We start from the raw sequence: 115,343 nt of genomic DNA on the forward strand, positions 1-115,343 counted from the left end.
CCGAGAGGGCGGGATGCCGTTCGAGATGAGGGTCAAGACGCCGGCGCCCGACGAGGAGACGGCGAGTTAGCCGGCAGGTCGGCATGTCAATCCTGGTCTAACAGAGCCTTATTTAATCCCCGTCCCCTTTTAAACATTGGGAAATCGAGCGTGGCAAGCGGAGGTCTTCGGGGTATAAGACGGCTAATTGTATGCCGCCTTACGAAAGGAACTCTCATGCCCAGCGTTGCCGTTCTCGCCGCCGATGGCTTTGAAACTATTGAATGCCTGACCATGGTCGACGTCATGCGTCGCGGCGGCGTGCGCGCCACGCTCGTCTCGATCATGCCCACACGCGAGGTCGTGAGCTCGCTGCAGATTCCCGTGACCTGCGATGCGCTCTTTGATGAGATCAACTTTGAGGAGTACGACTGCATCGTGCTGCCCGGCGGCCTGCCCGGAGCCACCAACTTGCGCGCCGACCAGCGTGTCTGCGATGTAGTCTGCGAGTTCGCCGCAACCAAGCACGTTGCCGCCATCTGCGCCGCCCCGTTTATCCTGGGCGAGCTTGGTCTGCTCGAGGAGCGCCGCGCCACGTGCTTCCCCGGCTTTGAGAAGAGCTTCCCCGAGGGTGCTTATACCGGCGAGAAGGTCACGCAAGACGGCAACATCATCACTGCCAGCGGCATGGCGCAGTCACTTCCCTTTGCCTTGGAGCTGCTGCGCACACTCGCCGGCGACAAGGCCGTCGAGAAGGTTGCCGAGGGCATCCAGCTATGATTTTGGCTTCGCAATCGCCGCGCCGCATAGAGCTGATGCGCGAGGCGGGCTATGACGTTCGCGTAATTCCCGCAGATATCGACGAAACACCTTTTGATGGCGAAGCTCCGCTTACGCTTGTCGAACGCTTGGCACGCGCCAAAGCCGCTGCCGTTGCCTCCGAGCATGCCGAACCCAACGAACTGACTGTCGCAGCCGATACCATTGTCACCTTTGACGGGCAAATTTTGGGCAAGCCGGCAGACGAAGACGAGGCACGCACCATGCTCCGCGAGCTTTCGGGCCGCACGCACCAGGTGGCAACCGGCGTCTGTATCGTTAAAGCCGGCGACGCTGCAGCTCCACATGCCGCCGAAAGTCTGTCGTTTGTCGATGTGACCGACGTGACGTTCTACGAGCTTACCGAGGAGCAGATCGGGCACTATGTTGCCTCCGGCGAACCCATGGACAAGGCCGGAGCCTACGGTATCCAGGGCACAGGCGGCCGCATGCTCGTGCATGACATTTCGGGCGACTTCTACAACGTGGTGGGCTTACCCATCGCTCGCGTCGCACGCGCGATTCAAAAACTCTCGTAATTGCATCTGGCGCTGGGTATCCCCCGGCGCCTACAATTTTGCCGTACCGTACGGATCCCGACCGAGCATAAGGCCCGGCGGAAAACCGATAGGAGAAAACATGGACACCCTGCTCCAAGCCATTGACGTTTGCGATGTCGATGGCTTTTGCTTTGGCAACTATACAGACGAGGAGGCCGGCACCGGCTGCACCGTAATCGTGGCGCCCGAGGGCGCCACCGGCGGCGTTGACGTGCGTGGTGGTGCTCCCGCTTCGCGCGAGACCGATCTGCTGCGTCCCGAGAACACCGTCGATAAGGTCCACGCCGTCTGCCTTTCGGGCGGTTCGGCCTTTGGTCTCGAAGCGGCAAGCGGCGTGGCCCGCGAACTCGAGAGCCGCGGCATCGGCCTGCCCGTCGGCCCCACGCAGGTGCCCATCGTGTGTTCCAGCTGCATCTTCGACCTCGCCTTTGGCGATCCCACCGTGCGTCCCGACATTGACGCCGGTATCGCCGCCGTGCGCGAGGCGCTCGACCATACCCCCACCACACTCGAGCAGGGCAATGTAGGTGCCGGCACCGGCGCCACCGTAGGCAAGCTCATGGGGCCCGCCACCTGCATGAAGGCTGGCCTTGGAGCTGCTGCCGTGACACTCGGCACCGTCAAGGTGGGCGCCGTGGTCTCGGTCAACGCCTGTGGCAACGTGGTCGACCCGACCACCGGCGAGTGGGTGGCCGGCATGCGCGCCGCAGCCGATAGCGACCAGATCGTCGACATGGAGCTCGCCGCCCTTGCCGCCGCCGGCTCTATGAAAATGCCACTCGACCGCACCAACACCACCATCAGCTGCATCGTCACCAACGTGGAGCTCACTAAGGCCCAGGCCACCAAGGTCTCCCAGATGGCCGCAGACGCCTATGCACACGCCATCCGCCCCACACACACCACCAACGACGGTGACACCATCTACACCCTTGCCAGCGGCAAGCTGGGCAGCCAGGCAAGCGCCGCCGTTCCCCTAGACCTGCTGGGCATGCTCGCCGTAAGGGCCCTGGAAACCGCCATCGTAAACGGAGCCAAAACCGCCAAAACATCCCACGGCATCCCCGGCGCCGCGAAGTAATCTCGCTCGACCGTCGGTCGGAGGCGGGCGGGCGTTACGTTTGCTGCTCTACAGTCCTATGCAAGACGAAGGCCACATTTAGTGGCCTTCTTTGCATGCGGAACTCGCGACAAACGTAACGCCCGCCCGTCTCCGACCGACTACCAACTAAAACTTTTCAGCCCAGGCCCCTGTGTACCGCGCGTCCAAGATCTTCAAATTCAGGCAGCCTGACAATCGATTCTTATAGCAAAGGCCCCTTGGCCTTTAGTTTGATACAAGTTCCGCACGAGCCGGAAAGCACTTAATGTGCTTTCCGTGCGAGCAGGACTGTTCGCAGTAGCAAACTAAAGGCCAAGGGGCCCAGTCAACCTATCAGCAGCGATTACTCAACAGCTAGTTGAATTTGAAGATCTTTGAGGCAAGACGGTATAGGCCGAGTGTGGTTTTGTCTCCAGCCCGCCCGTGCAGGTTGGTAAAGAAGCCGACCACACCGTAGCGTGCACGACGATACATACGCTCGTCGTAGGCCTTCAAATCACTCCACAATGTCGTCAGGCGCTCGTCGGCGCAATCCTCATCGGAAAGCTTGGTTAGCACCGAACAAATTGCCATCATCATGGTGAAATAGCCCATCATGTACGCGCGCAGACGTGACGACTCGACATCGCTGTACAGATGGAACGCCTCCATCATAATGCGCGTCACGCGAAACTGCTGGTCCAGACGTTTGACCATCGTGGCCTCGTTGACGCTCTGGCCCTCGCGACCGATAAAGTAACGATAGAGGTCGATGTCGGCGTAGTACATGGTCTTGCAGCGCGGCAGCGGCACATAGGCGTAGATATTGTCTACATAGAACGTGTGCGGCGGCATAGGCAGATTGGACGCGCGCAGCACATCCGTGCGATAACACAGGCTGTGCATGAGCAAATTCTGGTCCGGGCGGAAATGGCCAATCTGGTCCCAGGTAAAGATCTTTTTGCGCGGCAGGGCAAACTTGTAACCAATAGCGGTATGCGTACCCTCATAAACCTTCTCGTACACATAGTTCGAGATAAACAGATCGACGCGCTGGTCGCGCTCCTCAAAGCCACGCAGAATCGAAAGCATGGTCGAAAGCGCCGCACCGTCGAGCCAGTCGTCCGAGTCGACGACCTTGTAGTAGGTGCCCTGCGCCTCGCGCAGGCCCGAGAGGACGGCCATGCCGTGGCCGCCGTTCTCCTGATGCACCGCGCGGATGATACCGGGGTAACGCGCCTCCCACTCATCGGCCTTAGCTGCCGTCTCGTCCTTGGAACCGTCATCGACGATGATGATCTCGATATCGGTGGCGTAATTGCTCCCCTCCAGAATGGAGGTGATGCAATGGTCCATGTCCTTGGCGGCGTTATACGAGGGAATACCGAATGATATGACTTTATGCATGGCAGGCGATAATCTCATCCGAAAGATCGAGGGCAGAGTTGGTCACGGCATCCATATCGTAGTAACGATACTCGGCCAGGCGACCCACCGGGTGGAAGTTCGTCAGGTTCTGGACGCGCTCAAGATAGCGCTCATAGAGCTCGCGGTTCTCGGGCTCCAGAATGGCGTAATAGGGCGTCTCACCCGAGCCGGGCGTATAGGCCTTGGAATACTCCTTCATGATGGTGGTCTTGCCGGGCAGGACCTGACCAGTCATGTTCTTGAACTCGGTGATACGCGTGTAATCCTCGCTCGTGGTGTAATTGACGGTGCCCACGGGCTGGAACTGGTCCATATCGAGCGTCTCGAACTTCATGTCGAGCGTACGGTACGGCAGAGCGCCCAAGTCGAGGTTGAACAGCTCGTCGAGCGGACCGGTGTAGACGATCTCGCCGCCATAGACCTTGCCGTCGATCTTGACGGTGGTCTCGTCAATCTCAAAGAGGTCGCGGGCGTCCACGTCGCAGAACACATCAATCAGATCGTGGTCGAGCATATGCTCGAACAACGCGGTATAGCCGTCCTGCGGCATGCCCTGGAAGGGGGCCTGCGGGAAATAGCGGTCATCGTCGCCCACAAAGACGGGAACGCGGCCGGTGATCGAGGGATCGATCTGGTCGGGCGTCTGGCCCCACTGCTTCATGGTGTAATGCAAAAAGACGTTCTCGTAGACGTAATCGGCGACCTCGGCAAGATCCGGGTCGTTCTTCTTGCGCAGCTCCATGATGGGCACCTTGACGTCCTTGCCAAAGGTCTCCACGAGCTTCTGATACAGCTCCTCGCCGCGCTCATCGCCAAAGGCGAGCTTGAGGCTCGCGTGGTTAAAGGGCACGGGCATAAGGGTGCCGTTGATGTTGGCGAGCACCTTGTGCTGGTAGTCCGTCCACTTGGTAAAGCGCGACAGAAAATTGTGGACGCGCTCGTTAAAGGTATGGTAAATGTGCGGACCATACTCGTGGACCAGGATCCCGGCCTCATCAAAGCAGTCGTGAGCATTGCCCGCAATGTGGCCACGGCGCTCCAAAACGGCAACGCGATAGCCGATGGTCTCGGCAAGACGGCGGGCACAAACGGCACCGGCATACCCGGCACCGACGACAATCATGTCGTATGCGCCGGCGTTAAAGCCTTCAGGCAGGCCTGAGGTAATCTGCATCGATACTCCTTGTCAAAAGCCACGGGCTCGTTAGCTGGGCTTTTCTCGAACATTCTTCGAGACATATTTATCAGAGCGATTATAGCGCTAATGCGTCCTATAATGAGCTTGCCACACAAGGAAAGCTCAAGCACCACGGCGTACATATTTGAAAGGTAAACCCGCTAGCAGCGGGTTTATTCGTGGACAGCCGGGTGCCTGGAGCTTAGCGAAACGCTTGTAAGGAGTAACATGAGCGATTTCCTAAACCGTATGAAGTCTGCCGCCAAGGCCGACCTTAAGACGATCGTCCTGCCCGAGGGCGAAGATCCGCGCACCATCATCGCAGCTACCAAGATCATCGAGGAGGGCTTGGCAAAGATCGTCATCTTGGGCAACCCCGACGAGATCAACGTTCCCGGCGCTACCGTCATCGACCCGCGCAATGCCGAGAAGCACGAGGAGTACGCGCAGAAGTTTGCCGAGCTCCGCGCCAAGAAGGGCGTCACTATCGAGCAGGCTCGCGCCCAGGTGATGGACGCCACCTACTTTGGCACCATGATGGTCAAGATGGGCGATGCCGATGGCCTGGTCTCCGGCGCCTGCCACTCCACCGCCGACACTCTGCGCCCCGCGCTGCAGATCCTCAAGACCGCCCCGGGCACCAAACTGGTCTCGGCCTTCTTTGTGATGTGCACCGACACCCCGCAGTTCGGCACCGACGGCACGCTGATCTTCGCCGACTGCGGCCTCAACATCAACCCGTCCTCCGATGAGCTCTCCGAGATCGCCATCGCCTCCGCTCACTCCTGGTCCACCTTCATGGGCAACGTTGAACCGCACGTGGCTATGCTCTCCTACTCCACTATGGGTTCCGCCGGCGGCGAGGTCGCCAAGAAGGTCCAGGAGGCCGTGAAGTTCTGCAAGGAGAAGGCCCCCGAGCTCGCCATCGATGGCGACCTGCAGCTCGACGCCGCCATCGTCCCCAACGTCGCCCAGCTCAAGGCTCCCGGCTCCTCCGTTGCCGGCAAGGCCAACGTGCTCGTGTTTCCCGACCTCGAGGCCGGCAACATCGGCTACAAGCTGGTCCAGCGCTTCGCCGGCGCCGACGCCTACGGCCCCATCCTGCAGGGCATCGCCAAGCCGGTTAACGACCTTTCGCGCGGCTGCTCTGCCGACGACATCGTGGGTGTCGTGGCCATCACCGCCGTCCAGGCTCAGATGGCTGAGTAGCGCACGCACTCGCCCGAAGGCCGTACGGGCTAACCCCTGAAAACGTCCTCGACCAATGAAACGCCCCCGTTCTGCTCCTCCGGAGCTACGAACGGGGGCGTTTCTGGTCTGCGGATTGTTTTCAGGGGTTAGCCCGTACGGCCTTCTACCGCCACGTAGCATTCAGGGGATCTGGGGTGGACGGCGGCTTGGCTACGAGCTGGGGCTGAGAAACTGAATGGATGGGTGCCGTTGCTGGGGGGCAAACGATGCGGATATGGTCACTTTGGATTTGAAAGGCTGATAGGGCCTCGGCGGTTGTTGTGCCGGAAAGCGTGTCCCGGTTTGAAGGCGGATTGTGGGATGTAGCTTCCACTTGGGGGCTGTTTGGGAAACTGCGGGACGGAATTTTGCTTTGTTGTGGGTCGCATTTTCCGCAACGTGCCTCAACCGGAAAGTGTGTCCCAAAATCCGCGTTCAAAATGGAATGGGGTTTCCGCCGTCCACCTTCCAAAAAAAGCCTCCCGAACTGTTGCTCAGGAGGCCTTTCGTTTACTTGCAAATGAGCGCGTTAGTTGTTCTTGGTCAGACGCTCGACGTCGTGGGCAATCATGTATTCCTCGTCGGTGGGGATGACCATGACCGTGACGGCGGAACCGGCGGCGCTGATGACCTGCGGGCCGTTGCCCACGGCCTCGCGGTTCTTGTTGTTGTCGATGCGCACGCCCAGCCACTCAAAGCAGTCGCAGAAGGCCTTGCGGATCGACCAGTCGTTCTCGCCGATGCCGGCGGTAAAGGTGATGGTGTCCACGCCCGCCATGGATGCGATCATGGAACCGGCCTGCTGCATGGCCTTGTAGGCGAACATGTCGAAGGCGAGCAGGCAGCGCTCGTCGCCCTCGGAGGCGCGTGTACGGATGTCGCGGGCGTCGTTGGAGATACCCGAGATGGCAAGCAGACCAGACTGCTTGTTCATCATGTCATCGACTTCCTGATAGCTGTAGCCGCCCTCGCGTTGGAGGTAGCACACGGTGGCCGGGTCAATGGAACCACAACGGGTGCCCATCATCAGGCCATCGAGCGGCGTGAGGCCCATCGTGGTGTCGCGGCACACGCCGTCCTCGATGGCGGCGAGCGAAGCACCGTTGCCCAGATGGCACGAAAGCAGGCGGTGGCAGCGCGAACCCAGGATCTCCTTGGCCATCATCCACTCATAGCGGTGGCTTGTACCGTGGGCGCCGTACTTGCGCACGTGGTACTTGTCGCACACGTCCTTGGGCAGCGCGTAGGTGTAGGCGACCTCGGGCATGGTCATGTGGAACGAGGTGTCGAAGACGGCCACGTTGGGCAGCTCCGGATACTTCTCGCGGCAATACTCAATCGCCGCGGCCTCGCCGTAGTTGTGCAGCGGGGCGAGCGGTGCCACCTCAAGAATCTTGGCCATAACCTCGTCGTCAACGACTGCGGAATCATCGAAGTGCCAGCCGCCCTGAACGATACGATGCCCAATGCCATCAATCGTAAAGTCGGTCTTCTCAAGCTCCTCGAGCACACGAGCGATAGCAGAGCGATGATCGGGGAAAGGAACCTCCTCGGTCTGCTTGGCGCCACCGTTCTCGGAGTGGCCAAAGATGCCCATGTCCGATCCGATACGCTCGCAGTTGCCCTTGGCGAAAACCTTGCGGGTATCGGTATCCAAAAGCTGATATTTAAGGCTTGAGCTGCCGGCGTTGACAACAAGTACGTTCATGAGACTCCTTTGCAGTGCAATACGGTCGACGCAGACCCCTTAAGGCGGCCGCATGTTAATAAGAAGTTATCATATCTTGATAAATAGCTATCAGCATATCGCCCAACGGGCGCAAAAGAAGGGCCGAACGGCGCTCGGTCGTCCAGCCCTCCCCTCTTGCAATTACTTGCCGTTGACGATGCGCTCAACGTCGGAAGCGATCATGAACTCCTCGTCCGTGGGGATGACGAAGATCTTGACCTTGGAATCCTTGGCGGACAGGCACCAAGCGCCGTCGCCACGCAGGGCGTTGCGGGCATGGTCCATCTTGACGCCCATAAAGGCCAGACGATCGGCCACGCCGGCGCGGACAGCCGGAGCGTGCTCGCCGATGCCGGCGGTAAAGACCAGGGTGTCCATACCGCACATGGAAGTGGCCATCTCGGCAGCCTTGGCGGCAATCTTGTAGACGAACATATCGAAGGCGAGCTGAGCCTCGGGGTCACCAGCAGCGGCGAGCTCCTCGACGTTGCGGCAGTCGTTGGTCTTGCCGCCGGTCACAGCCAAAAGGCCGGACTTCTTGTTCATCATCTCATCGACCTCGTCGAAGGTGTAGCCGCCCTCGCGCTGCAGGTAGCACACGGTAGCAGGGTCGATGGAGCCGCAGCGGGTGCCCATCATGACACCGTCGAGCGGCGTCAAGCCCATGGTGGTGTCCATGCACTTACCGTCCTCGATGGCGCACAGGGAAGCGCCGGAACCGATGTGGCACACGACGACCTTGCGAGCCTCGCCGTTGGTCATCTCGGCAACCTTCTTGGAGATATAGCGGTAGCTGGTGCCGTGGGCGCCATACTTACGGATGTGCAGCTTGTCGCAGACGTCCTTGGGCAGGGCGTAGGTCTTGGCGACCTCGGGCATATTGAAGTGGAAAGCAGTGTCGTAGACCGTGACGTTGGGCAGGTCGGGATACTGCTCGAGGCAGTACTCGATAACGTTGGCCTCGGGGTTGTTGTGCAGCGGGGCGAGCGGAGCGACCTCGCGGATCTTGGCGAGGACGTCCTCGTCGACGAGGGAGGAATCGCCGAAGTACCAACCGCCCTGAACGATACGGTGGCCGATGCCCTCGATCTTGACGCCGTTGGCCTCGAGGTCCTTCAGGACGACCTCGATGGCGACCTTGTGGTCGGGGAACTCGATGTTCTCGGTCACCTTCTTGGAACCGTTGGCAGCGTGGGTGAAGGTACCGCCGGTAAAGCAGACGCGCTCGCAGGAGCCCTTCGCGGACACCTTATGGGACTTGGTATCGATGACCTGATACTTAAGGGTCGAAGATCCTGCGTTGACGACCAGAACGTTCATGTGTCTCCCTACTAACAGGCGGTGTGGTGCCGCCAGGTTACATACGCTTCAATAATAAACCCAAACGCCCTCGCGCTCGGGTTTATTGCGTTGATATATAAGTTATCGGTGCCTAAGCTTTCGCCTCATCCCACGGAAGAAGCGCCCTCAGATGAGGTTCTCGCCCAGGTTTTTGCCGCCGAGGACGTGCATGTGGAAGTGCATGACGGTCTGGCCGGCGTTGACGCCCTTGTTGGAGATGACGCGGAAACCGTCCTCCAGACCCTTGGCCTTGGCGACCTCCTGGATAGCGTGAGCCATGGCACCCATGGTCTCGGCCGGTACGTTGTCGGCGATGTCGCTGTAGTGCTTCTTGGGAATCACGAGGGTGTGGACCGGCGCCTGGGGATTGAGGTCGTCGAAGGCGATGACCTGATCGTCCTCGTAAACGACGGTCGAGGGGATCTCGTGGTTGGCAATTTTGCAGAAGATGCAATCACACATGGTTGTTCCTTTCTCACAGACCAAGGTAGTCTTTTTGGGACGGGGCTTTTTTGACTACTTTTTCGCAAGCGCAGGCACCTGGCGAGCCGTCGCGCAAGGGTAGTCAAAAAAGCCCCGTCCCAAAAAGACTACCCCAAAGTAGGCTGCGAGGTGGTTAGAACGAAAGGTTGTCGTCGGTGTTGGCGGCTTCGCCGTCGGCGAGCACGTCGTTGCCGTCGACGTCCTTCAGGAGCACCGAGACCTTCTGCTCGGCATCGGACAAGCGGGTACGCAGGCTCTTGAGGAGCTCGACGCCGCGGGTATAGCTCTCGAGCGACTCCTCGAGCTCCATGTCGCCCGACTCCAGGCTGCGGATGATGAGCTCCAGCTCCTGCGAGGCCTGCTTGTACGTAAGCTGCTCGACCGGGGTCTTCTCTGCCATATCTGTTTCCTTTCCTAAGGGTCTATCACTGTGAAACGCGGTCTACTCGACCGCGTTGACGGTTGCTGCCACGTTGCCGTCCGCCATGCGCACGCGAATAGCGTCGCCCGGCTTAAAGGTCTTGGCGCTCGTAGCCACACCGTCCTCGCTGTACGCGATGGAGTAACCGCGGGCAAGCACCTTGAGCGGCGACAAGGCATCGAGCGACGCAGCAGCTCGGCCCAGGTCGGACGCGGGCTTGCTGAGCATCGTGTGTCCCTGATGCTCCAGACGGGAGCTCGCAAGCGTGAGCGCATGGCGCTTGCCATCGAGCCCCGAGGTGCTTGCGATCAAGCGCTCGGGCAGACGCTCGAAGTCGGAGCGGAAGGCCCCAACCGAACGCGTTACAGCGCCGGACAGACGATCGGCCGTCAGGGCAAGCTCGGACTCGCGACGCTCGACCATAAACGTTGGATCGTTGAGGCACGGGCGGCACGCGGCCGCATCGAGCGCATCGCCCAGACGGGCCGTATAGGTATCCCAAGCGCGGCGACCACGCTGATCGAGCATTTCCAGATCGACCTGATTCGACCCGATCATCGAAGCCATCGCGGCGCCCAGACGCTGATGGCGCGTCTCGAGCACATCTGCCAGCTCCGTCATAGCCGGCGCCACCGATTCTGCCGCCGCCGTGGGCGTGGAGGCGCGACGGTCGCTCACCATGTCGCAGATCGAGGTATCGGGCTCATGCCCAATGCCCGTCACCACAGGCACGGGACAGGCTGCCACCGCACGGGCAAGCTCCTCGTCATTGAAGGTCATGAGGTCCTCGAAGGAACCGCCGCCACGCACCAGCAAAATGCAATCGGGCGCCGGCGTAATGGAAGCGGCGCGACGCAAACCCTCAATGAGCTCTGCCGGCGCACCCTCGCCTTGAACCTTGGCACCCACGCAAACGAGCTCGACGAGTGGGTTGCGACGACGCAATGTGCGCTTGACGTCATCGATTACGGCACCCGAAAGCGAGGTGACGACCGCCACACGCGAGCAGAACACCGGGATGCGGCGCTTGCGCGCTTCGTCCATCAGGCCCTCGCGGCTCAGCTTTTCGGCCAGTTGCGCCACTTGTTGACGCAGCAGACCCTCCCCCGCCAGCGAAAACGAGCGGGCGACAAAACTCATGCGGCCCGTGGGCTTATAGAGATTGAAGCTACCCTTAAAGCTCACCTGCATGCCGTCGCGCAGATCGAACGTGCGCTTGAGATAGGCACCCTTCCAAATGATGCAGTCAACGGCGGCCGAATCGTCCTTAATCTGGAAGTAGCAGTGGCCGCTTCGGGCATTGGGGCCACGGAAGCCCGTGACCTCGCCCAAGACACTCAGCTGCGGAATAGCATCGAGTGCACCGGCGGCGATCTCCACCGCCTGGCTCACGCTGAGTTCCTTGCGCTCCCGATCGCCCGAGCCGTCAAACTCGGCGGAAACAGCATTGCCGGTTAGATTCCAGCCTGCCACGCAGCCTCCTTTCGTTATCGTGCACAAAGGCTCCAGCCCTGCGCAAATTCAAGTCCAACACATAGTACAGCGCCGCGGGGACACAAATCCCCGCGGCGCCTGTCAAGCCAATTTGTTATCGGTTGGAGTTTCTGTTGTAGCGAGCCATCAGGTAGAGCAGCTGAATGATCGAGGTGAGCGCTGCGGCAACATAGGTAAGCGCGGCTGCCGTCAGGACCTTCTTGGCACCGTTGACCTGCTTGGAGCTCATCCCCGACTGCTCGATGTACGCCACGGCGCGGCGGCTGGCATCAATCTCGACCGGCAGCGTAACCAGCTGGAACAACACACTAAACGAGAAGAAGATCAGCGCGAGGGTCGTGAGTCCCGCGATGTTCATGAACAGGCCCATGAGTAGCACGATGGTCCAGGTGTTCTGGGTAAAGTTGACGACCGGGACCAGGGCAGTGCGCACCTTCATCATGGCATAGCCGCTTTGGCGCTGGGCGGCGTGGCCCGCCTCGTGGCAAGCGACGGCAACGCTTGCGACCGATCCGCCCGAACGGTTGGCATCCGAGAGATACAGGTTGTTATCCTGCGGGTTGTAATGGTCGGTGAGCTCACCGGCGACGCCTTTGATACCCACGGCATTGCAACCGCTGGCGTCGAGCATGCGGCGCGCGACCGCAGCGCCCGTGTCGCCGTCCGAGCGAACCTTGGACCAGGTTTTATACGTCGAGTTGATATAGCTCTGCGCGGCAAGACCGAGCACCGTACAAACAAGGACGACCAGCAGGTACAGCGGGTCGATGCCAAAGCCATAACCATAGTAATAGGGCATGCGAATTCCTCCGAATCGAGTTACACGTTGGAGGCATTCTACCCATTCGACTGACCAGCAAATCAACATCGATGTTTTGGCAATGTCAGCGAAAACGGCCGAGAGCGAGCAAGGTGACGTGAAAGAGAAGCGACGCGTACTTTGGTACGAGAGCGACGATTGAACGTCAGATTGCCGCTCTCGGCCGTTTGCAGCGTCGAGTTGTTACGCGGTTTGGTAAAACCGCGTAACCATATACCTACAGGAGCTCGATTTTGCCGTCCTTCACCGTCAACCCCATGTTGCCCGAGAGCAGATCGTCCAGGCGCGAGCCCACAAGCTCAAAGCGCCAACCTTCGCGCAAAGGGCTCTGCTCGGGATGCTCGATATAGTCGGCCAGGTCATCGCGCGAGGCAATGACCGAGGTCGCCACGCCCGAACGCTCGGCAACCAGGCGAATGAGCGCGTACATGAGATCCGTCACGCTCTCCAGCTCCGGAGAGATCTGGCGATGTCCGCGCACCATGAGCGGCAGGCGATCGTGCGGGCAGCTCGCGCCGCGCTTAATGGCCATGAGCGCGCCGTCCACATCGCGCTCCCCCAGTTGATCGGTGCCGCGGATGCTGCGGAACTCCTCAACGCGCACAGGATTGCGCTTGACGAGCGCCAGCAGCGTATCGTCGGACATGACCCACTTGCGCGGGATGTTGCGGCGCTCGGCGCGGTCCTCGCGCCAGGCGGCAAGCTCGCGCGCAATGCCCAGCTGATGGCGGCTACACGAGTTGATGCGCTTGACCTTGCGGAATGCCTCATGGCGGTCGGCGCGGTAGTGCGACTCGTCGGCCAGCGGGCGCAACTCGTCGAGCACCCAATCCACACGGCCCAGCTCACGCAGGCGGCTCATCATCTCGGTATAGGCGACGATCAGATACTTGACGTCATCGATCGCGTACTCAATCTGCTTATCGCTCAGCGGGCGGCGCGACCAATCGGTCAGCGACTCGGTCTTGGGCAGCGATACGCCGCAGAACGTCTGAACGAGCGCGCCGTAGGAAATCTGCTGGCGCTCACCCAAAAAGGCGGCGGCGACCTGCGTGTCAAAAATCGGACGCGGCAGCGCACCCACAGTATGGAGCATGACCTCCATATCCTGCGAGCAGGCGTGGAAGACCTTGACCACGCTCTCGTCGGCCATAAGCTCGGCCAGCGGCGATAAGTCGTCGATCACCAACGGATCGACCGCGACACTCTCGGCGGGGGTGGCAATCTGGACCAGGCACAGGCGCGGATGAAACGTGCGCTCGCGCAAAAACTCGGTATCGACGGCAATCGCGTCGAACTCACGAGCGCGCTGACAAAAGTCGAGTAGAGCCTGATGTGTGGAAATGTACATATCAACCCATCGAATAAGGTTAGGCCCGAAAAACACGGGTAGGATATCGGCATTGCCCTACAACTATACTCGGTTAGTCACAGAACGGGAACGTAAGTATGCGCTGCCTTATCATCCACAACCCGGCATCGGGTCCCAGCTCCGATGAAATCTACGCATTCGCGCACGCTCTTGCACAGGGCGGCGACGAGGTCGTAATGCGCTTTATCGGCGATGGCATGGAGCCCGAGGACGCGGTAGCGGACGTTCGTGAGTTCGACCGCGTAGTCGTTTCGGGCGGCGACGGCACCGTCTCCAACGTGCTCGACCAGATGCGCGGGTGCGGTGTCCCTACGCTCATCTTCCCCTCCGGCACAGCCTGCCTGTTCTTTAACAACATCGGTAATGCCCCCGAGGCGGCGGCGCTTGCCAAGGCTTGCCGCGCCGGCCGCACGGTCAAGGTGGACATGGGTGAGCTCTTTTGGATCGACGAGAACGGTAACGAGAAGCGCCACGGCTTTATCATCATCGCCGGCTCGGGCTTCGACGCCGAGATCATGATGAAGGCCGCTCCCACCAAAAACGACATTGGCGAGATCGCCTACTTCCTCTCCGCGCTCGCCACGCCCAACCCCACGGTGGCGCACTTTACCATTGAACACGACGGCATGGTCGAGGAGCTCGACGGCATCTGCTGCATGGCGGGCAATACCTCAGTCATCCAAAACGACATCAACCTGTTCCCCAGCTGCCGCATGAACGACGGCATGGTCGACATCGTCGTTATTGAACCCGTGCGCACGGTGCAGCTGCTCCCCACGGTAATCACCGCCGCGCTCGACCCCGCCGGCAAGGTGCTCGGCCGCCCGCAGTTTAAGATTATCCAGACCAAGGAAGCCAAGATTACCTGCACGCCGTCGCTGGGCATGCAGTTCGATGGCGAGATCATCTCCAGCAACTCCGGTGTCTTTGGCGCCCGCGCGCTTCCGCAATGCCTCGACCTCATCGTCGACGAATTCTCACCACTCGGAAAATAGGAGAACCCCGTGAACGACAACCCTATCCTTGGCTTTATCGTCATCGTTCTGGCCCTGCTCGTGGGCTACGCCATCAACCTGATTCACCGCCGAAAGAAGTAAATCCACATTGGTATGATATTCATCCAATCACCGAGGAGAAGTCCAAGGGCAACAACATGGCCGCCATGGGTGTTGGCGCCATCATCATCGGTGTCTGTGGCTTCGTGATCTATCGTCGCAAGAAGGCCTAAGAACCCCACACCTTAAGGCGCGGGCGGGATGGCCAAGGTCGCCCCCCGCTCAGCCCGCCCCTTCGACCGGCGGGAAACGTCGCTGAAATCTTTCAAAAAAGATTCCCCGCAAACACTTTGCTGTGCTATAGTGCAACGCAACAGAAACAAGGTGCGACTGCGCCATGGCATCACGAAAGGAGCCACCAAGATGAAGAACGCGATGAAGTCCCTCAACAACTGGTGGTGGCGTGATGCGAATACGATCGGTCGACAGTGAGTCCCTCACGCCTGTTTTGCGCTCTAGGTGATTGAAAGGCCTCCGGTTTCGACCGGGGGCCTTTTTCTATCTCGAGCCCGATCGCATTCACATCACGCGCCTCCGCTTTTCCCTTGCACTCCCCTTCCGAAAGGATTTTCAACATGTCTCAGAACACCACCGCCCAGCCCCGCACCGTCCAGACCACTGACCGCGGCAAACTCGACCTCAAGGCACTCACTCTCTATGCCATCCTCCTCGCCGCCGGTTTCGTCCTCAACATGACCGTCTCCAAGTTCTTTAGCGGCCTCACCGGAGGCTTCCTCTCGCCCGAGTTCATCATCGCGGCTTTCTGCCTCGAGATTCTCATCGTCAAGCCCAACATCGGCCAATCCGCGATTATCGGCCTCCTCGCCGGCGTGGTAATCCAAATCACCGCCTCCGTCAAGGGCCCCGACCTGATCGCCGAGCCCGTCGCCGCCATGGTCATGGCTCTGCTCGTCTCCGTGCTCGCCGACTCCAAGGTCAAGGGCCTGCTCCCGCTCGTCAGCACCTTTGTTGTCACCTTCATCTCCGGCATGATCTACGCGGCGATCTTCTCCTTTGGCGTCATGAACAACCCGGCTTTCATGGGCGTCATGGCTCCTGTCGTCGTCGCCACCGGTGTTGCCAACGCCATCATCGTGACCGCCCTCTACATCCCCATCAAGAAGGCCCTCAAGCTCAACGACTAAGTAGCCGACAAGCCACACGCAGGCACCTCCGTCTTCAACGCCATCCTGGTCCAGGCCCTCAGCATTCCGCTCAAGAAGGTCTTCTCCAAGTAGTAATACTTGCTACCATGTAGACCGCCGGTCGTTTTGCGGCCGGTGCTCTTTTACGATAGAAAGGCCCCCATGAGCTCCAGCAATACCATCATCAAGCTCGATGACGTCTCATTTTCCTATGGGCACGAGGCGCAGAATGCCCTCGATCACGTCTCACTCGCCATCGAAAAGGGTGAGTTTGTGGGCGTCATCGGCCCCTCAGGCGCCGGCAAATCGACGCTTGCCGCCGTTATGAGCGGAGCCATCCCCCACCATTACACCGGCCAGCTCTTTGGAGCCACGCTCGTCGATGACCGCGACACCTGCGAGATCACCCTCACGGATATCTCGCGCGTGGTGGGAAGCGTGCTGCAGGACATCGATGCCCAGATGGTTGCGCCCATCGTTGAAGACGAGATGCTCTTTGGCCTCGAGAACTTTGGCATACCGCACGATCAAATCGAGGAGCGCATCAGCCAGACGCTGACGACCGTCGGCATTAGCGACCTGCGCCACCGCGAGATTGCCACGCTTTCGGGCGGGCAGAAGCAGAAAGTCGCAATCGCCGCGATCATCGCCATGGCGCCCAACGTGCTCGTGCTCGACGAGCCCACGGCAGCGCTCGACCCGGCAAGCTCCACGCTCGTTTTTGACACGCTGCGCCAGATCAACCGCGAACACGGCATCACCGTGGTTGTTATCGAGCAGAAGGTCGCGCTGTTGTCGAAATACTGCAGCCGCGTCCTCGTCATGGCAGACGGCAAGCTCGCGTTTGACGGCGAACCCCACCAGGTCTTTGCCCACGCAAGCGAGCTGCGCCAGATGGGCGTCGACAGTCCCCGCGTCGCGCGCATCGCGAACAGCCTGGCAGAAGTGGGTCTGTTGCCGAGCGATCAGGCGCCCTGCCTCAATGTTTCCGAAGCGCACCAGCTTATCTCGTCCTTACTTGCGGATGCAACGAGCAAGGACGCGCCCGCCGATGTGCCCGAGACCTCTCCCCATATCCCGGCGGTTCCCCGCGGCGTCAATCAGGAGCCAGTAGTCGAACTCACCGATGTGACCTTTGCCTACCCCCATGGCGGTGCCTCGGTCAGCAACCTCAACATGTGCGTCTATCCCGGCGAGCTCGTAGGCATCATCGGCCAGAACGGTGCTGGCAAGACCACGCTCACCAAGCTGTTGAACGGCCTTCTGCATCCAGCGTCGGGAACCGTGCGTATGGCGGGGATGAACACCGCCGACGTCCCCACCAGCGCGATCGCTGCAAAATGCGCGACGCTGTTCCAGAACCCCGACCGCCAGCTCTGCCGCGACACCGTACTCGACGAGGTTGCCTTTGGTCTTGAACTGCACGGTGTCGGCACCGACGAGGCCCGCCAGCGTGCGCGGGTGGCGGCGGAGCGCTTTGGGCTCCCCTTGGACGAATCGCCGTTCTCGCTTTCGCGCGGACAGCGACAGATGGTCGCCCTAGCGTCCGTGGTTGTGCTCGACCCACAGGTGGTTCTGCTCGATGAGCCCACGAGCGGCCTCGATTACCGCGAGTGCATGACCGTGATGGAGACGGTGAGCGAGATGGCCGAGCGCGGCTGCGCCGTGATCATGGTGTGCCACGACATGGAGGTCGTCTCGGACTTTGCCCAGCGCCTGGTAGTCATGGCAGACGGACGCATCCTCGAGCGCGGCGACGCGAACCGGATCTTCGCCGACGATGCCCTCATGCGCGCCGCCTACGTGGAGCCACCGCAGGTTGTGGCCCTGTCCAAAGAACTCGCGCGCGACGTTTCGCCCCGATTCGCCGGAATCAGTCAGGTCTCCGATCTGGTCGACCTGGTAAAGGAGATGCTCAAGCATGACTAACGTGATCGACTACGTGCCCGGAGACTCACTGCTGCACCGGCTGAACCCCGTGACCAAGCTAGCCCTGGCCGCGGCTATTATCTTGGCGACCTTCCTCGGCGACACTTATGTGCTCCTGATCGCCCTGCTTGTGCTGACTTTTATCTTGGGCATCTACGCCAAATCGACCGCAGGCCTAGTCTCGCTCGTCAAGCTCATGGTGCCGCTCTCACTAATCATGCTGGTCCTGCAGACCGCCTTTATCCGCACCGGAGCCCCCATCTTTGCCTGGATTACCACAGATGGTCTTATCACCGGCACCAAGGCGGCGCTTCGCCTGCTCGGCGTGGCGCTGCCGCTCATCCTCATGCTCACCATCACGCAGCTCGGCGATCTCGCTAACGCTTGCGTGGAGGTGCTGCACGTGCCGTACCGCTATGCGTTCACGTTTACCACGGCACTGCGCTTTGTACCGGTCTTTAGCCAGGAGATGAACGCCATCATGGAGGCGCAGACCGCGCGCGGCGTTGAATACGACACCAAGAACCCCCTCAAGAAGATCCAGCTCATGCTACCGCTCTGCGTGCCGCTGCTGGTGAGCTCCGTGGGCAAGACCGATGCCACTGCCCTGGCGGCCGAGCAACGTGGCTTTTATCTGCGTACGCGCGCGAGCTCGTACAAGCGCTATCCCATTAAGGGCATGGACATTGCCATACTTATTGCCAGCATTGCCCTCATCGTCCTCGGATTCTTGTTCTAACCTGCCAAAAAGGGACAGGTTTATTTTGGTCGGTTTTATATGGGCAAATGTCAGTCTCGTCCTTTAAGCTCCAGCACCAAGCAGCAACCGACAAATGCAAAAGGCCTCGGCTCGCACAAACGAGCCGAGGCCTTTACTGTTTTCCCAGATAAAACCTACCAAAATAAACCTGTCCCTTTTTGGCAGGTCGAGGGCTACAGGCGGTAGGGGGCGCCGCTGCGGATGATGGACTCGCGTACCAAAACGTCCATGGCGTCGAGGGTGATCTCGGGCATCTCGCGATACTTTTGCAGCACCGAAAGCTCCGTGCAGGCCAGAATGACGCGGTCGCAGCCGCTGCGGGCAAACTCCCACATCACTCGGTCAAACTTATCCATATCGGGCTCGCGTCCTGCCTTCACATCGTCGTAAATAAGCGACATCACATCGGCCTGGCGCTTCTCGCTGGGATAGACGACTTCGACGCCCGCCGCCTCGCACTCGCGACCGTAGACGCCGGCACCCACGGTGCCATCGGTGCCCATGATGCCGATCTTGCGCACCGGCTCGGCCGGCATGCTCAGGTTGGGGTCGAACTCACACTCCCCCATCACCACGCCGGCAAGCGCATAGCGCACCGACTCGCGCGGCATGTGAATAATCGGCACCTTGGTAAACGACTGAATCTGATCGTAGAAGTAGTGCGACGTGTTGCAGGGAATGGCAATGTGCGTGCAGCCCAGCGTCTCGAGCGCCTGCGCACATTCCTTCATGGTCGCCAGCAGCTCGGTATGGTCGCCGGTCTTAATGGCCAGCGTACGGTCGGGCATGGTCGACTTAGAGAGCACCACCATGTCGATATGTTCCTGATCGCGGGCGGCCGCCGTGTGACGCACCACCTGGTCGTAGTAATACGACGTGGCCTCGGCGCCCATACCGCCGATAACTCCCAGCTTTTCCATCGCCGCCTCCTTGGTGACGCTCGCAGCATTGCGCGTATCATACCCGCGCCCGTCCGATACAAACCGGGCGGGCGCGACGTTCATCCTATTTGTAATACGTCTTAAACAGCTTAAAGTGACGCAGCTTGGTGTGCCACATGCGCAGCCAGCGGTTAAAGACAAAATCACCCTTCATAAACGAGGGGTCGGCGGCCTTACCCTCCTTGGCCAGACGATGCGCCTTAGCGCGCAGCTCGGGATCCTTGACGTATTTATCGACCACGCCCATGGGGACAACCATCCACAGCGCCTCGTTCTGCGCCGTCACAAACTCGGGCTCAAACGGGCGGTTGTACACATACTCGTCCACTACGTACTTGGCAACGTTAAAGCCACTGTTGGTGACATAGTAGTTACTGCGGCCCTGGCGAGTGTTGAAGTCGAAGAACTTAAACGAACCGTCGCGCTCGTCGTATTTGACGTCAAAGTTGGAGAAGCCCGTAAACTTGAGGTCCTCGAGCAACTTGCGCACGCCGCCCATGAGCTCGTCATTGGGCTCGGTGATGATGCAGGCGTGGTTGCCAACGCCGTGAGGCTGGTGCTCCTCGAGCAGCACGTGGCCCAGGCACATCATGCGCACCTTGCCGTTGCGGTCGGAATAGCTGGTAAGCACGCGCATGTACTCGTCGTTGCCGGGCACGCGATCCTGCAGGATCAGATCATCGGTGTAGCCACTCGCATATACGTCGCGAATGACCTGCTCCAGCTCGGCGCGATCGGCGATCTCGTAGGCCTTTTTCTGGCCCTCGAACTCGTGCTCCCACCACATGATGCCGTCGGAAGGCTTCAGGATCATCGGGAAGGGAAAATCGATCTGGTCGAGCACCTCGGCAGGAGCCTCGCCCTGGGCGTTGAGCATGGCCATGGTAAAGGTAAACGTATGCGGATAGGGAACACCGTGCTTCTCGCACAGCTCGTAGAAGATTTCCTTCTTCTGGCACTGTTCGAGCATGCTGTAGGGCGCATAGGGCGCGATGACGTTTGAGGCAAGCTCGCCGGCATCCTGAGCCTGTGCGGCAAGCGCGACATAGTTGTCGCCGCAGCCCATGAGAATAATCTTCTTATCGGGATTGGCCTGCGCGACACCGTTAATGGTCTCGATCATGACTGGCATGGTGTCGATATCAACATTGGGCGTGTAGTCGATAATCTGGCTGCGGTACGCAGGACCGGTCTGGTACTTGCCAAAGACCAAGCTCTTGACCTGATACTCCTCGTAAAAGGCGCGCGCCACCGAATAGGCGTTGATGTCGCCACCGAGCAGCACGGGGATAAACTCGCGCTCTGTAAACTGCAATGCCATGGAAACTTCCTATCTAGAACTGCCCACGACGGGCGGTCTTTATGCAACCCGTTTATTTTAGCGTGCCGGACCGTTTCCTCCTAAAGCTCCACTGTATCTATGACAATCAACGCAATTATCCAGCATGAAGGCCGCGCTCACCGCCGTATGACAAACGGTAATGAACCCACCGTTGTTGTAGGGTTCAGCATATTGATACCCCCGAGTGAAAGGCGCACGCGTGATCCAGGAACTTCCAACCGATAACCCCATCCTCGATGCCGCAAAACGCGAGTTGGCGCAGCGCGTGCAAGCGACTGCTCCTCTGCGCACCGCAAACGACGCTTACGACGGTGCCGCCTACATCGCCTCCATCAATACATCGGCGCACAAAGGCACGCGCAAGACGCCCGTCGCCGGCGGACACGATACCGCCATCGAGCAGTTTGGCCTCGTCTCCGATGCCCACGCCGGGGACAACATCAGGGTAATCATACTCGGCGACGGCACCTGTTCGTTCACCCCCGCCCAGGCGCTCAACGAAGTAGGGCAAGCTCGCCGCAATGGGACCTTATAGCCACAAACCCCAACGTTGAGATAGCTTTCACAGTCCAAAGCCCGTCCCAAACAGGCCCCCGTAACGTTAAAGTTGAACTCTATGGTTTCTCAACAATTCGATATAACTGCAGGTCAAAGCCAAAGTCTCAAGTTCAACTTGACCCTTTAAAACCTTTAAGGTTCAAGTTGAGGTCGAAAGCAGTAGTAGAATACCTGAGGAACAATAACCTACGATTGATTGCAGAGGGACTGGATGCAGCATTCGAATCATCGCACCGCAGCGCTCATCGCGTCGAAGCCGGCTCGTATCATCACGAGCGCCGCGCTCGCCGTTGCGTTGACGGCCACGCCGATGCTCTCCCCCGTCGCGGCGTATGCCGCCTCGCAGGCAACGCAGGATCAGCTTGCCGCCGCCCAGCAGAAGATCGAAGCCGCCACGAGCGCCTACAACGATGCCCGCACCAAGCTCGGCGATCTGCAGAAGCAGATTGACGCCAACGAGGCAAGTATCGAAAAGATCGAGGCGAAGCTTCCCGATCAGCAGGAAAAGGCATGCACCGCCATGCGCGATCTGTACAAGTACCAGAAGGGCACCAACCCCATCGTGAGCTTCCTGGTCAACGCACAGAGCCTGGGTGAGTTCATCACGACCTGCAAATACACCAACCAGATCACAAGCTCGAGCGTCGACGAGATCGAAGAGCTCAATAACATGCAAACCGAACTCGAGCAGAACAAGGCCGAGCTCCAGCAGGCCAAGTCTCAGCTTGAGGCAGAGCAGAAAAACGCCGAGGACGCGCTGGCGCAGGCCCAGCAGCTCCGCAGCGAGGCACAGGCAAAAGCCGAGCAGGAAAATGCCGCCGAGCTTGCCAAGCTTGAGGCCGATAAGGCCGCTGCCGCCGAGAAGCTCTCGGGCGAGGGCGTGAGCGGCAGCAATTCCAGCAGCCAGGCCACCAACGCCAACACCACCATCGACACCACGGTGAACAACGCCAACACCGGTAGTTCCGATTACGATTCGTTCATTAATGAGTGGACGAGCCGCATCGACAATTACCTCGCTGGCTCCCCTATGGCAGGCCAGGGCTATAACTTTGCCGTCGCCGCTTGGAATACCGGCGTCGACCCCCGTTGGTCCCCCGCCATCGCCTGCATCGAGAGCACCAAGGGTGCTTATTGCGCCAATTCTTACAACGCCTGGGGCTGGAGTGCACGTGGCGGCGGTTGGCGCAGCTTTGGCAGCTGGAGCGAGGGCATCTTCGCTCACGTTGCCTATCTGGGCGCCAACTACGGCTCCACCCTTACCCCGGCTGCGGCCAAAAAGTACTGCCCACCCACGTGGCAGGACTGGTACAACAAAGTCGCCGCTCAGATGAACCGCATCTAAGTGCAACTGCAAAGGGCCCCAATGGGGCCCTTTTCTTTTAGGTAGCGGAGGTATCGACGACGCCGGTCGCATTGGCAACCGCGACTATGACGATCATGCATAGGAGCAGCACACCCAATGCCTTGAGCCAGAGTTTCGCGAGCTTCTTGCCGCGATAGCTGTCGAGCAGTGCGAATCGCCGACGTAGACGGCGCTTATCGAGCACCGCAAAATGCATAAGCGCCATAAGGCCATCGACAAAGAAAAAATACTCGATTATGAGAAGCCACGTCGGGTAGCTTTGGTTTGCTCCCGTGGGTTGAAAGACGGCAAAGTGACTTCCGGCAAAGAACACAAGCAGCGAGAAGCAGACGAGCGTATTCCAAATGCGCCCCAGGGACTCCGGAACGCGAGAGAGCAGACCGCATGCAGCGGAGGTGGCAGGCCTAGGAAGCCTTGCGGGGTTCTGGAGCCCTTGGGGCGTCAACAACGTCTCCGAGGCCGGAGTACGGACAGGCGCAGGCGCAGGAGGCCGCACGGGGCGACTCAGATCGTATGCCGCGCGCGTCGCCCGTCCCAACGCTTCCGCACTTGCAAAGCGCTTGGCCGGATCGAGCGCCATCGCCATGCAAACGACATCGGCAAGTGGAGTGGGAATGCCGCGCACCTCGCATTGCTCGCGCATGTCGAGCCCTGGTTTAGGGTCGACTCCCGTCAAACAAAAGAACAGCAGGGCACCGAGCGCGTAGACGTCGCTTCGCACGCTCGTCTGTCCAAACCCATACTGCTCGGGAGGCGCATAGGGCCGTGTCCCAAACTTGACAGTATCGGCATCGGCGCCATCGCGCCACACGCGCGCGATCCCCAAGTCGATAATCACCAGCGATGAAAACGTCAGGCCGTCATCAGGCGTATAGTTGGCACCTGTCACGATGATATTCGACGGCTTGAGGTCGCGATGGATCACCGGCGCCGAAGCCTCCCCCGCCATTGCAAAACCGGCATGGAGCTCGCCCACGGCGTCGCAAAGGACAGGATACAATTCACGCGCATAATCGGGAGCGGATCCCAGACGGTCCACCAGTGCCCCGAGTGTCTCCCCTTCTATGTATTCCATAACCACGTTGAGCTCGTCGCCCGCACGACGACAATCGACGATTCTGGGCAGGTGCTCAAAACGCCTGCCTGCCCGCTGAGCGGCAAACAGACGCTCGTATGTCCCGCCGATTTGAGCCGAAGCATCGATGCGTTTACGGACAAAGGGACCGAGCGAACCACCGCCGGTTCCTTCAAAGTACACGAGCTCGGTTGTTTCAACGGACGAGCGCTTAAGTACACGCTCCACGCGATAGCTGTCGTCGCGATCGAGCGACGCCAGGTGCTCGGCAAGCGCTGCGGTCAGCTCGTCATTGGAATATGTTGGGGTCTGAGTATCCATAGCCTCCATCATAGCGCAGGGCGCAGACACCCCATGGCATCCGCGCCCCGTTCGTTTGCATCGTTGTTCGACAGCTCCGCCGGCTCAGATATCAGCGGCTAATTCACCGTCTCCTCGCCAAAGCGATACAGCTCCTCGTTGACCTTTTGGAGGCTGCACCCGCGATCGATGCAAAAGATGATAATCGCATCGCGGCGGTCCTTGCAGTTAAGGACGCTTACCCCGGCAGCCGTCAGCGCACGGTTGGTCTCTTTGAGCGTCAGCGCCATCGCAAAGGCAATCTGCAGTACCTTATTGCGACTCGGATGACGCGCACCGGTAAAGATCTGATAGCCAAAGGTCTCATTGAGATCGGCCATACGAACCACGCGCGAGCGCTCCAAGCCCTTTTCCTGCAGTAGCTGCTTCAGGTAATCCGAAAGCGACGGGGCGGCAAAGTCGTGCTCCCTGATATAGCCATCGATGTTCGGCGCATCGAGAAGCTCATTGAGCAACTCCTCGGTCAGCTTTTTATCGGGCATACGACTTCACCTCCCATCCGGCGCAACGGTAGCGACATACTAGGCCAGCACCCAGCTTGCAGTGGCAGACTTATCAAACATATTGGCAAAATACAGTGCCTTCTTGATATCGCCATCAAAGTAGATATTGCCCGCCACGGAGCCACCGGCGGAAAGGGTACCAGACTGCAGCTCATCGGAGCCCTCGCTGTAGTAACCCTGATTCTGTTGGGCGCCGTTGGCGTCCTCGCCCTTCCAGTCGTAGATATTGTAATCTGCGCCCTCATCGCCATTGTTGACGTACGTGACGTGAATGCCCGTCATGGTCGAACCGTCATAATTTGTAAGGCCGGGCTGGACGGAATCGACAACGACGGAAAGACCGGCAGCTGTGGTCACCGTCGTGCCAACCGCCAGGTCAGTCGTAGGCTGCTCTTCCTTCTTCGCCTCTTCCTTCTTGTCGCCATCGCCAGCGTCCTCGGTGACGGTCGCCTTATCGCTACCACAACCGGCAAGAAGACCGGCAGTCCCCAAGGCGACGGTGGCGAATGCGCCAAGTGCAGCGCGACGGCTCAGCAGCACTTCGTTTTCGAGCTTTTTCATTATGCATCCTTCCTACGATCCGGCTACCGCGCCGGCACACAGCACATCGTAGGAAGGATTAAACTTGAATTCATTAGCTGAGAGCTAAGGCCGCGGTAAACGGCCAATGCTCACAGCAATAACCGGGAGCAGCAGCAAGCCGCACCCGCACCCACCAGGACTATATATGGCAGACTGTCGGCGTCGTTCCATCGTCACTCCAAGCCAAGCAATCGTTTGTAGACATCGAGGCCCTTGAGCAAAATTTCCTCGTCAAAGAGCATGGTATCGGTGTGAAGGGCGCTCGTGGCATAGGCGGGACAGCCATCCGAATCGCTCGGGTTTTCTTGACCCTCCGGCACACCCGTGCCCAGCAAGAAGAACACGCCCGGCAGATGGCGCTGATAGAACGCAAAGTCCTCGGCAATTAACAGCGGCTCCTCCACAAGCTGCAGGCCGGGCAAGGCAGGCGCGACGCTGGCAAACAACTCGGGGTCGTTGTCGACCGGCGGATAGCCCTCGGCAAATTCGAGATCGTACGTGCAGCCCGTTGCGGCACAGGCATCGTCCAGCACGCGGCGCACGCCTTCGCGCGCCCGGTCGAACATGTCGTCCGTAAACACACGCAGGCTTCCGGCCACATGGGCCTCCCCCGCCACCGCGTTGCAAACCGTACCGGCCTGCAGCAGACCAAACTTGCCGATACAGGGCTCGTCGCCGCCCAGCTCGTCCATCAGCTCGCGCTCGGCAACCAAAAACTTCGCTGCCGCCAACGCGGCATCGTGCGACTCCTCGACCGGCACGCCATAGGTCTTAGCAATATGGATGCTCGTACCGTGAATATAGATATGCGTCTCGCTCGAACGCGCCAACAGCGGACCGGAACAGCTCGCCAACGTGCCGGCAGGCAGATCGGGCCACACATGGAAGCCAAAAATGCGGTCGACCCCATAGCGCTCGAACACGCCGCTCTCGCATACCGTCTTGGCACCACCGGTCGTTTCCTCGGCCGGCTGGAACACAAAGAGCACGTTGCGCCTCATGGCGCCCGGCTGCTCGCGAATCGTACGGTCGACATGCGTCGCGGCGGCAAGTGCCATGGCCATGTGACCGTCATGTCCGCAAGCGTGCATCTTGCCGGGATGGGTCGAGGCAAAGGCCGCCCCTGTCGCCTCCTCAATGGGCAGCGCATCCATATCGGCGCGAATCGCCGTGGCATGCGCGGCATCAACGCCGGCGTCGAAGAAAGCGCAGACGCAGCTGGGGCACGGATGGGTCACTTCGCAGGTGAGCGGTGCCAGCACGCCCTCGATATAGGCAATGGTTTGCGGAAGATCGAAATCGAGCTCCGGAATGCGATGGAGATCGCGCCGATAGCGACGGAGTTCTTGGAGCTCGGTCATAGAGGATCCCTTCGTGAGGCACATCTGTTGCAACTTATTGTGATACAGGATTGTGGCGCACATGTTTCCAGCATATCCCTGCATTTTTTAAACGTTATATACGAATACTCTTGTTTGGTAAAGTGCAACGTGATAGGGTCTTTACCACTTGATAGAGGCGCGGGCACGAAGAGCCGCGGGCGAGCCGGCAGGCTTTGACCCCGCGGGGAGGCGAAACCCGCCGAACTGGGTTTTTCGGGCACGAACAACCTGGTGGGCCTGTGGGAAACACCCACAGGACTGTCTGCAGCAATGCGGGAGCGCTATCCGGACATTGGGTCCACGCTATGCGGATTCGATGCGCAGATGGCGCCGTCTGGATAGCGAGGTTTACGGGACATGGCATTGACCCCCAACGAGGCATATGCGGCCAAGCAGCCGTTTGTGGACAAGGAGACGCTCGAGCATATCGTCGAGCAGTTCCCCACGCCATTTCATCTATACGACGAGGCGGGCATCCGCCGCAACATGCAAGAGGTGCGCGACGCCTTTGCGTGGAACCCGGGCTTTAAGGAATACTTTGCCGTCAAGGCCAACCCCAACCCGGCACTCATCTCCATTCTCAACGAATACGGCTGCGGCTGCGATTGCTCGAGCTATACCGAGCTCATGATCGCCCGCTCGCTGGGTATCACGGGACACGACATCATGTTCTCGTCCAACGACACGCCGGCTGCGGACTTTGAGCTCGCCGACAAGCTGGGTGCCATCGTCAACTTTGACGACATCAGCCACATCGAGTTCTTTGAGCGCGTTGCGGGGCCCATCCCCAAGACGGTCAGCTGCCGCTTTAATCCGGGCGGCCTGTTCCAGCTCTCCAACGGCATCATGGACAACCCTGGCGACTCCAAATACGGCATGACCACCGAGCAACTCTTCGAGGCCTTCCGTATGCTCAAGACCAAGGGTGCCGAGGACTTTGGCATCCACGCCTTCCTTGCCAGCAACACCGTCACCAACGACTACTACCCCAAGCTCGCGCGCATCCTCTTTGAGCTTGCCGTGCGCCTGGAGCGCGAGACCGGCGCACACGTCGCCTTCATCAATCTATCCGGCGGCGTCGGCATCCCCTACCTGCCCGAGCAGCAGGCCAACGACATTCACGCCATCGGCGAGGGAGTGCACGCGGCATACGACGAGATCCTGGTCCCCGCAGGCATGGGCGATGTGGCAATCTACACCGAGATGGGCCGCTTTATGATGGGCCCCTACGGCTGCCTGGTCACCAAGGCTATCCACGAGAAGCAGATCTACAAGGACTATATCGGTGTCGATGCAAGCGCCGTCGATTTGATCCGCCCCGCCATGTATGGTGCCTACCACCACATTACGGTGATGGGTCAGCCGGGCGGCGCCGACAAGGGCACAGCGCCCGTCACGAACACCTATGACATCACGGGCAATCTGTGCGAGAACAACGACAAGTTCGCCATCGATCGCGAGCTACCGCATATCGACATGGGCGACCTGCTTGTAATCCACGATACCGGTGCGCATGGCTACTCCATGGGCTACAACTACAACGGACGGCTGCGCTCCGCCGAGGTCCTGCTGCGCCCCGATGGCGCGGCCGACCTCATCCGCCGCGCCGAACGCCCGGGCGATTACTTTGCCACGCTCGACGTGCTGCCGTGCGGCCGAGAACTGTTGGCCAAGTCGCGCGCCGAAAGTGCCCGCCACCGCGCCCAAGACGAGCGCCTGGCAGTCGCCGCCCAATGGAACAAGCGCATCCAGATCGCCGAAGCGAAGGAGAAGAACATGGACATCCGCAATCTCGAGGGCTCAATCGTCGCCCTGGTTACGCCGTTTAAAAAGGACGGCAGTGTCGACTTTGATGCGCTCGAGCGCCTTATCGATTTCCACCTGCAAAATGGCACCGACGCCATCCTCGCCCTGGGCACCACCGGCGAGAGCGCCACGATGACCGACGACGAGGACAACTCCGTTGTCGCCGCGGTGGTCAAGCAAGTTGCAGGACGCGTTCCCGTCATCGCCGGCTCGGGCTCCAACTCCACGCAGACCATGCTCACCAAGTCGCTCACTTACCAGGGCTTGGGAGCCGACGGCCTGCTGCTCATTACCCCCTACTACAACAAATCCAACGAAGAGGGTATCTACCAGCACTTTAAGACCGTCGCCGATGCCGTAGACATCCCCTGCATCCTGTACAACATCCCCGGCCGCTGTGGCTGCGGCATCAGCGAGCGCAACGTGGAGCGCTTGGCCGCGCACCCCAACATCATGGGTATTAAGGAAGCCTCGGGCAACGTCGCCTACGCTGCCAAGATCGCCCACCTGCTGTCCGACGACTTCCGCATGTACTCGGGCGAGGACGCGCTCACCGTGCCGCTCATGAGCCTGGGTGCTTCGGGCACCATTAGCGTGTGGGCCGACGTGCAGCCGCAGCTCGTACATGACATGTGCCGCGCCTATCTGGACGGTGACGTGGCACGTGCCCGCGATATCCAGATTGCCGGCCAGCCGCTCATCAATGCCCTCTTTAGCGAGGTCAACCCCATCCCCGTCAAGGAAGCGCTCGCCCAGATGGGTATGATCGAGGCAAACTACCGCATGCCGCTGTGCCCCATGGCAGACGACACGCGCTCCGCACTTACCGATGCTCTGAAGGGAGCTGGTCTGCTTGATTAAGACCGTCATTATGGGAACGGGCCGCATGGGCTCGCTCATCCGCACTACCGCCGAGGGTATTGCCGACGCCGCCGGAGAGCCCGTTTTTGACATCGTCGCCCAGATCGGCTTCGACTTGTCAGAGCTCGAGAGCGCCCCGGCAGCCGACGTCATCATCGACTTCTCGAACGTTGCGACCTTCGACACCGTCGTCGCCTATGTCGAGCGCACGGGCGCGGCGTTGGTCTCGGGCACCACAGGCTATACGCCCGAGCAGATGGATCGCCTGCGCGAGCTGGGTCAGTGCACCCGCGTCATGCACTCCGGCAATTACTCCATCGGTATCGCAGCCCTGCGTCATCTGGTGGCACAGGCCACGCGAGAGCTGCCCGGCTTTGACTGCGAAATCGTCGAGACGCACCACAACCAAAAGGTCGACGCCCCCAGCGGCACTGCCAAGTTGCTGCTCGACGCCGTCGTCGAAGCCGAGCCCGAGGCAGGCTACCACGCCGTCTATGGCCGCGAGGGCATGTGCGGAGCGCGCGACCCTAAGGAGATCGGCATGCACTCGCTGCGCGGCGGCACCGTCGCCGGCGTGCACAAGGTAAGTTTCTTTGGCCAGGACGAGGAGGTCACGCTCACGCATCGCGCCACGAGTCGTCAGATCTTTGTCAACGGCGCCTTGGCAGCCGCGCAGAAGCTCGTCACCCGCGAGCACGGCTTCTATACCTTCGACCAGGTCATGTTTGCCTAACCAGGTATCAACCGGATCCACCCAAAGGAGAGACCGCAAATGAGCAACGCAGCCGAAATGGATGCACAGGAGATTATCAACTATATCGCCACCGCGCCCAAGAAGACGCCCGTCAAGCTGTACGTGCGCGAAAAGCCGGGCATGAAGGTCCAGTGGGGCAATGCGCATGTCTATGGCGGCCGCCGTGGCAAGACCGTCTTTGGCGACTGGGATGAGCTCAAGGCAATCCTCGACGCCAACGCCGATTCCATCGACTACTACGATGTGGAGAACGACTGCCGCAACTCCGCCGTGCCCATGCTCGACCTCAAGGGCATCAACGCCCGCATCGAGCCGGGCGCAATCATCCGCGACCGCGTCGAGATCGGCGACCGTGCCGTCATCATGATGGGCGCCATCATCAACATCGGCGCCGTCATTGGCGAAGGCTCCATGATCGATATGGGCGCCGTGCTGGGCGGTCGCGCCACCGTGGGCAAGAACTGCCACATCGGCGCCGGCACCGTGCTGGCAGGCGTCGTGGAGCCCGCCAGCGCCACGCCTGTCATCATCGAGGACGACGTTATGATCGGTGCCAATGCTGTGGTCCTGGAAGGCGTGCGCGTGGGCAAGGGTGCTGTCGTTGCCGCCGGCGCCGTGTGCGTCGAGGACGTCCCCGCCGGCGCCGTCGTGGCCGGTGTCCCTGCCCGCGTCATCAAGATGCGCGACGAGAAGACTGACAGCAAGACCGGTCTCGAGGAAGGCCTGCGCCAGCTCTAATAGTTACGCGGTTTTACCAAACCGCGTAACTTGTCGACGCTCCAAACGACCCAGAGCGGCAATCTGACGTTCAATCGTCGGGCATGACCAGAAGGTCAATGCCCTCCTCTTTCACGTCACCTTGCTCGCTCTGGGTCGTTTTCGCTGACTTATGCTCAACCTGCAACGTGATTAAGCCCCAAGTAAAAAGGCCGAAGCCCTCGTCCGAGGCTTCGGCCTTCATCATCTCAGGGTTCCGTCGTATTCAACCATGGCGGGTTGCTTTGACAGGCGCCCTACGGCCGTCTTATAGACCTCGGAACGATCGCGCCGTCCTATTGCTACAATCTCGGCAATCTCAACCATTCCGTCCTCTCGGATTCGGAAAACCATTTTGAGTCCCGCATTCCGCCATTTAATCTTTTTGCAGCCGGCGAGCTCGCCGTGAAGCGGCGTTCCGATTTCATCAGCGCGCGTCTTTAATTTTATTCAAAAGTTAAAAGCCTTATCGATTCTCGATGCTACCGATGTTTTTGAGCTCGATGGAGATGAGGCCGTTAGGCTCATTGACAAACTCGATGTACTCGGAGTTCGAACCCATCTCGGCCGGGAAGCTGATCTCGATACCCGTGTCGGTACGAATCTTATGATTGCGTACGGCCGCGCGCTCGACTTGCTTGCGCTCCACGGGCACGCGCTCGGGAACCTTCTCCTCGGTCAGCGCCGCACGCACGCTCTCCTTGATGACCGGCTCGTCCTCAAAGACCTCATCGACGATATCCCAAGGCGGCAGCTCCTCGTCGTCTTCAACCTTCTCGGCAACGGCGGCTTTGACCTTGGCGAGCGCTACGGCCGTGTTGGCGCCGTGCTCTTCGGCGACCTCCTCGACCACGCGCGTCACCGTGTCGATGACCTCCTTACCCGAAACCCCCGTGTCGCACTGCAGCAGACCGTCGGGAATGAGCATGCGATCCTCGCCGGCAATCTTGCGCTTCTTATCCACGTAGCCGATCTCCATGGTGCTCGCGCGCACGATGGCATAGCTCGGCACCTTTTGCGAGGGGTTTGGCAAAATGGCGTAGTGGCGCGCGATGTCGTTACGAACCTCGCCCTCTTCGCGACCCACCTCGTGCATGAATGCCTGCTTGGAGCCCAGCAGCATCACAGCAAACCAGCGGGCATCTTCATCATCGTCAAAGTCCGCCACAAGCACGTCAGTGGACTCGGCTTTCTCGGCCTTGGTGAGTTCGGAAGAGATGAACTCCGCAATCTGCTGAGACAAGTCCACGAACTCACGCTCGCCAAAGAAATAGCCCTTGAGCTCGCCGCCAAACGCAGAGTTCTCCGCAAACGTGGCGCGCTTATTGTCGGCCGAGGTACGTGCGCGGCGCAGATGCGTGGTCACAAAGCTGCGCACGGTACGGCTTTCGATATCCAGCTCGCGCTGGCTCATGACGTTGACGGCAGAGTCAAAGTCCAGGATATGCAGAATCGCGTGATTGATTTTCATATACGGCATTCCGTTCTAGATCGCTTTTGGCACGAACCAGTATAGCGGTCGAGTCCGCCCCAGGCGCATCGAAGATTGGTGCAAACAAGCCTGTCCCCTTTGCATAAAAAAGCGCCCGGGTCACATGGGCCCGGACGCCTTCATTGTAGCTTTTCGCTCTAGCGAGCTTGATTTAGCAGGAAAAGTCGACGCTGTCGATAATGTCCTTGAGGGCCTTTGCGGAGGCGGTGAGCTCATGCTGCTCGTCATCGTTCAGCGGCACGGGGACGCGGCAGACAACGCCGTCGCGGCCAACGACGGTCGGCATGGAGATGGCAAGATCGGACAGACCATACTCGCCCACCATGAGCGAGGAGACGGGCAGAACGGTCTGCTCGTCACGCATGACGGCAGTGCAGATGCGCTTTACCGCCATAGCGACACCGTAGTAGGTGGCGTGCTTCTTCTCGATGATGGTGTAGGCGGAGTTCTTGACGTCCTCGGCAATGCGCTTCTCGGCAGCCTCATGCTCCAGGTGGCCGTGAAGCTCGCAGAAGGTGTTCAGCGGCACGCCGGCAACCTGAGCGCTGGACCAGGCGACAAACTCGGAGTCACCATGCTCGCCCATGACGTAGGCCTGGACATCGCGCGGGTCAACCTCGACGTGGGCGCCGAGCATTTGCTGTAGACGGCCGGTGTCGAGCACGGTGCCGGAGCCGATGACATGGCCCTCGGGCAGACCGGACATCTTGATGGCGGCGTAGGTCAGAACGTCGACCGGGTTGGAGACGATGAGCAGAATGCCGTCGAAGCCAGACTTCTTAATCTCGGGAATAATGGACTTAAAGATGCTGACGTTCTTGTTGACCAGGTCCAGGCGGGTCTCACCGGGCTTCTGAGCAGCGCCAGCGGTGACGACGATCATGGCGGCGTCGGCGACATCAGAATAATCGCCGGCGTAGATCTTCATCGGCTCGGCAAACGTCATGCCGTGCGCAATATCCAGGGCCTCGCCCTCGGCGCGGTTCTTGTCCACGTCGATGAGAACCATCTCGGAGAACAGACCACTCTGCATCAGCGCGAACGCCGAAGACGAACCAACGAAACCGCAGCCGACAATAGCGACCTTCTTCTCGTTAACCATTAGAAACTCCCATCTCTCTCCACAAACAAGCCGCCCGGGAACGACCCGAGCGGCTTGCCGTAATCCCAATACATCCAATCGGGACTTTGATTATGCTCCTATACGCAGCCAAAAATCGACCGTTTACCGAAATTGTTTGCAGGATTCGTAAAATAACTGCACGAAATCGGTTTCGAGCTATTGACGAGCCCAAATAGTCTTCTAATACAGGCCCGCCTCGCGGATGGCCTCGACAGCCAAAGCGATCTGATCGGGCGGCAGGACCAGCGCCATGCGCACGTGCCCCTCGCCCGAAGGGCCAAAGCTCGCGCCCGGCGTCACCACAACGCCGGCCTTCTCCATAAGCTCCTCGCAAAACGCCATGGAATCGGTGCGACCACCGGGAAGCTTGGCCCACACAAACATAGAGCCATGCGCGTTGGGACGCTCCCAGCCCAGGCCCTCAAGACCGTCGCACAGGGCATCGCGGCGCTCCTGGTACTTCAGACGTTGCGCCTCGACCTCATCGCGCGGACCATTGAGGCAGGCGATGGCGGCCTTCTGAATCGGGAAGAACATGCCAAAGTCAATCTGGCTGCGCAGCTTGGCAAAGGCAGAGACCACATCCTCACGGCCGACCAAAAAGCCGATGCGCGCACCGGTGACGTTAAACGACTTGGAAAGCGAGAAGAATTCCACGCCCACCTCGAGCGCGCCGGGATACTGCAAGAAACTGCCGCCGGGCTCGCCGTCAAACACGATGTCGGAGTACGCGTTGTCATGGACGATCAGCAAGTCGTGCTCGCGGGCGAAGGCGATAATCTCCTCGTAGACCTCGGGCGTGCCCACCGAGCCCACCGGGTTGGCGGGCAACGACACGATCATGTACTTGGCACGATCGGCCACCTCGGGATCGATGCCCGCCACATAGGGCAGGTAATTGTGCTCCGCCACCAGCGGATAGTACTCGAGCTTGGCATCGGCGATCTTGGCGCCCGCCTCAAAGACCGGATAGCACGGATCGGGAACCAGAATGGTGTCACCCGGATCGAGCAGGGCCAGGCCCAAATGACCCACGCCCTCCTGCGTGCCATTGCACGACTGCACCATGGACGGCGTAATGCCCGAAACGCCAAAGCGACGCTCATAGTAATCGCACACGGCCTGCTTAAGCTCGGGCAGGTCGCGCAGGGAATACTTCCACATCTCGGGATTTTGGGCAGCCTGCGTGAGCGCCTCGACCACGTGGTCGTACGGCTTAAAGTCGGGCGTGCCCACGCTCATGTTGTAAATGGTCTTGCCCTGAGCCTTCAGCGCAAGAAGTTTGTTGTTGAGCGAGGCGAAGACCTCCGCGCCAAAGCGGTCGAGACGCTGCGATGCCTGCATGGTGCCACCTTTCGATATAAAAAATGCGGCGCTCCGACAAGAGCGCCGCGCGATACGGGCCATCAGATTGCAAAAGTGTAACGCTTGCAACCCCCGTATTGGTTCAATTTAGCCAACCTTAGTCAATTGGATTGAGCGCGTCGATCCGCGCAAGCCACAGACGCGAGCTGGCGTCACTCGGCATACGCCAATCGCCGCGCGGGCTGAGCGTCACCGAGCCCACCTTGGGACCATCGGGCAGACAGCTGCGCTTAAACTGCTGGGCAAAGAAGCGACGATAGAACGTACGCAACCACGTGTGGACGGTCTTGGCGTCATAGACACCCTCAAAGCTCTTGAGCGCCATACGGTAGATCTTGCCCGGCTCAAAGCCAAAACGCAGCAGGTAATAGAGGAAGTAATCGTGCAGCTCGTACGGGCCCACCAAATCCTCGGTCTTCTGCGCAATCTCACCGTCGCCCGTGGGCGGCAGAAGCTCGGGGGACACCGGCGTATCGAGGATATCGAGCAAGACCTCGGCAATACGCCCACCAAAGACATCAGCGGCATAACGTACCAGATGGCGCACAAGCGTCTTGGGCACGCTCGCGTTGACGGCGTACATGCTCATGTGGTCGCCGTTATAGGTAGCCCAGCCAAGCGCCAGCTCCGACAGGTCGCCCGTGCCGATAACAAAACCGCCAGCCTGGTTGGCCAGATCCATCAGAATCTGCGTACGCTCGCGGGCCTGGCTGTTCTCGTAGGTCACGTCTTGGACGGCCGGATCGTGCTCAATGTCCTTGAAGTGCTGCTCCACGGCCGTGTGGATCGAAACCTCGCGGAAGCTCACGCCCAGGTCGCGAGCGAGCGACTCGGCATTGGACTTGGTGCGACGCGTCGTGCCAAAGCCGGGCATGGACACGGCTGTGATACCCGTGCGCGGCAGTCCCAGTGCATCGAAGGCACGCACGGTCACAAGCAGTGCCAGCGTGGAATCCAGGCCGCCCGAAAGACCGATGACTGCAGCCTTGGTACCCGTATGGGCAAGGCGAGTCTTGAGGCCGGCAGTCTGCAGATTGAGGATCGTCTCGCAGCGCCCGGCCAGGTCACCATGGTCGGCCGGCACAAAGGGCGCGCGGGGGAAGACACGGTCAATGTCGAGCGCATCGCGCAGGACAGGTTCTTCGGCCAGCACGCCCTCAAACGAAAACTCAACGGTCGTGGCCTCCGGCGCATCGTCTGCGCGCGTCCACGTGGTCGAACGACGACGCTCGGCAACCAGACGGTCGAGGTCAACGTCGGCCACCGCCATATCGCAGGTGAGGAGCTTCGTGGCGGCGAGCTTCGAACCGTTTTCGTAGACGAGGTTCTCGCCTGCAAAGACCATGTCGGTCGTGGACTCGCCCTCGCTCGCGTCCGCGTAGGCATAGGCGCAGTACAGGCGCGCGCTTTGGTTAGAGATAAGGCTGCGGCGGTAATCTGCCTTACCGATAATCTCGTCCGAGGCCGACGGATTGAGGATCACCGTCGCACCGGCAAGCGCCATCTCGGTCGAAGGGGGCGCCGGCACCCACAGGTCCTCGCAGACCTCAATACCGAGTACCAAATCCTCGGCGCCCTCATCACAGCAGCGGTAGACAAGCCCCGAACCCAGCGGAACCGGACCCTGACCGGCAAACTCAACCCACACGGGATCGGCGGGCGCCGGAGCAAACCAACGGCGCTCATAGAACTCGCCATAGTTGGGCAGATACTTCTTGGCCGTGAGGCCCAAAAGCTCGCCCGCGCAGCACACGGCGGCACAGTTGTAGATATTCTCGGCCACCGCAACGGGAAGACCGATGGTAAAGACAATCGGCAGCTCGCGGGTTTCATCGAGAATATGTGCCAGTGCGGTCTCGCAGGTATGCAGTAATGTGCGGTTATGGAACAGATCAGCCGCGGTATAGCCAGTCAGATTAAGCTCGGGCAGCACCAGAGCACGGACACCGCGCTCGACCGCCTCGCGAACAGCCGCCAGCGCAACCTCGGCATTGCCCTCGACATCGGCCACGCGAATCCGCGGCGAGGCCGCCGCCACACGCAAAAAGCCATCAGACTGAGAAAGGTGAAGATTCATAAGAATGCTCCCGTGCGTAGACGCCATTCACAACAATTAGCAAGCCCTATTGTAGTTCAACCGCCGGGTGTAACCGCATCCCACCAATTTGGTGAGCTATTGATGAGTTGATGGTATCTGTTAAATGTCACGTACGATTCACATCTGGTGGGTACCCTGATGGCTACACGAAACGAAGCAGATTTACACCGGGAGGGCCCCGTATGACAACCAAGTACACCGACGCGCCGCGCACGCGCGTCATGACACCGGCCGCACTCAACAACGGCGTTCACGAAAACCATTCCATCGGACAGACCATGGCCATCGCGCCCAAAAAGGGCCTGTTCGACGACATTTCCATTCCCCAAATCATCGCCGGCGCCGCAGCTGCCGCCACGAGCGTCGCACTTGCTTCCAAGATCGGCATCGCCGGATCGGTGATCGGTGCCGCCGTGAGCTCGGTCATCACCGTTGTGTCCTCGCAGGTCTACCGCCACTTTATCTCTGCCAGCGCCAACGCCCTCAAAGGTACGCACGCCGCCGTCGACTACCCTGCCGGCGCCTATGAGCCCGTTGAGTTTAATGCCGAGGAGCACCTGGGGGGCGCCGCGACTACGCAGGAGATGTGCCAGGTTGCGGGGCGCGCGACCACGGCGCGCGTCGCCCCCAACAGTCTGCGTGCCAAGGCGGCGGCAGAGCGCAGCCAGACGCAAAAGAAGGTCATCGTCTTCTCGATCGCCATCGCCATCGTCGCGGTCATCGCCTGCGCTGGCGCCATCCTTATCACCACCGCCGGTGAAGGTCTGGGCGAGCGTCCCGAGTCAATCCTTTCGTCGCGCACAACCGAGCACGATGCGGATGGCTCAGATCAATCGCAAAGCCAGCAGGACGACTCGCAGGACGCCTCCGCATCCACCGATTCGTCCTCGAACACCCTCGATCAGTCGCAGGGCGCCGATTCCTCTGTGAACAACAGCGGTACGCAATCCGGCACGACTGACTCAAGCCAAACGACCGACGGCTCTCAACCGAGCACGAGCGACCAGGCAAACGGCAATACATCGGGCACAAGCTCCACCGACAACAGCAACACCAACAGCTCGAACAGTTCGAACAGTTCGAGCGGATCCGCGTCCGGCACGCCATCTGACAGCTCGAGCCAAGGCACGGCATCGGGCAACTAAGCACGTTTGCCTCTCACAGATAACCGACCTGCATAACGGGCGCGAACCGGCAACGGTCGCGCCCGTTTGCCTTGGGCGCCGAGGTAGCAAGCCCCATGCGATGGTAAGATGCTTTGGTGTGTATAGAGGAGATTTGCCATGAGCAAGACAATAGTTAAGCCCGCACTATCGCTGGGCAACCACATCTATCTGTATCGCCTGCTGCGCGATGCGATTGGGTGCGGCAAGCAAACGTTTATGACGCAGGTCGAAGAGGCGCTCGCCGCTGGTGACATGGCCGCTTATGACCTGGGCTTCGAGTCCACGCGAGAGCTGCTCGAGGAGCTCGACGACTGCATTAAGCTGACCGTCTTTAAGGGCGGCCGTCTGTATGCCACCGTCATCGCCAACGAGGCATGGGATGCCGCCCTTGCCAAAGGCGAGGACAAGCCCAAGGCTGCCAAGGGCGCCAAGCAGTCCTACAAAAAGAAAAAGCGCGGCGAGAAGGACCTCAAGGCCGTGCGTCCCAAGCACGTTAAGCATCCCGAGCCAGAAGCCATGGTTGAAGCCGCGCCGGAACCCGAGCCCGAGACAGAGATCGAAGTCGCTATTGAGGTAACAGCAGGAGCCGAAACCGAAATCGCCGCCACGACCGATCCCGAGGTCATATCAGAGCAGGAAGCCACTGCGGAGCTCGACGAGGCTCCCAAGTCGACAACCGAAGAAGCCGCCAACCAACCCGAGGCGTCTGCGTTCCAAAACAGCGATGTTTTTGGCGACGAGGCCGAGGACGATCAGTCCGACGAGCCCGACGATCAAGACGCTACCGAGTCGACGCCAGAGCCCGAGACGCCGCAGCCCGCCATCTCGCTCACGGTCGTCTATGACCCCGAGAACGCAAACGCCGGCATCACCACCATGGCCTCCACGCCAGCCGAGGCAAAGCCGAGCGTCGAGAATGAGAGCGCGGTGCAGGTTGAGGTTGAAACCGCAACTGCAGACGCGCCAGTCACCGTAAAGCCCGCAGATTCCACGATCAAGCCGGGAGCGACGCCGGAGTCCGCACCCGTCATCGAGTCCGTACCCACCTCTGCTTGCGACCAAATTCCCGCACCGGCACCGGCTTCGGTACCCGCAGCGGCCCCAACCCCCACGCCCGCAGCACCGACCATCCCCGAGGACTTCCCCGTCGATTTCACAACCGAGGTCTTCTGCCCCGGCCCATTGCTACACCAGCTGTCGACCTATCTCCCCTACGGCGCCGACACCCTCGGCATCGTCGGCGAGTACTACTGGATCGCCCGCGAGCGCGGTACCATCGAGGCCGCGCGAAACCGCGCAAGCTTCCCCTTGCGCTACACGCAGGCCGACGAGCGCCACGAAGTCACCGTGCGCATCCGCCGCAACACCACCGGCGGCCTCGGCGCCACCTGGGCTATCGATAAGGTCGAGCCTTCTACCAAGTAAAAAAGGGACGATAACCCTCAAGGTTATCGTCCCTTTCTCGTTAGGTTACCTGAGCTCGACTAATCACGCGTCAGCTTGCGGTGAATACGATGCGGCTGGGCTGCGTCCTCGCCCAGGCGCTCGATACGGTTGGCCTGATAGGCCTCGAAGTTGCCCTCGAACCAATACCAGTTGCCCGGATTCTCGTCGGTGCCCTCCCACGCCAGAATGTGCGTGGCGACGCGGTCCAGGAACATACGGTCGTGGCTAATGACCACCGAGCAGCCCGGGAACTCGAGCAGCGCCGCTTCGAGCGAGGACAGCGTCTCGACGTCGAGGTCGTTCGTGGGCTCGTCGAGGAGCAGCAGGTTGCCGCCCTGCTTGAGCGTGAGCGCCAGGTTCAGACGGTTGCGCTCGCCACCGGAAAGTACGCCAGCGCGCTTCTGTTGGTCCTGGCCCTTAAAGCCAAAGCTCGCCACGTATGCGCGGCTGGGGACCTCGGTCTCGCCGACCATCATGTGGTCCAGGCCGTCCGAGACGACCTCCCACAGGTTCTTATCGGGGTCGATGCCGGAGCGGTTCTGATCGACATAGGAGATCTTGACGGTCTCGCCCACCTCGAGCTCGCCCGAAGTCAGCGGCTCCAGGCCCACGATGGTCTTGAACAGCGTGGTCTTGCCCACACCGTTGGGGCCGATGACGCCCACGATGCCGTTGCGCGGCAGGGTGAACGATAGGTCGTCGATGAGCACGCGACCGTCGAACTCCTTGTGCAGGTGATGGGCCTCGAGCACCTTGTTGCCCAAACGCGGGCCCACAGGGATGCGGATGTCGGTCCAGTCGAGCTTCTGGCTTGCGCGGGCCTCGGCCTCCATCTCCTCATAGCGGGCCAGACGGGCCTTGTTCTTGGCCTGGCGGGCCTTGGGCGAGCTGCGCACCCACTCGAGCTCGGCCTCCATGCGCTTGGCGAGCTTGGCGTCGCGGTTGCCCTGAGCCTCGATACGCGCGGCCTTGGTCTCCAGATACGTGGAGTAGTTGCCCTTGTAGGGATAGAGGTGACCACGGTCGACCTCGCAGATCCACTCGGCAACGTTGTCCAGGAAGTAGCGATCGTGTGTGACGGCAAGCACCGCGCCCTGGTAGTTGTGCAGGAAGTGCTCGAGCCACAGGATCGACTCGGCGTCCAGGTGGTTGGTGGGCTCATCGAGCAGCAGCAGGTCGGGAGCCTCGAGCAGCAGCTTGCACAGGGCCACGCGACGGCGCTCGCCGCCGGAAAGCACATTGACCGGCATGTCGGAATCGGGCAGCTGCAGGGCATCCATAGCCTGGCCGAGCTTGGAATCGATATCCCAGCCGTCGGCGGCGTCGATCTCGTCCTGGAGCTTTCCCATCTCGGCCATGAGGGCATCCATGTCGCAGTCCGGGTCGCACATCTCCTCGCCGATCTTATTGAAGCGATCGACCTTGGCAATCATGTCGCCAAATGCCATGCGCACGTTCTCGATGACGGTCTTGTCGTCGTCGAGCGGCGGCTCCTGCTGCAGGATACCCACGGTGTAGCCGGGGGTAAGTCTGGCATCGCCGTTGGAGACTTCCTCGATGCCGGCCATGATCTTGAGCAGGGTCGACTTGCCCATACCGTTAGGGCCCACGACGCCGATCTTGGCACCGGGATAGAAGCTCAGGGTCACGTCGTCAAGGATCACCTTGTCGCCATGAGCCTTGCGAGCCTGATACATCTGGTAGATAAACTCTGCCATTTGCCTGTTTTATCCTTTCTACCTGCTATTTCCCTATTCTTGTTTCGCTTTAGTGGAAACGAGATGAGAAAACCAGCTCTAAAACGTAACGAAAAAGGGGCACGGTTACCCATACCCCCTAATACTACCTGGGAAAAGTCCCCCGGAACATACTATGAACTGCGTACGCTAGTTTTCCGCAACCTTAACGAGCGGCTCGCTGCGATTTGCGCCACAGCAGATACGAGTAGACGTAGACGACTCCGACCGAACCAAACGCCAGAACCGCAATCACCGCGGCGACAACTTCACTCGAAAGCACGCTACCCGCAACGCCCATCACAATCAGACCAACACCCAGCACCATAAAGCAGGCACCGCCAAAACGCTGCGTACGGCGCCAGTTCTCGGGATCGGCAAGCGCCCAGGGCGTCTTGATACCGAGCGTATAGTTCTGCTTCACACGCGGCAAGTAGTTGCCTACGCCAATGAACAGCAAACCGACAGCACCGGAAATCAGCACGTTGACCGAACCGACCGCCGGCACCACGCCCCAGACCGTAAGCTCTCCCAGCCAGCTTATACCACAAATGAACAGGGTGAAGGCGATTACGAAGCCCTGATAGAACTTGCCCGAGGTTCGATATGCCTCACCTTTGGGATCGATGCGCGGCACCACGTAGAACATTGCGAGAAGCACCAGGGGCAGCACGCCGTGCGCGGAGGCCATCCAGCTGGGACCCCAACCGTCAACGCCGTTCGCGCCCCAGTGCGTGGGAATCTGCGCAGGCAAGCTCGGCATCACCATAAGGTGCGCTACGATATTGGCGACGCACAGAGCGACCAGCGCGATCCACACGCGTGGCGATACCCCCGTGGCGTGAATGCCCTTGTTTTCGTTATTCATCCTTATCACCTTCAGTGTTTGTAAAGCCCATAAACCAACCGATCAAGTCCTGCATGACGGTGGTGTTTAAGCTGTAAACGATGTTTTGGCCATGACGTTCATCGGTCACCAACCCGGCGTTTTTGAGCGTCGCCAAATGATGGCTCAACGACGGCTTGCTGATGTCAAAATGCTCGGCAAGCTCCCCAGCCGTGCGGTCGCCCTCGCGTAGTAGTTCCAAAATGCGCCGCCGCGTAGGATCGGCCAGCGCTTTAAAACCCTCTCCCGGCATAGGACCTCCTCTCATCATTTCGTTCGACGCGCACACTATACTCGATATTTAGATATTTGTCTAACTATCTAATCTTGTACTCAAAATAGCCGCCCCGCGTAATGCGAAGACGGCCACTTCTCACGCCATAAACGTGTTTCGGAGTTGGCTAACCCGCGGCAACGGGCGCCATCTGCTTCAATCTTATGCGAATCCCGATCCCATTTCAACAAACCCCAAGGGTTCAAATGGAATCGTGATAATACCTATAATGGCGATAGCTAAAACACGATTCGCTTCCCCATCGGAGGATATTTATGACCGAAACCGTTGCCGCAGCCGCCATCGAGACACGCGACACCAAGCTCGAGATCATCATGGGCCGCGAGGCACTCGATAAGCTCGCCGATGCTACGGTGCTGGTGCTCGGCTGCGGAGGTGTGGGCTCCAATTGCTGCGAGGCACTCGCCCGCGGCGGCATCGGTCATTTCGTCATTCTGGACAAGGACATCATCGCACCCAGCAATATCAATCGTCAGGCCATCGCCTTCCAAAGCACCGTCGGCAAGCGCAAGGTAGACGTGATGGAAGCCATGATTCGCGATATTAATCCCGCCGCCACCGTTATCAAGCGCACCGAATACCTGTTGAGCGACAACATCGACGAGTTCTTTGCGAGCGTTTTTGAGCAGACGGACGGCAAGCTCGACTACGTCGTCGACGCCATCGACACCATCTCGGCCAAGCTCACCATTGCCAAATATGCTCAGGACCACGACATTCGTTTGGTTAGCTCCATGGGCGGGGCCAACAAGCTCCATCCCGAGTGCCTCCACTTTGCCGACATCTTCGATACGGTACGTGACCCCATGAGCCGCATTATGCGCAAAGAATGTAAGAAGCGCGGAATCAAGAGCCTACATGTATTGTTTAGCTGCGAGGAATCGGTTAAGACACAGCCCCGCGACCCTTCCAACATCCACGAGCGTACCGAGCTCGGAACCGCCAGCTTTATGCCGCCCATCATGGGTCAGATGATTGCCGGCGAGGTTATCCGCCAGATCAGTGGGCGCGGCACCGAGCGCGTGCGCGCCGATGGCCAGCGCCTGAACTAGCGGAGTGCGCCGAGATGGAGCCCCGGTTATTTGATGCACACTGCCATCTTGATTTGATGGCTTACCCGAATGCTGTTGCCGACGAAACTGCGGCTATAGGACTGGGGGTCTTTGATTGCGGGGTCGACCCGCGCGACTTCGCGGCAGCAAAAAAGCGGGCCAGCCGTTACCCAAACATTATCGCGGGCGTTGGCCTCCATCCCTGGTGGCTCGCCGACGGCCGCTGCGGTCCTGCCGAAATCAATCTGCTTTGCAAAGTTGCTGCCCAAGAGCGCTATATCGGCGAAGTCGGACTCGACTTTTCCGCGCGCTTTGCCGGAAGCGAACCGCTTCAAATGCAGGCACTTGACCGGCTCTGCGATGCGCTCGTGCAGTGTCCTCTTGCCGGGCGCGTAATATCGATTCACGCCGTTCGTTCGGCAGGAACCGTACTGGACGTACTCGAATCGCATGGTCTACTCATCCCAAACCCCGACTCCCCCGCTATCATCTTCCACTGGTTTAGCGGTACTTCGGACGAACTCACCCGCGCGCGTAATGTGGGCTGCTATTTTTCTGTCAACGAACGCATGCTCGCGTCTAAACGAGGACGCGAATACGCACGACAGATTCCACTCGATCGTTTACTACTCGAGACCGATGCACCAGCGGAGGCAAACACAGAAACAAGCGCGCAGTCGCTCATCAAATCGCTCACAAGGACCTCGATGCGCATCGCCTCGCTCAAAAATTGTGACGCAAAGCGTATCGAATCGGCAGTTTTAACAAATGCACACTCTATTTTTGGCCTTCGCTAACCCCTCTGGGCAAAAAGACGACAACGATACCATTATGACGGTAGACGTGCCGTCCAAGTCCTACGCAAGCTCCAGCAGCTCCGGCAGCTGGTCGATAATCTTGTCCGCGGCATCTTGGCTAAAGCCGAAGCGTTCCTCGCGCTTGGCAATGACCGTCAGGCCGGCTCGCTTGCCGGCAGTGATACCAGGCACCGAATCCTCAACGCAGCAGCAGCGATTCGCGGGAAGTCCCAGCAGGTCCAGCGCATGCAGGTAGATGTCGGGCTCGGGCTTGCTCTCCTTAAACTGCTCGCCGCTCACCACATACTCAAAGGCATCCGACAGCCCGCACGCATTGAGCACTTCCTCGATGCTATCCATGGGAGACGAGCTGGCAAGCGCCACGCGAACGCCGCGGCGCGGCAGCTCTCGAATCGTATCCACGGCGCCTGGGTTAATCAAAGCCTGATAGTCGCGCGGACGCTTATGCGCCCACTCGTCCCAACGGGCCAACGCTTCCTCGCCAGTGAAATGCCCCTTACCGGCGCGCTCAAACCAATCGACCAGCATATGCAGGAAGAACTGATGTGAGGTACCGATCTGCCCGTTCAACTCCTCTTGAGTCAGGTTAAGCCCAAGCTCCTTGGCAAACGCGGCAGTCTCGCTCAGGTAGTAATACTCGGTATCGACAATGACGCCGTCCATGTCAAAGATAACGGCGTCGAACGGAAATGCGGACACGGCACCCTCCCTAACAAAAGGGCGCCTGTAAGCAGGCGCCCGAACCATGCATTAATCGGCGATTCTAACCCAGCAGCTTATCCAGCGCCACCGCAATGCCGTCTTCGTTGTTATTGGCAGTCACCATCTGGGCCACGGCCTTAACCTCGTCAACCGCGTTGCCCATGGCAACACCGGTGCCGGCCCACTCAATCATGGACTTGTCGTTCTGGCCGTCGCCAAACGAGACGACCTCGCTGGCATCGATGCCGAGCTTGGGCAGGGCACCCTCGAGCGCGCGGGCCTTGTCGATACCGGGAGCCGTAAACTCAAAGTACCAGTCGGCCGTAAACATACCCGAAAGCTTCTGAGTAAAGGGCGCATACATCTCCTCGTGATGCGCTTGCAGATAGGCCGGGTCGCCCGCAGTGAGCAGCTTGTCCACGGGATAAGTGTCCACGACCTCATGCAGGCTCTCCACCTCGCGAATCTTAAGATCGCACGCGTCGCGCTCATACTTGACGATATTCTTCTGCGAGCCATCCGGCAGCGTAATCATGCAGCGGTACGAGTCCTCGACGTGCAGATCGCGACCAAGCGAAATCATAGGGATCACGTCAAAATTACGCAGATGATCAATCAGACGGTGCAGTTCGTCAGCCGGCATGGCCTGGTCAAAAAGGACCTCATCGGTCTGAGCGTCGACCACATGCGCGCCATTAAAGGCCACCAGCAGACCGTCATGGTTATGAAGGTCGAGCTCCTGCGCCAAGGCGTGCAGCCCCCATGCGGGACGGCCCGAAGCCAAAATGAGCTTAATGCCCGACTCCTGCGCCGCGAGCAGCTTCTCGCGCGTACGCGGGCTGATGACCTTTTGGTCGTTGGTGAGCGTACCGTCGATATCCATTGCGATGGCTTTGATTGCCATATAAGCCTCCCTGTCATTGAACAACCTTGCCTGAGTCATCATACAGAACACCTACTGCGGCTCTGTCTGCGACGGGTAAAAAGTCATATTGTCCCGAACATGAACGGCGTGTGGTCGTGAAGCTTTATCGCTCAGGTCAAATACGTCTGCTAGCGACGCTCATCCGTCGGTGCGCCCTCGACGATCGCGATGCCCGCCGATGCACCCAACGCGCTGGCGCCGGCCTCGATGAATGCGCAAGCCTCTTCGTAATTATGGATACCGCCCGCCGCCTTGATTGCCACGGCATCGCCGAGCACCTCGTGCATCAGCCGCACGTCCTCGAGCTTAGCACCGCCAAAGCTTCTGCCGGTCGATGTCTTAAGGAATCCCGGCTTGGCCTCCAGCGCGATCTCGCATACACGGCGCTTGGCGGCGTCGTCGCCGTCCAGCTTGCACATCTCAACGATTACCTTGTCAGTGATGCCATGCGCGCGACAAAAATCAGCAACGGCAGTCATCTCGCGCTCGATGGCATCAAAATCGCGGTTCTCGATCGACCCCTGATTCAAAACGTAGTCAATCTCGGTAAAGCCACACGCAGCGTATTCCTCAAACCTCGCAAGCTTCTCCTCAAGCGTCATAGTGCCCTGGGGAAAGTCGATAGCGCCGGCAAGGATGATGTCAGAGCCCTCGAGCATGGCGCGGCCCGTCTCGTACTCCTGCAGGTTCGCAAATACGCAGCGAAAGTTGTACTTTAGCGCCTTCTCGACATACTGCTCAAACGTGTCCTCGGGGGCATCGATATAGTCGATGTATTTATTGATGGGTTTGGCAAGCGTCATGCTGGGCCTCCTTGTTCAGGGCTGACAACCGATTCGTGGTTTCACGCGAAAAACCACGTTCAATCTACACCCGACATGCAAGGGCAGCGCCCTCATTCCGGCAAGTGGTATGAAATTAGCTGTAGACGTATATTTACGGACAGCGAATGGCACCGCACGCGGATGCCGACTGCAAGACATCCCCCCCCTCAATACGCCCTCATGCCCACTCAAATAGCAAAGGGGCCCGCATCCCAACGGATACGGGCCCCTTTCATTCATAAGCCAACTCGGCCGTAAAGACTACTTACGGTGAGCGCGGTAGAACTCGATGAGCGCCTGGGTCGAAGCGTCCTGCTCGGCCTTGGCGGCGTCGTCGTGGAAGGCCGGGGTAATCTGCTTGGCAAGCTGCTTGCCCAGCTCGACGCCCCACTGGTCGTAGGAGTCGATGCCCCAGACCGTGCCCTCGACAAACGTGATGTGCTCGTACAGGGCGATGAGCTCGCCGAGTGCGAACGGGGTCAACGTATCGCCGAAGATCGAGGTCGTCGGACGGTTGCCCTCAAAGCAGCGGGCCGGGACGATCTGCTCGGGCGTGCCTTCGGCGCGCACCTCATCGGCCGTCTTACCAAAAGCGAGCGCCTTGGTCTGGGCCAGGAAGTTGCCCAGGAACAGCTCGTGAACATCCTGGCCGCTGTCGGTTGCGGGGTTGGCGGTATTGGCAAAGGCGATGAAATCGGCCGGGACCACCACGGTGCCCTGGTGCAGCAGCTGGTAGAAGGCGTGCTGACCGTTGGTGCCGGGCTCGCCCCAGAAAATCTCACCGGTGTCGGAGGTCACGGCGCTGCCGTCCCAGCGGACATGCTTACCGTTGGACTCCATGGTGAGCTGCTGCAGATAGGCCGGGAAGCGGTGCAGGTACTGGCAGTACGGCAGCACGGCGTGGCTCTTAGAGCCGAAGAAGTTGACGTACCAGACGTTGAGCAGGCCCATTAGCGCGACAGCGTTGTTCTCGAGCGGGGTATTGCAGAAGTACTCGTCGATGGCGTGGAAACCCTCGAGGAACTGCTGGAAGCGCTCGGGACCGAGCACGACGATCAGCGACAGGCCCACGGCGGAGTCGACGGAGTAGCGGCCGCCGACCCAGTTCCAGAAGCCGAAGGCGTTGGCGGGGTCGATACCGAAGGCCTCAACCTTGTCGAGTGCGGTGGAAACGGCAACGAAGTGCTTGGCCACGGCCTCGGCGTTCTGCTCATCGGAGCCGTCGATGGCACCCTGAGCCTTGAGCTGCTCGAGCATCCAGGTCTTGACCTCGCGAGCGTTGGTGAGGGTCTCGAGCGTGGTGAAGGTCTTGGAGACGATAATCACGAGCGTGGTCTCGGGATCCAGGCCCTTGAGCTTCTCGGCCTGGTCGTTGGGGTCGATGTTGGAGATATAGCGGCAGTCGATACCGGCGTCGGCGTAGGGACGCAGGGCCTCGTAAGCCATGACCGGGCCCAGATCGGAGCCACCGATGCCGATGGACACCAGATGCTCGATCTTCTTGCCGGTAACGCCCTTCCACTCACCGGAGCGCACGCGCTCGGCAAAGGCGTACATGCGGTCGAGGACCTCGTGCACGTCGGCGACGACGTCCTGGCCGTCGACGATGAGCTGGCCCTTCTCGCTTGCCGGACGGCGAAGCGCGGTGTGCAGGACGGCGCGGTCCTCGGTGGTGTTGATGTGCTCGCCGGAGAACATGGCGTCGCGGCGCTCCTCGAGCTTCACCTCGCGGGCAAGATCGCACAGCAGCTTGACGGTCTCATCGGTCACCAGGTTCTTGGACAGGTCGAAGTGCAGGTCACCGGCGTCAAAGCTCAGCTTGTTCACGCGCTCTGCATCGGCAGCGAACCAGGCCTTGAGGTCGATACCTTCGGCCTCGAGCTTCTCCTGATGAGCCTCGAGCGCCTTCCAAGCGGCGGTCGACGTAGCGTCGATAGGTGCGGCAACAGTTGCCATAAAGTCCTCCTCAACATACGGGCGCAAACCTCCATGCGCCCGGATAATCAGATGCCCCTATTCTAGCGCAGGTCAAGACCGTAATCAGCCAGCGTTGCCAATCCGCCCCCAAACGGCGACCGACCAAAAAGGGACAGGTTTATTTTGGCAGGTCAAACGCTTTACCTACCAAAAATAGCCCATCTCTTTATGGCAGACATTAGGCCGCGGCGCACACGCTGCCGAGCAACTCACGCAGAGGAGACCCAATGCCCTCAAGCAGTTCGGGAGCGATGATGGCAAAAACGGGAACCTCACCGGCCCCCACGACGGCAGGCACTTTGCCCTCCGAGACAATACATCCATAAGGGACAAAACCGTCTTCGCCGGCATCGAGCGCCGCCATGCGACGCGCGAGTTCGCGCGCAAAGCCAGCAGTATCGGCATCGCCGATCGCCAGGACAAAGTCCACGCCTTCGTCGGTCGCCAGGGCCCCAGCTTCGTCGATCAGCTCGTCTCCCCCGTCGCCCTCAACCGAGCCGCAACGAAAAAGCACGCGCTCGAGCAGAGCTCGGTCAAGCGAGCCGAGCGCCGCCGAGACAAGCTCATCGCGCGTATGTTTGTCGCCACCCAGCACCACCAGCGCCTTGGTGCCGCCGTAGTGAGCGACCAATCGTCCACACCAGCGAGCCACGTCTCCATCCGCAACAAGGCGCGTCGGCATACCAAACCCATAGTTGACCATTATCCCCACAACCCTTCCGTGCTTTATGGTGGTATCGATCGTTAGGCTCATGCTACGAAGCGAGGTTTTCCGAGCTGTTTCGCGCTCTTTAGCGCTGCGTTAAAACCCGATGCAACCGCCCGACCATACCTGCCAAAAAGGGACAGGTTTGTTTTGGTCGGTCAAGCGTTTTACCTACCAAAATAAACCTGTCCCTTTTTGGCAGGTTTTGACGATGTCTGGACGAGCGGGTATTATCGAACATGCATTCGATAAGAACATGTGTTTGATGGGAGAACGCGTGGGGCACGGGCGTCACACCTATATCTGCATCGACCTCAAGACGTTTTACGCCAGCGTCGAGTGCGTCGACCGCGGGCTCGATCCGCTCACCACCCACCTGGTCGTTGCCGACGAATCACGCGGGCGTACGACCATCTGCCTCGCCATTACCCAGGCCATGAAAGACCTCGGGATACACAACCGCTGCCGTCTGTTTGAGATTCCCGACGGCATCGACTACATCAAGGCCGTACCGCGCATGCAGCACTACATGGAGGTGTCGGCGCAGATCTACGGTATCTACCTTGAATACGTGAGTCCGCAAGACGTTCACGTCTACTCAATTGACGAGTGCTTTATCGACGTGACACCCTATCTAGAGCTCTACCATACCAATGCCAAAAGCTTTGCCTGCATGCTGCGCGATGAGGTCCTCGCGCGCACCGGCATCACGGCGACAGTCGGCATCGGCCCCAACCTATTCCAGGCCAAGGTGGCGCTCGACATTACCGCTAAGCACGTACCCAGCCGCATCGGCATACTCGACGACGAGACCTTTCGCAAGGAGATCTGGCCCCATCGCCCCATCACCGATATCTGGGGCATCGGCCCCGGCGTGGCAGCTCGCCTCGAAAAGTACGGGGTATACGATCTGATGGGCGTCGCCGCGCTCGACGAAAACCTGCTTTACGACGAACTCGGCGTCAATGCCGAGTATCTCATCGACCACGCCTTTGGGCGTGAGCCGACAACTATCGCCGATATTCAGGCCTATCGCCCGCAGGCAACTTCAACCACCACAGGACAAGTGCTCTCGAAGGGTTATGCCTACGAGCAGGCCTACACCGTCTTGCGCGAGATGGTCGATGCCGCCGTACTGGACTTGGTCGATAAGCACGTGGTCTGCGACAGCATCTCGCTCTTTGTGGGCTACGCGAGCGAGCGCGCCGACATACGCCGCCTCGACGCCAGCGGCACAGCGCAATATGTAGACGGATGCGGACATGTGCGTTCGAGCACGTCGAGCATCGAACCCGCCGCAACCGCCGGCCCCGAGCTCGCACCCCGTGCACCCAAGCCCGTCCAGCGCGATGACGAACGACGCCGTCTGGTGCGCGAGGCACAGGCAATCGACGGCATCTTTGTGGGAGAGCATGGCGGCAAACCGCGTGGCGGCTATGCCGCGCTCTTTGCGCACTCTAACGCTTCGCGCAAGCTGCCCGAGCGCACCAATTCGTTTAAGAAGATCATGGGCTATTTCGATGAGCTCTGGGCGCAGACCGTCGATCCCAAACGACCGGTCAAGCGCATCAATTTGGGCTTTGGCAACCTCATGCCCGAGGAATTTGCCACCATCGATCTGTTTAGCGATGTTAAGGCCGATGAACGCGAGCGTGACCTGGCCCGCGCCGTTCTGGCCGTGAAGGGCAAGTACGGCAAGAATGCCCTGGTCAAGGGATTAAGCTTTACCGCCGGCGCCACCGCACGCGAACGCAACGATCAGGTAGGAGGACACCGTGCCTAAGGCCCAACAACAGCCGATGCGGCCACCGACGCCTTTTGAACGCCTGGCGGACCCCGAGGGAAGACGTCGCTCCGCCGACCCCAAGCTCACCGCTAACGGTGCCGTTCGCGCCAACCGCGCCGCGCAGTTTATGCCCTTTGCCGCCCTCACGGGATACTACGAGCTCGTGCGCAAACAAGAGATCTCTGTTGAGCCCAAATGCGAACTCACGGAAGAAAAAGCCCTCGAACTTTCAAAAAAGCTCGAGGGCCTCAAACGCGGCGACTTGGTGCGCGTCACTTATTACGATACATACGGCTATCGTAGCCGCACCGGCATTCTCGACGAAGTGCTCCCCGCGTTCAAGCTGCTCAAACTCCGAGACATCGCCATCGGCTTCGACGATATCCAAGACATCGAGCTGCGCGGCCGAGCCTAAGCGCAAGCGTACGCCCGGCCCTACGGCTTTATGACGTAATAGCCCGCATCCCTCACGGCAGCCTCAAGCACCTCACGATCGATCGGGTTTTTAGAACGGATGCACGCCGTGTGGTCTGTATACGTCACCGTGGCCCAAATGCCATCGAGAGCGTTGAGGGCGTTCGTCACATTTTGCGCGCAGCCGCCGCAGCTCATACCGCCAATAAGCAGCTCATCGCTATAGGGGTAGTGAGACACATCGGTGTCCGCGACCGCGACCCTCTTGACCTTCTTTCTGCCCGCCCCATCGCCGCAACAGCATTTGCCATGCGTCGATGCGACAATACGCCGGAATCCAAAAAATAAGCCGCCGGCAATTACGGCAAGCACAATGATGTTTGCCGTTTTCTGCTATGTCAGCCACATAAAGCAGCTACGAGATGTTGCCCAAAAACGCCTTGGTGCGCTCGCTCTTGGGATGGTCGAAGACCTCGCTCGGCGTGCCCTCCTCCACGATAACGCCGCCGTCCATAAAGACGACGCGGTCGGCGACGTCGCGGGCAAAGCCCATCTCGTGCGTCACCACGATCATCGTCATGCCGTCACGCGCAAGATCGCGCATGACGCCAAGGACGTCGCGGACAAGCTCGGGGTCGAGCGCCGACGTGGCCTCATCAAAGAGCATCACGTGCGGGTTCATCGACAGGGCGCGGGCGATGGCCACGCGCTGCTGTTGACCGCCCGAAAGCTGGCTCGGCATAAAATCGATGCGCTCGGCCAGGCCGACCTTGGTCAGCTCCTCGACGGCAATCTTCTCGGCCTCTTCCTTGCTGCGCTTGAGCACCTTTTGTTGCGCAAGCATGACGTTCTTTTTGACCGACAGGTGCGGGAACAGATTGAACTGCTGAAACACCATGCCCAAGTGCGTACGCACCTTATTGAGGTCGACGCCCTTGGCGCACACATCCACGCCCTCAACGACAATCGAGCCGCTCGTGGGCTCCTCAAGACGGTTAATGCAGCGAAGCATCGTCGACTTGCCCGAGCCCGAGGGGCCCAGGACCACGACGACCTCACCCTTGTGCACATCCAGATCGATGTCGCGCAGGACCACGTTATCGCCAAAGGCCTTCTGGAGATTCTTGATGCTGACGACGACCTCGTTCGAGTTATTGGTTTCGCTCATAATAGAACCTCCTTACAGACCTGCAATATGATCGGCGGGTGTCGCGACAACCTGTCCGGCGCTCTTGGTGGGACGCTTCTTTTTGGTTTCGGCCGTCCCCAGAAGCCTCGCCTCAAGACCGCTCACCAAGCGCGCAAGCGGCAGGGTAATGACCAGATAGAACAGGGCGGCAACCACATACGGCGTGATGGAGCCCGTCGTCGCCACGATGGTGCGGGCATTCATGACGATCTCGACCACGCCCACGGCGGCGAGCAGCGACGTATCCTTGTAAAGCAGGATAAACTCGCTGGTCAGCGTAGGCAGGACATTGCGGAACGTCTGCGGAATCATAACGTAGAGCAACGTCTGGAAGGCATTCATGCCCAGCGAGCGGGCAGCCTCGTTTTGGCCCTTGGGGATCGACTGAATACCGGCACGGAAGATCTCGCACAGGTACGCAGACGAGTTCATGGCCATGACGATAACGCCCAAGACGTAGTCGTCCACCTTGACGCCGGCAAGTGGCAGGCCAAAGAACGCGATATAGATCTGCAGGAACGCCGGCGTACCACGGATGATATTCACGTAGATGCCGGCAAGACAGCGCAGGATGCGCGACTTGGAGATGCGCATGAGCGACAAGGCAAAGCCAAAGGGGATTGCCAGCGGAAACGCCACAAGCACGATCGAGAGCGACATAAGGAAGCCCTTAAATACGACCGGCAGGCTCTGGACCAAAATGACCGGGTTCAAGAACAGACGCAGGAACATATTGGAATTCCAAGCCTCGACCCACTGCTGTTCCTTAAGATCGGCCTGGAAGTTATCGAAGGCCGTCACGCCCTTAATCTCGACGGAAGGAATCTTGGAAATCTTCTTGGTCGAACCGTCGGCGAGCGTATAGGTGCCGCTAAAGGCCTCGTCGCCGCCTTCGACGGGGAAGGTCACGCCGTACACCTCGACACGGAAAAAGCCGCCGGCAGGCGCCGTCTCGCCAAAGTCGATCTTGAGCGTCTGGCCATCAGCCGTGCACGTGGGCTTCATGGGTGTGCGATCCATGAGGTCCTCGCCCGAGAGCATCGTCAATCGCGTGTCATCGGTACCAAACGTCGTGCCGTCGACAAACGTCAGCGAAAGACCGCTCAGCTCCTCGTCGGCGTCGGCCTGAACTTCCCAGGTAATACGTGTCTCGGTGCCGCCGACCACATCGCTGCCCGAACCGGTGTTGGGTCGGGCGGTAATCTTTGCGGTCTCAAGCGCTTGGGCAGTCGAGGGCGCAGATGCCCCCACGCACACCAGCGCGAGCGCCACGGCCATGACGCAGGCTAGCTTTTGGAGCAAGGCGGGTAGTGAAGAACGCTGCCCAGCGGCCCCTTTGTTCAGTCGAGACAAGGTGGCTCCTATCGTAGAAGTTGCCGGCAAATAGAGACGGAAACACTCTCCGTCGAGAGAAGCGCAAAGGCCCTCTCCGCTAAACGGAAAGGGCCCACACGCAATCAAGTATCTGTTTACTTGATGTTGTACTTAGCCATGAGGGCGTCAACGGTACCGTCGTCGGTCAGGTCCTTGATGGCCTGGTTGATGTCGTCCTTGAGCTTGGTATTGCCCTGGTTGATGGCAATGGCGTACTCCTCGCCGGTGCTGATCTGCTTAACCGTATGGCAGGTGTTGAACTGCTCGGCGGTCAGCTGGCTGGCAACGGAGCGGTTGGTGACTACGGCATCGCCCTTATCGGACTGCAGGGCGCTGAAGCACTCGGTAGCGTCCTTGTAGGGGACGATCTTGGCCTTGGGGAAGTTCTCCTGGGCAAAGGCCTCGGCGGTCGAGCCAGACTGGACGATAATGGTAGCGTCGGCGTTGTTGAGCTTCTCGCTGTAATTGTCGGCCGTGATGTCGGTGTTATCGACCTTGGTCACGATAGCCTGATCGTCCATGTAGTAGGAATCGGAGAAAGCGACTTCCTTCTCACGCTCGGGCGTGTCGGTGATAGCCGCAATGGAGACGTCATACTTGGTACCCGAAGCGACACCGGGGACGAGCGTGTCGAAGTCGTTGTTGACGTACTCGACATCCAGGCCCAGCTTGTCGCCGATAGCCTTGATGAGCTCAAGGTCAAAGCCCTGATAATCGCCGTTGTCATCCTTGTACTCAAACGGAGCGTACTCGGCAGAGGTGCCGACGGTCAGCGTACCGTCCTTGACGAGCGCGTACTCCTTGGAGCCGTCGACCTTCTCGACCTTAGCGTCGTCAGAGCTGCTGGAACCGGCATCAGAACCAGAGGTGGCGTTGGACGAGCCGCAGCCCGTCAGTGCGAGGGCAAGCGCCATGGCGCCCGTGGCGGCAAATGCGCCAAGCTTCTTCAGCTTCATAATCAGTCTCCTTCCAATGGCCCCATGTGATTCAGGGGCCTGCAAAAACTGAGGGCTATTATGCACCCGCGTGAGAGAATCTGCAATTAGAAAACTGATTGAAACAAACCCATAACGTGAATGGAACACTCCACTTTATGACAGTCATTACTGCTGCAATGACCTTAACAGTTTAATTTCAGCCGCATAACCTGCAAGTTCGTTCGGCGTTTCCAAAATGAATGGCAATGATCGCAGGCGGCTATTCGATACAATATTCTGCATAACCTGCATTCCGCCGCCAAGTTCCTCGCTGCCGAGGTAACCCTTGCCGATGCACTCATGCCGGTCCTTATGGGCACCGCGGGGATTCTTGGAATCATTGATATGCACAGCGCGCAGGCGCTCGATACCTACCACACGATCGAACTCGTCGAGCACACCGTCAAGATCTTGGACGATATCATAGCCGGCGTCATTTACATGGCAGGTGTCCAGGCAAACGCCCAGCTTGGCCGACAGCTCGGGGCGCCTGTCAGCAACGCCCTCGATGATGATCGCCAGTTCCTCAAAGCGGCGGCCCACCTCGGTGCCCTTGCCAGCCATGGTCTCGAGCAGCACCGTCGTCTGCTGGCCCTCAAACATCACCTGGCACAGGGTGTCGACGATCATCTGAATGCCGGCGTCGGAACCCTGTCCCACATGCGCACCGGGATGGAAATTGTAGTAGTTACCGGGCAGCGCTTCCAGACGCTGCAGATCCTCAGCCATGGCCTCCAGGGCAAACTCGCGCGCCCGCTCTTTGGCCGAGCAGGGGTTATAGGTATACGGAGCATGGGCCACGAGGGGACCAAAATCGTTTTGTTCCATAAGCTCGCGCAGGGCCGCCACGTCATCCATGTCAAGGTCTTTCGCCTTGCCGCCGCGCGGGTTGCGCGTAAAGAATGCAAAGGTATTGGCGCCAATGGATAGCGCCGTCTCCCCCATCGCCCGATAGCCCTTCGTCGTGGATAGGTGACACCCAATCGTCAGCATCCCCAGCTCCCCCTCATCAGTTACGGTGAAATAGTTCCTGTTGATGCCTTATTCTGCCGCAAACAGGAACTATTCCACCGCAAGTTATAAAAGGGTCATGAGGAGCGCGTTTTGCCGAAGGCCTTAAGCACCGCCGTCACGGGTCCAGGCTGAAAACGGCGGCGTACGTCGTCGAGACGCTCGGGAATATCGATATGCTGCGGGCAGTGCCGCGCGCATTTGCCGCATTTGACGCAATTGCTCACCAACTTGGGCTCGCTTGTGCGCACCGCGCTCGCCGTAAAATACTGCGATAGACCCGTAAACCAGCTGTGCGCATAGCTTGCGTTGTAGGCGGCAAAACATCCAGGAATATTGATGCCTTTAGGACACGGCATGCAGTAACCGCATCCCGTGCAGGGCACGCGATTCGATTTTTCAAACTCCTCCAGCACGTGCGCGATGGCATCGAGCTGAGTAGCTGTCATCGAATCCGGCAGGGCCCGATCGGCCAACGCCGCGTTCTCATCCACCTGCGCGGTATCGGTCATACCCGAAAGCAGCATCGTCACCTGAGGATGATTCCACACCCACGAAAGCCCCCAAGCGGCAGGAGTGCACAAATGCGGGTCACGGGCGCTATCGAGCACAGCGCGGGCCCGCGGCGGCAACTTACCTGCCAGACGTCCGCCCAAAAGCGGCTCCATTACAAATACCGCAAGCCCACGTTCAGCAGCCGCCATGAGCCCCGCCGTCCCCGCCTGATAGTGCTCTCCGGCGTAGTTGTACTGGATCTGGCAAAAGTCCCACTCATAAGCATCGAGCATCGTGAGGAAGTCCGCCGCACTGCCGTGGTACGAAAAACCGATCCGGAGAATACGCCCCGCAGCCTTTTGGCGCACAATCCAATCCTCGATACCCAGTGCCACCACGCGTTCCCACTGGGCGGGCGAGGTGATGTTGTGCATGAGGTAGTAGTCGATATGGTCAGTCCGCAGGCGGCGCAGCTGCTCATCAAAGAAACGGTCGAAATCCTCCGCGCACTTGCACGAGGCGTGCGGCAGCTTGGTCGCGAGCAAAACCTGGTCGCGCAGGCCCAAGCGCTCAAGCGAAGCGCCTACGCAAGCCTCGTTGCCGGGATAAAGATAAGCCGTATCCAGATAATTAATCCCCTGCTCCACCGCACGGGAAATGATAGTATCGGCTGTCTTCGCATCGGGGCGTCCCGGCGCACCGGGAAACCTCATGCACCCCAGCCCCAACGCCGAGATACGGTTACCGCTTTTGGGGTCAACGCGATACTGCACGGCCCCTCCTCCCCCATCGAAGCTCTGACGCGGCGAAACAAACCCGTCACGCCACCGAAACACATCGGAACCGCAATCGAGAACGTATCGTAACCCAACAGAAATCGAGTCGTCATGGCAGCGCTTTAACATCAGCAAAAAGTCCGATGAAAGGAGCCAGCCATGCCCACGCTCGACCTTTGGAACCTCGCCACCCAGCTCAAAAGCACCGATTACCGCTGGATCGACCTCACCCACACGCTCTCGTGCGACACCCCGCACTGGTTTGGCTTTAAGCCATTTGAGTCCACCAAGCTCTTCGACTACCTGCCCGGCACGCCCGAAGATATGCTCGCGCCCATGCGTTGCTTCCAGTATTCGGTCGCCTCGCAGTACGGCACCCACGTCGATGCGCCGCGCCACTTTCATGTTGACGGCCGCTCCCTCGGCGAGATCGAGCCCGTCGAGTTTATGCATCCGCTCTGCGTGATCGATAAGCACGAGGAGTGCGCCGCAAACCCCGACTTTATCCTGACTATCGATGACCTCAAAGCTTGGGAGGGCGAGCACGGTCGCATTCCCGAGGACGCTTTCGTCGCCTTCCGCTCCGACTGGTCCAAGCTCGCCGACCTCGAAAACAAGGACGAGGACGGCCAGCCCCACTACCCCGGCTGGGACCTCGACGCCATCAAATGGCTTGTAGAAGAGCGCAACATCGGCGCTATCGGCCACGAGCCGGCAGACACCGACCCCGCATCCGTGACCACACGCGAGGACGCCTACCCCTACCCCGGCGAGCAGTACATCCTCTCGGTCGACCGTTACCAGATCGAGGTCATGGACCATCTGGACGAGCTTCCTGCCACAGGCGCCGTCATCTTCTGCACCTTCCCCAAGGTGCGCGATGGCGTTGGATATCCCGCGCGCGTTTTTGCCATCTGCCCCGCGGCATAAGTTCCCATGCATTTGTTCTTCTAAATTCAGCCTCCGGTGTACGCCACATGCCCCAGCGGCATACAATCCATCAGGCGCCCCATATGCGGGCGCCTTTTATATGGGGAGATGATTCACATGCAGATCAACAAGGTCGCCTTTATCGGCAAGGGCGGCGTCGGCCTGCTCTACGGCAGTATGATTGCCAAGGCCCTCGGCAACGATGCCGTCGAATACGTCATGGATGACGCGCGTTTCGAGCGCCACGTGGGCGATGCGCTCACCGTCAACGGAAAGCCCTGCACGCTCAAGTCCGTCCGCGCCAGCGAGGCAACGCCCGCCGATCTGGTCATTCTCACGGTCAAGACGACGGGGCTCGACCAAGCACTCAAGACTATGGAGCGCGTCGTGGGACCCAACACGCTCATCGCCTCGCTGTGCAACGGCATTACGAGCGAGCAAAAATAGCCGAGCGCTTTGGCTGGAAGCACACCGTCCTGGGCATCTGCCAGGGCATGGACGCCGTATTCCTTAACGGCGCGCTCACCTTTACCAATGCGGGCGAGATTCGCTTTGGCGCGGCAGCAGGCACCGAGCCCGCAACCGTCACCGCCATCGATGAGCTCTACACGCGCTGCGGCATCGCCCATACCGTCGAGAGCGACATTGCGCACCGCATGTGGGCCAAACTCATGCTCAACGATGGCATCAACCAGACCTGCATGGCCTACGGCGGCACGTACGGGAGCGCCACGGAACAGGACTCCGAGCAGCGTCGCTGCTTTGTTTCCGCCATGCGCGAGACACTTGCGGTCGCCAACGCCGAGGGCGTTGAGCTGACCGAGGCAGACCTGACGCAGATGGTGCACCTCATCGAGGGAATCGATCCCGCCGGCATGCCCTCGATGGCGCAGGACCGCATCGCACAACGTAAAACCGAAGTCGAGGAGTTCGCGGGCACCATCTGCCGCCTGGCCGCCAAACACGATATCCAAGTGCCGCAAAACGATTGGCTCTACCAGAGGATTCGCGAAATAGAAAGCAGCTGGTAGCCTCGCCCGCACGGCGACGCGCGCAATGTAAGCAGACAGGCCTTCGCGAGGATCCCATCGCTCGCGAAGGCCTGTCGCATTTAGGCCGAGGCTAAAACTGAGGCTCGTTTTGCGACTCCGGGACCTCGTCCTCGTCATCGCGGCAAAGCACCACGCCGGCGCTTCCCAACAGCGCCGCCGCAATCAAGGCGCTCACAACCACAGGAGCAGCACCCGTAGTGGACTGCAAGCCGGCAACTAACGCCGCCGTCGGACCAAGACATCCGATCAAAAGGGCAACGACGGCAATAGCGACATCTCGAGCGTTCATGGGATCACTTCCTCCACGAGAAAGACCTTGTTTCTCATGACTTAGTGTGCCCCGCGCCCATATGCCCAACGTAGTGCCACGGTAAGGGCTCTGTTAACCCAAATGCATATAAAAACGGGCGACTTTACATTGCCCGAAAGCTCGGTAAAGACGCCCGTCCATCATGTGCAATCGATGCCGTCAGATTACCAACCGGTGTAGTAATCGGTAGTTCCGGCTGCGCAACCCGAATCGTAGACCTTGCACTCGCCCTTAGAGCCCGTAAAGGTCGAGCCCTGGGACTTATCGCTCGCAGCCACCACGTAGTAGCCGTCGGAATCACGCCAAAAGCCCTCGGAATCCAGCGTCCACTCACCCGTGCGGTGGTGATACAGCACGTTGCTGCTGTAATAGGTCTCGCGACGACCGTTGTAGTTATTGACGCCGCCCGAGCGCGTCAGGCCCGAGCCGTTCGCGTAATACGCAGCAGACGCGTAAGACGAGCCGGAGCCGGCGTTGTAATACGAAGCCTGAACGGCCTCGGCAGCTTCTGCCTCGACGGCCGCAGCCTCGAGCGCCTCGCGCTTAGCATCCTCGAGCGTGGAGCGAAGCTCGTCGAGCTCGGCCGACTTCGCGTCGACCTCCTCCATCGTCAAAAGACTGCCCGCACCGTCGATACAACCCTGCAGTACAGCGCGCTCGTCATCGGTGGCATAGTCACCGTACATGTTCATGATGATCTGCGCGCGGACCTCTAGGGAATCGCGCTTGGCCCCCATCGAGGCGTTCCACTCCTGCATGGAGCCAAAGCCGTCGCCACGATAGTCGACGGGCTGCATCAGGGTCGCCTCGGACGGCGTGGATCCGACCGCGTCGGACAGTGTTGCCGCGTGGGCATCGGTTACGCCGGCACCCACTAAAAGCGCCACGGCAAGCGTGGCAGAAAGGGCGGCGGCCTTCGGTTTTCGTGAATCGATCCTCATGTAGCTGGAAACCTCCGTAGTGAGTTTTTGCTGCGTTTAAGCTGCGTGTGATTCGATCGCGCTGCATAGTACCCCGAGTAAATCGCGACCTGCGGTTTTTCTCAAAAGGTGCACGTCATTTGCGTAAAACTCACATCCTCTCAACAGGAGTTTTCCACAACTCGCATGCATAAAGCATGCCAAAAACCCTGTAATAGCGCCCTTCCTATGCAAAAAAGGCGCCTGCGCAACCATTGTTCGCGCAGGCGCCTTGAGCAGGCATTTTATGCAGTTATACCTATCGAGTCGCAAGGGGCCCTTGCACAAGTCGCCCTACTCGTCCAGCGCGGCAAAGGCCTGCTTCAGATCCCAAATGATGTCCTCGGCGTTCTCGGTACCAATGGAAAGACGGATTGTAGAGGGCGTAATGTTCTGCTCGGCAAGCTCCTCGGCAGAGAGCTGGGAGTGCGTGGTGGTAGCCGGGTGCACGACGAGCGACTTGACGTCGGCTACGTTGGCGAGCAGCGAGAACACCTGCAGGTGGTCGATGAACTTCCAAGCAGCCTCCTGGCCGCCCTTGATCTCGAAGGTGAAGATCGAGGCGCCGCCACGGGGGAAATACTTCTGGTACAGCTCATGGTCGGGGTGCTCGGGCAGGCTCGGGTGGTTCACCTTGGCAACATGGCCGTCACCGATCAGGAACTCAACGACCTTCTTGGTGTTCTCGACATGGCGGTCAACGCGCAGCGACAGGGTCTCGGTACCCTGGAGCAGGACCCAGGCGTTAAACGGGCTAATGCAGGCGCCCTCGTCACGCAGCAAGATAGCACGGACATAGGTCGCGAAGGCAGCGGGGCCGGCGGCCTCGGCAAACGAGACGCCATGGTAGGAGGGATTGGGCTCGGCGATCTGCGCATACTTGCCGCTCGCCTTCCAGTCAAAGTTGCCGCCATCGATAATCACGCCGCCCAACGAGGTGCCGTGGCCGCCAATAAACTTAGTTGCAGAGTGAACGACGATGTTGGCGCCGTGCTCCAGCGGACGGAACAGATACGGGGTGCCGAAGGTGTTATCGACAACAACCGGAAGACCATGCTTCTTAGCGACCTCGGAGATAGCGTCGATGTTGGGGATATCGGAGTTGGGGTTACCGAGCGTCTCGACGTAAATGACCGTGGTGTTGTCCCTGATGGCGCCCTCGACCTCGTCCAGGTTGTGGGCATCGACGAAGGTGGTCTCGACACCAAACTGGGAGAGCGTGTGCTCCAGCAGGTTGTAGGAACCACCGTAGATGGTCTTTTGGGCCACCACATGGTCGCCGGCCTGAGCGAGGGCCTGCAGGGTATAGGTGATGGCGGCGGCGCCAGAGGCGACGGCAAGACCTGCAACGCCGCCCTCGAGCGCGGCAATGCGGTCCTCAAAGACGCCCTGGGTGGAGTTGGTCAGACGACCGTAGATATTACCGGCGTCGGCAAGGCCAAAGCGGTCAGCGGCGTGCTGGGAGTTGCGGAACACATAGCTCGTGGTCTGGTAGATAGGCACGGCGCGGGAATCGGATGCGGGGTCGGCGCTCTCCTGGCCAACGTGCAGCTGCAGGGTGTCGAAACCAAAGGTGTGCTCGGGGTTGTTGATAAACTGGCTCATGATGATCTCCTTGATCGAACAAAAGTAATAAGAGTAAGAGAAGTAAGTCGCCGTCTCCTGATCACGCCGACGGGCGCAAGCAGGAGCCCGGCATTCGTCTTAGTAAGCAGTTCATATGCGGTCCTCCTTTTGACATCCCGTTCTCGTGGTCGGCTTAATTACCTACCGCCTTTGTGTGTTTTGAATAGTACGAGCATTGTTTCGCGCGGTCAATCACTTAAAAGCGCTAACCTGTTATCGGTTTTTTAGATAGCTATCGAAAGGACGGGTGCCGATGACCCTCCAGCAGCTTCGTTTTCTTATCGCCGTGGCAGAATCCGGCTCAATTAACGCCGCAGCTCAGCGCCTCTATACCGCGCAATCCAATATCTCCAACGCCGTCAAAAGCCTAGAGCAGGAGCTCCGTCTGGAAATCTTTACGCGCTCCAGCCGCGGCGTCACACTCACCAACGACGGCACCGAGCTTTTAGGCTATGCGCGCCAGGTCGTAGAGCAGGCCGATATGCTCGAGGCCCGCTACGAGGACGGCGGCACACCCCAGGCACGCCTTGCCGTCTCGGCCCAGCACTACGCTTTTTCGGTCGAAGCCTTTGTCAACGTCGTCGAGCGCTGCCGCGACAGTAAGTTTGAGTTCATCATGCGCGAGACCACCACGTCACAGATCATCGACGACGTCCGCGCATTTCGCAGCGATATCGGCATTCTGTATCTGGATGACTTTAACGCCCGCGTCCTGCAGAAGGCCTTCGCCGACGCCCGCGCAAGCTTCCATCCCCTCTTCGATGCAACGGTCCACGTCTTCGTTAGCGAGCGCCATCCGCTCGCACGCCGCCCCCAGCTATCGCTTGCCGACCTTACGCCCTATACGCGCTACAGCTTTGAGCAGGGGACCTCAAACTCCTTCTATTACGCCGAGGAGCCGTTTAGCTATATCCCCTGCGACCGCAACATCCGCGTTTCCGACCGTGGCACACTCACCAATCTGCTCATCACGTCGAACGGTTACACTTTGTCGACCGGTGTCCTCTCCAATGAAATGCAATGGGGCATGGCATCGATCCCGTTGGCAGACGCTCCAACGATGCGCGTGGGCTACATCATGCACGATGAGCGCAAGCCCTCTCCCCTGCTGCGGCAATACCTCGACGAACTCGATCGCATCATCCACGAAAACCAACCATTTGGGGACGGGATAGAAATGGCAGATTTAAAAGCCCTCTAGCTCTTGACAATTCAGGTCGCCCATCTTTCTTGGCGACAACGTCTCCACCATCCTTGTGGAGCGGCACGCCTCGCATAAAACAGGATGGACCGGGCGCTACAATAGACAGCCGCAAGAGAGGAACTCGACGAAAGGAAGTCTGTGAAGGTCATCATCTATACCGACGGCTCGGCTCGATCCAATCCGGGACGCGGTGGCTACGGCGCCGTGCTCAAATACACCAACCCCGCCGGCAAGACCTTCACCTCCGAGCTTTCGCGTGGCTACGCCAAGACCACCAACAACCGCATGGAGCTCATGGCGGTCATCGTGGCGCTCGAGGCACTCAACCGTCCCTGCGAGGTCGAGGTCCACTCCGACTCGCAGTACGTCGTCAACGCCTTTAACAAGCACTGGATCGACGGCTGGAAAAAGCGCGGGTGGAAAACTGCCAACAAGCAGCCCGTTAAGAACCGCGACCTGTGGGAGCGCCTGCTTGCCGCAAAGAGCAAGCATAAGGTGGAGTTCATCTGGGTTAAGGGGCATGCCGGCCACGAGCTCAACGAGCGCTGCGACGAGCTCGCCACCACCGCGGCCGATGGAGTCAACCTCGATATCGACACCGGCTTTAACGAGAGCGACCTGTAATAGCGTTTTCGCGCAGCTTTATATCCCCACGCGCTACACTCATCCTGTAGACCAAAACAACGCAAGGGGGACGTATGCTGCGCATCGCGACCATCGGCACATCCATGATCACCGACGACTTTATCCAGGTCGTCAATGCCAACGACCAGGCTGTATTCGTAGGCACGCTCTCGCGCAACGCCGAGCGCGGCGCCGCCTTTACTGCCGAGCACGGCGGCGAACGAAACTTTACTTCACTTGATGAGCTTGCAGCAGCCGCCGACGTCGACGCCGTCTATATCGGCAGCCCGAACGCACTTCACTACGAGCAGGCCCTTGCCTGCATCGCCAGCGGCAAGCACGTCATCGTCGAGAAGCCCTTCTGCGCCACCGAGGCGCAGGCGCTGGAAGTCTTCCGCGCCGCCGAGGCGGCGGGCGTCGTAGCCCTCGAGGCCATGCGCCCGCTCCATGACCCCGCTTTCCACGCCATCGAGGACGCCCTGGGCGAGATTGCGCCCATCCGCCGCGCCTCACTGCGCTTTGGCAAGTATTCTTCACGCTACAACGAGGTTCTCGCGGGACGCGCCACCAACATCTTCGACTGCCACATGGCCTCGGGCTCCCTCATGGATATTGGCGTCTACACCGTCGAGCCCATGGTCGAGATCTTCGGCATGCCCTCAGGCCTTACGAGCATGGCTACTCTGCTCGACCCCACCACGCAAGAGCTCACCCATGGCCCCATCGATGGCTGCGGTTCCATCCTCGCCAGCTACGGCGGTGGCCGTATCTCCGTCGAGCTCGCGCACTCCAAAATTACGAATGACCTACTGACCTCGCAGATCGAAGGCGAGCGTGGCACTATCCAGATTGACCATCTGTCCACGCCCCGCAACGTCCGCATCGACTATCGCGGCGATGTCGTACGCGGCTCGGCGACCGAGGCGCCGCGCGAACAGAGCGACAACGGCCGCGTGCTCGACCTGCCCAAATCGAGCAACACCATGGAATACGAACTCGCAGACTTTATCACCGCCATCGGCGGCATCGATAACGTCAAGGAAGAGATTTGGGAGACCCCGGCGGGACGTCACGAGCTTGGCCACTATCGCGATGTCACGCTTGTCTCGCTGCGCATCATGGATGCCGTGCGCCAACAGACCGGCATTACCTTCCCCGCCGATTCTGTCAAGCAGGCCTAGCGATGGGTATTTTCGACAAGCTTTTCTCGGGCGTCGCCGGCGGCAGCCGCGAGCCCCAAAAGCCCTCTGGCGTCGAGCTCGAGCTGCGCCGCAGGCTTACTGTGCTCGCAAGCGACGAGGCCACTCAAGACACTCCCCTGCGCTATTTCCTGCGCTGGGAGGGACAGGTCCAAGGCGTTGGTTTTCGCTTTACCAACACCAACCTCGCGCAGGCACGCGCACTCACCGGCTGGGTGCGTAACATGGAAGACGGCTCAGTCGAGATGGAGATACAGGGAGCTCCAGCAAACATCCTATCTCATCTCGAGGCGCTTCATGCCTCCTACGAGCGCATGGGAACGCGTTTTCGCCTCGTAGACGCCCAGGTCCGAGCCCCACTTGCCAATGAAGACGGTTTCACTCCTCATTATTAGTATTGTGTGCTAAATACGGTATCATTTACCTACGACCGTTAATAGAAAAGAGGCGAGGCGCATGGCGGTGCAAAGAAGGAATACCAGGCAGCGAAAGCTAGTTCTTGATGCCGTGCGCCAAAGCTACAACCATCCCACCGCCGAAGAGATCTACAACGCTGTGCGCGCGCAGGATGACAAAATCAGCCGCGGTACGGTCTACCGCAACCTCAATCTCTTGGCCGATGCCGGGGAGATTCTCTCGATTAAAACGCCGGGCGGCAGCCGCTTCGATCGTGCCATCGAGCCGCATGCGCATATCATCTGCACCTCGTGTGGCCGCGTCATCGATGTGCCGCTCCCCTTCAATACCCAGCTCGACGCCAGGGCATCCGAACAAATCGGATGGAGCGTCAGCTCGCACTACACCATCTTCGAGGGCCTCTGCCCCAACTGTAGGTAGATTTTGGGGCATGCCTTAAAATCAACTTTTCACCGATTGCGGCAAAAGAAAGATTTCCAGGCATGTCCCAAATGTCTACTCAGCAAGTAGGCGACGCAGCTCTTCTTCGACCGTGCGCACGTAACGGACGCGGTCGTTGATACCGCGCATACTGGGATTGCAGCTCTCCATCAGATAGGGATGGCCCACCACGTTGAGCATGTCGCGGTCGTTTTCATTATCGCCAAACGCCATCATTTCGTTAGGTGAGATCCCCAGCGCACGACCATAATCGGCAAGCGCGGACCCCTTGCCCGAATCAAAGCCGATAAAGTCGGTCCATTCGGTTCCCGACGTCATCACATCGACCCGGTCGCCAAAGCGACGGACGAAATACTCCAGCGCCGCCGGCTGCTCTGTCTCGGGCGTTTGAAACGCGATCTTAATGACGTCCTCGTCGATGTCCTCGGGACGTTCGACCACCGCCACATCGCAATGGACCTCGTAGCGCAAATGGTCGACGAATGCATCGTTGCCGCTTATGGTGTAGAGGTGCCCCTCGCAGGAAAGGGTCACGTCGGCATGGGGATACGCAACCACGGCATTCGCGATATCCATAGCAAGGTTACGCTCCATGGAACGCTTGACAACGGCACGCCCCTCGCTCATCACGAGGGCTCCGTTTTCGCATACATAGGCGAGCTCATCGGCCACCGGGGCAAACAGATAGCGCAAGCTCGCATATTGACGGCCGCTCGCCGGCATAAACACGATGCCACGACGATGCAGCTCATCGATAAGCTCAAAGGCCTCGGAACGCGGCTCGCACTCCCCCGGATGCAGCAACGTGCCGTCCAAATCGCATGCAATCAGCTTGATTCCCTCAAGACCCATATGCTTTCCCCCACAGCACCTCATCAACAGCAAGACGGACTTTGAATAGCTGCCTCTCAAATTCCGTCTTGCTCATACGCACGTTAACCGCGCGCCTTTTTTACGATCGTAAAGTCGGGAGCCATGCTCACAACGGCATACGCCGCACTCGACGCAAAACGCCGGTCCGTATCGAGTTCACGGCTAACCACCGAGAGCATAACGCCCTCGACGCCCCGGAGCATGCGGCCCAAAACAGGCTGCACCGGCGTATACATGCGCACGGTATGCTCGTCCGAATCGCCTCGGAAAAGCGGCGCGTGCATATTGCCGATCTCCCAGCACGCATGCGCGAGCGCAATCGGATCCATGCGGTCGACTTCGACCAAATAGACCTCGGCGCTGCGCAGGCGTACGACAACCGCCACGGGCACCATGCCCGAACGGTCGATGGCGAGCACGTCGCCGTCGGCAAGACGACTGCCGTCGGCAGCATCTAGCCGAACATCGACCGTGCGCCCCAGCTCCGTCACGCCCGCAAACGCGCATACATCAGCCTGGTCCCAATCGAGCAGCAGCTCGTCAACTTCAAAGATGCCACCCAGCTCCCGACGAAGCAGGAGTTCATAGGACGGATCGTTGAGATTTCCCAAGCATGTCGTCGAAACCAAGCGTTCAGGCATACTCTAACCCTCGACCTCGACGAGCTCGATATCAAAGTTGAGATCCTTGCCGGCCAGCTCGTGGTTAGCATCGAGCGTCACGGCCTCGGGCGTCACATCGATGACAACGGCAGGGACAGGCATGCCGCTCGGCGTGGACAGGAAGAGCTTCATGCCCTTCTCGATCTGCTCGATGTTGGGAACCTGCTCGGCCGGGAAGGTGATAACCATCTCGGGATTGTGCTCGCCGTAGGCATCGGCAGCAGGAATGTGCACGGTCTTCTTCTCGCCCACCTGCATGTCGACAACAGCGGCATCGAAGCCCTTGATCATCTGACCGGCACCGCAGGTGAACTCCAGCGGCTCGCCGCGATCGTAGGAGCTATCGAACTGCGTGCCGTCGTCGAGCGTGCCGCGATAATGGGTCTTGACCTTCTTGCCCTGGTTGGACATGGAAACCTCCGTGATAAGGGCGGCACACAACGCGGGCCGCCATGAACGTATGGCGCTAACTATACCCTAGTCATACAATTCGAAGACAGTTTGCAAAGAAACGCTGCAACCGGAGGAACCATGGCATATCCCGTATTTGACCTACACTGTGACACCGCCGACCGCATCGGCTGGGCCACGCTCGATCTCGACCTGCGCTTTACCGCCGGCACCGACGGTTATTTCCCCGGCGACGAGACGCATCCGCAAGATTTCGACCTCATCGAGGGCAACGCCTGCGCCATCTCGCTCGCAAAGATCGGCAACACACCGTGGGCACAGTGCTTCGCCACGTTTATCCCCGACGAGATTCCCACCGCCCACGCCGCGCGCTTCCAGGCGCAGATCATGGCGCATATGAGCGGCCAGGCCATGCTCAACCACGACCGCATGGTCAACGTACGCAGCGCCGCGGACATTCGCCCCGCGCTCAAGGACGGCAAGGTCGCTTGCATCCACACCATCGAAAACGCCACGTTCTTTGCCGAGGACCCCGCACTGATCGAGGTGCTCAAGAGCTTGGGCGTACTCATGTCGTCACTCAGCTGGAATGCGCAGGGGCCGCTCGCGAGCGGACACGATACCCACGCCGGCCTCACCGCCGCCGGCATCGAAGCACTTACGCAGATGGAGCACGCCGGCATGGTGCTTGACGTCTCCCATCTCAACGATGAGTGCTTTGACGAGGTCGCCGCCCGCGCCACGCGTCCCTTCGTCGCCAGCCACTCCAACTCCCGTGCGGTTTGCGGCGCCAAACGCAACCTTACCGACGACCAGTTCCGCACCATTCGCGACATGGGTGGCATCGTCGGCCTCAACTACTGCAGCGAGTTCCTTTCCAACGACGCAACCGACAAGACCGCCGCAGACGTCACCTTCGATCAGCTAGCGGCACATATCGAGCACTGGCTCGACCTGGGCGGCGAGGACGTCATCGCGCTCGGCGGCGACTGGGACGGCGCCACGGTGCCCGCTTTCCTCTCCGATGCCAGCAAGATGCCCGAGTTCCAGAACATGCTCTCCAAGCATTTTGGCAAGACCGTGATGCAAAAGCTCTGCAGCGACAACGCGCTTGCCTTCTTTGAGCGTTATTAATTTCACATCCCTTGATCGGGCCGGCATGCCGAACGGTCGACATGCCGGCCCGTCCCCAATCTGAAGGACCGCTTTTGACGCAGCAGTTTACGATTTCCGTATCCCGACCGGATGGGATGCCCATCCCCGTCGTCGTTACCAAAAAGCGTGTCAAGAACTTCAACCTACGCGTCACATCGAGCGGTGAGGTCCACGCAAGCGCACCGCTCGGTGCCACCCGCGAGCGTATCGAAGCATTTGTGAAGCGCAACAGCGCCTGGATTATCAGCCGACTTGCCCAGCGCGAGCAACGTCAGGCGACGGAGCGAGAGCCGCTCAGCCCCTCGTCCATCATTGCGCTTTGGGGCAAGCCCATCACGGTACAAGATGCGCTCGATCACAACTTTGCATCACCCGCACCGCGACCCAAACAGGCCACCTTCGCAAGTTTTATGGGTACCGACGAGCCATACGAACACCCACAGGCCAAGCGGCACGCAATCCTCGACGGCCTAACGCCCGATGAGCTCCAAGCCCGCATCGACCAGCTCTATACATCCGAGGTCACCACGGCGCTGCACGATATGGTGCGCACATACGAAATCGCAATGGGTATCGCCGCTTCCCGCGTTTCCGTGCGCAGCATGAAAACGCGCTGGGGCTCGTGTACGCCCAAAACCGGTGCCATTCGCATCGCACGCGAGCTTGCCGCCTACCCCGTCGAGTGCCTTGACATGGTTGTCGCCCACGAGCTCGTCCACTTGCTCGAGCCAAGCCACAATCAGCAGTTTCACGCCCTGCTCGACACGTACTGCCCCAACAATAGAGCTCTGTCGCAGCGGCTCAAGCAGCCACCCATAGAGACGTATTAGAACCGGTTAGCGCACGCGCTCGATCTCGACACCGCAGCTTGCCAGGGGAAGACCGACGGGCGCCCAAGGCTTATCGAGCTTAACACGAACGCCAAGCAGCAGGGGGTAACGACGTAGCAGCATCTGGGCCACGCCCTCGGCTGCGGCCTCGATGAGCTTAAACGTATGCTCGCGCAGATAGCCATCGACATCGTGGCACACCGAGCCGTAGTCAATCGAGGCATCCAGGTTATCGTGCTCCCCTGCTGCACGCAGGTCGGCATAGAGCACCAGGGACACGATGAACTTCTGGCCCAGGGCGTTCTCCTCGGGATACACGCCGTGGTTGGCAAAGACCTCAAGACCTTCAACGGTGATGCGATCGGCATGGCACAGATCGTCATAGCCCACGTGGGGCACCGCCGTTGCGGTGGATATTTCGCCCCTTCCACGGCGGGCGAGCTCGGCGCCTTCAGTCTTGGTTGCATTCTCGGGCAGTTTCTTGTTGGTCATCGCGATCGTCTCCTTCGTTTAGAACCCCGACCGCGCAAACCAACTACACGCGAATCGACAGGTTCTTTTTATCATCGCTCCAGTTGCAGGCATTGCGCGCGGGGCATGCAAAGCAGGCGCGCGACGCTTTGTCAGCTGCATAGAGCAGACGCTCAAGCGGTTGGCTGTTCACGCGCAGCTTTCTATGGCCTAAAATGGCCGTCTTAATGGCCGCGGCATCGGCCGGATCAAATGCCACGTCATCGGGCATGCCGCCAAGAATCGCATCAGCGACGCGCTCGCTTGCAACATCATGGGATATACCCGATTCATACTGTTCATCTTTGCCGATATCGTGAAGAAGTGCCGTGGCGTATATGACCTCGCGGTCAAATTCGAGCTGTTCCTCAAGATTCTTAATCCACATAATGCGCGCGACATCCAGCAGATGGTCAATACCGTGGCGGCAAAAGATGCGCCCCGATTCCAACTGTGCAATGTTGCCCAGGTGCCGCCGGAACAGCCCGTTGGCACAAATGTAATCAATGCGAGGCATGGCGCCAAAGGGAGTCAGGCCCGAAGCCATAAAGCCGCGACGCGGCGTCCCCTCATCGGTCTTCGATGTAAAGTCGTTGACGACTCTCATGGTTAGCGGCCCAGCATCCTAAAGAATCGCTCCTCGAGCGCGGGATCGGTCTCAAAGACACCGCGACGAGCAAGCGTTACGGTCTTGGTACCGGGCTTTTGCACGCCGCGCATGGTCATGCACATATGCTCGGCTTCCATCAGCACGATCGCCCCTTGGGGAGCAAGATATTCCATGAGGGCATCGGCAACCTGCGCGCACAGCTGCTCCTGCAGCTGCAGACGGCGGGCATAGACCTCAACCGTGCGAGCAAGCTTAGACAGACCCGCCACGCGACCGTTAGGGATATAGCCGATCGCAGCCTTGCCATAAAACGGCAGCAGATGGTGCTCGCACAGCGAGTAAAACGTAATGTCGCGCTCGATAACCAAATCGTTCGAAGCGACGGCAAAGGTTTTGGACAGGTGCTCCTCGGCACTCCGGCCCATACCGCCGGCAATCTCGCCATACATACGGGCGACGCGTGCCGGGGTCTCCAGCAGGCCCTCACGAGTTGGGTCCTCGCCTATACCTTCAAGCAGCAGCTTAATAGCAGTCTCGACTTTTTCCTGATCGACCATCTGGGCCTCACTTTTTTCGATTTCGCGTTCGCGCTATGGTACCACGCTGGCACGCAACCTCTTCCAGCTACATAGTATGGGTCGAATAGACCGGATCGTCCCGCCAAAGCTCCACAGCGTCGCAAAGCGCAACGCCCTCGCGCGCAGCACGAGCGCGCGTGGCGTTCATGTCGATCACGCGCTGATTGCTCGAGCCCCTAAAGCGCAACGAGATATCGTACAGATCTTGAACGAACGGACCGTCTACCAGCATGTCGAGGCAAGCAAGGATACGGTCCGTCACGTCGGTATGGTGGCGGCCGCCCGGCATTAGTTCCTCGAGCACGTCACCGGTAAAGCACCAAATGGTCTTCCCAGACTCCACAGGGTAGGTCGCACGCACGCGTTCGATAAAATCAACGAGCCCCGCCTGGTTCTCGGGTTCCATAGGCTCCCCGCCCAGAATCGTCAGGCCATCAATAAAGGGATGATCAAGACTCTCGATGATTTTGTCCTCGACGGCACGATCGAACGGTTCACCCGCGGCAAAGTCCCACGCGACGGAGTTAAAACAATTCTTGCACCCACGACGGCACCCACTCACAAACAGAGAAGTACGAACGCCTTCTCCATCAGCAATGTCGAAATACTTAATGTTCGCGTAGTTCATAGGTAACCTTCCTGGGGGTCTGGAGCATATCATCCCGTCCTCAAACATTCTCGGCCTTCGGCCTGCGAAACTGCGGGCGGGACGATATGCTCTAGATCCCTTGCGAGCGACACTCGGTGAACAAAGCGAACATCGAGTATGGGGTTCGAGGTCCAATAAAAACTGGGTTGCGGCTCAACCGCCATCGCAAGTAAATCGCAGCTGCAGCTCGAATTATTTCTGCCAAGAACTTCGAGGAGTGAGCAGACCGCATACTGCATCTCAGCTACATCAACTTGGCTGCCCCGTAGCGAGGCCCCGGACCTTTGCTCGACATGAGTCCCGCACGAACAGGAGGCGCCAGTGGCGCCTCCGTCGTGAGCCAGGACTGTCCGAGATAGCGAGTAAAGGTCCGGGGCCTCGCTACGGGGCAGCCTGGGATGGTTATTAGAGATGTAGCACGCGGTCGCGGATCTCCTCGGTTCGACCCTGGTTCCAGAACTGGGTACCGATGTAGCCGCACGTGCGACGGGCGACATTCATCTTCTCCTGGTCACGATTGCCGCAATTGGGGCACTCCCACACCAGTTTGCCATCGTCCTCGACAATGCGAATCTCGCCGTCATAGCCGCACACCTGGCAGTAATCGCTCTTGGTGTTGAGCTCGGCGTACATGATGTTGTCGTAGATGTACTGCATTACGCGAATGACCGCCTTGAGGTTGTCCTGCATGTTGGGAACCTCAACGTAGGAGATAGCACCGCCCGGCGAAAGCTGCTGGAACATGCCCTCAAACTTAAGCTTGTCGAAGGCATCGATCTCCTCGGACACGTGGACGTGATAGCTGTTAGTAATGTAGCCCTTGTCCGTCACGCCCGGGATAATGCCGAAACGGCGCTGCAGGCATTTGGCGAACTTGTAGGTCGTCGACTCAAGCGGGGTGCCGTACAGCGAGAAGTCGATATCGCTTTCGGCCTTCCACTCGGCGCACTTGTCGTTCATGTGCTGCATGACGGCCATGGCAAACGGCGTGCCCTCCTTCTCGGTGTGGCTGTGGCCCGTCATGTACTTGACGCACTCATACAGACCGGCGTAACCCAGGCTAATGGTGGAATAACCGCCCACGAGCAGCTTGTCGATCGTCTCGCCCTTCTTAAGGCGCGCCAAGGCACCGTACTGCCAAAGAATCGGCGCAGCATCCGAAAGCGTGCCCATCAGGCGCTCATGACGGCACAGCAGGGCACGGTGGCACAGCTCAAGGCGCTCATCGAAGATCTTCCAGAACTTGTCCATGTCCTGATGCGAGCTCAGCGCAACATCGGGCAAGTTGATGGTCACAACACCCTGGTTAAAGCGACCATAGTACTTAGGCTTGGTCGGGTCATAGTTCAGAGCGTTGGCGACATTGTTAAAGCCGTTGCCCGAACGGTCGGGCGTCAGGAAACTGCGGCAACCCATGCAGGTATAGCAATCGCCGTTGCCGGCGGTCTCGCCCTTAGACAGCTTGAGCTCGCGCATCTTCTTCTCGGAGATGTAGTCGGGCACCATGCGCTTGGCGGTGCACTTGGCGGCGAGCTTGGTCAGATAGAAGTACGGCGAATCCTCGCGGATGTTATCGTCCTCGAGCACGTAGATGAGCTTGGGGAACGCCGGGGTGATCCACACGCCGGCTTCGTTCTTAACGCCCTCATAGCGTTGACGAAGCGTCTCCTCCACAATCATGGCAAGGTCGTGCTTCTCCTGGGGCGTACGGGCCTCATTGAGATACATAAAGACCGTCACGAACGGCGCCTGACCATTCGTGGTCATAAGGGTCACGACCTGATACTGAATCGTCTGGACGCCGCGACGAATCTCATCGCGCAGGCGTTCCTCAACGACCTCGCGAACCTTCTCGGCAGATGCCGAAACACCGAGCTCCTCAAGCTCGCGAGCGACCTCGCCGCGAATCTTTTGACGGCTCACCTCAACGAACGGGGCGAGATGGGTCAGCGAAATAGACTGACCGCCGTACTGGGAGGAAGCAACCTGGGCGATAATCTGCGTCGCAATGTTGCAGGCGGTCGAGAAGCTGTGCGGCTTCTCGATCAGCGTGCCCGAGATAACGGTGCCGTTCTGGAGCATGTCCTCCAGGTTCACCAGATCGCAGTTGTGCATGTGCTGGGCAAAGTAATCCGAATCGTGGAAATGGATCAGGCCCTCATTATGGGCATCCACGATCTCCTGGGGCAGCAGCACGCGTTGGGTCAGGTCCTTGGAAATCTCGCCGGCCATATAGTCGCGCTGAACGGAATTGACGGTCGGATTCTTATTGGAGTTCTCCTGCTTAACCTCTTCGTTATTGCACTCGATCAGCGACAGGATCTTGTCGTCGGTCGTGTTCTTTTGGCGCTTCAGGCTCTGAACATAACGATAGATGATGTAGCGGCGAGCGACCTCGTAGCAGTCGAGACGCATGATCTCGTCCTCGACCAGATCCTGGATCTCCTCGACCGATACGGTATGGCCGGCCTTCTCACATGCCTCGGCGACGTTTTGCGCCGCGTAGATCACCTGGCGGTCGGTAAGACGAGAGCCCTCCTCGACCTCCAAGTTGGCGGCGCGAATCGCATTGACGATCTTATCGATGTCAAAGGCAACCTCGGTGCCGCTGCGCTTGATGATCTTCATCCTCTTGCCTCTTTCGCGTCGTAATCCCATTGCGCTTCAGAGCCAAACGATGCCTGGCAGGGCTTGTCCCTGTCTTGCGGCGCCGTCGCGCAATCTGTGTTCTCGATAAACCATAGGTCCTCATGCGGACAATCCTCGCGGCCGATCAAGCGGCTCAAAGGCGTGTCCAAATGGGACGAACAAGGTCTTCGTTCTCTGTCCGCCATCTATCATACGACAAAGACGCCTCTATATCCTGTATTCTTTTTTTAGGTCAAACACAACATATAGTGTTTCAGCAGGTCAAAGCAATTGGTCATTTTACAGACACATTAATTATGAGGGTTTCTCGGCAAGTCGGTAAAACGTTACCAACGCGGCTACCTGCAAGGCAGTTATAAAACCCCCTAGTCAAGCCGCCGACAAATCCTACCAAAACCAAGCCGCTCACGCGAAAAGAATCCAAAAGATTATGCTTGACCAACATGTTGCGGTCGAATGCCGGCGGACGGAGCGACGGGGCTGCAAACGCTCGGAAGACTACAGCCCCGGCACCCCGTCCGCCGGCATTCGATAGGCGAGGAGCTATTAGTTCTCTTCGCGAGCTATCATGCGGCCGAGAGCCGCTGTAAAGGGATCGAGCAGCACGCCGGCGATAACCACAAAAGCCCACCCCTTTGTGACAAGGCCCGCCCAGCGCGTGAAGAACGTACGGCCTTCGATCGTTCCGAATCCTCCCTGGAAGGCAATCTCGCCAAAACCGATCACCATAAAAGATTGCATGGGGGTCAACCATGGAAACGCGGGCGACGTGCACGGTTATGATCAAAATAATCATCTCCCACGAGACTAAGAGGCCAATAACGACAAATTATGCTGGGCAGCAAATGCAACGTGAAAAAGCGACCGAGGTCGATAATTTGACGGCATATTATGTGTGTTTATAACAAAACAGTCCAGAAGCAAAGCCTCTGGACTGCGAACATTTGGTGGGCGTTACAAGATTTGAACTTGTGACCTCTTCCGTGTCAGGGAAGCGCTCTCCCCCTGAGCTAAACGCCCAAATGGAGCGGACAACGGGGCTCGAACCCGCGACCCCAACCTTGGCAAGGTTGTGCTCTACCAACTGAGCCATGTCCGCTTACGGGGATTAATCTTACGTGATACCCGCATCCTATGCAAGAACTTTTTTGAAAAGTTTTACGACGCCCTCGCGAACCTCACGAAGACATCAGCCACCTCAAAAAGGCCGAGCTCCTCACCATGATACACGTATGCCGAACCCGGAAGCGCCAGCTCAAGCAAAAGGGCCGCCCGCGCGCGGCGCTCGCGATAGATCTCGTGGACCTCGTTGCGGTCTCGCAGCGGATGGGTGCCGTCGTCAACCATGTCCCGCCCTCGGCGAGATGCCACCGGTCGAGGTCATCGCGGTCGAGGTCCTTGGCGAGACCATGCGCCACAGCAATGCGAAAGCCTTCAACGACTCGATCGCTCCAAAACGTCAGGACGTCGCAAAAGAACGCATGAACCTCGGGGCATGACCAGACAAAGTCCGGCCGCTCGGGCGTAAACATATGCAGCTACCACTGACCGTCCGCAACACGCGTCCAGGCGGGGCCGCCAAAGTTGGCATTCCAATTGGTGGGAGGCAGCTCGCCATGTTCGCCGCGACCATCGCGGAATATATAACGGGCGCGTTCGGGCGATCCAGGGCCGGCGGCAAGAGCGGCTTTGAACCAGGGGTGCTGGTTGGATGAATGATTGGGCACGATGTCGACGATGACCTTGATGCCGCGCGCGTGAGCCGCAGCGACCATGTCATCGAAGTCGTCAAGCGAGCCGAGACGTGGGTCGACATCGCAGTAATCCGCCACATCATAGCCACCATCGACAAGAGGCGATGGGTAAAACGGGCTCAGCCAGATGGCCTCGATGCCCAGCCGCTCAAGATAGTCCATCTGCTGGGTAATGCCCACGATATCGCCCAGACCCGAACCAGTCGAATCCTTAAACGAGCGCGGGTTGATCTGATAGATCGCGGCATCGGACATCCATGGGCGCGAAGAGGACTTTTCTGTAGCCATGGAGCGCGCCTCCCTTGCAACGAGGTTTTCGGGGCATCCGCGTATCCGCTTCGCGGATCCGCACCGGCTTCGGCCGCCTGCCGGCGACCTCGCCAGCTCGCTACAAACGCTCCGCGTTTGATTAACGCTCGCTCCCTCTCGGGTTCGAGCCTCTGCAATGGGTACGAAAAAGCCCGGCTACCGTGGTAGTCGGGCTGTTGTGCTTGGAGCGGACAACGGGGCTCGAACCCGCGACCCCAACCTTGGCAAGGTTGTGCTCTACCAACTGAGCCATGTCCGCATATGTAAAACAAAACGGGCGCCGGAGCGCCCGGATGTTGCCTGGAGGCGAAGCCCGGATTCGAACCGGGGGTAAAGGCTTTGCAGGCCTCTGCCTTACCACTTGGCCACTTCGCCGAAAAAGGACCGTTAAGAACGGTCCGGAAATGCAATGGAGCGGACAACGGGGCTCGAACCCGCGACCCCAACCTTGGCAAGGTTGTGCTCTACCAACTGAGCCATGTCCGCTTGCGGGTTATTAATTTACGCGAGTTATCCAAAAGACGCAAGTACTTTTTTCAAAAAAGTTGCCCAAAGCAAGTTCACGCAGGGAAATCATGTCGATCCAAGGCGCTAAGCGCACGATTCCAATGCCGAACTAAACAGCTTCACCATCCGAACGCGTGTGCCGACACCATCCGTGCGACGGGCAACCTCCACATTATCGACGAGCATGCGCATAAGCTTGATACCGCGTCCGCGTTCCTCGGATGCCATCGGTTCGCTCGCCCCATCGATAGAATAGCCAGAACCTCGATCAAGCACCTCAAGCACAACACGGTCCCCATAGGCCTGAATCGTCAGGATGCAGCCAACACCGCCCGCATGGTCATATGCGTTACCCAATGCCTCCCCCAACGCTAATGCGACGTCATAGCGCTCATCACGCCTCAGGGGAAGTGATTCGAGAATCTCGGCCACACGGTGCCGATAATACGGGAGATTCTCGATGCCTCGCTGCACCTTGACGCTCTTGCTCCATCGCGGCAACTCCCCCACCGGAATGGCGGGAATCGACTCCCGCACCTGACCCGCAACATGAAGGATGTCGACAAGTCGGGCAATCTCCAAAAAGCGAACGACCTCATCGGAGGCGTTAACAAGCGAAAGCAGCCCTTCTCGTCTCATAAGCTCTCTGGCACGCGTAAGCAAAAACGCCAAACCCGTCGAGTCGATAAAAGCCACGGTCTGGCAATTGATGACAACACGGCGCACGCCCCGGTCGATTAAATTATCCAACCGTCGGCGCAGCTCGGGCACCGAGGCGATATCGATATCGCCCGGTGGCGTCAAAACCGCTATGTCATTCCACTCATTCATGCGACCATGGTTCCCCAAAAGAGCTCGCTCGATGCACACTTTTCTGCAACCGTTAGGATTCTGTATGCCCAACGTCGCGACCTACGATCGACCCCGTAAAAACTCAAGGGACACCAATGCAATGTCATCGTCCAGCGCCGAGTCGGTAAAGCGGTCAAGCTCGCCCAAGACCTTACCGCAGATGCCCGATACGCCCTCACCCGAAACAGAGAGTAGAAGGTCGCGCAGGCGTTGCTCGCCAAAGAAAGCACCCGAGCGGTCGCGTGCTTCGATCGTTCCGTCGGTATACATAAACAGCATGTCACCAGGATCGAACGTAAACACGCCCGTCTCGTACACCATGCTCTCAAAGGCACCGATCACGCCCGATTGGCACCCAAGGAGCTCCACTTCTCCCCCGCAGGCCTCTCCTCCGCCATGCGGAGTCGACGACGGCCTAATGACCATAGTGGGAGGATGTCCCGCAGAGCAATAGGTAGCACGGCCCGCTTTAAGATCAATCTTGGCAATAAACGCCGTTACAAACGTCTCGACCCGCGAAAAGCCCATGAGCATGCTATTGAGCGAGCGGGCCATGCGAGCGGGTCCCGCACCCTCCCAGGCATAAGCCGTCAACGCCGTCTTGACGAGCGCCGACATCGACGCCGCCTCAATTCCTTTGCCGGAGACATCGCCCAATATCATAACGGCGCAATCGTCGGGAAGACGGACAAGCGTATAGAAGTCACCACCAACCAACGCCGAATTCGTTGCCGACAGGTATACCGAATCGGTTGCGATGCCCGGAACGTCGCCTAGCGAATTTCTCATGCCAATCTGAAGCGTCTGAGCGATATGACGCTCTTCACGCTTTTGAGACTCGCCCTCATAGATCAGCTCAAAGTCGTGTGCCAAATGCACCATGTAGTCGTATTCAAGGTCATCGATTGGCTCCTGGCCGCCACCACGGAGCAGCAAAACGCGCCTCGTCGGTCCCTTGGCGATGTCAGCGGGCACGATTGCATCGTCGCTTCGCGTACCATCCGCCGCCGAGCGGCAGCGCCCCGCCTCGATACCGGAATCGACATAAAGCCCCTGACACGGCAGGCCGTGGGCTCTCAACCATGCGCCCATAGTCGTGGATTCGTCCACGCGCGTAAGGCGCACGTGCTTGAGGTCCTCGGCGCTCGTCCCGCCCAGCACCGATGTCTCAAATCCATCGGAAATTGCCCCCAGGCGCGCCGCCGGCGTCGTGACAGAAAAGAAGAGTGACTCTGGATCGCCCGGCAATGCCACACGACTGCCGCCTTCAAAATCGATGACATAGGTTCCGAGGCCCGCATCATACTCCACGGGGCAGAAATGGCAACTGAGCACAGCGCAGATTTCGGTCGACACCGCACGCGAGGCGGCAATAGGATCATCGAGATAGGCAAACAACTCATCGCGCAGCACGTTGAGAGAACGGCCAAGCTCTGCCGTGCGACGTGAGCGCAGACTCGATGCCATGCCGACTAGTTGGATGGAGAGATAATCGCAAATGACCTCGAGCACGTTGACATCATAGGCAAGCGGCGCCTGCGGACGTTTCCAACCGACCTCCAACACACCGAGCACCTGAGTGCCATAAAACACGGGAAGACATATCTCGCTGCGGTATGGAGGCATATCTTGCACGCGTAGCAGGTGCTTAGAACGATTGTCCAGGTCCATGAACATACCCGAGGCAACCCTATCGCCCTCGAGGTCCTGCTGAATCGACAGGCGGCAGGCACGAGATTCACGGAGCACATACGTCGGGATACCCGCACCATACGGCATAAACTCGGGCAGGTAGCTGTCATACAGCTCCTTGGAAACACCGCGAAGCTTAAAACCGCCGCTCTCAGAAAAATAGATGGCAGCACCCGAGGCATCGAGGGTTCCTACAAGCTGGTTCAAAACGGTATCCAACAAACTAGGCAGCTCATCGGAGCCCACCGTGCTCATAATGACCGACAACGTGCCCGAGAGGCGCTTATTCGCCACTCTGAGCTCCGAAAGCGCACGCTTGAGCTGACGGTCATGCGAATACTGCTCTTCGATACTATGGAGCGCCACGAGAACACGCGGCGCACGGCGGCCAAAGATACGAGGCGGCGTAACCGAGCCGGCACAAACTAGGACGGGAATAAAGGAGCCGTCACTGAGCTTAAGCATCAACTCGCTCTCGGTACCATTGGTCTCAAAAGGAAGACGATGTTCTGTCGCGCGTTCAAATGCTGACGAGTACAAGAGATCTTTAACGTCCCCGTTGATCACATCGGAACGTTCCTCGCAGATCAAGTCGAGCAAGCGATTGTTTACATGCAAAATGGTTCCGTCGAGCTCGCAGATAATGACAGCATCGCTCGTAATATCGACCAATTGGGCAACGTCAACCCACTCATTGCGCTCAAGCGTTTCCATCGTGAACCTCACCGTCTATCGGTAACAAAAAAGCCTCCGAAGAGGCTTCTCAAATGCGATGGTGTCGGAGGCGGGACTTGAACCCGCATGACCAAAAAGCGGTCACTAGCACCTCAAGCTAGCGCGTCTGCCAATTCCGCCACTCCGACATGCTATATTGTTGATTCGCAGTTCGTTTTGCTGGACCCGCGCTTTCAACGAGGAAGATAATAACCTATGATTCGAGAACTGTGCAAGCACTTTTTTCAAAAAAGTTTACGAATTTGAAAATGCGCAGGTAGACTGACCTGTTCGGGCAGGAATGAGGTTGCCTTCCAACGCGTCCTCGGGCATGCGGCATTATTTTGATCTGCGCTTCGCGCTACAAAATAATGCCGCCCCCTGCGGAATGCGTTGGAAGGCAACCTCATTCCTGCCCTAGGGGCACATGCTTCATGCACAGTTCTCAAACATGTTCTGGGGGCTGATATAAATTTGGTGGCTCGGCTTTGCCGAGCCCTTATATGAGGAGGCCGGAGCTAAAGCTCCGGCCTCGCTATCTTTCCCATTAGATTAAGTGAGCGATCAGGGAACCGCATTCCACCTGCCGAGTTGCCGCAGGGCCTGCCCTGGTGTTGCTTTTCAGAACATTCCGCAGGACGGAGGAAGCCCCGCAGCGCGTAGCGCGCAGCGGGGCTTCCGACATGTCCGAGGACGTTCTGAAAAGCAACACCAGGGCAGGCCCGAACGATAACAACCGACTACAGGTCGATGTGCGATTCCTTAATCGGGAACGGCTCGGCGAAGTGGCAGGCGCAGCAGTGGCCCGGAGCAACTTCCCTAAACTCGGGAAGCTTCTCGGAGCAGATGCCCTGCGCGATCGGGCAGCGCGTGTGGAAACGGCAGCCAGTCGGCGGATCCAGCGGTGACGGCGGATCGCCGGCAAGGATGATGCGCTTACGAGACTTTTGGATATCCGGATCGGGAACCGGCACGGCAGACAGCAGCGACTGCGTATACGGGTGGTGAGGCTCGCTATAGAGCGTCTTCCAGTCAGAAACCTCGACTACCTTACCCAGATACATAACGGCAACGCGATCGGAGATGTGCTGAACGACGGACAGGTCGTGGGCGATAAACAGATACGCCGTACCAAACTTGTCCTGCAGTTCCTTAAGCAGGTTCAGAACCTGGGCCTGAATGGACACATCCAGAGCGGATACCGGCTCGTCACAGATAATCAGCTTGGGCTTCAGTGCAAAGGCGCGGGCAATGCCGACACGCTGACGCTGGCCACCCGAGAACTCATGAGGATAGCGGTTGATGTGCTCGGGGTTCAGTCCGACAACGTCGAGAAGCTCGCGGACGCGCTCAATGCGCTCCTCCTTGGTTCCCACGCCGTGAATGGTCATGGGTTCGGAGACGATCTCGCCGATGGTCATGCGAGGATTCAGCGAGGCATAAGGGTCCTGGAAGATAAACTGCATCTCGCGACGCATATCCTTGATCTCATGCTTGCTCATTTCGGCAACATCTTTACCCTGGAAGAACACCTTACCGGCGGTCGGCTTGGTCAGGCGCATGATGGTGCGACCCGTAGTGGACTTACCGCAACCAGACTCACCAACCAGACCAAAGGTCTCACCAGGATAAATCTCAAAAGAGATGTCGTTTACAGCAGAGACGACGCGCTTGGAAAAACGCTTGGCGAACATGCCGGACTCTGCGGAGAACTCCTTAGAGAGGTGCTCGACCTTCAGTAGCGGAGTGCGCTCGTTATTGTCTGCCATTTACGCCTCGCCTCCCTTCTTGGAATCCTTACGCGTGCGGGACGTCTCAGGGGCGTTCTTGAGGAACTCGGGGTCACCGGAATAATGGCACGCAGAATAGTGGCCGGACTCGGTGACAAAACGCTCGGGGCGCTGCTTGCGGCACTTATCGGTCGCATAGGGGCAACGAGGCGAGAACACGCAACCCTCGGGCAGGTTCATGAGCGAAGGCGGGTTGCCGTGAATCGGCGTAAGCGGCTTCTTCTCATCGATGGCCTGCTCCGGGATGGAGCGAATCAGGCCCCAGGTATAGGGGTGACGGCTCTCGTAGAAGATTTCCTCAGCAGTACCGAACTCGACGGGACGGCCGGCGTACATAACCATGATCTTGTCGGCCATATCGGCGACAACACCCAGGTCATGGGTAATCATGATGATGGCGTTGCCGTTCTTCTCCTGCATTTCCTGCATAAGCTCAATAATCTGAGCCTGAATGGTAACGTCAAGGGCAGTCGTGGGCTCGTCGGCAATCAGAATATCGGGATCGCAGGCAAGGGCCATGGCAATCATGACGCGCTGACGCATACCACCAGAAAACTGGTGCGGATACTCATTGACGCGTTTCTCGGGCTCGGGAATGCCAACGAGGTCCAAAAGCTCGGTGGCGCGCTTGAGCGCCTCCTGCTTGGAGTAGCCACGGTGCAGACGAAGGCCCTCACCCACCTGCTTGCCGATCTTATAGACCGGGTTCAAGGAGGTCATAGGATCCTGGAAGATCATCGCGATATCGTTGCCACGAATGTGCTGCATCTCTTCCTCGGTCATCTCGAGGATAGAACGACCGCGATAGCGAACGTCACCGCCCTCAATCTTTCCCGGAGGCATCGAGATAAGACCCATGATGGTCATGGCGGTCACGGACTTACCGGAGCCGGACTCACCGACGACACCCAGGGTCTCGCCACGATCGAGCGTGTAGGACACACCATCGACAGCACGAACGACGCCATCCTCGGTGTGGAAATACATCTTAAGGTCATCAACCTCGAGCAGATGCTGGCCCTCGGGAACCGGCTGGTCCTTCAGGTCCACATAGTTCTTGTTCTTCTTCATCCTTATGCGTCCTTCATCTTGACGTCGAGGGCGTCGCGCAGACCGTCACCCAGCAGGGTGAAGGCGAGCACCGTCGAGAGAATTGCCAGACCGGGCATGATCATCATCCAGGGAGCAGTCAGGAGATACTGCTGACCGTCCTGAATCATGGAGCCCCACGAAGGCGTGGGCGGAATAACGCCCATGCCGAGGAAGGACAGAGCGGACTCGGTCAGAATGGCGCCACCAATGTTCATAGTCGCGTAGACCACGATGGAGGCAACGGAGTTCGGGAAGATGTGACGCACGACGATACGGGCATCAGATGCACCCATCGCGCGCGCAGCGTCAACATAGTCGTTTTCCTTGACCGTCAAGATCGCGGATCGGAAGACGCGCGCAATCGAAGGCCAGCCAAGAATACCGATGGCGATAAAGACGTTCTGAAGACCACGGCCGATAACGGCGATCATGGCGACAACGAACAGCACGTACGGGAACGCAAGGAAGATGTCCGCACAGCGCATGATGATCGTATCCCAGATGCCGCCGTAGAAACCGGCCAGAGCGCCCATGACCAGACCAATCACCGTGGAGATCGCAGTGGCCATAATGCCGACGGACAGCGAAACGCGTGCACCGTAGATAACGCGGACGAGAATGTCACGGCCAAGGGAGTCGGTGCCAAACGGGTGCTCTGCACACGGAGCCAGCAGCGACGTCTCGGCCATGGTGGTCGAATCGGAAGCCGTCGGCGAACCGAGCCAGGGCTTAGCCCACAGATCTGCGGTCAGGGCAACCACAACGACGATAATGATCCAGCAGACACCGATAACGGCGAGCTTGTTCTTACGAAGACGCTTAAAAGCGTCGCCCCACAGCGTGCGAGACTTGGCGGGAGCAGATGCGGCCATGGTGGCGGTAGCCTGCTCCTGAGACTGAGAATCAGTTTCCTGCATGAGACGTACCTCCCTTAGGCCTTATCCGACGGACCGCCAAGGCGGATGCGCGGGTCGAGGAATGCATAGCTAATGTCGACGAGCAGGTTGATCACCATGACGACGACGACGATGAGCGTAACGCCGCCCATAACGATGGGCCAGTCACGCATGCTAATGGCGCGATAGACCTCATAGCCGATACCGGGCCAGTTAAAAACCGTCTCGGTCAGGATGGCGCCCGAAAGCATGGCACCAAAGTCGACACCAATATAGGTAACGACGGGGATGAGTGCATTCTTAAGCGCATGCTTGATGATGATCGCGCGATTGGAGAGACCCTTGGCCTTTGCCGTACGGATATAATCCTGGCTCATGACGTCAAGCAGCTGCGAGCGCATAATGCGGGCGGCATAAGCGGTCGAAACCGAAGCCAGCGTAATGGTCGGAAGCACATAGTGCATCCAATCCTGATACTGAGAACTGGAACCACCGGCACCCGAGATCGGCATGGAGAATGCACCGCCCGTGGCGTCCTTGAGAATAACGCCAAAGAACAGCTGCAGCAACATACCGAGCCAGAAGGCCGGGACGGCAACGAGGATCGACGTGGTGAGCGTTACCAAAATATCCCAGAAGGAATAACGCTTTACCGCCGAAATGATACCCGCACCGATACCCATGATTGCCTCGAGTACGATGGCGCATGCGGCAAGTTTGACCGTATACGGATACTTCTGGGCAAAGATTTCCGTAACCGGCAGCTTGCGCTGATAGGAATTACCCAGATCGCCATGAAGCAGGCCGTTCATGTAATACAAGTAACGGTCCACGAGCGACGTTTGAACGGGGTCGCCGTTCTCGTCAAGGATCGCGTTGCCGTCCTCGTCCGATTGGACCAGGTGATAGCGGACGCGAAGCTGAAGCTCCACCTCGGGGGACAGAGCCTTGTCTCCACCGATCAGCTTGATCGGATCTCCCGGCACGATATTCTGGAGGGCGAACAGAATCAGCGTAACGCCCAAAAATACCGGGATGAACTGAAGCACACGTTTAACGATGTACTTACCCATACCACTCCCCTATCTAGGGATTAACCTAAATGGGATGCCGATCGCCAGACCGGCATCCCAAAATTACCATCAGCCAGTTTACCCCAGGTTAGGGGGAACTGTATGTTTCCCATGAGGTCTACGTAAAAACTTGACCCTCACCAAAGCTGCAAATCTTATGCGAGCTCAGCGGTACCCAGATCAGCATGCTTCTGCGGATCAACATAGAGGTGCTTGATGCGGTCGGAACCAGCGAGGGTGTGCGTGTAGAACATCAGCGGGATGACCGGGCAGTCAGCAGCGACGATTGCGTCGGCCTCCTGCATCTTAGCGACGCGCTCTTCGTCGTCAATCGTGGTACGGGCCTCGTCGACCTTGGCGTCGAACTCGGGGTTGTTGTAACCAGAACGGTTGTCGCCACCGAGGGAGTCGGAGTGGAACAGCGGATACAGGAAGTTGTCCATGATCGGGTAGTCGGCAATCCAGCCCAGACGACCGAACTGATAGTTGAGGTTCTGATACTGTTCGAGCAGGGCAGACCACTCGGGGGTATCGGAGACGGCGTTGACGCCCACCTTGGCGAGGTCGCCGATGATGGACTCCATAATCTCCTTGTGGCCACCGTCCTGGTTGTAGGACAGAGTCACGTTAATGCCACGGTCACCGTTGGCGTCGGCAGGAGCAACCTTGTCGAGGTACTCGTTAGCCTTGTCGACGTCATAGGCGCAGAACTCCCATGCGCCCTCCTTGTAGCCATCGATACCCGGAGGAACAATGCCGTCAGCGGGGGTGCGGGTACCCTTGAAGATGGTCTTGCAGATGGCCTCGCGGTTGATGGCCAGGGAGATACCCTTACGCAGATCGGCGTTGTTGAACGGCTCGGCCGTGGTGTTGCAAGTCAGATAGTAGGTGGAAGGCTCGGCACCGAGCAGCATGCGCTCGCCGTCGCTCATGGTGTAGCCATCCTTGGACTCGCCACGGTCCTTCTTGGCGGCATCGATCTGAGCAACGGGAACGTCGCAGATGTCAAGGTTACCGGCCTGGAACTCCTTGTAAGCGGTCTCCACGTCCTTGATGACCTGGAAGTGGATGCCATCGATTTTGGCCTTGTCGCCATAGTAATCGTCGAACTTCTTGAGGTTGATCTCCTGACCATCCTCCCACTTGCCGTCCATCATGAACGGGCCGTTACCGATCGGGGCAAGGTAGAAGCTCTTGACATCGGACTCGGCGCACTCGGGAACCGGGGACAGAGCCGGATGAGAGGCGACGAAGGGGAAGTCGGCGTAAGCGGAAGTCAGCTTGACGACGAGGGTCTCATCGTCAGGGCAGGTAACACCGCTGAGCTCAGTAGTGTTACCGGCAAGCAGATCGTCATAGCCCTCGACCATGGAAAGGTGATAGGAGACCTCGGAAGGACCATACTCTTGAGCGACAGCGGACTTGGTGCTGACCAGACGCTCCCAACCGAGCTTGAAGGACTTGGAGGTAACGTCATCACCGTTGTGGAACTTGGCCTTCTTGATCTTGAAGGTAAACTCGGTGGCGTCGTCGTTGGCCTCGAAGGACTCGCAAGCCAGCGGAACGATCTCGCCCTTCTCGGCGTCATAAGAGGTCAGAGCGTCAAAGAGCTGGTACTCGACCTGAGTGCCCTGGTCCTCCTGGACATTGTAGGGGTCGATGCAGACCGGGTTATTGATGTAGAAGTTCAGCGTCGAACCGGACTCAGAACCGGAAGCGTCGCCGCCCTTCTTGCCGCATGCGGCAAGAAAAGCCATGGAGCTCGCAGCAAGGGTACCGCCGACAAAGGCTCGACGACCCATAACGGGCTGGTGGAACATAGAATCAGCCATGCCATCCTCCTTATGAGATAGGACAAAGAAATGTTCAGTCGGACATATGTCGAGACAATCCGATCCGAACTATCGAAACGCCGCCCGTTGCTATGGCTGGTTATGCACAACAGGCCAACGTTTTCAATACAGTAGCGCATTTTATGCACGGTTTGGGGCTAATTCCGGTTAACGGTCGAGAATTTCTTTAGTTGGGCGCAGTATGTGGTGATATTCTGGCTCTGTTACAAGTCTGTAAACAAAAAGGGCCCCGTACATGCGGGACCCTTTTTAATTTTTTTATGCGACTCGTGCTTAGTAGCCCACGATGCCCTGCGGGAAGAAGAACATGCAGAGCACGACGCACACGGCAAACACGACAGCCATGATGACGGTCAGGCGGTCAAGGTTCTGCTCCATAACGCCCGTGGCAGAGCTGGAGTTATACAGCGAGCTGGCAATCATATCCGAAACGCCGGTGCCCTTACCGGAATGCATCAGGACGAGAATCGTCAGCGCCACGGCAGAGACAGCCCAAACTACAAACAGCAGAATCTGAAACGGACCCATAGAGAAGCTCCTTAATAGAACAATTCAAACTCCAGTACTGTACCACAACCCCCGACACTCCCCACCTGCCATTTGGGGACGAGGTAGAAATGGCAGAAATACCAAAAAAAGGGGGGTTGCCCGAATATGGTCAACCCCCTTGCAAAGAAACGCTTGGCGTTTTCTCTTAGGCCTCGGTCGCGAGCACGCGGCCCGTCATCTCGGCGGAAGGCTCCAGACCAGCCATGGTGAGCATAGTCGGGGCGATATCGGAAAGTCGACCGTCCTCGATACCGGCGAGCTGCGCCTTCTCATCAACGATGATGAACGGCACGCGGTTGGTGGTGTGAGCCGTAAACGGATGCTTGGAACCGTCGGAAGCAACGTCAAACATGTGATCGGCGTTGCCGTGGTCGGCGGTAATCAGCGCAAAGCCGCCCTTAGCGAGAATCGCCGGGACAACCTTGGACAGGGCATCGTCAACAGCCTCGACGGCCTTAACGGCCGCGTCGAAGACACCGGTGTGACCAACCATGTCGCAGTTCGCGAAGTTCACGATGTAGAAATCAGCGCGGTCCTCGTTGATGGCAGCGACGAGCTTCTCGGTAACCTCGGGAGCGCTCATCTCGGGCTGCAAATCGTAGGTAGCAACCTTGGGGGAAGCGACGAGCACGCGCTCCTCGCCCTCCTTGGGCTCCTCGATGCCGCCGTTAAGGAAGAACGTCACGTGGGCGTACTTCTCGGTCTCGGCGGTGTGCAGCTGCTTCAGGCCATTGGCTGCGATTACGTCGGCCAGAACGTTCTCGGGGAACGTCTTGGGGAAGGCGACCTCGACGTCAAACGTCGGATCGTATTCGGTCATCGTCACAAAGTGCGAGAGCTTGATCTGCTCGCGCTCAAAGCCGTCGAACTCCTTGTCCGTGAACACGCGGGTCATCTGACGAGCGCGGTCGGGACGGAAGTTGAAGAAGATGGCCGCGTCGCCCTCGTGGATGCCCTCGTTGTGGGCAGCGAACGGCTCAACGAACTCATCGCCGCGCGGATCCTTCTCGTAGTAGGCCTTGATACCGGCAACGGGGTCGGTATCGGCATCGGACGCATTGACCATGACGTCGTAGGCGCGCTCGATGCGCTCCCAACGGTTGTCGCGGTCCATGGCCCAATAACGGCCCGAGACGGTAGCAACGCGAGCGTCGCAACCAGTCTCCTCGGAGATCTTGGCCAGGAAGGCGCAGAACTCGCTCATGTAGCCGGCACCGGACTGCGGATCGACGTCGCGACCATCCATAAAGGCGTGAACGCGAACGGTCTTAATGCCATACTGGGCAGCCATCTTGACCAGGGCCTCGACATGGTTCATGTGAGAATGAACGCCGCCGGGGCTCATAAGGCCCATGAGATGCAGGGTCTTGCCCTCGGCCTTGACGTCATCCATAGCCTTGACGAAAACCTCGTTCTTGGCGATGGAGCCGTCCTTGATGGCGTTATTGATGCGCGAAAGCTCCTGAAACACGATGCGGCCGGCACCGATGTTGAGGTGACCCACCTCGGAGTTGCCCATCTGGCCGTCGGGAAGGCCCACGTCCTCGCCCGAAGCACCGAGCGTGGTGTGAGGATACTTCTCGTACAGGCTATCGAGGAAGGGCGTCTTGGCGGCAGCGACGGCGTTCTCGCCGTCGGCCGGAGCCAAGCCGCAGCCATCCATGATGATTAGGAGTGCAGGAAGATGACGCTGTGCCATATGCCCTACTCGCCTGCCTTGACGACCATAGAGGCGAAGTCGGCAGCCTTGAGCGAAGCGCCGCCCACGAGGGCGCCGTCAACGTCGGGCTTGGCAACAAGCTCAGCGATGTTGGCGGGCTTGGCGGAGCCACCATAAAGAACGCGGATGCCGTTGGCGAGCTCCTCGCCGAACATCTCCTTGAGGGTCTCACGGATAGCGCCGCAGACCTCCTGAGCGTCCTCGGCGGTAGCGGTCTTGCCGGTGCCGATGGCCCAGATGGGCTCGTAGGCGACGACGACCTGCTTGGGGCAGGTGATCTCAAGACCCTCGAGACCAGCCTTGACCTGGTTCACGACATGCTCGACATAGGTGCCGGCCTCGCGAACCTCAAGGGACTCACCGCAGCAGAAGACGGGAACAAGACCGGCGGCAACGAGAGCCTTAGCCTTCTTGTTCTGGTCCTCATCGGTCTCGTGGAAGTAGTCACGACGCTCGGAGTGACCGATGATGCAGTAGGTGCAGCCAGCGGACTTGAGCATGTCGCAAGAGGACTCACCGGTGAAGGCACCCTTGGCCTCCCAGTACACGTTCTGTGCACCGAGGGCGATGGGGGCAGCCTGAATGCGGTCATGAACCGTAGTAATGTCGATGGTCGGAGGGCAGACGAGCACCTCGACGCCAGCCGGCACCTCGGGCAGAGCCTGGGCCAGCTCGTCGGCGAGCTTGGCAGCCTCGGCGACGTCGTTGTTCATCTTCCAGTTACCAGCGATAAGAAGGGTGCGATTAGGCATCGAGAAGCGCCTCCACTCCGGGCAGGGCCTTACCCTCGACGAGCTCCATGGAAGCGCCACCGCCGGTGGAGATCCAGCTCATCTTGTCGGCCAGGTTAAACTTGTTGACGGCTGCGACGGAATCGCCACCACCGATGATCGAGGTGCAATCAGCCTCGGCGACGGCCTCGGCGATAGCCTGGGTGCCGTGAGCGAAGTTGTCGAACTCAAAGACGCCCATGGGGCCATTCCAGAATACGGTCTTGGCGCCCTTGACGGCCTCGGCGTAGAGCTCCTCGGTCTTGGGGCCGATGTCCATGCCCTCACGGTCGTCGGGGATAGCGTCGGAAGCGACAACCTCGGGGACAGCGTCCTCGCCAAAGTGGTCGGCAACACGGTTGTCGATGGGGAGCAGGATCTTGACGCCCTTCTCCTCGGCCTTCTTGAGCATCTCGCCAGCGCGCTCGACCCAGTCCTCTTCCTTGAGGGACTGACCGACGGTCATGCCCTGAGCCAGGAAGAAGGTATAGGCCATGCCGCCACCGATAATCAGGGTGTCGGCGGAGTCGATAAGGTGATCGAGAACGCCGATCTTGGAGGAAACCTTGGAACCGCCGACGATGGCGACGAAGGGACGCTCGGGCTCGGCGAAGATACCGGTCAGCGTGTCGACCTCCTTCTCCAGAAGGAAGCCAGCGACTGCGGGCAGGTAAGCGGCGGGACCCACGACGGAACCCTGGGCGCGGTGAGCGGTACCGAAGGCGTCGAGAACGAAGACGTCGCCATAGGAAGCGAGGGTCTTGGCGATCTCGGGATCGTTCTTCTTCTCACGCTTGTCAAAACGGACGTTCTCGAGAACGAGGACCTTGCCCGGCTCGACGGCGGCGACGGCCTCGGCGGCCTTCTCGCCATAAGTGTCGGCGACAAAAGCAACATCGAGACCAGAGAGCTCGGCGAGCTTCTTGGCGACGGGCTCGAGGGAAAGCTCGGGCTGGAAGCCGGTGCCCTCGGGACGGCCGAGGTGGCTCATGAGGATAACGCGAGCATTGTGCTCAACGAGATAGTTGATGGTGGGCAGGGCAGCCTTGATACGGGTGGTGTCGCCAACGACGCCATCCTTGATAGGCACGTTGAAGTCAACGCGGACGAGAACGCGCTTGCCGTCGACATCGATGTCGCGGACGGTCTTCTTGGTAAAGGCCATGTTTGCTTCTACCTTTCGTACGTGTCTGCCTCCCATTACGGCAGACGATTTCTTATAAAAAGGGCGCGACCTTAGGGTGTAAGCCCTATAAGGCCGCGCCCTTTTTTAGACGCTCAACGAGCTATTCGCTAAAAGCCAAATTAAGCAACGAACTTCTCGAAGTACTTGATGGTGCGGACCATCTGAGAGGTGTAGGAGTTCTCGTTGTCGTACCAAGAGGTAACCTGAACGAGGGTCTGGCCGTTGCCGAGGTCAGAGCACATGGTCTGAGTGGCGTCGAAGATGGAGCCATGGGTCTCGCCGATGATATCGGTGGAGACGATGTCGTCCTCGTTGTAAGCGAAGGTCTCGGAGATGGTGGCAGCGTAGGCCTTCATAGCGGCGTTGACCTCGTCGGCGGTAACCTTCTTGTCAACGACAGCGTAGAGGTTGGTGAGGGAGCCGGTCGGCGTCGGGACGCGCTGGGCGGCACCGATGAGCTTACCGTTGAGCTCGGGGAGAACCAGGCCGATAGCCTTGGCAGCACCGGTGGTGTTGGGGACGATGTTGACGGCGCAGGCGCGGCTACGACGCTTGTTGCCCTTGCGCTGCGGGCCGTCGAGCGGCATCTGGTCGCCAGTCCAGGCGTGAATGGTGGTCATGATGCCGGACACGATGGGAGCGAAGTCGTTCAGACCCTTGGCCATCGGGGCGAGGCAGTTGGTGGTGCAGGAAGCAGCGGAGATGATGTTGTCCTCAGCGGTCAGCGTCTCATGGTTGACGTTGTACACGATGGTGGGCAGATCGCTGCCGGCCGGAGCGGAGATGACGACCTTCTTGGCACCAGCGTTGATGTGGGCCTGAGCCTTAGCCTTGCTGGTGTAGAAGCCAGTGCACTCGAGAACGACGTCGACGTCGAGGTCGCCCCAAGGCAGGTTGTTGGCGTCGGCCTCCTTGTAGATCTTGATCTCCTTGCCGTCAACGGTGATGGAATCCTCGCCAGCGACGACCTCGTGATCGCGAGCATAGTTGCCCTGCGTGGAGTCGTACTTCAGCAGGTAAGCGAGCATATCGGGAGAGGTGAGGTCGTTGATAGCGACGATCTCGGAGCCCTCATGACCGAACATCTGACGGAAGGCCAGACGACCGATGCGACCGAAGCCGTTAATAGCAACCTTTACTGCCATTGTGTCTCCTTTCGTAAGGCCCCCGCAAGCTACAGCGCCCGCCGTTGAGGCCCACAAACTAACCACTCGCCTAATATACCTTTTTTTTGACTTGAATTTCACGAGAATGCTCGAAATTGAAAATCAAATTTGCTTTAAAACGTTTTAAAGCATAAAACAGCAGTTCAAGTACTATATAAACTGCCGCTTTAAACTACCTGTTCGCTTCAATGAGCTTTTCAAGACGCAAAACACGGTGATATAGGGCCGACTTTGACAAAGGAGGGTCGGCCATCTCCCCCAAATCTCGCAGTGAGAGATCGGGATAGCGCTCACGTAAGTCACAAAAGGCCGCCAAGGCATCCGGGAGCACATCGCGCATGCCGCGTCGCTCAAGCTCCTCGATAAGCGCGAGCTGATGTTGGGCAGCGCCGGCGCTTCTCGTCTGGTTGGCCAGCTCAGCATTCACGCGACGATTTACGTCGTTTTTCACCAACTTGACCGCACGGGCTTCCTCGATTTCGGCAACGCTGCGCTTGGCACCAATCAATTTGAGCAAATGCTCAATCTCCTCGGCGCTCTTGATGTACACGGCATATGATCCTCGCCGGGCGTTGACGCGTGCATGAACCCCGACCTGCCCCAACAGGTCGCAAAGCCCCTTGGCGTATTGTTCGCCCTGCACCGCAATCTCCAGGTGAAAATCGCCACGCGGGTCTGCCACAAAGCCGCCGGCAATCAAAGCGCCGCGAATGTAGGCGAGCCTGCAGCAGGGCCGGGCGACGATATGGCGCGGCACACCGGCGACGAGCCCTCCCCTGCGGTCGAGAATGCCCAGCAGAACCAAAGCCTTATCGAGGTCGGGCTGGTCGGGCAAGGTGATGAGATAGTTTCGCACCTTATGCAAGACCGACTTGCGAACGGTAAACTCCGTTTTGAGCTTGAGGATGCGGTGCGTCAGCGTAATCATCGTGCGTGCAACGGCACCCGTCTCGGTCGCAACCGTCAAACGGTACCGACCAGAGCCCGCTAGCGAAAGCGTGCCACTCACACGTGTAAGAGCGGCAAGTGTCGACAGATCGCAATATTCACATTCGGGTTCGCAGCGCGCAAGCTCGTCACGCACCTCGGCGGTAAACGACATTCAAACCTATGCTTTCGTATTGGCACGCGACAAGTCGCGGTGAGAAATGCTCACGTGATACTGAGCACCTTCCAGGTATCGGGCCGTAGCCTCTGCAATGGCAACGCTGCGGTGCTGGCCGCCCGTACAGCCGATGGCAATGGAAAGCTGCGGCTTGCCCTCCGCGATATAACCCGGCATGACCGTATCGAGCAACTGCGTCCAAACCTTCCAGAACTCCTGCGTCTTGGGATGGTCCAGGACAAAGTCGGAGACCTTCTTATCGAGGCCGGTCAACGTGCGCATCTCGGGGTCGTAGAATGGATTAGGCAGGAAGCGAACATCGATCATGATGTCTGCCTCGACGGGCATACCATGCTTAAAGCCAAATGAGAAGACGTGGACGTCCATGAGCTGCTGGTCGGACAGCTCTGAAAAAGCCGCACGCAGCTTATTGCGTAAAGCAGAGGTACGAAGGCGGCTCGTATCGATGATCATATCGGCTCGGTCGCGCACGCCCTGGAGTTGTAAACGCTCACGCTGGATGGCGTCGGCCGTGGTCTCCCCCGGCTTCGCAATGGGATGGCGGCGGCGGTTTTCGCTGTAGCGGCGAATCAGCACCTCATCAGATGCATCGAGAAACACAATGTCACAGCTCATCTCGCGCTCTTCCAAGGCGGCAACGGCGTCAAGCAGCTCATCAAACAGGCCTTGGCTGCGAAGGTCACAGGTAACAGCAAGATGTCTACCCACACCCGTATTGATGCCAACAAGCTCTGCGAGCTGCGCAATCAGGCGCGGAGGCAGGTTGTCGATACAAAAATAGCCCATGTCCTCAAACACATGCATGGCTTGCGTTCGGCCCGATCCGGACATTCCGGTGATGATGACGATATCGGGAATGCGCTCCGTGCGCTCCGCCGCATCCATGGCATCTCCCTTTTGCATGTGCTGCCTCCTAAAATAAGCGCAGGACCCGGCCAGCGGATCCCGCGCGATCAATTGCCTTAATTGAGTATACCGCCCCAAGCGGATACGAGGCCCGTCTTACGCCTCAAGCGCAGCCTTGAACCAACTCGTAATACTTGTGGGGTGCGTAATGGCAGTGCCAACGACAACGGCCCAGGCGCCGGCGTCAATCGCGGCGCGAGCCTCCTCGGGCGTATGCACACGACCCTCGCAAATAATGGGAAGACCGGGGAACTCCTCGGTTGCCTGGCGCAAAAGCGGCAGGTCGGGGCCGTCTGCCATGGTGCAATCGATGGCGGCGACGCCATGCGAAAGCGTAGTGGAAACCAAATCGAAGCCCATGTCGACCGCGCGGCGGATATCCTCGATCGTGGCGCAGTCCGCCATCAGAAGCACGCCCTCCTCGTGCAGCGGACGAAAAGTGTCCTCGAGCGACTTGCCATCGGGGCGCGGACGATCGGTGGCGTCAATCGCCACGATGTCAGCACCGGCAGCAACGCAGGCGCGGGCGTGACGCAGCGTCGGCGTGATGTAAACGCCCTCGTGTCCATCCTTCCACAGGCCGATGACAGGAACCTCACAACGACCCTTAATGGCAGCAATGTCGGCAAGGCCCTGGCAACGAATGGCGGCGGCGCCACCGAGTTCGCAAGCGCGAGACATTTGAGCCATGGTCTCGGGCGTACGAAGCGGCTCGCCCATATACGCCTGAACGCTCACGATGAGCTTACCCTTCAGGGATTGAATTAAAGGATCGACGGTCATAAGGCTATAACCTTTCTCAGAACAGCCTCCCGAGGCGTGTCGTCTCGGGAGGCTCCTACAGCAGATACGTTTACTTTAACGAGGCAAGAAGATGCTCGGCGGCACCGATAAGCGGTGCGTCGCCCTCCAGAGAACCGATGAGGATCGGCGTGTCCTGAAGCGGATCGAGCGCCTGGCTGGCATAGCCCTCGTGTACCGAATCCTTCCACGTCTGCGAACGCCAATCGGGTCCCTGGTGAATTACGCCACCCGAAAGCACGATGACCTCTGGATCCAGAATGTTGGCGAGCGAGCCCAAGCTAGCGCCCAATGCAAAGCCGGCATCGTGGATGACCTCGGTCGCCTTTGCGTCACCCGCGCGGCACAGGTCGTTCACGTCGCGGCCAACCGAGGGACGGCTGGGGTCAACACGACCGAAGCGCTCGTCGTACATGCGCCCAATCGACGTACCCGAAGCCACCGACTCCAGATGGCCGGAACGCCCGCAGGCGCAGGGAATGCCGGCGGCAGCCGAGCACTCGATGTGGCCCATATGGCCGGCAGCACCATGGAAGCCCTGCATCACACGGCCGTTCTCGACATATGCGCCTCCGATACCCGTGCCGATGCCCAGACACAAGACGGAGAACTTGCCCTTGCCGACGCCCCAATGGGCCTCACCCAGAGCATGAGCCTGCACGTCGCCTACAACGGCAACGGGAAGACCGAGGTCCTCGCGCAGACGCGGCCCCAACTGAACGCCGGACCAGCCGGGCATGATCTCATTGGCATACGCGATGGCGCCCGTCTTGGGATCGACGACGCCAGCGGCACCGATACCGACGCCAAGGACCTCGACATCGGGATTCGCCTCGAGAGCGGCCTTGATGGACGCCTCGATACGCTGGAAGACGGCCTCACCGCCCTCTTGGGCCTCGGTGGGAACCTCAGCCTCAAATACGGGATGGGGCACGCCGCCATCAGCCGGATATTCCATAATGGCGGTCGCAATCTTGGTGCCACCGATATCAACGGAGCAGATGTACTTGTTCTCCATGTCGCTCTCCTTAGGAGATAAAAACAACTACAGGAAATAAAGGCGGTGTTATCGCCGCAGCTTGCTAAAGGCTTCCCGAGTGCCCGGGGTTGGGGTGAAAGCGGTCGGGCATTGACCTAATGGGTCACGCTCGATCGCTTGAGCCCCAAGATCGGGTGCCCGGGAAAGCTTTACAGGAGACCGTTGTCCTGGAGGACCTTCCTAATCGCCTCGACGTTCTCGCCGGTCATGGCCTTCACCGGGCGCGGCATGGTCGGGCTGTCGAAAATGCCCATGAGGTTCATAGCGGTCTTGAAGGCGCCAACGCCACCGGCATAGCCCTGGACGCCCGAGGTGACGTCCCAGATGTGCGAAATCTCATTGAGGCGATCCTGCTCGGCTTTGACGGTAGCCCAGTCACCAGCCTGAGCGGCCTTCCACTGACGCACGTAGCCCTCGGGCTCAACGTTGGCGAGCCCCGGGACAGAGCCGTCGGCGCCACCAAGGTAGGCACCGTCGACGACGACTTCATGGCCGGTGAGGATGCTCATCGGATGGCCGTTCTTCTCGTTCTCCTGAACGAGGTAGCGGAACGAGACGTCGTCACCCGAGGAATCCTTGACGCCAGCAAGGACGCCCTCGGCGCCGAGCTTTGCAAGGAGCTTCCAGGGGAGCTTGGTGTGAACGCACACGGGAATGTCATAGGCAAAGATGGGCAGGTCGAGCTCCTCGTGCAGGATGCGGAAATGCTCCTCGACCTCGGTCATGCCCTGCAGGGCATAGAACGGGCAGGTGGCGACGAGCGCATCGGCGCCCAGCTCCTGAGCAACCTTACCGTGCTCAATCATGCGCTCGGTCTCGGTATCGATGATGCCGACCAGAACAGGAACGCGGTGGTCGACGATTCGAACGGCCTCGGCGATGATCTGTCGACGACGCTCGTCGGTGGAGAAAACGACCTCACCCGAAGAGCCCAGGAAGAACAGGCCATCGACGCCGGCGTCGATCATGCGGTTGATGCTGCGCTCAAAGGAGGCAACGTCGAGCTGGTGATCTTCGGTATCGGGAACAACGACGGGAGGAATTACGCCGGTGAATTTCTGAGTTGCCACAAGAATCTCCTTAGTTGTCTGGCGGGTGGCCCTATGCCGCCCACTCTTGTTGGCAGTGTCCAGGCCGTCTAGGCCAAAGAACACAGGTAGAACGCTTGGTTAAAGAAGTCGACGACTTCGTTTTCGAACGCATTGATGCGTTCGTGAGCATATTTGGCATAGATAATATGCCTCCGGTCACACTCAAGACCGTTGAATACGGCAAACTGGCCCTTGGGATCGCTCACGGCATCCATGAGCGATGTACCCATGAGTACCGATCCGCGCACCCGAGACGACAGCGCTTCGAGGCCGCCGGGAAGCGGATTGGCAACCGCCGTGCAGGCAAGGCCCCGCTCGTCCAGAGCAGAAACCGCCAGCGCGACTCCACCGCCAAGGCCCTCGCCCCATGCAAAGATGCGGTCGGGGTCCATGCCGTCAAGATTGCGCGCGACCTTTGCCATTGCACAGCCCCAGCGGACGCGTTCAACAAAAACGGGCGAGGTAACCCCCTGCCTCAGCTCGCTGAGCCCAATCACATCGTCGTCCAGCGCAAGCACGGCATATCCCATGGCGGCAAACCTCGTCATGTGATGCCATCCACGTACGGGTCGGTCGATGTCGTGAAACATCAGGCATAGCGGCACAAGCTCGGATGCCCGGGCGCAACCTGAGGGCTCAATCAAACGGCCGTGTACGACTTCCCCGGCAAGTTCAAAGGAAACCTCGGAGTAGCGCGCGCACGGATTGGCGAAATCGATCGCCGTGACAGTCAGTCCGCAAACCTCAAGGTCCGAAGCGGCTGCCTCCAACTCGGAAACATCCGCCAAGGCATCGCCGCGCCAATCACGGAAATCGGAGAGCCTTGACGAAACCGTCCCAGAGATCCCCGCAAGCTCGGGGTCAATCAGCTCATTGACATTGCTCTCGCACTTAGACATGAGCCTCCCCTTCCTTGCAGAAAAACGGAATGATCAGATCGTCAAAATCCTGAATCTCCTCGTGGCCAAAACCCTCAAAGAACTCATGGCGCTTCTCACAGGTCAGGTTATTGTAGACCGCAAACTGCGTCGCCGGTGGACAGACGATATCAGCCGTTCCCGTGCCAAACAGCACGGGGCATTTGACCATGGGGGCAAAGTTCTTGGAATCGAAATACGCCAGCTTGGCATAGGCCTCGTCAATACGAGTCGAGTCCTCGTCAAACCAGCGAGACCAATAGCGCAGGCCCTCGTAGGCAATGTCGTCGGCATCCAAATCCCAGACCAGGCGGAAATCCGACAGGAAAGGATAGAGGATGGCGGCACGATTGATAAGCTCGCTGTTAAGCGCGCAGGTCGCAATGCCCAAGCCACCGCCCTGCGACGCACCGTTCACAAAAACACGGGCAAGATCGATGCCCTCGAGCTCGCGAACAATGCGGCACAGAATGCGGATATCCTGATGCAAGCGTACGTAGTAGAGATTGGCCGGGTCGCCGTCGATACCGGCAACGATATGCCCGGCAACCGTTGTGCCTTCAAATCCACCAATATCCTCGGAGGGGCCACCCTGACCGGGGCAGTCGAGGGCGACAAGTGCCATGCCCATACCCGCAAACGATGCCTGCTCGAACCAACTGCGGCTTGCGCCCGGATAGCCGTGGAACTGTAGCACCAGCGGCACGGACTCGTCCGAAACCGGCTTGAGATACTTGGCATGCAGGCGGGCGCCACACATGCCGGTATACCAGAGGTCAAAAAACTGGCAGGTCGCAGCATCGGCAATCGATGCCGCCTCGACCGAATAGTCGATCTCGACGGCGTCAGCCTCGGCCATGCGGTCGTTCCAAAAGAGATCGAAATCTGATGGACGAGGCATGGCGCCCCGATAACCACCAAATTGCTGTTGTAGCTCCTGAGCGCTTGGCATGGCTCGTGAACCCAACCTTTCGAAATCGCAACGAGGGTGCGCCCGGCAAGGGAGCCGGGCGCACAGGAGGGAAAGCGAACCTACTCGCCAAGCTTGGGATGCAGCAGCGACGGCGCAGCACCGAGCAGCATCTTGGTGTAGGGGTCCTGCGGGTTCTGGAAGACCTGCTTGGCCTCGCCCTGCTCGACGATCTTGCCGCCGTTCATGACGATGATGTCGTCAGAGATGTAGCGGACCGTCTGGATGTCATGGCTAATGAACACCATAGCCAGGCCGAGCTCCTTCTTAAGATCGGTCAACAGGTTGAGGATCTGTGCGCGGACCGAAACGTCCAGAGCCGAGGTGGGCTCGTCGGCGATGATGGCGTCAGGGTTCAACGACAGGGCACGGGCAATTGCCACGCGCTGGCGCTGACCGCCCGAAAGCTGGCCGGGAAGAACCTCGGCGGCAGAGCTGGGCAGACCGGTGAGTTCCAGGAGTTCCTTAACGCGCTTCTCCTGCTCGGCCTCGGTACCCAGGTTGTGGACGCGCATGGGATCGAGCAGCTGCTCACGAACGACCATGCGAGGGTTGAGTGCCGTCGCGGGATTCTGGAACACGACCGAGATGACGCGGCCCATGTGACGACGATCCTCGGCAGTACGCTTGGTGACGTCCTTGCCCTTAAAGTAGACCTTGCCACTCGTGGGGGCCTGCAGGCCGCACATGACATTAGCAGTGGTGGACTTGCCGCAACCGGACTCGCCGACGATGCCGATCGTCTGACCGGGCATGAGCTTAATGGTCACGCCTTGGACGGCATGAACCAGATTGGGGTGCAGGATCGAACCGGTACGGGTCCTAAAGGTGACGTGGACATCGTCAAGGAAGATAATCGGCTCGACGCCGTTGACCGCAGTCTCGCTCATCTACATCACCTCCGCATGAGGGGTCAAACCATTTGCCTTGAGCACCTCATCGGGGAGCTCGGAATAGAAGTGCTCGGTGCCGGGCACGCGCTTGAAGACCGGACGGGTGTCCAGGCCGATGTGCGGATGGCTTGAGCGGGGCGCGAAGCGATCGCCCTTGGGGAAATCGCGCGGGCTGGGGACGGCGCCGGGCACCTGGTGCAGGCGGCCCGAACCGCTCTCGATGGACAGAACGGAGCCCAGAAGACCGCGGGTGTACTCGTGAATCGGGTTGGTGAGCAGCTCCTTGGTGGGCGCCTGCTCGATAACCTGACCGGCGTACATAACCGTGATGTTATGGGCGACCTCGGCGACCAACGCCAGGTCATGCGAAACGAAGATCATGGCAAAGCCGAGCTTGGCCTGAAGATCGTTGAGCAGCTTAATGACCTGCTTTTGGACGGTAACGTCCAGAGCGGTCGTGGGCTCGTCGCAGATGACCAGCTTGGGGTCGCGGGTAAGGGCCATAGCGATCAGAACGCGCTGACGCTGTCCGCCGGAAAGCTCGTGCGGATAGCTCTCGAGCGTGCGCTTGGGATCGAGGCCGACGAGCTCCAGGAGCTCCTCGGCGCTGCGGGTGCCGCCGCGCTTGGTGAGCTGCTTCATCTGGGCGGAGATGAGCATAGAAGGGTTGAGCGAGGACAGGGCGTCCTGATAGACCATGGCGATATCGGTACCGCGCAGGCCGAACCACTCCTTCTTGCTCATCTTGAGCAGGTCACGACCCTCCCAGAGGACCTCGCCGGAAAGATGCTCGTCCTCATCGGTCAGGCCCATGATGGCCAGCGTGGTGATGGACTTACCGCAGCCGGACTCGCCTACCAGGCCCATGGTCTGGCCGGGACGGACGTCAAAGTTGACATGGTCGACCACGTTGATATCGCCGTGGTGCTCAAACTGGATGCAGAAATCGCGGACCGAAAGAATCGGCTCAACGGACTCATCGGGCACATGGCGGTCGTTACGCTTGAGCTCGACATCGCGCAGGGCGCCAAGACGGGCGGACAGGGACTGGGCCTGCTCCTTGTAGGCGCGAACGGGGTCGGAGACCAGCAGGTCGGCCTCGCGGCGCTTGGAGGAATCGGTCGGATCCAGGGCGGCGGAAGGAGCAGCGGCCATAGCGTCGGTAATGCCCTCGGAGAGGATGTTGAGCGCCAGGCAGGTGATCATGATGGCCAGACCCGGGAACAGCGCCTGCCACCAACGACCGGCGAGCACGCCACCGCGGGCGTCGGCGAGGATGTTGCCCCACGTAGCAGTGGGCTCCTGGATGCCAGCGCCGATAAAGGTCAGCGAAGCCTCGAAGATGATGGCATCGGCGACCAGGGTGACGGTGAAGACCATGATCGGGGCAATGCAGTTACGAAGAACGTGCTTGATCAGAATCCACGGAGCCTTGGCTCCGGAGACGATGACCGCGCGGACATAGTCCTCACCGTACTCGGATACGATGTTGGCACGCACGATACGGGCGATCTGCGGGGTGTACATAAAGCCGATCGCAAAGATAATCGACGGCACGGAGTTGCCCAGGATGGAAACGAAGACGGCTGCGAGGGCGATACCCGGGACAGACATGATGATGTCCAGGATGCGCATAATCGTCTCGGAGACGGCCTTGCGCGAAACCGCAGCAAGAGCACCGACAACGGAGCCACAGACCAGAGCCATAGCGGTAGCACCAAAGCCGATGATCAGCGAGTAACGGCCACCGTAGAGCATACGCGAAAGGATGTCACGGCCCTTGTCGTCGGTTCCGAAGATAAACCCGTTGCCGGGAGCCTGGCGAGCCGTAAAGATCTCGACCGGGCTATAGGGGGCAAGCAGGGGGGCAAGAATCGCAGTCAGGGCGACCAGCACCAGCACGATGGCGGCAATCTTAGAAGACAGCGTCATCTTCTTCCAGCCACCGAGCTTGAGCCCCTTGGAGGCAGCCTTCTCGAGCTGCTCGGTTTGCTTCTCTCGAATCTTTACCATAATCTACACCGTCCTGATGCGCGGGTTGATGAGCAGGTAGAGCATGTCAACCACGATGTTGATGATGATGAAGGCAAGAGCAACGACGATGACGACGCCCTGAACCAGGTTCGCCTCGTTGCCCTGAACGCCCTGCAGGATCGCAGTACCCATGCCGGGGAGGTTGAAGATGACCTCGATGACGACGGCGCCGCCCATGAGATAGCCAATCTTAAGACCGAGGGTGGTGACCGGGGTGATCAGCGCGTTGCGAAGAACGTTGATGCCGACGACGACCTTCTCGGGAACGCCGGCGCCGCGAGCCATACGGACATAGTCCTTGTCGAGCTCCTCGACCATGGCGGTACGCACGATACGAGTCATCTGACCCGTCAGCGGAAATGCCAAGGCGATGGCGGGCATGATCATGCGTCCCAGATAGCCAGCCGGATTCGTGGTGAAGTGCGGCAGGGCGCCCGATGCCGGGAGTACCTTAAGGTAGGAGGAGAACAGCAGGATCAACAGAACGGCAAGCCAGAACGACGGGGTTGCCAAGCCGGCGATGGAAAAGACGCGGATTACTTGGTCCGGCCATTTATCGCGATACAGTGCCGCGATGACGCCGAGCAAAAACGATACGACCGCACCGATGGCAAGACCGATGAAGGTCAGCTGCATCGTGACGGGTAGGGCCGTGGAGATGCGCTTGGCAACGGAGTTGCGAGCAGCACCATAGGTGCCCATGTCGCCATGGATCAAATTGCCCATATAGCGCACGTAGCGCACGGGCCAGGGGTCGTCCAGACCATACTTCTCATGGTACTCGGCAACCGCCTCGGGCGAGGCACCGTCACCCAACGCCGTGTAGGCGGGGTCGGTCTTGGAGAACGACATAAGGAAGAACACCAGGACGGTGACGCCCAATGCCATGATCGGCAGCGCCACGAGACGCCTTCCAATCAAACGTAGAAAGTTGTTCACGTTCTCTCCCCTTTCTTTTGTCGGTAGGACCAACTGGTATATGAGTACGGATACTCATTACAAGACCCGAGCGACATCGTTGCCGCCCGGGTCTTTGTTTCAACTATGAGGATACGGTCCCAACGGCCGACATCCTGCATATAGACTCAAGCGAGTCTTACGCCTTGACGGTCGCGACACCCTTAAAGGACATGCTCGTCGTGCCGATGCCCTTGAAGCCATCGAGGGCCTCGCCGTTGGGCGCAGTGGACGGATCGTTCCAGGAAGCGGAGACGGTCTTAACGTGGACAACGGGGTACAGAACGGCGTTGTCGGCGATGATGTCGAAGCACTCGTTCCACTTCTTCTGCTGCTCGTCGCCCTCGGCGGCAAGAGCCTCGTCCATAAGGCCGTGGAGCTTCTGCCACTCAGCGGACTCCTTCCACGGGCAACGGGTCTGCATCCAGACGTTGTCGCCGTACCACCAGTTGAGCAGCAGGTCGGGGTCTGCGCCGAAGCAGGAAGGATCGCCAGGGGCAAGGAGGATATCGTAGGCCTCGCCGCCGTCGATGGCAGCATAGGTGGCCGGCGAGGTATCGGTCTGGATGGTCACATCGAAGCCGAGAGCGTCGAGGTCGTTCTTGACCTGGGCAGCCATACCCTTGATCTGCTCGTTATCGGTGGTGCGCAGGGTAATGGCGCCCGGGGTGATACCGGACTCCTCGATAAGCTTCTTGGCCTTCTTGGCGTCGGTCTTGTACACCGTGGAGGCCTCATGATAGTTGGTGAAGCTCTTGGGCAGGTAGCAGCTGGCAGCGGTAGCAAGGCCGGCGAAGGTGTTGCTGATCATCTTCTCGGTGTCGAGCGCATACATGACAGCCTGACGGACCTTGACGTCGTTCCAAGGCTCCTTGGCGACGTTGAACATGATGAAGCGGGTGCCGAAGCCCTGGACGTTGTCGATCTTGCAGCCAGCGCCCTCGAGCTGGTCGACGGCGTCAGCGGTAACGAGCTCCATGACGAGCGTGGAGCCTTCCTGCTGAGCGGTGACGCGAGCGGTGGGGTCGGTCAGGATGCTGTACTGGATCTTCTTATCCTCGGCAGCATACTCACCGTTGTACTCGGGGTTGGGAACCAGGGTGATCTCGGTATCGGAGATAGAATCGTACATCCAGGGGCCGGAGCCGATCGGCTGCTTGGCGCGATCCTCCTCGCTCTGAGCGGCAGGAGTAACGCGAATGATGGCCAGACGATCCTTGAGCAGGGAGAAGTTGGGGACCTTGGTCTTGACCGTCACGGTGCTGGCATCCTTGGCCTCGATGGACTCGAAAGGCTGGAAGAACGGAGCGTAGGTGGCAGAAGCGGCGCAAGCGGTGTAGGAGGCGACGACGTCGTCAGCGGTAACCTCGGTGCCATCGGAGAATTTGGCGCCCTTGCGGATGGTGACCTCGAAGGTGGTGTCGTCCACGGACTTGGGATCATCGGTGGCGAGCTCGTTGAAAGTGCTGTAGTCGTGGTAATCGATGCCGTAGAGGCCCTCGACGACGTGCCAGTTAGCGCCCAGGCCCACGGCGGAGCCGGTGCTGGCGGGGTCGAAGCTGGACGGAGCGTAAGCGGAACCGGCGGTGATCACGCCGCCGCCACGGTTGGCGGAATCGGCGGGAGCGGAACCCTCGTCGCTAGAGCTGCCACCGCAGCCAGTGAGACCAAAGCCGGCGACAGCAGCGACGCTGCCGGTGAGGCCAAGGAACGAACGCCTGGACATACCCTTATTGATGATGGCCATGTCTTCTCCTATCAATAGAGAATCTTACCCGGGGGCACCTAAACTTGCCCCCGCGCAACTTGCGGACGATATATACCTTACCTACCGACAAACCCAACTGAGGTGCCGCGCTCGGCGACCGATACATACATACGCTTGAACGGTATTTACTACCGTTCACCGAATTCGTTGACAAACGATACAGCAGACAGTATGTATCGGCGAGGTGAGATATCAGTCTTCGTCAACCCGCAGGATAGCAGGGTTTTCGCTTGGGTTAGTCAAACGTTTTAGCGTTAATAAAACCCGAAACCAGCAGGCAATCATGGCGAAATAAATGGTTGAAAATCGCGCAATCATGTATATCAGTTGTTTATGCTCGTGTTTAGCTATCGGAATGGCCAGCCGCGGCCTCGGCGCGCTCGGCATTCCATGCAACGAGCGCCTCGTGGACCGCCTTGGCAACATCGGCAGGTATGCCGCGAACTTCCGCGATCTCTTGCTCACTCGCCGCGCGCAACCGCTTCATCGAGCCAAAATGGCGCATAATTGCACGTTTTCTAGTGGGTCCCACGCCTGGAACGTCATCGAGTACCGAGACCGTCATGGCTTTATCGCGCAATTCGCGATGGAACGTGATGGCAAAACGGTGCGATTCGTCGCGCACCTGCTTGATGAGATAGAGCGACGCAGACCCGGTTGGAAGTACGACAGGAGTCTCGTCCCAAGGCACGAAAACCTCCTCATCGGCCTTTGCCAAACCACAAACTGGTATATCGAGCCCAAGGGCCTCAAGTTGCTTAATTGCAGCCGTCAATTGCGGCTTGCCGCCGTCGACAACGAGCAAATCGGGGCGCGAGCCAAAACGTTCGTCGCCCATCCGCTCGGGAGCATAGCGACGCCCCAAAACCTCGGACATCGAAACGAAGTCGTTCGCCTCGTCCAATTCGGCCTGGATTTTAAAGCGGCGGTATTGGCTCTTGTCGGCGTGGCCGTTGGTAAACACCACCATCGAGGCAACCGTAAAGGTGCCATGAAGCGTAGAGATATCGAAGCACTCGATTCGCATTGGCGGCGCAGGTAGCGCCAAGGCGCTCTCAAGCTCCAGGAGCGCTCGATTGGTGCGATCGTCGGCGTATCCCGTGCGCATCATATAACGCATGAGGGCATGACGCGCATTTTTAGATGCCATATCGAGCAACCGGTGTTTTTCGCCGCGCTGAGGCCTATGGAGATGACAGGAACGCTCGCGCTTGTCCGAAAGCCACTCCCCTAGCGCCTCCGCATCCTCAAGCTCGACGGAAAGGTTCACCTCGGCTGGAATATCAGCCGTCTCGTCGTAATAGCGCTTGAGAAAGCCCGACTGAAGCTCCTCTTCATCGACATCCAGGCCCTTATCGAGAATGAACTCACAGGTTCGAACCGTTCGCCCCTCGCGCACAACAAACACGCAGGCGGCCGAAATGGTCTCTTCTCGATAGAAACCAATCACATCGAGATCGACACTCGACGGAAAAACGACCTGCTGTCGGTCGTCCAGGCCCCTAATAACTTCCAAGCGACGCTTGACGCGCGCCGCCCGCTCAAAATCGAGCGCTTCGGCGGCGTCCGTCATCTCGGATGTAAGCTCATCAACGACATCTTTACGATGGCCCGACAAAAATCGCTCGACGCGTTTAACGTTTTTAGCATAGTCGGCTGGAGAGATCGCACCGACGCATGCCCCCGGACCGCGGCCAACATGGAAGTCAAAGCAGGGACGCCCGTTTTGAGCGCAAATCATATTGACGATATCTTCTTCGCCCTTGTGGGACTCGACGATACGGCGGCATCGACGCCATTCCGCACAAGAAGCCGAGCAGATCGGGATTACCTTGCGCAGCGTATCAATGGTCTCGCGCGCCGCGCGGCTGTCGGTATAGGGACCAAAATAACGCGTTCCCGGCTTATGACGCTCACGAGTATATTTAATAGCTGGGAACAGATCGCTCTTGGTGATAGCGATAAAGGGATAGCTCTTATCGTCCTTAAGGTCGACATTAAAGTACGGATGGTATTGACCGATCAGGTTGCGCTCGAGCACCAGCGCCTCGTGCTCGTTCTCGACAACGATATAGTCAAAGCTCGCAACCAGCTGCATCATCAGTGGAATCTTTTGGCGCTCGTCCTGCAACGTCACATATTGACGCATGCGCGAGCGCAGATTTTTAGCCTTGCCAACGTAAATGACATCGCCCTTGGCATCTTTCCAAAGGTAGCAGCCAGGCTGCATGGGCACACGCGAAACCTGTTCGGCAAGCGTTGGAATGTTGTCATGACCTGCCACGACTGCCTACCTGCGGCGAAGAAGCGCGGAGACCTCAGGCATCTTTAGAAGGACGGCAAGGCCAAAAGTCACGGCAAGTGAAACCATGCCCGCGATGCAAACATAGCCCAAGGTAATAAGAATCGATCCGCCAAGCGCTCCGACAAAACTCTCGAGCGCCCACAAAACGCCGGCACCCGCTGCGGCACCCAGGCCGCCGAGCAAAAGGCCATAGAAGCAGCCGTGCAGAATAGATTTAACCTGAAGACCCTGCAGACGACGACGCAGCCACCACAGCGAACAGCCGACCAGAATCACATAGTCGACAACATACGACATCGCAATCGCAGGCATGCCATAGCCCAGCACCACACCAAACAGCAGAACCGAACCAGCCTGACCGATAGCAGAGTATAGGCAATAGCGGCTATAGGGCTTCATGTCGAGCAACGCCGAGAAGCTCTTCTGCATCAACACGACCACGCCGTAGAGCGGCAGGGAGAGCGCCAGATAAACCAGAAACTCGGACACAAGCGCCACACCCGACTCGTCGAACTTGCCGGCGCAATAAATCATGTTGAGCGGACGGGCAAACACAATGAGATATAGCGCGAAAGGAATCAGGAAGAAGAGCATCTGGGCCACGCCGCGCGAGATACCAACGCGCACGCTGTCATAATCCTTTTCCTGGGCATCGTGCGAAAGCTCGGTATAAAGCGCCGTCGAGAGCGAGGCGGCTATCAAGGCATAAGGCAGTGTGTACCAAAGGCGCGCATAGGCAATTACAGAAGGACCGGTCTCGGGCTGCACCACCAGCGCGGCTGCGTTGGTAATGGAAGTCGACACGAACATGCATACCGTAGCGAGCAACGTCGGGACGCCGAGCGCGAGCGTCTGTCGCAGTGCAGGATCCTTAAAGTCGATATGAATATGAGGCCGGACACCATGCTTACCGAGTGCGGGAATCTGGCACGCCATCTGGACAAAAACGCCAAGCGTCGTGCCGAGCGAAATCAAAACGACGCCCGCTTGCTCACCAAAGCAGGCAGATACGGGAGCGAAGCCCATAAAACTCGCAATGACAATCACATTGTTGAGTACCGGGGCGAACGTCGACCAAAAGTAGTCACGATGCGCGTTAAGAACGCCCGAGAACACCGAGCCCAAGCCGTAGAACAAAATCTGAATGGCAAAGAAACGGAACATGAATGCAGCGGTATCCATGCTTCCGCCATCGCCCGAAAGGAACGACTGCGTCCAGATAAAGCCCGGAGCAAACACGGTGCCCAACACCGAAATGCCGCCCAGCAGCAAAAGCAGGATGCCGAGCAGATTACCTACGTATTCGTTTGAGGCGTCGCGACCCTGCTCACGACGCACGCCCATGTACACCGGCAAAAAGGCGGTAACCAACATACCGCCCATCACGAGCTCATAGAGCATATTGGGCAGGTTGTTGGCGACCTGATAGGAAGACGAAAGCAGCGACATGCCGATGGCGGCAGCCATAGCCCAAGTACGGATAAACCCGGTGACGCGCGACACAATGGTCAGTGCAGTCATGAGGCCGGCAGAGCGGCCAACCGTAGAGTAGTCCGACGAGCCCATATCATCTACGTCGTCCTGTGATTGGGGGCTGACTTCAGTGTGTTGTCGAGAATCAACCTCGATATCAGGCTCATCGATTATCGCGAAGGGGTCGTCGACCAAAACGGCATCATCGGCAGAAAAAGCTCCGTCAACAGGCGTGACATCGTTGTCAAACGAAGCGTCATCGTTAGCTACGGCATTATTACCAAACACCGTGTCAACTTCCCTGGCGGCAGCGGTTCGACCAGAAAACGACAAAGGACCCCAATCATCGTCCTCAACAGCAACGCCCTCGACCGGATCGGTCGAGCCGAGCGGTGACCACTCGTCATCCAAAAGCAACTGCTCGCCATCACCGTCGGTTGCAGGCCTCGCGGGACGATCGGCTGGGACACCCTGCAGTGCGCCCTTTCCCTGAGCCGCCATCAAAAACACCGCCGTCTCATCGGGACGCGGCGCACGAGACGCCCCGGCGTCAGGCATCCGTCCGGCACGGGATTGAGCCGCGGCCAAAAACACCGCCGTCTCATCGGGGCGAGCCGAAGAGAGAATCGTGCGGGGAGGCACCGTACCGGCACCGGCGGCACGCAAATACACAGCCGTCTCCCCTGGATCTGCAGCAACGGACCAAGCGTTTCGAATCTGGTCATCGACCGAAGAAGCCTCAGGCGCGGGCGTCTGAGAAGCCGAACCCTTTGCAAAGTGAGCTCCGCGCTTCGATTCTTCCTGCGGCATCGCTCAGTCCTCTCTCGTGATCGGGGCAACCGTCGCCCCGCAAAATGCAACTAAGTCGTCGGGGGCAAGCTCAAGTTGATAGCCACGCTTACCGCCTGAGATAAAAATGGTATCCCAAAGGACGCATGTCTCATCGATCAGCGTCCGAAAGCGTTTTTTCATGCCGACTGGACTGCAGCCGCCCCGGACATACCCCGTCGCGGCAAGCAAGTCCTTGACATGCATCATGGTCAGCGACTTTTCACCAGCGGCGCGCGCGGCGGCCTTTAGGTCAAGCTCGTCGGCAACGGGAAGACAGCACACAACGTGTTCGTTGGACGGCGTCACGCAAACCAAGGTCTTAAACCCCTGGCCAGGCTCCTCGCCAAGTTGTTCCAAAATTGCAACGCCTAAACCCACCGACTCATCGCCATCGTCTTCATACGTATGGAGAATATAGGAGATGCCGGCGTTTTCCAGCTCGCGCATCGCATTGGTTTTCGGCGTCTTTGCAGCCTTTGCCATGGCATGTCCCTTCCCTCGCATTCGAACGTAACGCCTAAGTATATGTCCAATTTAGCCGCATACGTCATCTCGACACACAGAAGCGCCACCGAATCGAAAGGAATCGGTGGCGCTTCTCGTACGACGGCGTCTCTTTACTGGGCGTCGAGTTGTGCCTGACGCTCGCGGTCGCGCTTGAGCAGCGGTGCCAAGAACTTGCCCGTGTAACTCTGCGAACATGCCGCGACCTGCTCCGGCGTACCCGAGACCACGACGGTTCCGCCGCCATTGCCGCCCTCGGGACCCATATCGATCAGGCGGTCGGCAACCTTGATGACATCAAGGTTGTGTTCAATCACCAGCACCGTGTTGCCCGCATCGACCAAGCGCTGCAGCACATCGAGCAGCTGGCGGACGTCCTCAAAATGAAGGCCGGTCGTCGGCTCGTCCAAAATATAGAACGTCTTGCCCGTCTGGCGTCGATGAAGCTCCTTGGCGAGTTTCACACGCTGCGCCTCGCCGCCCGAAAGCGTCGTGGCAGGCTGCCCCAAACTCACATAGCCCAAGCCAACGTCATACAAAGTCTGAAGCTTGCGCTTAATCTGCGGGATATTCCCAAAGAAGGCCAGCGCCTCGGTGACGCTCATGTCGAGCACGTCCGAGATGGTCTTGCCACGGTAGGTGACCTCGAGTGTCTCGCGGTTGTAGCGTTTACCGCCGCAAACTTCGCAGGGAACGTAGATATCGGGAAGGAAGTGCATCTCGATCTTGATCTGTCCGTCGCCCTTGCACGCCTCACAGCGCCCGCCACTCACATTAAAGGAGAAACGACCCGGCGAGTAGCCGCGCGCCTTCGACTCCGGCGTACTCGCAAACAGCGCGCGAAGATCATCCCACAGGCCAATATAGGTAGCAGGGTTGGAACGCGGTGTGCGGCCAATCGGCGACTGGTCGATATCGATAACCTTATCGATACACTCGATGCCCTCGATTTTCTTATACGGACCCACAGGGCGCGTCGAACGGTGAATAGCATTCGTAAGGGCAGGCGCAATGGTGTCGGTAACCAGGGAGCTCTTGCCCGATCCCGACACGCCGGTAACAACCGTAAGCGTACCAAACTCGATCTTGGCAGTAACGTTTTTGAGGTTGTTAGCTCGAGCGCCCGTAATTTTAAGGCAGCCGCGACCGGGCTTGCGCCGTTCATCAGGCACCCGGATCATTCGTTTGCCGGTCAGATAAGCGCCCGTCATCGACTCAGGACACGCCATGATATCGGCAGGCGTTCCCGCCGCGACTACGTGTCCGCCGTTGACGCCGGCGCCGGGCCCCATGTCGATCACGTAGTCGGCGGCACGGATCGTGTCCTCGTCGTGTTCGACGACGATGACGGTATTGCCGATATCGCGCAGGCGCTCAAGGGTCTTGATCAGGCGCTCGTTATCGCGCTGATGAAGGCCGATCGATGGCTCGTCTAGAATATAGAGCACGCCCATGAGACCCGCGCCGATCTGCGTTGCCAGGCGAATACGCTGCGCCTCGCCACCAGAAAGCGTCGCCGAGGCACGATCGAGCGTCAGATAGTCGAGTCCAACATCGACCAGAAAACGCAAGCGCTCCAGGATTTCCTTGACGATGCGCCCGCCGATAAACTGTTGGCGCTCGGTGAGCTCCAGGCCCTCAAAAAACTCGAGCGACTCACGGCACGACAGGCAGCAAACCTCGTAAATGGACTTGCCGCCCACGGTGACGGCGAGCATCTCAGGGCGCAAACGAGCGCCGTGGCAGCTCGAGCACGGTTCCTCGCGAATGTACTTCTCCAAGCGCGCCTTGGTGTTCTCGTTCGTCGTCTCGGTATAGCGTTCGTACAGGATGTTGCGAACGCCCGAAAACTTGGTATCCCACTGGCTACGACGTCCGTCGAGCTTTTGGTAGTCAACCGAGATCTTCGTATCGCCCAGGCCATCCAAGAATGTACGACGCACGCGAGGGGGCAAGTCCTCCCACGGCGTATCAGCGCTTACCTTAAAGTGTTTACAGACCGCAGCAAAAATCTGCGGGTAGTAGTTCGAATTGCCAAACAGGCTACCAAAGACTCCGTCGGCAATGGACTTCGAGGGGTCCTCGATCAGCGCCTCGGCATCAACGGTTTTCTTAAAGCCCAGGCCGTCGCACTCAGGACATGCGCCATAGGGAGCGTTAAACGAAAAATCACGCGGCTGAAGATCGTCGATGGAGTGTCCATGCTCCGGGCACGCCAAGGCCAACGAATACTCCAGCAGCTCGCCCTCGGTCCCCTCGGGAGCATCACGATCGGGCAGCATGTACACATTTACATTGCCGTGAGCCAGCGCGGTCGCCTGCTCAACGGACTCGGCGATACGGCCCAGAGAGTTCTCACGGATCACGATGCGATCGACCACGACCTCGATATCGTGCTTGAACTTCTTGTCCAGATCGATTGGATCGTCGAGTGAGCGCACTTCACCGTCGACACGCACGCGGCTAAAGCCCTCGGCGCGAAGGTCCTCAAACAGTTTGGTGTACTCGCCTTTTCGCCCGCGCACCACCGGTGCCAGCACAAACGCGCGGCGACCCTCCCCCGCCGCCAAGACCTTGTCGGCAACCTGGTCGGTCGTCTGGCGCTCAATGACGCGGCCGCATTCGGGACAGTGCGGGGTGCCCACACGGGCGAACAGCAGGCGCAGATAGTCATAAATCTCGGTTACGGTGCCAACCGTCGAGCGAGGGTTTTTAGACGTCGTCTTTTGATCGATCGACACCGCCGGCGAAAGGCCGTCGATTGAATCCAAGTCGGGTTTGTCCATCTGGCCCAAGAACTGGCGCGCATAGCTCGAAAGGCTCTCGACGTATCGACGCTGGCCCTCGGCATAGATAGTGTCAAATGCCAGCGAGCTCTTGCCCGAGCCAGAAAGACCGGTAATGACCACGAGTTGGTCACGCGGAATGGAAACATCGATATCACGGAGGTTGTGCTCACGAGCGCCGCGAATAACGATAGAAGAATCAGACATGGAAGCTCCTTGCCTCCTATTGCATCGAATCATACTGCCGATGAGTTTAGCGCACTCGACGCGCACAGATGTTCGTAATACAAGATTCGCAGACCTTTAGCTTTGCGTATCGGGCGCTTTGTTTCTCGAAATGCCGTGGAAAGGTTACAGTAATCTAATCACTGAACTTAATTTGCTGTAACAGAGGAACGTCCATGACCGAAGATATCCCCCTTGAAATCACTTCGAGCGACATGGCCAATCTGCCCATATTCATCGCCGTCCTTATCGTGGCCACCGTCGTCGTGCGCGTGTATTTTTCAATCAAACACAATGAAAAGCCGCCCATTGCCCGCGTCTTTTGGTGCGCGACGCTCCTCATCCCGCTCGGCATGGTAGCTGCATGGATTACGAATCAATTGCTCGTAAATGAGGGCAGTTCCCTATGGGTCCTTTCTTATTCGGCGCTCGGTGCTGCCGCCGTCATACTTCTTGTCGAGCCTTTGGTTTCGGGACTTATCGACCAAACCGATCTTGCGACGGGAACGGTTGCCTGTATTTGCCGTGACATCCTTGTCATCGCCGCTGTTTCAGCGCTCTCGTTCGTTTCACTCGAAATTTCCTGCAACGAAACGTTCTATCGCATTCCCGCCAACTCATTCGGGTTTTCCGTCGGGCTGCTCGCGACGGTTCTGCTCTCCCTTTATTTGCTGGGACAGCGTCATGGAGGCGTCATGGTCCTCGTGCCCGTCGTCTGTTGCATCCTTGGCATTGCCGAGCACTTCGTCATAACGTTTAAAGGCGAGGCCATCCTGCCAAGCGATATCTTGGCCCTTGGCACCGCAATGGAAGTGAGCGAGGGATACGAGTTTACCTTTACCGCCGGAATCGTAACCTCTCTAGCCCTGCTAGAGATTTCCCTGGGGCTTCTTTCGCTTATTCGACCGAGAAAGCTCCGTACGCCCACCCATGTCTTCCCCGCAATCGCCGCTAACCTCTGCGCTTTTCTGCTAGTGACCGTTGTGGGGCTCTCGGGCTTTTCCAGCATCGACTTGGAGCAGGCGCTGAATTTTGGATTTGACCGTTGGCAGCCCATCACCACGTATGCGTCTCAGGGTTTTATCACTTCGTTCACCGAAATGGTCAACGAGTTGCCCATTGAGAAGCCCGAAGACTATACGCCCGATGAGGCGCAGAGCATCGAGCAAGAGCTCGCCGCCACCTACGACAGCACGTATGGCTCGAGCGAGCAGCGCGCGGCGGCCGTTGCCCAGTTCAATGAAATCAAGCCGACGATTGTTGCCGTCATGAACGAGAGTTTTAGCGACCTTTCGTGCTTTGAGCAGCTCCAGGCGGCCGGGTACACCGGCCCCGCATTCTACAACTCGCTTCCCGACACACT

The 115,343-nt window shown here is 59.1% G+C and carries 105 protein-coding genes, 6 tRNA genes, 1 pseudogene and 1 riboswitch (1 of these 113 running past the window's edge); of the genes and pseudogenes, 31 read left to right on the top strand and 81 right to left on the bottom strand.

What is annotated here, in order from left to right; all coding sequences use genetic code 11:
• Window positions 1-216: 216 nt before the first annotated feature.
• The 3 genes from ACTQ05_RS04145 to ACTQ05_RS04155 all read left to right on the top strand — a co-directional run bounded on the left by ACTQ05_RS04145 (window position 217) and on the right by ACTQ05_RS04155 (window position 2,439).
• Window positions 217-759, top strand: a complete 543-nt coding sequence (locus ACTQ05_RS04145; protein WP_441538069.1) for a DJ-1 family glyoxalase III — start codon at window positions 217-219, stop codon at window positions 757-759.
• Window positions 756-1,337, top strand: a complete 582-nt coding sequence (locus tag ACTQ05_RS04150) for a Maf family protein (RefSeq protein WP_154517256.1) — start codon at window positions 756-758, stop codon at window positions 1,335-1,337. The genes ACTQ05_RS04145 and ACTQ05_RS04150 overlap by 4 nt, the downstream gene beginning before the upstream one ends.
• 100 nt (window positions 1,338-1,437) lie before the next feature.
• On the top strand, window positions 1,438-2,439 hold the full coding sequence (locus ACTQ05_RS04155; RefSeq protein WP_441538072.1) for a P1 family peptidase: 1,002 nt from the start codon (window positions 1,438-1,440) through the stop codon (window positions 2,437-2,439).
• Between the two features lie 375 nt (window positions 2,440-2,814).
• Here the strand turns inward: ACTQ05_RS04155 and ACTQ05_RS04160 are convergent, their stop codons facing one another.
• Window positions 2,815-3,846 (bottom strand): glycosyltransferase family 2 protein, encoded by a 1,032-nt coding sequence (locus ACTQ05_RS04160; protein WP_427748209.1) that lies wholly within the window; start codon window positions 3,844-3,846, stop codon window positions 2,815-2,817.
• Window positions 3,839-5,041, bottom strand: a complete 1,203-nt coding sequence (gene glf / locus ACTQ05_RS04165; protein WP_441538074.1) for a UDP-galactopyranose mutase — start codon at window positions 5,039-5,041, stop codon at window positions 3,839-3,841. Before glf ends, ACTQ05_RS04160 begins: the two co-directional genes overlap by 8 nt.
• Window positions 5,042-5,272: 231 nt before the next feature.
• Here glf and pta point away from each other — a divergent pair, with 231 nt between their 5' ends.
• Window positions 5,273-6,253, top strand: coding sequence for a phosphate acetyltransferase (pta, locus tag ACTQ05_RS04170; protein WP_427718446.1), 981 nt, complete (start codon window positions 5,273-5,275; stop codon window positions 6,251-6,253).
• Between the two features lie 550 nt (window positions 6,254-6,803).
• Here the strand turns inward: pta and ACTQ05_RS04175 are convergent.
• From ACTQ05_RS04175 to rnd, 7 genes are all read right to left on the bottom strand, one after another.
• Entirely contained in the window at window positions 6,804-7,982 is a 1,179-nt protein-coding gene (locus ACTQ05_RS04175; protein WP_195361193.1) for an acetate/propionate family kinase, read from the bottom strand.
• 162 nt (window positions 7,983-8,144) lie between these two features.
• On the bottom strand, window positions 8,145-9,323 hold the full coding sequence (locus ACTQ05_RS04180) for an acetate/propionate family kinase (protein ID WP_006234305.1): 1,179 nt from the start codon (window positions 9,321-9,323) through the stop codon (window positions 8,145-8,147).
• Window positions 9,324-9,470: 147 nt separating this feature from the next.
• Window positions 9,471-9,806: a histidine triad nucleotide-binding protein gene (locus ACTQ05_RS04185; protein WP_035137921.1), complete on the bottom strand. Its 336-nt coding sequence runs from the start codon at window positions 9,804-9,806 to the stop codon at window positions 9,471-9,473.
• A 154-nt stretch (window positions 9,807-9,960) separates the two neighbouring features.
• Window positions 9,961-10,227, bottom strand: a complete 267-nt coding sequence (gene xseB, locus ACTQ05_RS04190; RefSeq protein WP_006234311.1) for an exodeoxyribonuclease VII small subunit — start codon at window positions 10,225-10,227, stop codon at window positions 9,961-9,963.
• A gap of 42 nt (window positions 10,228-10,269) precedes the next feature.
• Entirely contained in the window at window positions 10,270-11,721 is a 1,452-nt protein-coding gene (gene xseA / locus ACTQ05_RS04195) for an exodeoxyribonuclease VII large subunit (protein ID WP_441538076.1), read from the bottom strand.
• Between the two features lie 115 nt (window positions 11,722-11,836).
• Window positions 11,837-12,541 (bottom strand): zinc metallopeptidase, encoded by a 705-nt coding sequence (locus ACTQ05_RS04200; RefSeq protein ID WP_427727878.1) that lies wholly within the window; start codon window positions 12,539-12,541, stop codon window positions 11,837-11,839.
• 238 nt (window positions 12,542-12,779) lie between these two features.
• Window positions 12,780-13,913, bottom strand: a complete 1,134-nt coding sequence (gene rnd, locus ACTQ05_RS04205; protein WP_154517283.1) for a ribonuclease D — start codon at window positions 13,911-13,913, stop codon at window positions 12,780-12,782.
• A gap of 98 nt (window positions 13,914-14,011) precedes the next feature.
• On the opposite strand from rnd, the gene ACTQ05_RS04210 reads away from it, so the two are divergent.
• The 5 genes from ACTQ05_RS04210 to ACTQ05_RS04230 all read left to right on the top strand — a co-directional run bounded on the left by ACTQ05_RS04210 (window position 14,012) and on the right by ACTQ05_RS04230 (window position 18,802).
• Entirely contained in the window at window positions 14,012-14,929 is a 918-nt protein-coding gene (locus ACTQ05_RS04210; RefSeq protein WP_441538078.1) for a diacylglycerol/lipid kinase family protein, read from the top strand.
• A 261-nt stretch (window positions 14,930-15,190) separates the two neighbouring features.
• A complete protein-coding gene (locus ACTQ05_RS04215; protein WP_441015732.1) occupies window positions 15,191-15,421 on the top strand; it encodes a hypothetical protein in 231 nt (76 codons plus the stop codon).
• A gap of 143 nt (window positions 15,422-15,564) precedes the next feature.
• The gene (locus ACTQ05_RS04220; RefSeq protein WP_427794869.1) at window positions 15,565-16,134 is read left to right on the top strand and encodes a tryptophan transporter; all 570 of its coding nucleotides are present in this window, start codon (window positions 15,565-15,567) and stop codon (window positions 16,132-16,134) included.
• Window positions 16,135-16,296: 162 nt separating this feature from the next.
• Window positions 16,297-18,063, top strand: coding sequence for an ABC transporter ATP-binding protein (locus ACTQ05_RS04225; RefSeq protein WP_441031568.1), 1,767 nt, complete (start codon window positions 16,297-16,299; stop codon window positions 18,061-18,063).
• Window positions 18,056-18,802: an energy-coupling factor transporter transmembrane component T family protein gene (locus ACTQ05_RS04230; protein WP_427727867.1), complete on the top strand. Its 747-nt coding sequence runs from the start codon at window positions 18,056-18,058 to the stop codon at window positions 18,800-18,802. Before ACTQ05_RS04225 ends, ACTQ05_RS04230 begins: the two co-directional genes overlap by 8 nt.
• A gap of 194 nt (window positions 18,803-18,996) precedes the next feature.
• Here the strand turns inward: ACTQ05_RS04230 and ACTQ05_RS04235 are convergent, their stop codons facing one another.
• Window positions 18,997-19,743, bottom strand: a complete 747-nt coding sequence (locus tag ACTQ05_RS04235; protein WP_441538080.1) for an aspartate/glutamate racemase family protein — start codon at window positions 19,741-19,743, stop codon at window positions 18,997-18,999.
• Between the two features lie 85 nt (window positions 19,744-19,828).
• Window positions 19,829-21,085, bottom strand: coding sequence for a carboxylate--amine ligase (locus ACTQ05_RS04240; protein WP_441538082.1), 1,257 nt, complete (start codon window positions 21,083-21,085; stop codon window positions 19,829-19,831).
• Between the two features lie 220 nt (window positions 21,086-21,305).
• Here ACTQ05_RS04240 and ACTQ05_RS04245 point away from each other — a divergent pair, with 220 nt between their 5' ends.
• Window positions 21,306-21,641, top strand: a complete 336-nt coding sequence (locus tag ACTQ05_RS04245; protein WP_441538084.1) for a hypothetical protein — start codon at window positions 21,306-21,308, stop codon at window positions 21,639-21,641.
• 234 nt (window positions 21,642-21,875) lie between these two features.
• Complete coding sequence (locus ACTQ05_RS04250) at window positions 21,876-23,009, top strand: coiled-coil domain-containing protein (protein WP_427718477.1); 1,134 nt, start codon at window positions 21,876-21,878, stop codon at window positions 23,007-23,009.
• Between the two features lie 37 nt (window positions 23,010-23,046).
• Here ACTQ05_RS04250 and ACTQ05_RS04255 read toward each other — a convergent pair whose 3' ends face one another.
• From ACTQ05_RS04255 to ACTQ05_RS04270, 4 genes are all read right to left on the bottom strand, one after another.
• The gene (locus ACTQ05_RS04255; protein ID WP_441538086.1) at window positions 23,047-24,426 is read right to left on the bottom strand and encodes a serine/threonine protein kinase; all 1,380 of its coding nucleotides are present in this window, start codon (window positions 24,424-24,426) and stop codon (window positions 23,047-23,049) included.
• Between the two features lie 98 nt (window positions 24,427-24,524).
• The gene (locus ACTQ05_RS04260) at window positions 24,525-24,947 is read right to left on the bottom strand and encodes an XRE family transcriptional regulator (RefSeq protein WP_154517313.1); all 423 of its coding nucleotides are present in this window, start codon (window positions 24,945-24,947) and stop codon (window positions 24,525-24,527) included.
• 39 nt (window positions 24,948-24,986) lie between these two features.
• A complete protein-coding gene (locus ACTQ05_RS04265) occupies window positions 24,987-25,529 on the bottom strand; it encodes a DUF4352 domain-containing protein (protein ID WP_154517316.1) in 543 nt (180 codons plus the stop codon).
• A 194-nt stretch (window positions 25,530-25,723) separates the two neighbouring features.
• A complete protein-coding gene (locus tag ACTQ05_RS04270; protein WP_441538088.1) occupies window positions 25,724-26,911 on the bottom strand; it encodes an N-acetyldiaminopimelate deacetylase in 1,188 nt (395 codons plus the stop codon).
• 144 nt (window positions 26,912-27,055) lie between these two features.
• Window positions 27,056-27,224: riboswitch (Lysine riboswitch) on the top strand.
• Between the two features lie 65 nt (window positions 27,225-27,289).
• Between ACTQ05_RS04270 and dapA the strand changes: the two genes are divergently transcribed.
• Genes dapA through dapD form a run of 3 tightly spaced genes read left to right on the top strand, consistent with a single transcriptional unit; the run spans window position 27,290 to window position 31,091 of the window.
• A complete protein-coding gene (gene dapA / locus ACTQ05_RS04275; RefSeq protein ID WP_441040964.1) occupies window positions 27,290-29,599 on the top strand; it encodes a 4-hydroxy-tetrahydrodipicolinate synthase in 2,310 nt (769 codons plus the stop codon).
• The gene (gene dapB, locus ACTQ05_RS04280; RefSeq protein ID WP_441538089.1) at window positions 29,592-30,332 is read left to right on the top strand and encodes a 4-hydroxy-tetrahydrodipicolinate reductase; all 741 of its coding nucleotides are present in this window, start codon (window positions 29,592-29,594) and stop codon (window positions 30,330-30,332) included. The genes dapA and dapB overlap by 8 nt, the downstream gene beginning before the upstream one ends.
• A gap of 39 nt (window positions 30,333-30,371) precedes the next feature.
• Window positions 30,372-31,091 (top strand): 2,3,4,5-tetrahydropyridine-2,6-dicarboxylate N-acetyltransferase, encoded by a 720-nt coding sequence (gene dapD / locus ACTQ05_RS04285; RefSeq protein ID WP_441538091.1) that lies wholly within the window; start codon window positions 30,372-30,374, stop codon window positions 31,089-31,091.
• Between the two features lie 70 nt (window positions 31,092-31,161).
• Here dapD and ACTQ05_RS04290 read toward each other — a convergent pair whose 3' ends face one another.
• The 5 genes from ACTQ05_RS04290 to ACTQ05_RS04310 form a co-directional block, all read right to left on the bottom strand.
• Window positions 31,162-31,317 carry a hypothetical protein gene (locus ACTQ05_RS04290; protein ID WP_441068540.1) on the bottom strand — a complete coding sequence of 52 codons (156 nt, stop codon included), beginning with the start codon at window positions 31,315-31,317 and terminating at the stop codon, window positions 31,162-31,164.
• 258 nt (window positions 31,318-31,575) lie between these two features.
• Window positions 31,576-32,580, bottom strand: a complete 1,005-nt coding sequence (locus tag ACTQ05_RS04295) for a nucleoid-associated protein (protein ID WP_118377194.1) — start codon at window positions 32,578-32,580, stop codon at window positions 31,576-31,578.
• A gap of 172 nt (window positions 32,581-32,752) precedes the next feature.
• Window positions 32,753-33,703, bottom strand: a complete 951-nt coding sequence (locus tag ACTQ05_RS04300) for an L-lactate dehydrogenase (protein WP_089573042.1) — start codon at window positions 33,701-33,703, stop codon at window positions 32,753-32,755.
• Between the two features lie 201 nt (window positions 33,704-33,904).
• Window positions 33,905-35,068, bottom strand: coding sequence for a pyridoxal phosphate-dependent aminotransferase (locus tag ACTQ05_RS04305; protein WP_441015783.1), 1,164 nt, complete (start codon window positions 35,066-35,068; stop codon window positions 33,905-33,907).
• A gap of 118 nt (window positions 35,069-35,186) precedes the next feature.
• Window positions 35,187-37,166, bottom strand: coding sequence for an NAD(+) synthase (locus tag ACTQ05_RS04310; RefSeq protein WP_441538094.1), 1,980 nt, complete (start codon window positions 37,164-37,166; stop codon window positions 35,187-35,189).
• A 203-nt stretch (window positions 37,167-37,369) separates the two neighbouring features.
• On the opposite strand from ACTQ05_RS04310, the gene ACTQ05_RS04315 reads away from it, so the two are divergent.
• Together ACTQ05_RS04315 and ACTQ05_RS04320 are read left to right on the top strand one after the other, a co-directional pair.
• Window positions 37,370-38,332 (top strand): hypothetical protein, encoded by a 963-nt coding sequence (locus ACTQ05_RS04315; protein WP_441040975.1) that lies wholly within the window; start codon window positions 37,370-37,372, stop codon window positions 38,330-38,332.
• A 138-nt stretch (window positions 38,333-38,470) separates the two neighbouring features.
• Window positions 38,471-39,778 carry a hypothetical protein gene (locus ACTQ05_RS04320; RefSeq protein WP_441538096.1) on the top strand — a complete coding sequence of 436 codons (1,308 nt, stop codon included), beginning with the start codon at window positions 38,471-38,473 and terminating at the stop codon, window positions 39,776-39,778.
• 59 nt (window positions 39,779-39,837) lie between these two features.
• Here ACTQ05_RS04320 and ettA read toward each other — a convergent pair whose 3' ends face one another.
• From ettA to ACTQ05_RS04335, 3 genes are all read right to left on the bottom strand, one after another.
• A complete protein-coding gene (ettA, locus tag ACTQ05_RS04325) occupies window positions 39,838-41,517 on the bottom strand; it encodes an energy-dependent translational throttle protein EttA (RefSeq protein WP_055251458.1) in 1,680 nt (559 codons plus the stop codon).
• A gap of 184 nt (window positions 41,518-41,701) precedes the next feature.
• Complete coding sequence (locus ACTQ05_RS04330; protein ID WP_427718513.1) at window positions 41,702-42,403, bottom strand: SdpI family protein; 702 nt, start codon at window positions 42,401-42,403, stop codon at window positions 41,702-41,704.
• The gene (locus ACTQ05_RS04335; protein ID WP_154517353.1) at window positions 42,396-42,674 is read right to left on the bottom strand and encodes an autorepressor SdpR family transcription factor; all 279 of its coding nucleotides are present in this window, start codon (window positions 42,672-42,674) and stop codon (window positions 42,396-42,398) included. Before ACTQ05_RS04335 ends, ACTQ05_RS04330 begins: the two co-directional genes overlap by 8 nt.
• A gap of 296 nt (window positions 42,675-42,970) precedes the next feature.
• Between ACTQ05_RS04335 and ACTQ05_RS04340 the strand changes: the two genes are divergently transcribed.
• Together ACTQ05_RS04340 and ACTQ05_RS04345 are read left to right on the top strand one after the other, a co-directional pair.
• Window positions 42,971-43,768 carry a tRNA threonylcarbamoyladenosine dehydratase gene (locus ACTQ05_RS04340; protein WP_441538098.1) on the top strand — a complete coding sequence of 266 codons (798 nt, stop codon included), beginning with the start codon at window positions 42,971-42,973 and terminating at the stop codon, window positions 43,766-43,768.
• A gap of 14 nt (window positions 43,769-43,782) precedes the next feature.
• On the top strand, window positions 43,783-44,565 hold the full coding sequence (locus tag ACTQ05_RS04345; protein ID WP_441536803.1) for a TatD family hydrolase: 783 nt from the start codon (window positions 43,783-43,785) through the stop codon (window positions 44,563-44,565).
• A gap of 60 nt (window positions 44,566-44,625) precedes the next feature.
• On the opposite strand, the gene ACTQ05_RS04350 is transcribed toward ACTQ05_RS04345, so the two are convergent.
• From ACTQ05_RS04350 to ACTQ05_RS04370, 5 genes are all read right to left on the bottom strand, one after another.
• Window positions 44,626-45,285, bottom strand: a complete 660-nt coding sequence (locus ACTQ05_RS04350; RefSeq protein ID WP_370450635.1) for an HAD family hydrolase — start codon at window positions 45,283-45,285, stop codon at window positions 44,626-44,628.
• A 64-nt stretch (window positions 45,286-45,349) separates the two neighbouring features.
• Window positions 45,350-46,192, bottom strand: coding sequence for a Cof-type HAD-IIB family hydrolase (locus ACTQ05_RS04355; RefSeq protein WP_441536801.1), 843 nt, complete (start codon window positions 46,190-46,192; stop codon window positions 45,350-45,352).
• 149 nt (window positions 46,193-46,341) lie between these two features.
• Window positions 46,342-47,016 (bottom strand): deoxyribose-phosphate aldolase, encoded by a 675-nt coding sequence (gene deoC / locus ACTQ05_RS04360; RefSeq protein WP_441015806.1) that lies wholly within the window; start codon window positions 47,014-47,016, stop codon window positions 46,342-46,344.
• A 282-nt stretch (window positions 47,017-47,298) separates the two neighbouring features.
• Window positions 47,299-48,993 (bottom strand): glucose-6-phosphate isomerase, encoded by a 1,695-nt coding sequence (gene pgi, locus ACTQ05_RS04365; protein WP_117817172.1) that lies wholly within the window; start codon window positions 48,991-48,993, stop codon window positions 47,299-47,301.
• Window positions 48,994-49,192: 199 nt separating this feature from the next.
• Window positions 49,193-49,696, bottom strand: a complete 504-nt coding sequence (locus ACTQ05_RS04370; RefSeq protein WP_441538100.1) for an iron-containing alcohol dehydrogenase — start codon at window positions 49,694-49,696, stop codon at window positions 49,193-49,195.
• A gap of 280 nt (window positions 49,697-49,976) precedes the next feature.
• On the opposite strand from ACTQ05_RS04370, the gene ACTQ05_RS04375 reads away from it, so the two are divergent.
• A complete protein-coding gene (locus ACTQ05_RS04375; RefSeq protein ID WP_441538132.1) occupies window positions 49,977-51,503 on the top strand; it encodes a Y-family DNA polymerase in 1,527 nt (508 codons plus the stop codon).
• Window positions 51,496-51,921 (top strand): hypothetical protein, encoded by a 426-nt coding sequence (locus ACTQ05_RS04380; protein WP_427718560.1) that lies wholly within the window; start codon window positions 51,496-51,498, stop codon window positions 51,919-51,921. The genes ACTQ05_RS04375 and ACTQ05_RS04380 overlap by 8 nt, the downstream gene beginning before the upstream one ends.
• A 20-nt stretch (window positions 51,922-51,941) precedes the next feature.
• On the opposite strand, the gene ACTQ05_RS04385 is transcribed toward ACTQ05_RS04380, so the two are convergent.
• The 6 genes from ACTQ05_RS04385 to ACTQ05_RS04410 form a co-directional block, all read right to left on the bottom strand.
• The gene (locus ACTQ05_RS04385; RefSeq protein WP_427747961.1) at window positions 51,942-52,160 is read right to left on the bottom strand and encodes a heavy-metal-associated domain-containing protein; all 219 of its coding nucleotides are present in this window, start codon (window positions 52,158-52,160) and stop codon (window positions 51,942-51,944) included.
• A 175-nt stretch (window positions 52,161-52,335) separates the two neighbouring features.
• A complete protein-coding gene (locus ACTQ05_RS04390; protein ID WP_022094423.1) occupies window positions 52,336-53,088 on the bottom strand; it encodes an amino acid ABC transporter ATP-binding protein in 753 nt (250 codons plus the stop codon).
• Between the two features lie 12 nt (window positions 53,089-53,100).
• On the bottom strand, window positions 53,101-54,462 hold the full coding sequence (locus tag ACTQ05_RS04395) for an ABC transporter permease subunit (protein WP_441538102.1): 1,362 nt from the start codon (window positions 54,460-54,462) through the stop codon (window positions 53,101-53,103).
• Window positions 54,463-54,578: 116 nt separating this feature from the next.
• Entirely contained in the window at window positions 54,579-55,439 is an 861-nt protein-coding gene (locus ACTQ05_RS04400; RefSeq protein WP_118345556.1) for an ABC transporter substrate-binding protein, read from the bottom strand.
• A 147-nt stretch (window positions 55,440-55,586) separates the two neighbouring features.
• On the bottom strand, window positions 55,587-56,453 hold the full coding sequence (locus ACTQ05_RS04405; RefSeq protein ID WP_441538104.1) for a deoxyribonuclease IV: 867 nt from the start codon (window positions 56,451-56,453) through the stop codon (window positions 55,587-55,589).
• Window positions 56,454-56,548: 95 nt separating this feature from the next.
• Window positions 56,549-57,739 (bottom strand): aldo/keto reductase, encoded by a 1,191-nt coding sequence (locus ACTQ05_RS04410; protein ID WP_441538106.1) that lies wholly within the window; start codon window positions 57,737-57,739, stop codon window positions 56,549-56,551.
• Window positions 57,740-57,901: 162 nt separating this feature from the next.
• Here ACTQ05_RS04410 and ACTQ05_RS04415 point away from each other — a divergent pair, with 162 nt between their 5' ends.
• From ACTQ05_RS04415 to ACTQ05_RS04425, 3 genes are all read left to right on the top strand, one after another.
• Window positions 57,902-58,672, top strand: a complete 771-nt coding sequence (locus ACTQ05_RS04415; RefSeq protein WP_441048582.1) for a cyclase family protein — start codon at window positions 57,902-57,904, stop codon at window positions 58,670-58,672.
• A gap of 117 nt (window positions 58,673-58,789) precedes the next feature.
• Window positions 58,790-59,119: a ketopantoate reductase family protein gene (locus ACTQ05_RS04420; protein ID WP_441538108.1), complete on the top strand. Its 330-nt coding sequence runs from the start codon at window positions 58,790-58,792 to the stop codon at window positions 59,117-59,119.
• On the top strand, window positions 59,089-59,703 hold the full coding sequence (locus tag ACTQ05_RS04425; RefSeq protein ID WP_441538109.1) for a ketopantoate reductase family protein: 615 nt from the start codon (window positions 59,089-59,091) through the stop codon (window positions 59,701-59,703). Before ACTQ05_RS04420 ends, ACTQ05_RS04425 begins: the two co-directional genes overlap by 31 nt.
• A 91-nt stretch (window positions 59,704-59,794) precedes the next feature.
• Here ACTQ05_RS04425 and ACTQ05_RS04430 read toward each other — a convergent pair whose 3' ends face one another.
• From ACTQ05_RS04430 to ACTQ05_RS04440, 3 genes are all read right to left on the bottom strand, one after another.
• Window positions 59,795-60,013, bottom strand: coding sequence for a hypothetical protein (locus tag ACTQ05_RS04430; protein ID WP_154517389.1), 219 nt, complete (start codon window positions 60,011-60,013; stop codon window positions 59,795-59,797).
• A 185-nt stretch (window positions 60,014-60,198) separates the two neighbouring features.
• Complete coding sequence (locus ACTQ05_RS04435) at window positions 60,199-60,975, bottom strand: hypothetical protein (RefSeq protein WP_154517392.1); 777 nt, start codon at window positions 60,973-60,975, stop codon at window positions 60,199-60,201.
• A gap of 312 nt (window positions 60,976-61,287) precedes the next feature.
• Window positions 61,288-62,598 carry an O-acetylhomoserine aminocarboxypropyltransferase/cysteine synthase family protein gene (locus ACTQ05_RS04440; RefSeq protein WP_441538111.1) on the bottom strand — a complete coding sequence of 437 codons (1,311 nt, stop codon included), beginning with the start codon at window positions 62,596-62,598 and terminating at the stop codon, window positions 61,288-61,290.
• Between the two features lie 274 nt (window positions 62,599-62,872).
• On the opposite strand from ACTQ05_RS04440, the gene ACTQ05_RS04445 reads away from it, so the two are divergent.
• From ACTQ05_RS04445 to ACTQ05_RS04465, 5 genes are all read left to right on the top strand, one after another.
• Window positions 62,873-63,820 (top strand): LysR family transcriptional regulator, encoded by a 948-nt coding sequence (locus tag ACTQ05_RS04445; RefSeq protein WP_427747969.1) that lies wholly within the window; start codon window positions 62,873-62,875, stop codon window positions 63,818-63,820.
• Window positions 63,821-63,961: 141 nt separating this feature from the next.
• The gene (gene rnhA, locus ACTQ05_RS04450; RefSeq protein ID WP_427727777.1) at window positions 63,962-64,447 is read left to right on the top strand and encodes a ribonuclease HI; all 486 of its coding nucleotides are present in this window, start codon (window positions 63,962-63,964) and stop codon (window positions 64,445-64,447) included.
• A gap of 74 nt (window positions 64,448-64,521) precedes the next feature.
• Window positions 64,522-65,628 carry a Gfo/Idh/MocA family protein gene (locus ACTQ05_RS04455; RefSeq protein WP_441538114.1) on the top strand — a complete coding sequence of 369 codons (1,107 nt, stop codon included), beginning with the start codon at window positions 64,522-64,524 and terminating at the stop codon, window positions 65,626-65,628.
• A 2-nt stretch (window positions 65,629-65,630) separates the two neighbouring features.
• Entirely contained in the window at window positions 65,631-66,041 is a 411-nt protein-coding gene (locus tag ACTQ05_RS04460; RefSeq protein WP_427795950.1) for an acylphosphatase, read from the top strand.
• A 61-nt stretch (window positions 66,042-66,102) separates the two neighbouring features.
• Window positions 66,103-66,483, top strand: a complete 381-nt coding sequence (locus tag ACTQ05_RS04465) for a Fur family transcriptional regulator (protein WP_154517406.1) — start codon at window positions 66,103-66,105, stop codon at window positions 66,481-66,483.
• 75 nt (window positions 66,484-66,558) lie between these two features.
• On the opposite strand, the gene ACTQ05_RS04470 is transcribed toward ACTQ05_RS04465, so the two are convergent.
• The 3 genes from ACTQ05_RS04470 to ACTQ05_RS04480 form a co-directional block, all read right to left on the bottom strand.
• On the bottom strand, window positions 66,559-67,356 hold the full coding sequence (locus ACTQ05_RS04470; protein WP_441056944.1) for an HAD-IIB family hydrolase: 798 nt from the start codon (window positions 67,354-67,356) through the stop codon (window positions 66,559-66,561).
• Window positions 67,357-67,439: 83 nt separating this feature from the next.
• Entirely contained in the window at window positions 67,440-68,018 is a 579-nt protein-coding gene (locus ACTQ05_RS04475) for an urease accessory protein UreE (RefSeq protein ID WP_441048578.1), read from the bottom strand.
• Window positions 68,019-68,021: 3 nt separating this feature from the next.
• Window positions 68,022-68,450, bottom strand: a complete 429-nt coding sequence (locus ACTQ05_RS04480) for an FKBP-type peptidyl-prolyl cis-trans isomerase (protein WP_055286916.1) — start codon at window positions 68,448-68,450, stop codon at window positions 68,022-68,024.
• Window positions 68,451-68,570: 120 nt separating this feature from the next.
• Here ACTQ05_RS04480 and ACTQ05_RS04485 point away from each other — a divergent pair, with 120 nt between their 5' ends.
• Window positions 68,571-69,584 (top strand): dipeptidase, encoded by a 1,014-nt coding sequence (locus ACTQ05_RS04485; protein ID WP_427747977.1) that lies wholly within the window; start codon window positions 68,571-68,573, stop codon window positions 69,582-69,584.
• Window positions 69,585-69,658: 74 nt separating this feature from the next.
• Window positions 69,659-70,435 (top strand): M48 family metallopeptidase, encoded by a 777-nt coding sequence (locus ACTQ05_RS04490; protein ID WP_441538117.1) that lies wholly within the window; start codon window positions 69,659-69,661, stop codon window positions 70,433-70,435.
• Window positions 70,436-70,441: 6 nt separating this feature from the next.
• On the opposite strand, the gene folB is transcribed toward ACTQ05_RS04490, so the two are convergent.
• The 41 genes and pseudogenes from folB to uvrA all read right to left on the bottom strand — a co-directional run bounded on the left by folB (window position 70,442) and on the right by uvrA (window position 113,962).
• A complete protein-coding gene (folB, locus tag ACTQ05_RS04495) occupies window positions 70,442-70,927 on the bottom strand; it encodes a dihydroneopterin aldolase (RefSeq protein WP_441538118.1) in 486 nt (161 codons plus the stop codon).
• Between the two features lie 43 nt (window positions 70,928-70,970).
• The gene (locus ACTQ05_RS04500; RefSeq protein ID WP_195838586.1) at window positions 70,971-71,552 is read right to left on the bottom strand and encodes an HD domain-containing protein; all 582 of its coding nucleotides are present in this window, start codon (window positions 71,550-71,552) and stop codon (window positions 70,971-70,973) included.
• A 2-nt stretch (window positions 71,553-71,554) separates the two neighbouring features.
• A complete protein-coding gene (folE, locus tag ACTQ05_RS04505; RefSeq protein ID WP_427718613.1) occupies window positions 71,555-72,112 on the bottom strand; it encodes a GTP cyclohydrolase I FolE in 558 nt (185 codons plus the stop codon).
• A gap of 67 nt (window positions 72,113-72,179) precedes the next feature.
• A complete protein-coding gene (gene nrdG / locus ACTQ05_RS04510; RefSeq protein WP_427727760.1) occupies window positions 72,180-72,761 on the bottom strand; it encodes an anaerobic ribonucleoside-triphosphate reductase activating protein in 582 nt (193 codons plus the stop codon).
• Window positions 72,762-73,187: 426 nt separating this feature from the next.
• Window positions 73,188-75,410: an anaerobic ribonucleoside-triphosphate reductase gene (gene nrdD / locus ACTQ05_RS04515; protein WP_427718616.1), complete on the bottom strand. Its 2,223-nt coding sequence runs from the start codon at window positions 75,408-75,410 to the stop codon at window positions 73,188-73,190.
• Window positions 75,411-75,977: 567 nt separating this feature from the next.
• Complete coding sequence (locus ACTQ05_RS04520) at window positions 75,978-76,172, bottom strand: hypothetical protein (protein WP_441538120.1); 195 nt, start codon at window positions 76,170-76,172, stop codon at window positions 75,978-75,980.
• Window positions 76,173-76,376: 204 nt separating this feature from the next.
• Window positions 76,377-76,451 (bottom strand) — tRNA-Val (locus ACTQ05_RS04525).
• 3 nt (window positions 76,452-76,454) lie between these two features.
• Window positions 76,455-76,530 (bottom strand) — tRNA-Gly (locus ACTQ05_RS04530).
• Window positions 76,531-76,589: 59 nt separating this feature from the next.
• On the bottom strand, window positions 76,590-76,778 hold the full coding sequence (locus ACTQ05_RS04535) for a hypothetical protein (RefSeq protein ID WP_441538134.1): 189 nt from the start codon (window positions 76,776-76,778) through the stop codon (window positions 76,590-76,592).
• A 98-nt stretch (window positions 76,779-76,876) separates the two neighbouring features.
• Window positions 76,877-77,473 (bottom strand): annotated as a pseudogene (locus ACTQ05_RS04540) (alpha-amylase family glycosyl hydrolase); the annotation flags it as partial.
• Between the two features lie 204 nt (window positions 77,474-77,677).
• Window positions 77,678-77,753 (bottom strand) — tRNA-Gly (locus ACTQ05_RS04545).
• 42 nt (window positions 77,754-77,795) lie between these two features.
• A tRNA-Cys gene (locus tag ACTQ05_RS04550) sits at window positions 77,796-77,869 on the bottom strand.
• Window positions 77,870-77,904: 35 nt separating this feature from the next.
• A tRNA-Gly gene (locus ACTQ05_RS04555) sits at window positions 77,905-77,980 on the bottom strand.
• A gap of 105 nt (window positions 77,981-78,085) precedes the next feature.
• Window positions 78,086-78,832, bottom strand: coding sequence for an anti-sigma factor antagonist (locus ACTQ05_RS04560; RefSeq protein WP_441538122.1), 747 nt, complete (start codon window positions 78,830-78,832; stop codon window positions 78,086-78,088).
• Window positions 78,833-78,913: 81 nt separating this feature from the next.
• Window positions 78,914-81,259 carry a GAF domain-containing SpoIIE family protein phosphatase gene (locus ACTQ05_RS04565; RefSeq protein WP_441538124.1) on the bottom strand — a complete coding sequence of 782 codons (2,346 nt, stop codon included), beginning with the start codon at window positions 81,257-81,259 and terminating at the stop codon, window positions 78,914-78,916.
• Between the two features lie 59 nt (window positions 81,260-81,318).
• A tRNA-Leu gene (locus tag ACTQ05_RS04570) sits at window positions 81,319-81,408 on the bottom strand.
• Between the two features lie 591 nt (window positions 81,409-81,999).
• Window positions 82,000-83,028 carry an ABC transporter ATP-binding protein gene (locus ACTQ05_RS04575; protein WP_427795958.1) on the bottom strand — a complete coding sequence of 343 codons (1,029 nt, stop codon included), beginning with the start codon at window positions 83,026-83,028 and terminating at the stop codon, window positions 82,000-82,002.
• Window positions 83,029-84,120: an ABC transporter ATP-binding protein gene (locus tag ACTQ05_RS04580; protein WP_154517437.1), complete on the bottom strand. Its 1,092-nt coding sequence runs from the start codon at window positions 84,118-84,120 to the stop codon at window positions 83,029-83,031.
• Window positions 84,121-84,122: 2 nt separating this feature from the next.
• Complete coding sequence (locus ACTQ05_RS04585; RefSeq protein WP_370450642.1) at window positions 84,123-85,013, bottom strand: ABC transporter permease; 891 nt, start codon at window positions 85,011-85,013, stop codon at window positions 84,123-84,125.
• 59 nt (window positions 85,014-85,072) lie between these two features.
• Window positions 85,073-86,110 carry an ABC transporter permease gene (locus ACTQ05_RS04590; RefSeq protein ID WP_304212150.1) on the bottom strand — a complete coding sequence of 346 codons (1,038 nt, stop codon included), beginning with the start codon at window positions 86,108-86,110 and terminating at the stop codon, window positions 85,073-85,075.
• Window positions 86,111-86,265: 155 nt separating this feature from the next.
• Window positions 86,266-87,942 carry a peptide ABC transporter substrate-binding protein gene (locus tag ACTQ05_RS04595; protein ID WP_441538126.1) on the bottom strand — a complete coding sequence of 559 codons (1,677 nt, stop codon included), beginning with the start codon at window positions 87,940-87,942 and terminating at the stop codon, window positions 86,266-86,268.
• A 294-nt stretch (window positions 87,943-88,236) separates the two neighbouring features.
• Window positions 88,237-88,491 carry a preprotein translocase subunit SecG gene (gene secG / locus ACTQ05_RS04600; protein WP_006236144.1) on the bottom strand — a complete coding sequence of 85 codons (255 nt, stop codon included), beginning with the start codon at window positions 88,489-88,491 and terminating at the stop codon, window positions 88,237-88,239.
• Window positions 88,492-88,657: 166 nt separating this feature from the next.
• Entirely contained in the window at window positions 88,658-90,211 is a 1,554-nt protein-coding gene (gpmI, locus tag ACTQ05_RS04605; protein WP_427718639.1) for a 2,3-bisphosphoglycerate-independent phosphoglycerate mutase, read from the bottom strand.
• A 5-nt stretch (window positions 90,212-90,216) separates the two neighbouring features.
• Window positions 90,217-90,984 carry a triose-phosphate isomerase gene (gene tpiA / locus ACTQ05_RS04610; RefSeq protein WP_154517452.1) on the bottom strand — a complete coding sequence of 256 codons (768 nt, stop codon included), beginning with the start codon at window positions 90,982-90,984 and terminating at the stop codon, window positions 90,217-90,219.
• Window positions 90,977-92,167 (bottom strand): phosphoglycerate kinase, encoded by a 1,191-nt coding sequence (locus tag ACTQ05_RS04615; protein WP_304212190.1) that lies wholly within the window; start codon window positions 92,165-92,167, stop codon window positions 90,977-90,979. Before ACTQ05_RS04615 ends, tpiA begins: the two co-directional genes overlap by 8 nt.
• Before the next feature lie 140 nt (window positions 92,168-92,307).
• On the bottom strand, window positions 92,308-93,333 hold the full coding sequence (gap, locus tag ACTQ05_RS04620; protein WP_154517458.1) for a type I glyceraldehyde-3-phosphate dehydrogenase: 1,026 nt from the start codon (window positions 93,331-93,333) through the stop codon (window positions 92,308-92,310).
• Window positions 93,334-93,526: 193 nt separating this feature from the next.
• A complete protein-coding gene (gene whiA, locus ACTQ05_RS04625) occupies window positions 93,527-94,456 on the bottom strand; it encodes a DNA-binding protein WhiA (protein ID WP_441048567.1) in 930 nt (309 codons plus the stop codon).
• Between the two features lie 6 nt (window positions 94,457-94,462).
• Window positions 94,463-95,383, bottom strand: coding sequence for an RNase adapter RapZ (rapZ, locus tag ACTQ05_RS04630; protein ID WP_427718645.1), 921 nt, complete (start codon window positions 95,381-95,383; stop codon window positions 94,463-94,465).
• A gap of 99 nt (window positions 95,384-95,482) precedes the next feature.
• Window positions 95,483-96,169: an N-acetylmannosamine-6-phosphate 2-epimerase gene (locus ACTQ05_RS04635; protein ID WP_154517496.1), complete on the bottom strand. Its 687-nt coding sequence runs from the start codon at window positions 96,167-96,169 to the stop codon at window positions 95,483-95,485.
• A gap of 70 nt (window positions 96,170-96,239) precedes the next feature.
• On the bottom strand, window positions 96,240-97,205 hold the full coding sequence (locus ACTQ05_RS04640; RefSeq protein WP_427728775.1) for an ROK family protein: 966 nt from the start codon (window positions 97,203-97,205) through the stop codon (window positions 96,240-96,242).
• A 170-nt stretch (window positions 97,206-97,375) separates the two neighbouring features.
• Window positions 97,376-98,296: a dihydrodipicolinate synthase family protein gene (locus ACTQ05_RS04645; RefSeq protein WP_427718650.1), complete on the bottom strand. Its 921-nt coding sequence runs from the start codon at window positions 98,294-98,296 to the stop codon at window positions 97,376-97,378.
• 68 nt (window positions 98,297-98,364) lie between these two features.
• Complete coding sequence (locus ACTQ05_RS04650; RefSeq protein ID WP_441538128.1) at window positions 98,365-99,216, bottom strand: acetylxylan esterase; 852 nt, start codon at window positions 99,214-99,216, stop codon at window positions 98,365-98,367.
• A complete protein-coding gene (locus ACTQ05_RS04655) occupies window positions 99,209-100,186 on the bottom strand; it encodes an acetylxylan esterase (RefSeq protein ID WP_427728772.1) in 978 nt (325 codons plus the stop codon). Before ACTQ05_RS04655 ends, ACTQ05_RS04650 begins: the two co-directional genes overlap by 8 nt.
• An 80-nt stretch (window positions 100,187-100,266) precedes the next feature.
• A complete protein-coding gene (locus ACTQ05_RS04660) occupies window positions 100,267-101,094 on the bottom strand; it encodes an ABC transporter ATP-binding protein (protein ID WP_154517508.1) in 828 nt (275 codons plus the stop codon).
• A complete protein-coding gene (locus ACTQ05_RS04665) occupies window positions 101,095-103,110 on the bottom strand; it encodes a dipeptide/oligopeptide/nickel ABC transporter permease/ATP-binding protein (RefSeq protein ID WP_154517511.1) in 2,016 nt (671 codons plus the stop codon).
• Between the two features lie 3 nt (window positions 103,111-103,113).
• Window positions 103,114-104,070, bottom strand: coding sequence for an ABC transporter permease (locus tag ACTQ05_RS04670; RefSeq protein WP_370450641.1), 957 nt, complete (start codon window positions 104,068-104,070; stop codon window positions 103,114-103,116).
• Between the two features lie 157 nt (window positions 104,071-104,227).
• Window positions 104,228-105,835 carry an ABC transporter substrate-binding protein gene (locus tag ACTQ05_RS04675; protein WP_427718660.1) on the bottom strand — a complete coding sequence of 536 codons (1,608 nt, stop codon included), beginning with the start codon at window positions 105,833-105,835 and terminating at the stop codon, window positions 104,228-104,230.
• A 364-nt stretch (window positions 105,836-106,199) separates the two neighbouring features.
• Complete coding sequence (gene uvrC, locus ACTQ05_RS04680; protein WP_427728785.1) at window positions 106,200-108,086, bottom strand: excinuclease ABC subunit UvrC; 1,887 nt, start codon at window positions 108,084-108,086, stop codon at window positions 106,200-106,202.
• Window positions 108,087-108,146: 60 nt separating this feature from the next.
• A complete protein-coding gene (gene murJ / locus ACTQ05_RS04685; RefSeq protein ID WP_441064043.1) occupies window positions 108,147-110,444 on the bottom strand; it encodes a murein biosynthesis integral membrane protein MurJ in 2,298 nt (765 codons plus the stop codon).
• Between the two features lie 3 nt (window positions 110,445-110,447).
• Window positions 110,448-110,948, bottom strand: coding sequence for a Cys-tRNA(Pro) deacylase (ybaK, locus tag ACTQ05_RS04690; protein WP_154517518.1), 501 nt, complete (start codon window positions 110,946-110,948; stop codon window positions 110,448-110,450).
• 134 nt (window positions 110,949-111,082) lie between these two features.
• Window positions 111,083-113,962: an excinuclease ABC subunit UvrA gene (uvrA, locus tag ACTQ05_RS04695; protein ID WP_441064045.1), complete on the bottom strand. Its 2,880-nt coding sequence runs from the start codon at window positions 113,960-113,962 to the stop codon at window positions 111,083-111,085.
• Window positions 113,963-114,156: 194 nt separating this feature from the next.
• On the opposite strand from uvrA, the gene ACTQ05_RS04700 reads away from it, so the two are divergent.
• Window positions 114,157-115,343: the 5' portion of an LTA synthase family protein gene (locus ACTQ05_RS04700; protein WP_441064046.1), read on the top strand. The gene runs 967 nt beyond the window's last position; only the first 1,187 of its 2,154 coding nucleotides appear in the window; its start codon is at window positions 114,157-114,159; the stop codon falls past the right edge of the window.

It is taken from the genome of Collinsella sp. LCP21S3_A9, from assembly GCF_052118785.1.
GTDB lineage: Bacteria > Actinomycetota > Coriobacteriia > Coriobacteriales > Coriobacteriaceae > Collinsella.

Coding starts and splice junctions, on each gene's coding strand:
- ACTQ05_RS04145 (WP_441538069.1), top strand. CDS start 217: ATGCCCAGCGTTGCCGTTCTCGCCGCCGATGGCTTTGAAACTATTGAA.
- ACTQ05_RS04150 (WP_154517256.1), top strand. CDS start 756: ATGATTTTGGCTTCGCAATCGCCGCGCCGCATAGAGCTGATGCGCGAG.
- ACTQ05_RS04155 (WP_441538072.1), top strand. CDS start 1,438: ATGGACACCCTGCTCCAAGCCATTGACGTTTGCGATGTCGATGGCTTT.
- ACTQ05_RS04160 (WP_427748209.1), bottom strand. CDS start 3,846: ATGCATAAAGTCATATCATTCGGTATTCCCTCGTATAACGCCGCCAAG.
- glf (WP_441538074.1), bottom strand. CDS start 5,041: ATGCAGATTACCTCAGGCCTGCCTGAAGGCTTTAACGCCGGCGCATAC.
- pta (WP_427718446.1), top strand. CDS start 5,273: ATGAGCGATTTCCTAAACCGTATGAAGTCTGCCGCCAAGGCCGACCTT.
- ACTQ05_RS04175 (WP_195361193.1), bottom strand. CDS start 7,982: ATGAACGTACTTGTTGTCAACGCCGGCAGCTCAAGCCTTAAATATCAG.
- ACTQ05_RS04180 (WP_006234305.1), bottom strand. CDS start 9,323: ATGAACGTTCTGGTCGTCAACGCAGGATCTTCGACCCTTAAGTATCAG.
- ACTQ05_RS04185 (WP_035137921.1), bottom strand. CDS start 9,806: ATGTGTGATTGCATCTTCTGCAAAATTGCCAACCACGAGATCCCCTCG.
- xseB (WP_006234311.1), bottom strand. CDS start 10,227: ATGGCAGAGAAGACCCCGGTCGAGCAGCTTACGTACAAGCAGGCCTCG.
- ACTQ05_RS04200 (WP_427727878.1), bottom strand. CDS start 12,541: ATGCCCTATTACTATGGTTATGGCTTTGGCATCGACCCGCTGTACCTG.
- rnd (WP_154517283.1), bottom strand. CDS start 13,913: ATGTACATTTCCACACATCAGGCTCTACTCGACTTTTGTCAGCGCGCT.
- ACTQ05_RS04210 (WP_441538078.1), top strand. CDS start 14,012: ATGCGCTGCCTTATCATCCACAACCCGGCATCGGGTCCCAGCTCCGAT.
- ACTQ05_RS04215 (WP_441015732.1), top strand. CDS start 15,191: ATGGCCAAGGTCGCCCCCCGCTCAGCCCGCCCCTTCGACCGGCGGGAA.
- ACTQ05_RS04220 (WP_427794869.1), top strand. CDS start 15,565: ATGTCTCAGAACACCACCGCCCAGCCCCGCACCGTCCAGACCACTGAC.
- ACTQ05_RS04225 (WP_441031568.1), top strand. CDS start 16,297: ATGAGCTCCAGCAATACCATCATCAAGCTCGATGACGTCTCATTTTCC.
- ACTQ05_RS04230 (WP_427727867.1), top strand. CDS start 18,056: ATGACTAACGTGATCGACTACGTGCCCGGAGACTCACTGCTGCACCGG.
- ACTQ05_RS04235 (WP_441538080.1), bottom strand. CDS start 19,743: ATGGAAAAGCTGGGAGTTATCGGCGGTATGGGCGCCGAGGCCACGTCG.
- ACTQ05_RS04240 (WP_441538082.1), bottom strand. CDS start 21,085: ATGGCATTGCAGTTTACAGAGCGCGAGTTTATCCCCGTGCTGCTCGGT.
- ACTQ05_RS04250 (WP_427718477.1), top strand. CDS start 21,876: ATGCAGCATTCGAATCATCGCACCGCAGCGCTCATCGCGTCGAAGCCG.
- ACTQ05_RS04255 (WP_441538086.1), bottom strand. CDS start 24,426: ATGGATACTCAGACCCCAACATATTCCAATGACGAGCTGACCGCAGCG.
- ACTQ05_RS04260 (WP_154517313.1), bottom strand. CDS start 24,947: ATGCCCGATAAAAAGCTGACCGAGGAGTTGCTCAATGAGCTTCTCGAT.
- ACTQ05_RS04265 (WP_154517316.1), bottom strand. CDS start 25,529: ATGAAAAAGCTCGAAAACGAAGTGCTGCTGAGCCGTCGCGCTGCACTT.
- ACTQ05_RS04270 (WP_441538088.1), bottom strand. CDS start 26,911: ATGACCGAGCTCCAAGAACTCCGTCGCTATCGGCGCGATCTCCATCGC.
- dapA (WP_441040964.1), top strand. CDS start 27,290: ATGGCATTGACCCCCAACGAGGCATATGCGGCCAAGCAGCCGTTTGTG.
- dapD (WP_441538091.1), top strand. CDS start 30,372: ATGAGCAACGCAGCCGAAATGGATGCACAGGAGATTATCAACTATATC.
- ACTQ05_RS04290 (WP_441068540.1), bottom strand. CDS start 31,317: ATGATGAAGGCCGAAGCCTCGGACGAGGGCTTCGGCCTTTTTACTTGG.
- ACTQ05_RS04295 (WP_118377194.1), bottom strand. CDS start 32,580: ATGAAAATCAATCACGCGATTCTGCATATCCTGGACTTTGACTCTGCC.
- ACTQ05_RS04300 (WP_089573042.1), bottom strand. CDS start 33,703: ATGGTTAACGAGAAGAAGGTCGCTATTGTCGGCTGCGGTTTCGTTGGT.
- ACTQ05_RS04305 (WP_441015783.1), bottom strand. CDS start 35,068: ATGCAGGCATCGCAGCGTCTCGACCGCTTTGGCGCGGAGGTCTTCGCC.
- ACTQ05_RS04310 (WP_441538094.1), bottom strand. CDS start 37,166: ATGAATCTTCACCTTTCTCAGTCTGATGGCTTTTTGCGTGTGGCGGCG.
- ACTQ05_RS04315 (WP_441040975.1), top strand. CDS start 37,370: ATGACAACCAAGTACACCGACGCGCCGCGCACGCGCGTCATGACACCG.
- ACTQ05_RS04320 (WP_441538096.1), top strand. CDS start 38,471: ATGAGCAAGACAATAGTTAAGCCCGCACTATCGCTGGGCAACCACATC.
- ettA (WP_055251458.1), bottom strand. CDS start 41,517: ATGGCAGAGTTTATCTACCAGATGTATCAGGCTCGCAAGGCTCATGGC.
- ACTQ05_RS04330 (WP_427718513.1), bottom strand. CDS start 42,403: ATGAATAACGAAAACAAGGGCATTCACGCCACGGGGGTATCGCCACGC.
- ACTQ05_RS04335 (WP_154517353.1), bottom strand. CDS start 42,674: ATGCCGGGAGAGGGTTTTAAAGCGCTGGCCGATCCTACGCGGCGGCGC.
- ACTQ05_RS04340 (WP_441538098.1), top strand. CDS start 42,971: ATGACCGAAACCGTTGCCGCAGCCGCCATCGAGACACGCGACACCAAG.
- ACTQ05_RS04345 (WP_441536803.1), top strand. CDS start 43,783: ATGGAGCCCCGGTTATTTGATGCACACTGCCATCTTGATTTGATGGCT.
- ACTQ05_RS04355 (WP_441536801.1), bottom strand. CDS start 46,192: ATGGCAATCAAAGCCATCGCAATGGATATCGACGGTACGCTCACCAAC.
- deoC (WP_441015806.1), bottom strand. CDS start 47,016: ATGACGCTTGCCAAACCCATCAATAAATACATCGACTATATCGATGCC.
- pgi (WP_117817172.1), bottom strand. CDS start 48,993: ATGGCAACTGTTGCCGCACCTATCGACGCTACGTCGACCGCCGCTTGG.
- ACTQ05_RS04370 (WP_441538100.1), bottom strand. CDS start 49,696: ATGCCGACGCGCCTTGTTGCGGATGGAGACGTGGCTCGCTGGTGTGGA.
- ACTQ05_RS04375 (WP_441538132.1), top strand. CDS start 49,977: ATGTGTTTGATGGGAGAACGCGTGGGGCACGGGCGTCACACCTATATC.
- ACTQ05_RS04390 (WP_022094423.1), bottom strand. CDS start 53,088: ATGAGCGAAACCAATAACTCGAACGAGGTCGTCGTCAGCATCAAGAAT.
- ACTQ05_RS04400 (WP_118345556.1), bottom strand. CDS start 55,439: ATGAAGCTGAAGAAGCTTGGCGCATTTGCCGCCACGGGCGCCATGGCG.
- ACTQ05_RS04405 (WP_441538104.1), bottom strand. CDS start 56,453: ATGCTGACGATTGGGTGTCACCTATCCACGACGAAGGGCTATCGGGCG.
- ACTQ05_RS04415 (WP_441048582.1), top strand. CDS start 57,902: ATGCCCACGCTCGACCTTTGGAACCTCGCCACCCAGCTCAAAAGCACC.
- ACTQ05_RS04420 (WP_441538108.1), top strand. CDS start 58,790: ATGCAGATCAACAAGGTCGCCTTTATCGGCAAGGGCGGCGTCGGCCTG.
- ACTQ05_RS04430 (WP_154517389.1), bottom strand. CDS start 60,013: ATGAACGCTCGAGATGTCGCTATTGCCGTCGTTGCCCTTTTGATCGGA.
- ACTQ05_RS04435 (WP_154517392.1), bottom strand. CDS start 60,975: ATGAGGATCGATTCACGAAAACCGAAGGCCGCCGCCCTTTCTGCCACG.
- ACTQ05_RS04440 (WP_441538111.1), bottom strand. CDS start 62,598: ATGAGCCAGTTTATCAACAACCCCGAGCACACCTTTGGTTTCGACACC.
- ACTQ05_RS04445 (WP_427747969.1), top strand. CDS start 62,873: ATGACCCTCCAGCAGCTTCGTTTTCTTATCGCCGTGGCAGAATCCGGC.
- ACTQ05_RS04455 (WP_441538114.1), top strand. CDS start 64,522: ATGCTGCGCATCGCGACCATCGGCACATCCATGATCACCGACGACTTT.
- ACTQ05_RS04460 (WP_427795950.1), top strand. CDS start 65,631: ATGGGTATTTTCGACAAGCTTTTCTCGGGCGTCGCCGGCGGCAGCCGC.
- ACTQ05_RS04465 (WP_154517406.1), top strand. CDS start 66,103: ATGGCGGTGCAAAGAAGGAATACCAGGCAGCGAAAGCTAGTTCTTGAT.
- ACTQ05_RS04470 (WP_441056944.1), bottom strand. CDS start 67,356: ATGGGTCTTGAGGGAATCAAGCTGATTGCATGCGATTTGGACGGCACG.
- ACTQ05_RS04475 (WP_441048578.1), bottom strand. CDS start 68,018: ATGCCTGAACGCTTGGTTTCGACGACATGCTTGGGAAATCTCAACGAT.
- ACTQ05_RS04480 (WP_055286916.1), bottom strand. CDS start 68,450: ATGTCCAACCAGGGCAAGAAGGTCAAGACCCATTATCGCGGCACGCTC.
- ACTQ05_RS04485 (WP_427747977.1), top strand. CDS start 68,571: ATGGCATATCCCGTATTTGACCTACACTGTGACACCGCCGACCGCATC.
- folB (WP_441538118.1), bottom strand. CDS start 70,927: ATGACCAACAAGAAACTGCCCGAGAATGCAACCAAGACTGAAGGCGCC.
- ACTQ05_RS04500 (WP_195838586.1), bottom strand. CDS start 71,552: ATGAGAGTCGTCAACGACTTTACATCGAAGACCGATGAGGGGACGCCG.
- folE (WP_427718613.1), bottom strand. CDS start 72,112: ATGGTCGATCAGGAAAAAGTCGAGACTGCTATTAAGCTGCTGCTTGAA.
- nrdG (WP_427727760.1), bottom strand. CDS start 72,761: ATGAACTACGCGAACATTAAGTATTTCGACATTGCTGATGGAGAAGGC.
- nrdD (WP_427718616.1), bottom strand. CDS start 75,410: ATGAAGATCATCAAGCGCAGCGGCACCGAGGTTGCCTTTGACATCGAT.
- ACTQ05_RS04520 (WP_441538120.1), bottom strand. CDS start 76,172: ATGCAATCTTTTATGGTGATCGGTTTTGGCGAGATTGCCTTCCAGGGA.
- ACTQ05_RS04535 (WP_441538134.1), bottom strand. CDS start 76,778: ATGGTTGACGACGGCACCCATCCGCTGCGAGACCGCAACGAGGTCCAC.
- ACTQ05_RS04560 (WP_441538122.1), bottom strand. CDS start 78,832: ATGAATGAGTGGAATGACATAGCGGTTTTGACGCCACCGGGCGATATC.
- ACTQ05_RS04565 (WP_441538124.1), bottom strand. CDS start 81,259: ATGGAAACGCTTGAGCGCAATGAGTGGGTTGACGTTGCCCAATTGGTC.
- ACTQ05_RS04575 (WP_427795958.1), bottom strand. CDS start 83,028: ATGGCAGACAATAACGAGCGCACTCCGCTACTGAAGGTCGAGCACCTC.
- ACTQ05_RS04580 (WP_154517437.1), bottom strand. CDS start 84,120: ATGAAGAAGAACAAGAACTATGTGGACCTGAAGGACCAGCCGGTTCCC.
- ACTQ05_RS04585 (WP_370450642.1), bottom strand. CDS start 85,013: ATGGCCGCATCTGCTCCCGCCAAGTCTCGCACGCTGTGGGGCGACGCT.
- ACTQ05_RS04590 (WP_304212150.1), bottom strand. CDS start 86,110: ATGGGTAAGTACATCGTTAAACGTGTGCTTCAGTTCATCCCGGTATTT.
- ACTQ05_RS04595 (WP_441538126.1), bottom strand. CDS start 87,942: ATGGCTGATTCTATGTTCCACCAGCCCGTTATGGGTCGTCGAGCCTTT.
- secG (WP_006236144.1), bottom strand. CDS start 88,491: ATGGGTCCGTTTCAGATTCTGCTGTTTGTAGTTTGGGCTGTCTCTGCC.
- gpmI (WP_427718639.1), bottom strand. CDS start 90,211: ATGGCACAGCGTCATCTTCCTGCACTCCTAATCATCATGGATGGCTGC.
- tpiA (WP_154517452.1), bottom strand. CDS start 90,984: ATGCCTAATCGCACCCTTCTTATCGCTGGTAACTGGAAGATGAACAAC.
- ACTQ05_RS04615 (WP_304212190.1), bottom strand. CDS start 92,167: ATGGCCTTTACCAAGAAGACCGTCCGCGACATCGATGTCGACGGCAAG.
- gap (WP_154517458.1), bottom strand. CDS start 93,333: ATGGCAGTAAAGGTTGCTATTAACGGCTTCGGTCGCATCGGTCGTCTG.
- whiA (WP_441048567.1), bottom strand. CDS start 94,456: ATGTCGTTTACCGCCGAGGTGCGTGACGAGCTTGCGCGCTGCGAACCC.
- rapZ (WP_427718645.1), bottom strand. CDS start 95,383: ATGCAAAAGGGAGATGCCATGGATGCGGCGGAGCGCACGGAGCGCATT.
- ACTQ05_RS04635 (WP_154517496.1), bottom strand. CDS start 96,169: ATGACCGTCGATCCTTTAATTCAATCCCTGAAGGGTAAGCTCATCGTG.
- ACTQ05_RS04640 (WP_427728775.1), bottom strand. CDS start 97,205: ATGGAGAACAAGTACATCTGCTCCGTTGATATCGGTGGCACCAAGATT.
- ACTQ05_RS04650 (WP_441538128.1), bottom strand. CDS start 99,216: ATGTCTAAGTGCGAGAGCAATGTCAATGAGCTGATTGACCCCGAGCTT.
- ACTQ05_RS04655 (WP_427728772.1), bottom strand. CDS start 100,186: ATGCCAAGCGCTCAGGAGCTACAACAGCAATTTGGTGGTTATCGGGGC.
- ACTQ05_RS04660 (WP_154517508.1), bottom strand. CDS start 101,094: ATGAGCGAGACTGCGGTCAACGGCGTCGAGCCGATTATCTTCCTTGAC.
- ACTQ05_RS04665 (WP_154517511.1), bottom strand. CDS start 103,110: ATGGTAAAGATTCGAGAGAAGCAAACCGAGCAGCTCGAGAAGGCTGCC.
- ACTQ05_RS04675 (WP_427718660.1), bottom strand. CDS start 105,835: ATGGCCATCATCAATAAGGGTATGTCCAGGCGTTCGTTCCTTGGCCTC.
- uvrC (WP_427728785.1), bottom strand. CDS start 108,086: ATGCAGCCTGGCTGCTACCTTTGGAAAGATGCCAAGGGCGATGTCATT.
- murJ (WP_441064043.1), bottom strand. CDS start 110,444: ATGCCGCAGGAAGAATCGAAGCGCGGAGCTCACTTTGCAAAGGGTTCG.
- ybaK (WP_154517518.1), bottom strand. CDS start 110,948: ATGGCAAAGGCTGCAAAGACGCCGAAAACCAATGCGATGCGCGAGCTG.
- uvrA (WP_441064045.1), bottom strand. CDS start 113,962: ATGTCTGATTCTTCTATCGTTATTCGCGGCGCTCGTGAGCACAACCTC.